Below are 115,343 nucleotides of genomic sequence, written 5' to 3' on the forward strand. Positions count from 1 at the left end.
TCGTCGAGCAGGAGAACGCGTTTTCCCGGTCTTGCCTCGCGCCCCATCACAGCCTCGGCCGAGAGAACCGGCCCTCCGCCTGGAATGTCGTCGAACTGTGGCAGTGCCCGCTGGAAGGCGCCGCTGGGCGGCAAGGACCCGGTCGCGACGATCACATGATCGGCGCCTTCGCGCTCGACATCTTCCGCTTCGACATACTGCCCGTAACGGACGTCCACCTGGAGTTGGCCGAGTTGCCGCTGGTACCAGTCGATGAGGTCGAGGATCTGTGCGCGGCGTGGCTGCAGGCCGGCCAGTCGGAATTGGCCGCCGAGGCGATCCGAGGCTTCGGCAAGCGTCACACGGTGCCCGCGTTCGGCTGCCACCCGTGCCGCCTCCAGCCCGGCCGGCCCGCCGCCGACGACGAACACCCGCTTTGGCCGGTCGGCCGGGGTGAAACGATCACCACCCCACTCCCACTCGCGCCCGGCGGAAGGATTGACGACGCAACTGATCCAGTAATCCCGCGAGCGGCGGCCCCAGCACATCTGGTTGCAGGACAGGCAGCCGCGGATGTCCTGCGTGCGTCCGGCGGCAGCCTTGGCGGCGAGATGCGGATCGGCGATCTGCCCGCGCACGATCGACACCAGATCGGCGCGGCCTTCGCTGAGCACGCTCTCGGCATTCGCCGGCGTGCGGATATGGCTTTCCGCCGTGACCAAGGCGTGGCGCACCGTGGACTTGAGCACCGCCGCGAGATCGGCGCCAAGCTTCTCCGGGTACACGAAGGTCGGCATGATCTTGTAGAAGTCGAAATAGCTGCCCGATCCGCAAGTCACGTAGTCCATCAGCGTATCGCGGTCGTGCAGGTCGACGATTTCGGCCAGCGCCTCGCGTTTCAGAGCCACCTCGACTTCCGGTTCGTCATTGACCGCGAGACCGATGATGAAGTCGTCGCCGCACTCTTTCCGGATGCGGGTCATGACCTCCCGGCTCATGCGGGTGCGGTTTTGCAGGCTGCCGCCCCAGCGATCGTCGCGCCGGTTCGACCAGGGCGTCCAGAACTGGTCCAGCATCGAATGATAGGCTGCCCAAACCTCGACCCCGTCGAAGCCAGCCTCCCGGCAGCGGCGCGCCGCTTGGACAAAACCGTCGATCGTCTCCTCGATCTCGGCCTCGGTCATGCGATGCGAGCCATCGGAATCGTGATAGCTCGGCAAGCCGGAGGGCGACCAGCCGGCATGGAAGGAGTTGTCCGCATCGGCGTGCTGCCCGACATGGTAGAGCTGCTGGATCGCGATCGCGCCGTTGTCGCGGATCGCCTCCGTCACCTTGCGGAAATGCGGAATGACGCCGTCATCGGAAGGACGGAAGTTACCGCGGGTGAGCACGGCGGCCCGGTGCACCGGCATCGGTTCCACCACGATCATCGCCGCGCCGCCGATCGCACGTTCGGCGTAGTAGCAGACATGCCGTTCGGTCGGCAGTCCTTCGACCGCCATGTTCACCGTGTGCGCGCCAAAGACGATCCTGTTGCGGAGCATCTTGCCACGCAGGGCGACCGGCGCGAACAATCGCTTGAAGACGTGCTCCGACATCGACCTTCCCTCCAAACAACCACGCCATCCGACGGCAGCGGTCGCTTCCTGGTACTTGCGTCCGAAATCGCCCACAGGCTCGCACAGCGAGCGCCAGAAGGCGAGTATTGCGCTGTAGTGAATATATCGGCCTAATGGCTGGGTCGGATGCCGCGGATTGTGAAGAGCAACTGGCCACTCACCGTGAGCGTCGGGAGCCCGACCGATAGATGATGGTTCGCCGGTATTACAGCCTCCCTTCGCTGAAAGCGCTCGCGGCATTCGAAGCATCGGCGCGCCATCTCAGTCTGACCAAGGCGGCCGAAGAGCTTAACGTCACGCCCGGCGCCATTTCCAAGCAGGTTCGCATGCTCGAGGACGAGCTCGGCAATCCGCTCTTCCTGCGCCGACACCGGGCGCTTGAGCTGACACGTGAAGGAGAGACGATGTCAGCGGCCCTACGCGAGGGGTTCGAGCGAATTTCGTCCACGTTCCGGCAATTGAAGACTTCCGGCGGCCAGTCGAGCGTTACCATTGGATGTACCATGGCGATGGCTCATCTCTGGCTGATGCCGCGCATGGGCGCCTTCTGGGCCAACCACCAGGACATCGTCGTCGACCATGTCATTTCGGATCATTCTCGCGGCCTTGATCGTCCCGACATCGATCTTCGGCTTCGCTACGGCAGCGGCGAATGGCCGGACGAACTGTCGGCGAAACTGTATGACGATCGCATCTTCCCGGTGGCCAGTCCGGATTTCGCCCGTGAACATTCCGTTGAGACGCTCGATGATTTGGCGCAGCTCCAACTGCTTTCCGTCGAAGGCATAGACTGGGACTGGACCACTTGGGCCGACTTCTTCCGCGAAGCCGGCTGTGCGGACCGACGGCTCAACGTGCGGCGCTTCAACAGCCACGTGATCGCCCTGCAGGCCGCGCGCACCGGGCAGGGAGTGGTGCTCGGCTGGGCGAGCCTCGTCACGCCGTTGATCGAAGCCGGCGATCTGGTGCAACTCAGCGACGCCGAAATCGCGGCCCCGCAATCCTACTTCGTGACATGGAGCGCGCGCCGCCCGCTAAGCCGCCCTGCGACCATCTTGCGGGACTGGCTGCTTTCGCTCGACGATTGAGCTGAACTCAAGCGACCATGGTTCCTTATTCGCTTGAACATCAGGGTTGCGAAGCGTTCTCTTTGCCGGAAGGGAGCGCCAGGCATGAGTATCGTGGACAAGATTCAGACGTTGGAACCCGCAACCCACCGCCGCGGCGGGGGGCGGATCGGGCGGAAGGCTCTGCGCAGCGCGGCGTTGCCCTCGCTGCCGACATTGGTTCGCAAGATCCCGGTCTATGAGATTGTCCCCGACGAAGCGGTGGAACTCATCCATCAGGCGTCCCTCGGTATCCTCGAAGAGGTGGGATGCGAATTCCGCGACGACGAGGCGATCGCCATGTGGAAGCAGGCCGGCGCGGACGTGTCCGGCACGCGTGTGCGGCTCGACCGCCACCTGCTCATGGAGCTGGTGTCGAAGGTGCCGTCCGAATTCACCCTCAACGCACGCAATCCGCAACGTTCGGTGAAAGTCGGTGGAAAGAACACGATCTTCGTGCCGATGTACGGCGCCCCCTATGTGCGCGACCTCGACAACGTCAGGCGTTACGGCACGCTCGAGGATCTTCAGAACTTCCATAAGCTCGCCTACATGGCACCGGCGCTCCACTCTTCGAGCTCGATCATCTGCGAGCCGATGGAGGTCCCCGTTCCCAAGCGCCATCTTCACATCATTCATTCGGCGCTGAAGCACTCCGACAAGCCTTTCATGGGGATCGTGACGTCCCGGGATCGCGCCGAGGACACCATGGCGATGGCCGGCATCGTCTTCGGCGAGGAATTCGTTCGCGACAATCCGGTGCTGGTGGCGATCACAAACTGCAATTCTCCGCTGGTCTGGGACGCGACCATGCTGGACGCCATGAAGGTCTATGCACGGCACAATCAGCCGCTGATCCTCGCGCCTTTCGCCCTGTGCGGGGCATCGACGTCAGCGTCCTCAGTGGGCGCGGTGGCGCAGGTCAATGCCGAGGCGCTTGCCGGCGTCGCCTTCACCCAGCTCCTGCGCCCGGGGTCGCCGCAGATCTATGGGCAGTTCATGGTCACTGTCGACATGAAGACCGGTGCCCCCATGGGTGGCACGCCGGAGGCAGCGCAGATGATGTATCTGATGGGCGCGCTCGCCAGGAAGTACCGGCTACCCTGGCGAACCTCGGGGTTTCACGTCGGATCCAAGCTCAACGACGCCCAGGCCGGTTATGAGGCGAACATGCTCATGCACGCCGCGATCCTGTCCGGGGCCAATTACATCTGGCATGCCGCAGGGTGGCTCGAAGCCGGGCTGACCTGCGGCTACTCGAAATTCGCCACCGACTGCGAACAACTCGTCGGCTGGCACAAATATGCGGGAGGCGTTCCGTTCGACGACTTCGAGGACGCGATGGCGGCGATCCGCGAGGTGGGTCCGGCCGGCCATTTCCTCGGCACGCAACATACGCTCGAGCACTTCGAGTCAGCCTTCTTCATGCCGACGCTGATGGACTTCAACTCCTTCGAGCAGTGGAGCTCGGAAAGGGCGAAGGATCATGACACGCGTGGACGGGAGAAAGCGCGCAACATGCTCAAGGACTACGAGGAGCCGAAGCTCGACGACGGCATCGCCGAGGCTCTGCGGGACTTTGTCGCCCGGCGCGAGAAGGCCCTGCCGGATACCGTGAACTGAGCCACCGTCGACCCAGTGATGATGATAATCGCACAAGGCAGAACGTCCATCAGGTTGCAGCCCCGGTTCCTGCCGATCCGAGGGAGACCATGAACGCGCCACTCACCAAGGACCCGCTTCTCCAGCCTTACCGGCTAAAGCACCTGACCCTGAAGAACCGGCTCATGTCGACAAGTCACGAGCCGGCCTATTCGGAGGATGGTCTGCCGAAGGAGCGTTATCGGCTCTACCACGCCGAGAAAGCCAAGGGCGGCATTGCGCTGACCATGACTGCCGGCTCGGCAATCGTTTCGCGTGACAGCCCGGCGGCCTTTGGCAATCTGCATGCATATCGCGATGACATTGTGCCATGGCTTCGAGACCTCGCCGACCAGTGCCACGAGTATGACTGCAAGGTGATGATCCAGATCACCCATCTCGGGCGTCGTACCGGCTGGAACAAGGCGGACTGGCTGCCGGTGCTCGCCCCTTCGCCGGTGCGTGAGCCGGCGCATCGCGCCTTTCCGAAGACGATGGAGGAATGGGACATCGACCGCATCGTCGCCGACTATGCGAGTGCGGCCCAACGCATGCAGGCAGCCGGTCTCGATGGCATAGAGTTCGAGTCCTACGGTCACCTGATGGATGGGTTCTGGTCGCCGCTGACCAACCAGCGTGACGACGAGTTCGGGGGCACGCTCGACAACCGGCTGCGCTTTACCTGGAGGGTCATCGACGCCGTGCGCGCGGCCGTGGGTGCGGATTTCATCGTCGGGATCCGCATGGTGGCCGACGAGGACATCGAAAACGGATTGACCAAGGCCGAAGGCATCGAGATCGCCCGGCGATTGGCTTCGTCGGGCAAGTTCGACTTCCTCAACATCATCCGCGGCACGATCGAAACAGACGCTTCGCTGACCAAGGTGATACCGATCACCGGCATGCGCTCGTCTCCTTCGCTCGACTTTGCCGGAGAAGTGCGGGAAGCAACCAGGTTCCCGGTGTTCCACGCCGCGCGTATCGCCGACGTTGCGACAGCGCGCCATGCGATCGCCACCGGCAAGCTTGACATGGTGGGGATGACGCGTCCGCACATCGCCGACCCTTACATCGCGCGGAAGGTGATGGCTGGCGACGAGCACCGCATCCGCCCCTGCGTCGGCGCCACCTACTGTCTTGATCGCATCTATGAAGGCGGAGAGGCACTCTGCATCCACAATGCCGCGACCGGCCGCGAGGCGACGATCCCGCACGTGATTGCGCGCTCTGACGGGGCGCTCAAGAAGGTGGTGATCGTCGGCGCCGGTCCGGCAGGCCTGGAAGCCGCCCGTGTGGCAGCCGAGCGCGGTCATTCCGTCACCGTACTCGAAGCCTCCGGCCAAGCGGGCGGCCAGATCAGGCTGGCCGTGCAGAACCCCCGCCGCAAGGAACTGATCGGCATCGTCGACTGGCGCCTGGCGGAACTGGAGCGTCTCGGCGTGGACATCCGCTACGACGTCTGGGCGGAAGCTGCCGACGTGAATGCGCTCGATCCCGATGTCGTGATCGTCGCGACGGGCGGGCTGCCGCAGAATCCGCCACTCGAACACGGTGACGACCTTGTCGTCTCCAGCTGGGACATCCTGTCCGGCAGTGTGAAGCCGGCCGAGAATGTGCTGCTCTACGACGACAATGGCGGTCATCCGGGGATGAGCGCAGCGGAGGTGATCGCCAACGCGGGATCGATCCTGGAACTTGTCTCGCCCGAGCGTTTCTTCGCTCCGGAAATGGGCGGCATGAACCATGTCCCCTACATGCAAGCCTTCCACGAGAAGGGTGTCCGGATCACGATCAATACGCGCGTCAGATCTATCCGCCGCGAGGGCAATAAGCTCGTCGCCACGCTGGGCTCCGATTTCGCCAAGGAATGGAGCGCGGAGCGACGCGTCGACCAGATCGTGATGGAGCACGGGACGATGCCGCTCGAAGACCTGTACTTCGCGCTGAAGCCGGCATCCAGGAACCTTGGCGCGGTCGATTACGACGCGCTCGTCAATGGCGGCGATGCTTTCCCCGCCCGCCAACCCGCCGCGGCCTATACGCTGTTCCGCATTGGCGATGCAGTTGCCTCCCGCAACATCCACGCCGCCATCTATGACGGCATTCGGTATGCTTTGAGGCTGTGAAGGGGGCAGGCTGAACCATGGGAATTCGGCAGGGATAACGCAAACAAGGAGGAGAGCATGCGTTTCTTCAGGAGCAATGGCGACTGCGTCCCTCAGGCAATCGAGAAACTGACTTCAGAAGCCCGAGGTGGCCGCATGGATAGACGCGAGTTTCTTGCGCTCGCGAGCGCGATGGGGGCGTCGACTGCATTGGCGTACAGCATGGCAGGTCTGGTCGCACCGTCTCGGGCTGTCGCGCAGGAAGGCACGAAGGGCGGAACGTTGCGCGTTGCAATGGTAGTCAAGGAACAGAAGGACCCCCGTACCTATGACTGGGTGGAGATGGCCAACATCTCCCGGACCTGGCTCGAACCTCTCGTTCGCTACACCCGAGAGTTCACCTTCGAGCCGGTGCTTCTGGACAGTTGGGAGGTCAATGACGATGCCACAGGGTACGTGCTTCACGTTCGCAAGGGCGTGACCTGGAACAATGGCGACGAGTTCAACGCCGACGATGTCATCTATAACTTCAATCGCTGGTGCGACAAGAGCGCCGCGGGCAACTCAATGGCGGCGCGGGTCAACACTCTGATCGATCCAGCCTCTGGCAAGGCGCGCGAGGGGGCGATCACCAAAGTCGACGATCATACGATCAGGCTTTCGCTCACGGCGTCCGACATTTCGATCATTCCTAACTTGACGGACTATCCCGCCTTGGTCGTGCACCGGAACTTCGATGCGGACGGCGCCAACCCCATAGTGAAACCGATCGGTACAGGGGCCTTCGAACTCGTATCCTACGACGTCGGTCAGAAGGCGATCGTAAAGCGCCGCGAGAACGGTAAATGGTGGGGTGGAGAAGCTCTGCTCGATGGGGTCGAGTTCATCGATTACGGTACCGACCCGAACACAATGGCGAACGCCTTCGAGTCCGGCGAGGTCGACCTGAACAACGAAACAGGCGCGGAGTACGTCGACATTCTGGACGGGCTCGGCCTCAAGAAGACGGAAATCCAGACCGCTACAACGCTGGTCGCACGCACCAACGTCACGCAGAAGCCTTACGATGACAAGCGCGTCCGCAATGCGTTGCAAATGGCAGTCGACAACAACGTCGTGCTTCAACTCGGCTATGCCGGGCGGGGCACGGTGGCCGAAAACCACCATGTCAGCCCGATCCATCCCGAATACGCCGAACTCCCCAAGAAGTCGCGCGATGCGGAAGGCGCCAGGAAGCTCCTGGCTGAGGCCGGACAGGCCGATTTCGAGCACGAATTGATCACCGTGGACGACGACTGGAACAAGAGCACCGGCGACGCTATCGCCGCCCAGCTGCGCGACGCCGGCATCAAGGTAAAGCGCACGGTTCTGCCCGGCTCGACCTTTTGGAACGACTGGACGAAATATCCGTACTCCTTGACCGTCTGGTATATGCGCCCGCTCGGGGTGCAGGTATTGGCGCTGGCCTATCGCTCGGGCGAGGCCTGGAACGAGACGGGCTACTCGAACCCGGACTTCGACAAGAAGCTGCAGGAAGCGCTGTCGATCAGCGATCCGGACAGGCGCCGCGAAGTGATGAAGGACGTCGAGACCATTATCCAGGACTCCGGCATTATCATCCAGCCGTATTGGCAGAAGCTATACAACCACATGAATGAGAAGGTGAAGAACTACTCGATCCATCCGACTTTCCAGATGGATCTTGAAAAGGTTTGGCTGGAACAGGCTTGATTTAGTCTTTGGGAGCTCGACCAGCGAGTCGGCGCCATCGCGGATTGTGCCGGCTCCTATTCGTTCGTCGACTGCAAGGAGGGAAGAAAATGTCCGACGAGATCATCCTGTCCGAGCTGTCCGACGACGAGCTCGTCCAGCAGATGCATGACGACCTCTATGACGGCCTGAAGGAAGAGATCGAGGAAGGCACGCAGATCCTGCTCGATCGCGGCTGGTTGCCCTACAAGGTGCTGACCGAGGCCCTGGTCGAAGGCATGCGCATCGTCGGCGAGGACTTTCGTGACGGCATCCTGTTCGTCCCCGAAGTGCTCCTGTCGGCCAACGCCATGAAGGCGGGCATGGCCATCCTGCGTCCGCTGCTTGCCGCCACCGGCGCACCCAAGCAGGGCAAGCTGGTGATCGGCACCGTGAAGGGCGACATCCACGACATCGGCAAGAACCTCGTCGGCATGATGATGGAAGGGGCCGGCTTCGACGTCATCGACCTCGGCATCAACAACCCGGTCGAGAACTACCTGAACGCCATCGAGGAGCACCAGCCCGACATCATCGGCATGTCGGCGCTGCTGACCACGACCATGCCATACATGAAGGTGGTGATCGACACGATGAAGGAAAAGGGCATTCGCGACGACTACATCGTGCTGGTGGGCGGCGCGCCGCTCAACGAGGAGTTCGGCAGGGCCGTCGGCGCCGACGCCTATTGCCGCGACGCCGCAGTTGCGGTGGAAACAGCCAAGGACTTCGTCAATCGCAAGCACAACTTGCGACAATAGCGGCTTCTTGGGTCGTCAGTTGCTCGACGTCTCAGACCACGCTTGCATCGCACAGGCATCGCGTTCCGCCGAGATGCCGCAGCGAGGCCCAAGACTGATATTCAGCTGATCAATGGCGATGACTGCACCAAGTGCAAAGTTCCACCTTATGAAGCCGTTGCAATCGTATCTGCTTCTGGTGTCGCGGAATCGGCGACCGTGTCGTGGAATGGGGTCGCTTTTCAAACCGCCTGCGGAGTTGATTCAACCCGCGATATCGATGATGCCGCAGTCGCCGGTCGTCGTGCCGAATACCAGGCGGCGGCCTTCGTCGTCCCACATCATCGAGGTGACGGCGCCCTTGCCCGGCCGGCGGAGCAGCACTTCCTTGGCGTCGGCGAAACGCGCTGCAAGCACCATGCCGTCCTCATAGCCGATCGCCACGATGTCCTCTGCGGGATGGCAGGCGACCGATGTGACCATGGTGTTGCCGCGGGTGCCGAGTTCGAGCGGCGCCTTGCCCATCGGGCCGTCCTTGCCCTGGAAGGGCCAGACGACTGCCGCCGGCGCGCCCGAACTCGCCAGCCATTTGCCCTTGGCGCTCCAGGAGAGGCTTTTGACCTTGGCCGGATAGCCGGACATGCGCATATGCTTGCCGTCGGCGAGCTTCCAGCCGTGGAGCGCGTTCTCCTGCATGGTGGTGACGACGAAACTGCCGTCGGGCGAGAAGGTGATGCCGGTGTGGGCGCCGGCCCATTCGAGCTCGGCCGGCTTGCCTTCGCTGGCCGGGAAATGCAGCGTGGCGCCATTGTAGCGGGCGACGCCGAAACGCATGCCTTTCGGCGAGAAAGCGAGGCCCTCGACCGAGCGCGGATGCGCGAACTCCCTGGTCTTGCCGTCGGCGAAACGCACGGTTGCATTGCGGCCGCTGGCGAAGGCGAGCGCGCCTTGCGGGCCGGCGGCGATGCTTGTCACCCATTTGCGGCCCAGTTCGGCGAGCACGGCCACGGAGCCGTCAAGCGAGAGTGCGCAGACCTTGCCGTCCTCGCCGCCGCTGACCAGGCGCTTGCCGGGGGCATCGGCGACGGCGCAGAGCAGGCCATCATGAATGGTGGCCGATTTGCTGCCGTGGTCGAGCCAATGGACCGTACCGTCGGCCATCGCGAAGAACGGCACGCCGCCGATGAAGGCAGCCGTGACGCAATGGCCATCGAGATCGAGCGGGGCAACGGTGGGCATCAGTGAGCGCAGTCCATTCCGATGAGCGAAGCTTGGTCGGACGGGGTCTGGACGAGCATGCGGCCTGATGTCAACCGAAAGCTCAAGCCTGGCAGGCTTCGAAGCTCTTCCGCAGCCTTTCCTCGTCCAGCTTGCGGCCGATGAAGACCAGCCGGCTCTCGTGCTTTTCGCCATCCTTCCAGGCGCGCTGATGGTCGCCCTCGACGATCATGTGAACGCCCTGGATCACGTAGCGATCCGGATCGTCCTTGATCGCGATGATACCTTTGAGGCGCAGGATGTTCGGGCCTTCGAGCTGCGTGACCTTCTCGATCCAGGGGAAGAACTTCTTGGGATCCATCTCGCCGCCGCGCAACGAGACCGACTGGACCGTCACGTCGTGGATAGGCGAAGCGTGATGGTGATGATGGTCGTGATCATGATGGTGGTGGTGATGGTCATGATCCTGGTGATCATGATCGTGGTCATGATCGTGGGCGTCGAGGAAATGCGGGTCGTTCTCAAGCGCACGGCTCAAGTCGAAGGCGCCGCGGTCGAGCACCTCTTCGAGCTTCACGCCGGCACGCTCCGTGCGATGGATCCTCGCGCCCGGATTGATGGCACGCACCGCCGCCTCGACATCGCCCAGTTCCTGCGGGGTGACGAGGTCGGTCTTGTTGAGCACGACGACATCGGCAAAGGCGATCTGGTCCTCGGCCTCGTGCGTGTCCTTTAGGCGCAGCGGCAGGTGCTTGGCGTCGACCAGCGCCACGACCGCGTCGAGCTTGGTCTTGGAGCGGACGTCGTCGTCCATGAAGAAGGTCTGGGCCACGGGAACGGGGTCGGCAAGGCCGGTGGTCTCCACCAGTATCGCATCGAAACGGCCGGGGCGGCGCATCAGCCCCTCGACGGTGCGGATCAGGTCGCCTCGCACCGTGCAGCATACGCAGCCATTGTTCATCTCGTAGATTTCCTCGTCGGATTCCACGATCAGGTCGTTGTCGATGCCGATCTCGCCGAACTCGTTGACGATGACGGCATAACGCTTGCCGTGGTTTTCGGAGAGGATGCGGTTGAGCAGGGTCGTCTTCCCCGCACCCAGATAGCCGGTCAGCACGGTTACGGGGATCTGCGTCTGAGCTTCGCTCATGGTTGCACTCTCGGATTGGATGGCGGTGTGGCCACCCATATAGGATGGGGCTGCCGGATTTGCACGTGGGAATCCCAAGGGGCTTGGGGCCAACTGACTCAGTCGTCTGCCCGGCGCGTTTGCGGCGTGATCGAAATTGGCGGCGCACATCGTCCGGGCGATCCGGCGCCGCGATAGGGTTCCGTCGGCGGTGGCCACGACGCTGCTACGCCGTGGCTGTCGCCGAGCGGGAGGCGGAACTGCTGCTGGCATGCGCCGCAGCGCCCGTCCGGTAGCCGACCATGCCGCCTGTTCCCGTTGCGGAAACATGACTTTCAGCCACAAGATTTTTTCTGGCCACAGTCCCAAACCGCGATCCCTGATCGTCACACTGGTGAGCGGACAGAAGAACCCCGCTCCGAGTGATCGACCGCGGCGCCTTGAACGCCGCCAGAACGGGGGCTGTAGTGGCTGGACCAGGACTGACGACGACAAACCCTGCGAGTGCGGCCGGCAGGCGGCGCCTGGCCCTCCTGGCCGGCACCATGCTGGCTTTCGGCTGGACGGTTCCGGCCGCCGCGCAAACCGCGGCCGCCGCGCAGACCGCGCAGCAATCGATTTCCGTTCCCGCGGGCTCGCTGACCCCCGCTCTCAATCGGCTCGCCGCGCAGTCGGGTCTGCAGATCCTGTTTGATGCGAACCTCGCTCGCGGCAAGACCACGCAAGGCGTCAGCGGCAATCTCACGCCTTCCCAGGCGCTTGAGGCTGTCCTGGCCGGCACGGGCTTGAGCGCGCGCTTCGCCGGCGGCAATCAGGTTGTGCTCAGCAACGATACCGCTTCCGCCAACGACGTCGGCTATGCCGCAGGCGAGCATGGGACGACGATCCTCGACCCTATCGTGATCTATGGCTCCAAGAACGCAACGACCCTCGACGCCACGACCGCGAGCGTTGGCATCGTCACAGCCAAAGACATCGAAGATGGCCAGATCAGGCACACGCAGGGTACCTTCCGGCGCCTTGCGAATGTGGAGGACAGCGCGACGGTGAATTCCGGCTTTGTCATCCGCGGCGTGAGTTCCGAAGGTTTCGTTCCATCCGGCGGGCCGGCCGGCTCCCTCTATTTCGATGGCATCCTCCAGACCCGCTACAATGCGCGTTTCGGTGCAAGGAACCTCTGGGATGCGCAACAGGTCGAGGTCTATCGCGGCCCGCAATCGACGCTATCCGGCCGCGCCGCCATGATCGGAGCGATCTACGTCAAATCGAAGGATCCCACCTTCGAGAGGGAAGTCGAACTGTCGGGCACTGTCGGCAGCAACGATCTGGTGGGCGCCGGGTTCGTCGTGAATACGCCGCTTGCGGAGGATCAGGTCGCGCTGCGCATAGCGGGCGCGTTCGAGCGTTCCCATACGGACGTGAGCTACTCGAATTTCAGCCACTACGCCGGCTATGACGATCTGACCACGGATATCAGCGGGACCATTCGCGCCAAGCTGCTCATTACGCCGTCGGAAATGCCGGATACCCGCGCCCTGCTGACCTATGCCTATTCAAAGGACCGGCCGAACGACCGGTTGGTCGGTCTCTACGACGGGCGCGGGGATTTCAACAACAATCCTGACACCTACACGGAATTCCGCGCCACGGAGGTCCACAACGCAGGCCTCGAGATTACCCACGATTTCTCCGAAGCGCTGCGGTTCACCTCGCTGACCGGCCTCTCCTACGGCATCAACACGCGCAGCTCCGTCGATGCGGACACGCCCGGTTATGTCACCGGGATCTGGGGTACGGACGACGATTCGATCTTCACCCAGGAGATGCGCCTGAACTACGAAGCCGACCGCTGGCGATGGGTAGCTGGCGTCTTCGGGAGCTATCAGGTCTTTGACGGCGCGTCGCGCTTCATAGCAGATGTGCCGTTCTACGGGCTAGTCCAACTGGACGACGATCAGAACCGCACAACGTCGAACCTGGCTGTGTTCGGCGAGGCGACCTTTGAATTCGCACCCACCTGGTTCGTCACCGTGGGGGGACGACTGGATTATCTCGAGGAGACGAACACCGAGCTGAACTCCCTCGTATTCTACGGGATGGATCCGGCCTTGACCGGGGACCCGGCATCCTTCGACGAGTTGAATTTTGTGCCGAAGATCGGCCTGTCAAAGGAATTCGGTGACTACCACACGGTTGGTCTAACATATACGCAGGGCTTCCGCTCGGGCGGTTCCTATGTCGACCGTCAGGATCCCGAGAACTTCCAACTTGTAACCTACGATCCGGAATACTCGCAAAGCTACGAGCTGTCCTATAAGGGACGCCTGCTGGACGACCGGCTTATCCTCAACGCCAATCTCTTCTACACGAAGTATGAGGACCAGCAGATCGAAATCCGCCCGTTCTCGACCATTCCCGGCTATCGCAGGACGGAGAATGCCGCGTCCTCGCGAGCATGGGGTTTCGAAATCGAGCCGACCTGGCAGGTCACCGATCAGTTCTCGGCATTCGCTTCGCTTGGATATGTGAACACAAAGTTCCTCGAATTCGATCACGCCAGCCTGGGCGATCAATCCGGTGAAGCCTTCCCGGAAGCGCCGGAATGGACGTTCGCCTTCGGTGGTCGATATGAATTCCAGAATGGGGCCTTTGTCGGCGGCGACGCCAAGTACACCGGCGACTACAATTCCCGCTTCGGCACGGGCGGCATGTACAGGATCGACTCGCGCTTCATCGTGAATGCACAAGCCGGCTTCAAGAAGAACAATTGGGAGATCACAGCCTTTGTGGACAATCTCACCGACGAGAAATACTTCACCATTGTCGATCCGGATGCGCCGCTTCCTTTCGCCCAGGCTGGACTGCGGCGATCGTTTGGGCTGAACGTTCGAACAAAATTCTGATGACGTCCGGCTGCGGGGCGAAAGCCCGCAACCGCTTCTACGGGTCAATTCGACATGGTATCCGTCCTGCGTCTGGGCCTTGCCCTTCTGCTCCTCCTGTGCCCCCTGAAAATTGCGCATGCAGCCTGCCAGGGGAAGGAAATATCGGAAGGCGTCTACAAGGCGCCCTTCTGCGTTCCGGCCGGAGCGAAGAAGATCGTCACGCTCGATCCGCTCCTGACGCTCGGCCTCTTGTTGGACCTCGAGGTTCCGGTCTTCGCCACGCCCTATATGGCGATCCAGGACGCCAAGGTGCTCGACTTCGTCAAACAGTCGAAGATGGTCGACCTCGGCAATCCCAAGGAGCCGAGCCTGGAGCGGATCGCGGCGCTGAAGCCCGATCTCATCATCGGCAGCACGGAGGCACATTCGCAGATCTACGAGAAGGCGTCGAAGATCGCGCCGACGGTCTTCTTCAGCCACATGGACTGGAAGAAATATCTCCGGCTCCTCTCCGAAATTACCGGCCGCGAGGCTCCGGCCGAGGAGGCGCTTGCCGCCTATGAGAAGCGCGCCGCTTCGATCCGCGCGCGAATGAAGGACGTGACGGTCTCGGCCGTCCGCTTCGCTCCGGGCAGGTTCGTCGTCTTCGTCGACGGTCCAGCCGCCTATGCGCCCTTTGCAGTGCTGCACGAGGCCGGCGTGAAGCGCACGGCCTACGAGACGGTGACCGACGACACGATCGTCAAGCGGCCGGACTGGGAGGAACTTGCCAATCTCGATGGCGACATTCTTCTCTACGTTTCGGCCAGCGGCTTCGAAAGCGCACCGGACGACGCGCTCGAGAAGGAGGTCACCAGTAACCCCCTCTGGCAGCTTCTGCCCGCCGTGCGGAACGGTCGCGCCTACCGCGTCGACCGGGCAACATGGCAAAGCTTCCATGGCATTGCCTCCGCGCATCGGATCCTCGACGACATCGAACTATACATCCTGGCAGAGCCGTGACCGCCGGCAACCTGACCGCAAGCGCCGATGCACGGCGGTTCTCGGCGTTCGCGGCGCTGGGCCTGCTCGTGGCAGTCGTGGCGGTCTGGTCGGTGACGCTCGGCGCGTCGCGCATCGCGATCTCCGACGTGCTGGCCGCGATCTTCTCATTCGACGGCTCGCGCGAGCATCTGGTGGTGAGGACCTTGCGCCTGCCGCGCGCGATGGCCGGTCTGCTGTCGGGCTCGGCGCTCGCCGTCGCCGGCGTGATCATGCAGGCCGTGACCAACAACCCGCTCGCTTCGCCCGGCCTGCTCGGCGTCAATGCGGGTGCGGCCTTCGCCGTCGTCATGGCCATATCTGTCATCGGGGTGGGATCGAGCAGCGCCCAGGTCTGGTTCGCATTTGGCGGGGCCGGGATCGCGGCGGTCGTCGTCTATGCGCTGGCCTCGGCCGGGTCCGTGGGCGCGACCCCGCTCAAGCTTGTGCTCGCCGGCGTGATCGTCACGACGTTCCTGTCCTCGCTGACCACCGCCATCCTGGTCTTCGACCAGACGACGCTCGACGCCGTACGGCTGTGGACCGCCGGCTCGCTCTCCGGCCGCAGCTTGGCGCAGGTCGCAGCCGTCGCGCCCTACATCCTCGCCGGGCTTGCGGCCGCCTTGATCTTGCGCAGGCACATCATGACCTTGAGCCTGGGCACCGAGGTCGCCGCGTCTGTCGGTCAGGACCCGGTTCTCTGGCGCAGCCTGGCCGTCGCCATCGTCATCCTGCTGGCCGGCGGGGCCGTCGCACTTGCCGGTCCCATCGCCTTCGTCGGCCTTGTCGTTCCGCACCTCGCGCGGATGACCGTCGGAGCTGACTACCGCTGGATAATCCCCTTCAGCGCGGCCGGCGGCGCGCTGCTGATCGTTCTGGCCGACATCATCGGCCGAACCATTTTCGCCAACCAGAGCTTCCCGGTGGGCGTGACGATGGCGCTGGTCGGCGCGCCCTTCTTCATCTGGCTGGCGCGCAGCCGCGCGGGCGACGCCCGATGATCCGCATCCTCGCCGCCCTGGCCCTTGTCGTGGCCGTCCTGCTTGTGGCCTCTGTCGCGTATGGCGACGTCGTGGTGCCGTTCGGCGAGCTGGTCTCGCTTCTCGCGCAACCGGCCGGCACGAATCCGCAGATCGAGACGATCGTCTTCGACCTGCGCATGCCGCGCGTGCTGCTCGCCATGCTCGTCGGTGCGGGACTTGCGGTTGCGGGAGCCATCGCGCAGGCTGTCATGCGAAACCCGCTCGCCGAACCCGGCATCCTTGGCATCAATGCGGGTGCGGCGCTGGCCGCGACGATCTTCATCGTCGCGCTCGACAACGCGCCTGTCCAGATACTGCCCTGGGCGGGCTTCGCCGGTGCATCGGTGATGGCGGCGGCGATCTATATACTTTCCTGGCGCAACGGCGGCACCTCTTCGCTGCGAATCATCCTGATTGGCATCGGCTTGAGCGCGCTCGCGGGCGCCGCCACCACCTTCCTCACCGCCTTCGGCGAGATCGGCGACGTACAGCGCGCCATGATCTGGCTGGCCGGCAGCGTCTATCACGCCGACTGGCCTGGCGTGCGGGCCCTGGCGCTCTGGCTCGCCGCGCCGCTGGCGTTCTCGATGATTTCCAGCCGCGAACTCGACCTTATCCGCTTCGGCGATCAAGCCGCGCAGAGCCTCGGCCAGCGCGTCAACGCTGTCCGCGCGCTGATGATCCTGCTCTGCACGCTTCTCTCCGGGGCGGCCGTCGCGGCCGCCGGGCTGATCGGCTTCGTCGGGCTGGTAGCACCGCACATCGCCCGCCGCCTGGTCGGCCCCGCGCATGCCAGGCTGATACCCATATCGGCCCTGACCGGTGCGGCCCTGGTCATGGCGGCCGATTTCGCCGGTCGCACGGTCATCGCCCCGGTGCAGCTTCCCGCGGGCATCGTCACGGCGCTGATCGGCGCGCCCTTCTTTGCATATCTTCTCCGGGACCGACAGAATGTCCGAGCCTGACGCAAACCGGGGTCTGGCCGCCAAGGGCGTCGCGATCGCCTACGGCCGCTCGATGGTCGTCGAAGGTCTCGACCTTGCCATAACTCCCGGTGCATTCACGGCGCTGATCGGGCCGAATGGCAGCGGCAAGTCCACCATCCTGCGCGCGCTCGCCGGCCTGCGCGCGCCGAACGCCGGCACGATCCTGCTCGACGGTCGCCCCCTGTCTGAATTCTCCACCAGGGAGATCGCGCGTCGCGTCGGCGTGCTGGCGCAGGGGCCGGTCGCGCCAGAGGGGTTGACCGTCCTCGATCTCGTGCGGCAGGGCCGCTACCCGCACCGCTCCCTGTTCGGCCGATGGTCCGAGCAGGACGACAATGCCTGTGCCGAGGCGCTCGCCCTGACCGGCATGGACGATCTGGCCGCCCGCCCGCTCGAAAGCCCGTCCGGCGGCCAGCGCCAGCGGGCGTGGATCGCCATGACGCTGGCGCAGGAAACCGGCATCCTGCTCCTCGACGAACCCACCACCTTCCTCGACCTCGCCCACCAGATCGAGATGATGCATCTCGTCGCCGAACTGGTCGCCACTCGCGGCAAGACGGTCGTGGCCGTGCTGCACGATCTCAACCAGGCCGCCCGCCATGCCGACCACATGGTCATGCTCAGGGCCGGCAAGATCGCGGCCGCCGGCCGTCCGGACGTGGTGATGACGGCAGAGATCGTGGAGCATGTCTTTGGCGTTGCTGCGACCATCATCACCGATCCCGTCGCCGGTACCCCCCTGTGCATCCCCGCCGCTCGCGCCTCGCCCGCGCGGTCCTCACTGTTGCAGATCGGCCACGGAGCGACAGATTCGGGCCGGCCTTGATGACGACCGCATGCGGGGACGCGGCAGGCCAATGTGCGGATTCGCCCAATGAAATCAGCAGAAAACATGACTCGAAAAGTCCTGTTTTCTGCGACATCGGAATCTGCCAGCCTGGAAGGCTTCCAAGCTGCTACTATTGCGGGATTTTTCTGCTTTCGATAAGCAAATCCAGTCGCCTGGGGTGGCGGCATTGTCAGCGGCAATCGCCGGCGGATCGGAAGCGAGAGGGAATGCAGGAAGACGGCGCAATGCCTCTTTCGTGTTCGGAGCCACTGGAAGCCTGGCGGTCTGCCGCGGATGTTCCAGGACGAAAGCATGACCATGCCGAATCTGTCTGGCACCGTTCCCAGCCTTGGCGACTTCGACGGCAACGAGCTGCTTAACCGAGCCATCGTGGCATATTACGACGACATCGCCGCTGCCGCCGGCCGCAGCGGCCATTCCCGCTCCGCGACGCTGGACATTGTTCACGACCTCTATCTGAAGCTTTCGGCCAGGCCCGAAATCCTGCGCGACAAGCGCTCGCTCAAATCCTATTTGTGTCAGGCGGCCGTCAATCTCGGCATCGACCGCTTCCGCAAGGAGAGTTTCGAGGCGCGCCTTTTCTCTGGCACCGAGGAGGAGGCGCAGGCGGTCCCGGCGGACAACGCCTCACCGGACCGTGCCCTCGAAATCGAGGCGCGCATCGTCGTCCTCCGCGACGCGATCGCCCAACTGCCGGCAAGGCGGCGCGCCGTCTTCATCCTTCACAGGCTGCACCAACTCTCCCAGGACGAGATCGCCATGAAGCTCAACATCTCGCGCAACATGGTCGATCGCCATCTTCGCCGCGCTTTCGCCCACTGCCTCGACCGGCTCATGGGAGCGGAGATGGAACTGTCCACCTGGTCGTGGTCGCGTTAGATTGCGCGCTCGTGGCGGCGCGAACGGCTCCGCCCCGAAACGTCACCGCTCGGCAAAAATAGCTCGGGGAGTCCCAAACCCGCCGGCTCATCCGTCAAATGAGTGAGAAGGGAGATTCGGGACCGTTCATGCTGCAGAGGCGACTGACGAGAGCGCAGAAAAGGCGCCATCTTGAAGCGGCGGACTGGATCTTGCGCAACCGGGAGGCTGGCCGGACCGCCGCCGACGAGGCAGCCTTTCGACAATGGCTCGACCGTGATCCCGAAAACGCCGATGCCTACGAGGCGGCCATGCGCCTGATGGGCGAGGCCCGCATGGCGATGGAATCCGATCCGGCGCTGCGCGATCTCCGGATCAAGCCCCGCAGCGTCGTAAAGCCGATCCTCGGTTCTCTTCTTGCACTCTTCGTCGCCGGCTCACTCTTCCTGCTGTTCGACGGACCGATGCGCCTTCAGGCCGATGTGATCGCCGGCACCGCCGAGATGCCGGTGGTCGCCCTGGAAGACGGCTCGACGGTGCAGCTCAACGCTTCCTCCGCCATCGCCCACGACTTTGATGCTACGCATAGAACCGTCCGGCTGTTGCGCGGCCAGGCATTCTTCGACGTTGCAGGCGACCCCGACCGTCCTTTCACAGTAGAGGCCGGAGACGTCCGTGTCACGGCGCTCGGTACGGCCTTCGACGTGCGCCTCGGTGGCACCGAGACCGACGTGACAGTCACGCATAACGCTGTGCTGGTCGAATTCGCGAGTAACGCGAATAATTCCCTGCGCTTGAAGGAAGGGGAGCAGGCTGGCTACGACCACGCCACTCACGCGCGCACGGCCGGTAGGGCGGACACTGAGCTTGCTCTTTCATGGCGCCGCGGACTGCTTGTCGTCGACAATGCTCCGCTCTCCTACGTCGTCGAGGAGATGAGCCGCCATTTCTCCGGGCGAATCGTGATCGCCGACAACCAACTGGCCCGGCGCCGGGTCAGCGGCACCATGACGGTCTCCGATACCGGCGCCGCGCTCGCCTTCCTCGAACGGGCGCTTGGCGTGCGCATAAACAGGATTGGACCGGTCATCGTCATCCGCAACTGACTGCGGCCGGTCGCGCGATAGGCGTCGTCGAAACCGGCCGCGTTGAAATCGCCCGGCGCCCTGACGATCGGTCCGACTTTCAGTTCGTTCAGCGACACGTCCAGGGAGGGGATGGCCGTCACAAGCATTCGGGCGATGAGTGCATCGGGGGCCATGTCGATGAGACAGCCCATCCCGACGGCTTCCCAGATCGTTTGTCATCTAATTGAAATACCGATCTGGCATTAGCTTGGCCGGCGCAGGCGGATTGCCGGCAAAGGATTGTCGCCGCGCCGGTTGTCAAAGAACGCGTCCCGGTTATCTTCGCGATGGGGCGGGGCTGCTTCAGGAGGGCTCATGGCCAAGCCAGACAAGAGCGCAACGATGACCCGCCTCCATTCGGCGGCACGCCTGGCACGCACCGCGCTCGCGGCGCGGCTGCTCGACCACGGTTTCTATGCGGGCCAGGATCAGATCATGCTGGCGCTCGACCATGCGGACGGCCAGACCCCCGGCCAGCTTGCCGCCCGGCTCGGCGTCCGGCCGCCGACCATCACCAAGACGATCAACCGCCTTCAGGTGCAGGGCTTCCTCGAGAAGCGAGCCTCGGAGGCGGACGCGCGGCAGGCGCATATCTTCCTCACCGAGGCTGGCCGCGACACGATCCGCGCCATCGAGAAATCGGTGCGCAAGACCGAAAAGCAGGCGCTGAAAGGGCTCGACAGGAAGGAGCAAAAGGCATTGTCCAAGCTGCTCGCCCGGATCGAGGCCAATCTGCTGGGCAACACGGTCGATCTGGTCGAGATCGAGGCCGACGAAGCCGAATAACGATATTCGCCGCGAACCGGCTTTTTCTCTTGCCGTCGAGGCCGTCCTGACCCACAAGCAATCCCTGTTTCTGTTCCTCCACGGCCCGGTCAATTGAACCCAACTCCAAAGTCGGCGGATGGTGCTGCGCCGGCATCCGCAATCCTGCTCGTTTTCGCCTCGGGCGTCCTGTTCGCCTGCCTGGATGCTTCGGCCAAATACCTCGTGGTCTCCGGATTCGATTCCGGCTTCGTGACCTGGGCACGCTTCGCGGTCCATGCCGTGCTCGTCGCCATACTGTTCAAGGCCTGGACCTTGCCGGCCAGGCTGAGGATGGAGAGCCCGTGGAGGCAGGCGGTCCGCGCCCTGTTCATGGTGGGCGCCACCATATTCAATTTCCTGGCGCTGCAGACGCTGCAACTCGCGGAAGCCGTGTCGATCCTGTTCTTCGGGCCCATGGTGATCACCGCGCTTGCCGGGCCCATCCTTGGCGAATGGGCCGGCTGGCGCCGCTGGCTCGCCGTGCTGGTAGGGTTCGTCGGCGTGCTCGTCATTACCCGGCCGGGTTTCGCCGCCTTCGACGCCGGCCATCTCTTCGCGATCTGCTCGATGCTGTCCGGCTCGCTCTATGCGCTGATGACGCGCGCGCTTTCGGCTACGGAAACTTCCGAGAGCCTCATCTTCTATCCCGCCATCCTGCCGGCTCTGCTCCTGTTCCCGGTCGTGCCTTTGCGCGGGGAGATCCCTGGCGAACCGATCATGTGGCTGCTGCTGGCCGCACTCGGGTTCTTCGGCGGACTCGGCCATTGGCTGCTCATCAAGGCGTACCGGCAGGCGACCGCCACGGCGCTGGCGCCTTATCCCTATCTGCAGATGGTATGGGCAACAACGGCCGGATATCTGGTGTTCGGCCAACTCCCGGACCGCTGGACGTTGATCGGCGCGGCCATCATCATAGCGAGCGGTCTCTACATCGTTTACCGCGAGCATGTGCTGCGGCTGAGGAGCAGTGCAGGGCCGAATTCGGAGGCCGAGGAACTGGCCAAAAAGCTTTGATTCTTCTCTGTCCAGTGGCATAAGCCGGTTTCAGGCAGGTTAGGCCGGGAGGGCGCGCTGGCTCAGAAGATCAAGCTTTCCACGATCGCGGATGCGCTCGGCGTTTCGACCGCGACCGTATCGCTGGCCCTGCGCGACAGCCCGCTCGTGGCCGATGCGACCAGGGACCGCATCAAGGAGCATGCCCGCGCCATAGGCTACATATACAATCGCCGCGCGGCGAGCCTCAGGACCTCGCGGTCCGGCATCGTCGGCGTCGTCGTCCACGACATCATGAATCCGTTCTTCGCCGAGATCCTGCGCTCGATCGAAAGCGAGCTCGACCGCAGCCGGCAGACCTTCATCCTGTCCAATCATTACGACCAGCTCGAGAAGCAGCGCACCTTCATCGACACGCTGCTGCAACTCGGCGCCGACGGCGTGATCATGTCTCCCGCGATCGGCACGCCGCCCGAGGATATCCGCATGGCCGAAGAGAACGGCCTGCCGGCTGTGCTGATCGCCAGAACGGTCGAGGGCGCCGGCGTCCCGGCCTTCCGCGGCGACGACGCCTATGGGACGGGCCTTGCCACCAACCACCTGATCTCCCTCGGCCACCGCCGCATCGCAATGGTCGGCGGCACGGACCAGACCTCCACGGGTCGGGACCGTTATCAGGGCTATCTCAACGCCATGGAGACCGCAGGGCTCGAAGTGAAGCCGCATTGGCGTCTCTCCGGCCCGCGCACCAAGCAGGCCGGCTTCGAAGCCGCCGGACAGTTCCTTGCCATGAAGGACAAGCCAACCGCGGCGGTATGCTGGAACGACCTCGTCGCGATCGGGCTGATGAACGGCATCTCGCGTGCCGGCCTCGTCCCCGGGGTCGACATTTCGGTCACCGGCTACGACGACCTGGAAGAGGCGGCGATCGCCACACCGGCCCTGACGACGGTGTGGAACGGCCAGCGCGAGGTCGGCCGCCGCGCCGCGCGCGTCCTGCTCGACCGTCTCAACGGCGCGGCGGTGCGCGCCTCGCAGGAACTCATCAAGCCGGAACTGCATGTGCGCCAGTCGACCGCCCGGCCCGTCGAACGATGAACAGGTCATGAGGAGCATGCCGTGGGTTCGCTGAAAGACGTCACCATCGTGATCCCCGCCAGGCTGCATGAGCATGCCGTCGGCCGAACCGAGGCCAGCTTCCGCGCCATTCGTATCGAAAGGGCCGATCCGGCGCTGGTGACGCCGGAGATGGCGCGCGACGTCAGGGGCATCGCGGCGATGACGCGGATCGACGCGGCCTTCATCGACGCGCTGCCCAATCTGGAGATCATCGGCAGTTTCGGCGTGGGCTATGACCAGGTCGACGCCGCCTATGCAGGCAAGAAGGGCGTGATGGTCACCAACACGCCCGATGTGCTGACCGAGGAAGTGGCCGACACCGCGCTCGGCCTTCTGATCAACACGCTCCGCGAACTGCCCAGGGCCGAGGCCTGGCTGCGCGAAGGGCGCTGGGTCAAGGAGGGTCCCTATCCGCTGACGCGCTCGACCTTGCGCGGCCGCCATGCGGGCATTTTCGGCCTGGGGCGGATCGGCCTTGCCATCGCGCGACGGCTCGAAGCGCTGGGGATGACCATCTCCTATCACAACCGCCGCGCGGTTCCTGATGTGACCTATGCCTACTACCCCACGCTGGTCGGCCTTGCCGAAGCCGTCGACACGCTGATCTCGGTGGCGCCGGGCGGCACGGCCACCGAAAAGGCAGTGAACGCGGAGATACTGAAGGCGCTGGGGCCCGATGGGGTCTTCGTCAATGTCGGGCGAGGCAGCACGGTCGACGAGCCGGCATTGATCAAGGCGCTCGCCGACGGGACGATCCGCGCCGCGGGCCTCGACGTGTTCGCCGACGAGCCGCGCGTGCCCCAGGCGCTGATCGACCTGCCCAATGCCTGCCTGCTGCCGCATGTCGGCTCGGCCTCGGTGCATACGCGGCAGGCGATGGCCGACCTGGTGGTCGACAATCTCGCCGCATGGTTCGGCGAGGGCAGGGCGCTGACGCCGGTCGTCGAGACCGCGCATGTGGGCAGGAGTTAGTCGCGCCACGGTTCGTCGGGGTTGTCGGCCGCCCAAGCCACAAAGCATATCTCCCGAAATTGCGCACCGGTTCCGGGACAAAGACATGCGTCAAACCAAAGACCTACAGCGTGTGGCGTTAATCCGTTTTCACCCAACACGCTGCAAGCTCGACCGACATACGATTCGCTGGGGCGGCTGTCGATGATTCCGGAATGGCGCTCGTTCCGGTGGATCGGCGTCGGGCCTATTCGGCCGCCGTGCGGGCCCCCAACCGCGCCGCGGCGTGAAGCCGGACAGCTTCGCCGAAGGCCTTGAAGATGCGCGCCGAAGCGTCGTCCGAATTGACCCAATATTCCGGGTGCCACTGGACACCGACGGCGAAGGCGCGGGCATCACGCACCGAAACCGCCTCGACCGTGCCGTCCCCGGCGACGGCTTCCACCTGCAGGCGACTACCGAGCCGACCGACCGCCTGACGGTGGACCGAATTCACGAGTATGTCGCCGGCGCCGAACACACCGGCCAGGCAACTGCCCGGCTTGATCGTGACGGCCTGGCGGATGGCGAAACGTTCATCCTGATCGTCGCTCACCGGGGCGCGGTGGTCGAGCATGCCCTCGCCGTCCTGGATCTCGGTGGCGAGCGTGCCGCCGAGCGCCACGTTGAGTTCCTGAATGCCGCGGCAGATGGCAAGCAGCGGCACGCCGTAGTCGATCGCCTTGCGGATCAGCGGCAGGGTCGTCGCGTCGCGCGCCGGATCATAGGGCCCGTTCGCCTCGCTGGCGTCGCCGCCATAGAGCGCGGGATGCACGTTGGAGCGGGAGCCGGTCACCATCACGCCGTCCACCGAAGCGACAAGCTGATCGAGATCGAGCCGGTCGCCGAAGGACGGCACGAGCACCGGCAACACGCCGGCGCCTGTGATCGCGGCCTCGAGATATTGCTGCGGCGCGGCGTGCCATGTGTAGTTCTCGAACTGCTTGACGTCTGTCGATACGGCCACAAGCGGCTGCAGCATGCTGTCTCTCGCGATGAAGGCCCGGCTTGCGGGCGGAAACGGACGATGACCCGAATCTAATGCGGATCCCGGACGTTTCCAACTCCCCGCTGGCGCCTTGCGCATCCCGGGCTCGAGAAACCTACAACTAAAGTCTCAGCGCGCGGAGCAGCCGGTAGGTATTTCTACGATATCGTGGGTCCGTTGAGGCGCCATGCTGGACACAATAAGCTTAATATGTATTGTGCCGCGACCGCGGAGGAACCGGGAAGGTCACCGGTCGCCGCACGGCTCAGGAACGAACGGAAAATTTTGGAGGAGAGTTCATGGATCGCCGCTCATTCATCAGGAAGACTGGCGCCGCAGGGGTGGGCGCGGCCGCTGCCGCCGCACTCGCGGCGCCGGCGATCGCGCAGTCCAGCCCGAAGGTCACCTGGCGCATGACGTCGTCATTCCCGAAGTCGCTGGACACGATCTACGGCGGCGCGGAAGTGCTCGCCAAGATGCTGTCCGAGGCGACCGACGGCAACTTCAACGTGCAGGTGTTCGCCGCCGGCGAGATCGTACCAGGTCTTCAGGCAGCCGACGCAACGACCGCGGGCACGGTGGAAGCCTGCCACACGGTCGCCTACTACTATTGGGGCAAGAACCCGACCTGGGCGCTCGGCGCCGCGGTGCCCTTCGCGCTCAACGCACGCGGGATGAACGCCTGGCACTATCATGGCGGCGGCATCGAGCTGTTCAACGAGTTCCTCGGCACTCAGGGGCTGGTCGGCTTCCCCGGCGGCAATACCGGGGTCCAGATGGGCGGCTGGTTCCGCAAGGAAATCAACACCGTCGCCGACATGCAGGGCCTCAAGATGCGCATCGGCGGTTTCGCCGGCAAGGTGGTCGAGAAGCTCGGCGTGGTGCCGCAGCAGATCGCCGGCGGCGACATCTATCCCGCCCTCGAAAAGGGCACCATCGACGCCGCCGAGTGGGTCGGCCCCTATGACGACGAAAAGCTGGGCTTCCAGAAGGTCGCGCCTTACTACTACTACCCCGGCTGGTGGGAAGGCGGCCCGACCGTCCATTTCATGTTCAACAAGGCGAAATACGAGGAACTGCCGGCTGCCTACAAGTCGCTGCTGCGCACCGCCGCCCAGGCGGCCGACGCCGACATGCTTCAGAAATACGACTACAAGAACCCCACCGCGATCAAGAGCCTCGTTGCAAACGGCGCGCAGCTTCGTCCGTTCAGCCAGGAGATCCTGCAGGCCTGCTTCGAGAAGTCCAACGAGGTCTATGCCGAGATGACGGCGAACAACCCGGAATTCAAGAAGATCTGGGACTCGATCACCGGCTTCCGCAAGGACTACTACCTGAACGCGCAGGTTGCCGAATACAATTACGATACGTTCATGATGATCCAGCAGCGCAACGGCAAGCTCTGACCACCGCCGCATCGACGCTCTAAGCCCCCGGGAACGGCGACGTCCCCGGGGGCTTTGTCTTTCGGGGGGGCGGCCCATATCCTCGAATGCGGCGCGTCCATTCGGGCGCGCTAAGGACGCCCCGACCACTTTGGATCCATGCTTCTTGCTCTCCGCGAACCGAGTACGCTTTTTCGGCCGATGCGGCAGGTGAAATGAGACAGGCCGCAAGTTGTCTATCACTATATTAATTAACTAATCTGAGAGGCTCTGGAGTTCGGATGGAAAGAGCGCTCCGCCGACATGGATCGTCCGCCGATGCTGGACAGTTGAACCTGTCCGTGTTTTGAATTCGTCCGGGGCCGGCTGCCGATACAAATGTCAACAGGGGACTAGCCGGCGCCATCAGATCCAGAAAATCAGGGAGGTTGTTGCATGGATCGTCGTTCCTTCATCCGAAAGGCCGGCCTTGCCGGCGCAGGCGCCGCCGCTTCGACTGCGCTCGCCGCGCCGGCAATCGCGCAGTCGATGCCGAAGATCTCGTGGCGTGTCGCCTCGTCGTTTCCGAAGGCGCTCGACACGATTTTCGGCGCCGCCGAGACAATGGCGACATATGTACGCGAATCGACGGACGGGAATTTCAACATCCAGGTCTTTGCCGCCGGCGAGATCGTCCCCGCCCTGCAGGCGGCCGATGCGGCCGCGGCGGGCACGGTCGAGGCCTGCCACACTGCATCATACTATTATTGGGGCAAGGACCCGACCTACGCCCTGGCGACGGCCGTGCCGTTCGGGATGAACGTCCGCCAGATGAATGCGTGGATGTATTATGGCGGCGGCAACGAGCTGCTGAACGAGTTCTACGCCACGCAGGGCCTCTACGGCCTCGCCTGCGGCAACACCGGCGCCCAAATGGGCGGCTGGTTCCGCAAGGAGATCAACACGGTCGCCGACCTTCAGGGGCTGAAGATGCGAATCGGCGGCATGGCCGGCAAGATGATGGCCACGCTTGGCGTCGTGCCGCAGCAGATCGCCGGCGGCGACATCTATCCGGCGCTCGAGAAAGGCACGATCGACGCGGCCGAGTGGGTCGGCCCCTATGACGACGAGAAGCTTGGCTTCTACAAGGTCGCGCCCTACTACTATTATCCCGGCTGGTGGGAAGGCGGGCCGGTGCTGCACACGCTCGTCAATCTCGCCAAGTGGAATGAACTGCCCAAGGCCTATCAGGCTGCTCTCGCTTGCGCCTGCGAGGCGGCCAACGGCAGTATGATGGCGAGCTACGACCAGAAGAACCCGGCCGCGCTGCGGCGGCTGGTCGCCGGCGGTGCTCAGCTTCGCCCCTACAGCCAGGAGATCCTGGCGGCATGTTTCGATGCGGCGAACAAGATTTATGATGAAATCAACGCGTCGAACGCGTCCTTCAAGAAAATCTACGATAGCCAGATGGCGTTCCGCAAGGACGCCTATCTGTGGGCGCAGATTTCGGAATATACGTTCGACACCTTCATGATGATCCAGCAGCGCAGCGGCAAGCTCTGAGCCTCACACCGTGAGAAGGACGCCCCGGAGCGGACAGACTCCGGGGCGTTTTCGTCAGCTGACATCGGCACTGACCTCGACGAGCAGGCCGCCGGGAGCGAGGCAATAGAAGACGGTTGTCGCGGCGCCGCCGCGCATCAGGTTCTGGATCTCGTCCGGCCGGAGACCTGCCTCCGTCATCTCGGCATGCTTGGCGCGCACTTCGTCGCCGTCGCCGACGAGAAAGCCGATGTGGAAGCCTTCGGGGTAGTCGGCTTTGCCGCCCTTGCCGGGGCGCATCAGGTTGAGCGCGAAGCCGTCGGTGCCCCGCAATATCGCGAAGGCGTCATTGCCGCGCATGGCGACGAGCTCGAAGCCGAAATGACGCGTGAAGAAGTCGGCGAGGCCGGCGACATCAGTGGTGCAGAGATTGGCGTGGTTGAGTTTCATGATCCATTCCTGTCTGGCGTTGGCGTTCGGACAGGAAGGCGGGGAACGGCAGTCGGCCGGATGGATTTCGAAGCCATGACCCGCCGGCTGCGCGGGCGGTAGCCTTCGCAGTCCGGCCGTGGGTCCTGCCGTCTCGAAAGGCGGCGGACAGGCTTCCCGGAAGTGTCATACGTCCATTTGGGCGCATGAACCGACGCATGGCGCTTCCGAACAATCGAAGCCGATCTTCGGGGCGTTGCGAAGGGAAGTGGCCGGACTCACCGAACCGGCCATGTCTTTTTCGGCAGGGATCGTGTAGCGCGGCAGCCGATGCGTTGCAACGGCCCTTTCGCGACTGCCTGGCGCTTGCGCTCTCCGCCGCCCTTCGCGGGCGGCGGAGAGCCGGAACAGCGGGCTCAGTTGAATTTCGGCGGCTGCGTAAGATCGTTCGCGGGCGGCGTGGCCGGTTCTGCCGGCGCTGCGGGGCCGCCGTCGGTCGGCGGTGCGCCGAACGGAGGCAGACCAAGTCCCGGCAGGCCCGGCTGATCGCCGCCGCCGAAGGGCGGTACGACGATCTCGACGTCGGCGGGGTTCACGGTCTCGCCCTTGTAGTGTGTCACCATCTGCGGGAAGGCGATTGTGAGGCCGACCATGACCACCTGGATGCAGACATAGGGTACCGCGCCCCAATAGATCTGCCCCGTCGTGACCGGGGCGATCTGCTTGCCGGTGACCTTGTCGAGATAAGGCACGCGCGCCGCGACCGAGCGCAGATAAAACAGCGCGAAGCCGAAGGGCGGATGCATGAAGCTGGTCTGCATGTTGATGCCGAGCAGCACCCCGAACCAGATCAGATCGATTCCGAGCTTGTCGGCAGCGGGCGCCAGCAGCGGCACGATGATGAAGGCCAGCTCGAAGAAATCCAGGAAGAAGGCGAGCAGAAAGACCAGGATGTTGACGGCAATCAGGAAGCCGGCCTCGCCGCCGGGCAGCGACACCAGCAGGTGCTCGACCCAGAGGTGCCCGTTGACGCCGTAGAAGGTGAGCGAGAACACGCGGGCGCCGATCAGGATGAACAGCACGAAGGAGGAAAGCCTGGTCGTCGAGGCCAGTGCCTGACGGACCACGTCGAGGTTCAGTCGTCCCTTGGCCGCCGCCATGATCAATGCGCCGACGGCGCCCATGGCGCCGCCCTCAGTCGGGGTGGCGATACCCAGGAAGATGGTGCCGAGAACGAGGAAGATCAGCGCCAGCGGCGGGATGAGCACAATGATGACCTGCTGCGCGAGGCGCGACATCATCTTGAGGCCGAGCGACTTGTCGAGGATCGCCGCGACGTAGATCGCGATGACGCCCACGGTCGCGCCGAGAATGTCGGCATTGGCGCCCTGCGTGGGCGACAGATAGATATGCGCGGCATAGGCGACGATCACGGCCGCGACCAGCGCGACCAGCAGCGAGGTGACGCCGGAGCCCAGCGTGCGCGCTTCGAGCGGCAGAGCCGGCATCGCCTTCGGCCGGATGATCGACATCACGAGCACATAGCTCATGTAGAGGCCGGTCAGGACGAGGCCGGGGATAAGGGCCCCCTTGTACATGTCGCCGACCGACCGGCCGAGCTGGTCGGCAAGAACGATGAGCACGAGCGAGGGCGGGATGATCTGGGCGAGCGTGCCGGAGGCCGCGATGACGCCCGAGGCGATGCGCCGGTCATAGCCGTAGCGCAACATGATCGGAAGCGAGATCAAGCCCATGGCAATGACCGAGGCGGCCACGACGCCGGTGGTCGCTGCGAGCAGCGCGCCGACGAAGATCACCGCATAGGCGAGACCGCCCCGAACCGGGCCGAAGAGCTGGCCGACCGTATCGAGCAGGTCCTCGGCCATGCCCGACCGCTCCAGCACGATCCCCATGAATGTGAAGAAGGGGATGGCCAGCAACGTCTCGTTGGACAATACGCCCCAGAAACGTTCCGGAAGGGCATAGAGAAGCGGCCAGGAGAGATTGATGGTGCCGCTCGAAAACGGCGCCAGCTCGACGCCGATGAAGAAGAACAGCAAGCCGTTGGCGGCCAGCGAGAAGGCGACGGGATAGCCGAGCAGGAGGAAGATGATGAGCGAAAAGAACATGATCGGCGCCATGTTCTGGGCGATGAACTCGATCACGAGCGCACCTCCCCGGCGATGGCCTGGCCCTCGAGCTCGGCCTGTTCATGGGTCGATATGAAGGGGTTGGGGTCCTCCATGTCGCCACGCATTATGGCGATCTTCTTGATGATCTCGGACACGCCCTGGAGGCCGAGCAGCGTGAAGCCGATGAGAAGCAGCGCCTTGGCCGGCCACAGAACCAGGCCACCGGCGCTCGACGACATTTCGCCCGACCGAACGGACAGGCTCACATAGGGCACGAAGTAATAGATCATCAGCAGGACGAAAGGCATCAGGAAGAAGACATGCCCGAAGAGGTCGATCCAATGCTGGATGCGCCTCGAGAACATCCCGTAGACGATGTCGATTCGGATATGCTCGTTCTGCTTCAGCGTATAGGCGGCGGCCAGAAGGAAGGCGGCACCGAACAGATACCATTGCAGCTCGAGCCAGGCGTTCGACGACATGTTGAACGCCTTGCGGATCACTGCATTGCCGGCGCTGATCAGGATGGACAGCAGGATCAGCCAGGCGATCCATTTGCCGATAGTTTCGTTCAAGCGATCGATGGCTCTGGAGAGAGCAAGAAGCCCAGCCATGCATTCCTCCCGGTTCTTTCTTTTCGCGTGCAGGCCAGGCGCCCCCTCTGGCTTGTCCCGGAACGCAGCGCTTGCCTAAGCCTATGCAGACGCTGCCCGGCCACGTCAACATGCGGGCGAGCGGCGCGCCGCTGGATAACAGCATCGCGGGGGCGCGAAAAGATCGTAGGAATACGACGATGGTTTAGGTGACGCGGCGTCAGGGCCTGGCGGCGTGCGACTGCCCGTCGCCCGGTCTGAGCACGAGCAGCACGATCAGGGCGGCGAAAACCGCCGCGTCGCGCCATTCGATCGGGAAGTAGCCGGACCATAGCGCCTCGGCCATGCCGAAGACGGCCGCGCCGAGGGCCGCGCGCGGCGGCGAATCGTAGCCGCCGACCGCGGCGACGAACAGGATCTTGAGGCCGAAGACCAGTCCTGTTCCGAAGCTGATATTGCCGAAATAGAGCGCGGCCAGGATGCCGGCCGTCGCCGCCGCGAGGCCGCCGGCGACGATCGCGCCGTTGAAGACGGCAGGCACGTCGACGCCGCACATGGCGGCCGCCCTGGGGTCGTCGCAAACCGCGCGCCACGATCGGCCGAAACCTGTGCGGGCGAGGGCCAGCGTCGCCAGGGCCAACGCCAGTACGATCAGGGCGCAGTTCATGAGCTGGATGACGGTAAGGGTGACGCGGAAACCGTCCGCCATGAGGAAGACCACTGGCTCGGCGAGCATGGGCGGCAGCCAGAAATCGCGCGTCTCCGCCGCGATGCGGCCGAGTTCCATCAGGACGATCGAGGCGCCGAGGGTGGCCGTCACCACCGCGTTGGGTGTGCGCCGGGCGAGCGGGGAGAACACGCTGCGCGCCAGGATCATGCCGATCAGGATCGCGTAGGCGAAGGCTGCGACGATGCCCAGGACGACGGTCGCCGGAAGGGTCAGCCACAGGACGTACCAGCCGAAGACCGCGACCAGGATCATGGTCTGCCCGCTGAAGGCGAAGACGGCGCCATAGGCGAGGTTGGTGCGCCGCACCACGCCGTTGGTGAGCGCATAGCCGAAGGCGAGCAACGCATAGAGAGCACCCATGTGGAGCCCGTTCAGAACCTGCTGGAGGAAGTACGGCATTGCTGGTCCGTCGGCCCGCCCCGCGTTCGTGGCAAGACGTTGCCTGTCACCTGCTAACTTGTCAAATCCATTTTACCAGTTAGATTGTGGGGATGGCGGTTTCATGGACAGCTCACAGGTTCGCTGGTGGCGTGCTGGCGCTCGACGCGGCCAACACGGTCGTGCTGCGCGGTGATCCGCGCGGCTTCGATCGTTTCGCCGAGCCGATCGAGATCGCACGTTTCGCCGAAGCCGCCGGCCGTTTCCGCCGCGAGGAGCTGGGCAACCGTCGCCTTTCGGTCGCGGACCCTGAGGCCGTGCGGCCGCTCGTCCTGGAGATTCGCGAGGCGACCGACAGCCTGTTCCGGGGCGCTGTCCAGAAGGGCCGCTACGGCGGAGGAGCCCTGCCGCGGCTGCTGCGCGCCTGTGCCGCCGGCCTCGAAGGCCATGACGACCTCGGTCTGGGCGAGCGCCCCTTCGGCGATCCTGCGACCCCGCTCGCCTTCGAGGCGGCCCTCGCAGTCTCGGCCTTGTCGCTGCTTTCGACCGGGACTACCGCAAGGCTGCGTATCTGTCCGAACTGCAACTGGCTCTTCCTCGACAGGAGCCGCAATTCCAGTCGGCTGTGGTGCGACATGGCCGTCTGCGGCAACCGGCAGAAGGCCAGACGCCACTATCGGCGGCGCCTTGCCGCGCAGGAGGGTCTTGCGGATGCGTAGCGTCTTCGGTCGCTGGCCGGCTGCCGTTTCCCTGCTCGCTCTCGCTGTCCTCGGCGCGTGCCGCGAGAGCGGCGGCGAGGGTGAGCATTACGAGATCTCGGGCAAGCTCTTCATTTTCAACTACCGTGTGGCGACGGCGACCTATCTCGTCACGCTGAAGCCCTTGCAGCCGCCGCGCGACGACGAGACGGCGGTGGCGACCTTTGAGGACCCCGCGGGCGGGGAGCCGATCGTGGTGCGCCAGAAGATCTGGCCGAAGCTCGACAAGACCACGATCGAGAGCCCGCCCTTGCGCTGCGTGGCCAAGGACAGACCCTATGCCGTGTCGATCGCCATCGAGGGGGCCGACGGCGCGACGCGCCAGACCATCAGGACGACCATGGTTTCGTCGGAGGACCAGGCCCTGCTGCCGGATGCGCCGCTCGTGGTCGGTCCCGCCTACACGCCCAATCCCGATCTCGCCGGCCATCCGGACGGCAAGCTGCGCGGCGCCACCCGGTCCTGTCCGCCGCGCTGACCTGTCGTTCAGGACCGATCTCGTATTGTCGCGCGTCCGGTGCGATTTCGTTTGACGTTGCAATGAGGGGCGGAAACACTAAACCATCGCTTGCCCGATGTCGGTCGACGCGGCGAATCGGTCATGGGCTGCGCAGAGGAGTTGGTGATGACGCTTCACGACGTCGCCCTGGACGACAAGTTCGATCTGTCCAAGGAACGCATCTTCCTCTCGGGCGCGCAGGCGGTCATCCGCATGCTATTGATGCAGCGCGAGCGCGACCGGCGGGCCGGCCTCGGCACGGCAGGCTTCGTTTCGGGATATCGCGGCTCGCCGCTCGGCGGCCTCGACCTCCAGCTCTGGAAGGCCAGGAAGCAGCTCGCCCAATCCAGCATCGTCTTCCAGCCCGGCCTCAATGAGGAGCTGGCCGCGACCGCCTGCTGGGGCACCCAGCAGACCGAACTGCTCGGCGAGGGCAAGCATGACGGGGTGTTTTCCGTCTGGTACGGCAAGGGGCCTGGCGTCGACCGTTCCGGCGATGTGTTCCGGCATGCCAATCTCGCCGGGTCCTCGAAGCATGGCGGGGTGCTCGCCCTGATGGGCGACGATCATACCGCCGAATCCTCGACCAACGCCCATGCGACGGAATTCCTGTTCGTCGACACCATGATCCCCATCCTCAATCCGGCCGGGGTCCAGGAACTCATCGACTACGGGCTCTACGGCTTCGCCATGTCGCGCTTCGCGGGTACCTGGGCGGCGATCAAATGCGTGAAGGACAACATCGAATCGACCGCTTCCGTCGATGTTTCGCTCGAGCGGCTCGGTATCGTCCTGCCCGAATTCGACATGCCGCCCGGCGGCCTCAACATCCGCCACGAACTCGATCAGCTCGGCCAGGAGGCCAGGCTGCACGAATACAAGCGGACCGCGGCGGCTGCCTTCATCCGCGCCAACAATCTCAACCGCATCATCTATTCCGGCGGCAGCCAGGCCAGGCTCGGCATCATCACCGTCGGCAAGAGCTATCTGGACGTCCGTCAGGCGCTCGACGACATCGGCATCGACGAGGCAGCCGCCAACCGGATGGGCGTGCGCCTGTTCAAGGTCGGCTGTCCCTGGCCGCTCGACATCGAGCACATCAGGGATTTCGCGCGCGGCCTCGAGACGATCGTGGTGGTCGAGGAGAAACGTTCGCTGATCGAGGTCCAGGTGCGCGAGGATCTCTACGGCACCTCGATGCAGCCTGTCGTCGTCGGCAAGAAGGACGAGCGCGGCGACTGGCTGTTCCCGGCCAAGGGCGCGCTCGACCCCAACGACATCGCCATCGCGCTCGGCGAGCGGGTCCTCAAGGTCATCGGCCCCTCGGAGGAGATTGCCGCCCGCGTCGCGCAGTTGCGGCAGTTCCAGGCCATGCTCGCCGACACGAAGGATGTCGCGGCCCGTACGCCCTATTTCTGTTCGGGCTGCCCGCACAACAGCTCGACCAAGGTGCCCGAAGGCTCCATCGCCGGTGGCGGCATAGGCTGCCATTTCATGGCTATCTGGATGGACCGCCAGACGATCGGCTTCACCGCCATGGGCGGGGAGGGTGCGCAATGGATCGGCCAGGCGCCGTTCTCCAGGCGCGAGCACATGTTCCAGAATCTCGGCGACGGCACCTACAACCATTCCGGGGTTCTGGCGCTTCGCTTCGCGCTCGCCTCCGAAGTCAACATCACCTACAAGATCCTCTACAATGACGCGGTCGCCATGACCGGCGGCCAGCCGCATGAAGGCAATCTCACCGTCGACATGATCGCCCGGCAGGTGCGGGCCGAAGGCGTGGAGCGCATCGCCGTCGTCACCGACGAGCCCGGCAAATATTCCGGGGTCGCGGCATTCCCTCCCGGCACGACGATCCATCATCGCGACGATCTCGACCTCGTGCAACGCGAACTGCGCGAGGTGAAGGGCGTCTCGGTGCTGCTCTACGACCAGACCTGCGCGGCCGAGAAGCGGCGCCGGCGCAAGCGCGGCACCTTTCCCGATCCCGACAGGCGCATCATCATCAACGAGCTGGTCTGTGAAGGCTGCGGTGATTGCGGGGTGAAGTCGAACTGCGTGTCGGTGCAGCCGGTGGAGACCGAATTCGGCCGCAAGCGGCGCATCGACCAGTCGAGCTGCAACAAGGATTTCTCCTGCGTCAACGGGTTCTGCCCGTCCTTCGTCACGGTGCACGGCGCCAAGATCCGCAAGGTCGAGGGCATCGCCGGCAAGGCCGACCCGCTCGACGGCGTGCCGGAGTCCCGGCCGTTCGAACTTGGCCGTGAAGGCTGGGCCTCGATCATCGACGGGGTCGGCGGCACCGGGGTCGTCACGGTGGGGGCGATCCTCGGCATGGCCGCGCATATCGAGGGCAAGGGCTGCGGCATGATCGACATGGCGGGCCTCGCGCAGAAGGGCGGCGCCGTGTTCAGCCATGTGCGCATCGCCAGGACCCCGGAGGAGATCCACGCCATCCGCGTCTCGGCCGGCAAGGCCGATCTGATCCTGGGCTGCGACCTGGTGGTATCGGGCGCCAAGAAGGTGCTCGCGGCGGTGCGCGAAGGCCATACGATCTTCGTGGCCAACACCGCCGAGGTGATGCCGGGCGACTTCGCGCGCTCGGCCGACTTCACGTTGCCCACGGAGCGGCTGAAGCGGGCGATCCGCGGGGCGGCGGGCGACAAGGCGCATTTCTTCGACGCGACGCGGACCGCGGCGGCCCTGTTCGGCAATTCTCTCGGCGCCAACATGTTCATGCTGGGCTTTGCCTGCCAGCATGGCGGGCTGCCCGTTTCGACAGAAGCGGTCGAGAAGGCGATCGCGCTCAACGGCGAGGCCGTCGCGATGAACATCGCCGCTTTCCGCTGGGGACGCCGCGCCGCGCACCAGCCGGAATTCGTGCGTGAGCTCGCTGCCACGCAGGATCGGACCGTCGCTCCGGCTCTGGCGCAGACGCTGGACGAGGTCATCGCGCGCCGCGCCGAGTTCCTCGCGGCCTACCAGAACGCGGCCTATGCCCGGCGTTACCGCGATCGCGTCGCCGCCGTCCGGGCTGCCGAGGCTAAGGCGGCCGACGGATCGACGGTCGTCACCGCGGCGGTGGCGCGCAATCTGTTCAAGCTGATGGCGATCAAGGACGAGTACGAGGTCGCGCGGCTCTACACGGACGGCTCCTTTGCCAGGCAGCTCGCCGGCCAGTTCCAGTCCTACGACAGGCTCGAATTCCATCTGGCGCCTCCAATCCTGGGTCGCCGCGGTGCCGACGGCGCTCCGCGCAAGTCGAGCTTCGGCCCATGGATGATGACCGGCTTCCGGCTGCTGGCTGGGCTGAGGGGACTGCGCGGCACCGCTTTCGACCTGTTCGGACGCACCGCCGAGCGGCGCACGGAAAGGCGCCTGCTGGCCGACTACGAGGGGGATCTGGACACGATCCTGCGCGTGATGTCGCCCGATCGGCTCGAGGCGGCCGCGGCGCTCGCTTCAGTGCCCGCCCTCATACGCGGCTATGGCCACGTCAAGGAAGCAAGCATTCGAAAGGCGGAAGGAGAAAGGTCGCGCCTGCGGGAAAGGCTTGCGGGAGCGCCGGAAAAAGAACTACTTCAGGCTGCAGAATAGTTAACATGATCTGTCTCTGCGCCGGATAAACCTTTATTAATGCGAATGTGGCACACGTTGGCCCGATCTTAGGCCGCTGGTGATGGGCAAAACAAGCGAGAACCACATCCCCGACGATGTGTATATCCAGTTCGTGCGCTCGTTGTTCAACAGCGCGCACACTGTTCTCGTCGGCGCGGCCATCCATGCCACGGCCGCCTTTCTGGTCTATTGGAACAACGGCCGTCCGATCTATGCCGTGCTCGGCGTGCTCTTGCTGGCAATCGGCGTGTGGCGCTATGCCGGCATGCGCAGGTTCAAGAAGTCGGGACAGATCGCCAGCCGCGATGAGGCATGGCACTGGGAACGCGAATATCTGATCAAGGGAAGTATCCAGGCCTTCACGCTGGGGTTCTTCTGCTTCGTCTCGCTCTACGTGGCGACCGACCCCTTTGCCCAGCTTGCGGGGTTCGGCGTGACGCTCGGCTCGATCGTTACCGTCGCCGGCCGCAATTACGGCTCGGCGCGCATGGTCACCATCTTCGCCGCGTGTTTCGTCGGCCCGATCGGCCTCGGCCTGATGCTTCGCGGCGATTTCGCGCATGTCATGCTCGGGCTGATCATCTTTCCGTTCTATCTCATCATCAAAGGCACCGCCGACCAGGTTCGCGAGGTGCTGTTCTCCGCGGTGATCGGCCACAAGCAGGCGAGGCAGATCGCCCATCGTTTCGACCGCGCCCTGAACACGATGCCGCATGGCCTGGTGATGCTCGACCCCAACGGTCGTGTCGTCGTGGCCAATGCGGAGGCTGCCCATCTGATGGCCATGTCCTCCCCCGAGGCGATCATGGGCCGCTCGCTGGAGGCGCTGTTCATGCGCGGCGTCGCTGCCGGCGTGCTCGACATGCATGAGTGCCGCTACGTGGTGGCGCAGCTCACGCGGTCCCTGCGCGACGGCCGGGACCGCAAGGTGCTGGTCAGCTTCGCCGACGGCCGGTACTTCGAGCTGTCGACCCGGGAAGGGCACGACGATCTCGGCGTCATCACTTTCGAGGATGTCACGCAGCGCGTGCGGTCGGAGGAGAAGATCCGCGTAATGGCCCGTTTCGACAGCCTGACGGGACTGCCGAACCGGGCCTATCTTCACGAGCTCGTCGTGGAGGCCATGGCCAGCGGCGATCGAGACCGATCCTGCGCCTTGGCGGTGCTCGATCTCGACGACTTCAAGAGCGTCAACGACACGCTCGGCCACCCCGTCGGCGACGGGCTGATCTATGCGGTTGCGGAGCGGCTCGGCACCTTCGCCTGTGAGGACCTCAAGATCGGCCGCTTCGGCGGCGACGAATTCATGATCTATTTCGACCGCATCGAGTCCGAGGACCATCTGGCCCAGCTTCTCGACCGGATCTTCGCCGGACTGCAGGGAGAGACGGATGTTGCGGGCCATGTCTTGCGCATCCAGGCCAGCGCCGGCGCTGTGTTGTCGCGGGCCGGCGACACCGATGTCGACGCCATGATCGTCAAGGCGGATCTTGCCCTCTACAAGGCCAAGGAGCTCGGCAAGAACAGCTGGCGGCTGTTCGAGGCGACGATGGACGAGGCCTTCCGCAACAAGCAGTTGCTGAAGGCCGACCTGAGGAACGCGGTGGAGTCCAGGGGACTGCGGGTGGTCTACCAGCCGATCGTCTCGATGACGACGATGAGCATCGCTTCCTGCGAGGCGCTGTGCCGCTGGGACCATCCGGAGCTCGGTCCCATATCGCCGGCGGTGTTCATCCCGCTGGCGGAGGAGATGGGCATCGTATCGGAGATCAGCAGCTTCATGCTCGCCGCCGCTACTCGGGAATGCGCCAAGTGGCCGGAACCGATCAATGTCTCGATCAATCTCTCGGCCAAGGATTTCGGCAACCGCGAAATCGTCGGCAAGGTTCGCGCCGCGCTGGACGAGGCCGGTCTCGCGCCGGGACGGCTGGAGATCGAGGTGACCGAGACGGCGTTGCTCGACGACAATTCGCTCACCCGCGAGCTGATCGAGGAGATGAAGGCGCTGGGCGTCCGCATCGCCCTCGACGATTTCGGAACCGGCTATTCGAGCCTCAGCTATCTGCACAAGCTGCCGCTCGACAAGGTCAAGATCGACCGCAGCTTCCTCATCGACGTGACGCAGAACGAGCGTTCGCTCGAGCTGCTCAAGGGAGTGGTCAACCTGTCGCGGCCGCTCGGCCTGCAGGTCACCGTCGAGGGCGTCGAGACCTTCGACCAGTTCAAGGTACTGGCGCTGTCGGTGAAGCCGGACCTCGTGCAGGGCTTCCTGTTCGGCGCGCCGCTTTCGGCCTCCGGCATCGAGACGATGTCGTCGACCGTCTGGCCCTTCGCCAAGGAAGTCAGGACGGCCAGGCGCAGCGCACGACGCTGAGTAAATTGAAATTCGTTAAAATCTTTGTCGAATTGTGATTGGTCGTTAACCCTTTTTCAAGGTTAATGCCCGGTAAAGTTGTCTGTACAAAGTTTCAACTTTCCACATCTGGTCGCGTCGGTTAACGTTTTCTAGCGGTACGATGCGGCAGAAGTCACGATGAAGGGCAACGGATTGAATTCGCCTCAGACCATCGATCGAACACAGGAACAAGGCGGCATGTCCGCCTTCAGCAGGACGGTGCTGTCGGTCATGGACCGGATCGAGTATCGCTTCTGCGACAGCGGCGAGGACCTCGAGGCGATCTATCGGCTGCGGTACAACTCCTACCTGATGGCCGGCATGGTGAAGCCGAACGCGTCCAGGATGGTCAAGGACCATTTCGACGACCTGCCGAACTCCTACCGGTTCGGCGTGTTCTTCGAGGGCCATCTCGTCAGCACCTTGCGCCTCCACTATGTCAGCGCGAAATATCCTCTTTCGCCGAGCACCGAGGTCTTCCACGACGTGCTGATGCCGCGCCTGGCCGCCGGCGAGACCTTCGTCGATCCGAGCCGCTTCGCGGCCGATCACGACTGGTCGGCGTCCCTGCGCGTTCTGCCTTACGTGACGCTGCGGCTGGCCATGGTCGCCTCGCGCTATTTCAAGCCCGATGCCTGCCTGACCGCCATCAAGGAAGAGCATGCCGCCTTCTACAAGCGCGTGTTCGAGGCCGAGTCCGTGGTCGAGGCGCGCACCTATCCGGGCCTGACCATCCCGGTCTATCTCTACCAGTCGCGGACCCCCGCGGCGGTCGATCAGGCCGAGCAGCGCTTTCCCTTCTTCAGGTCGACGCCGATGGAGCAGCGCATGCTCTTCCAGCGCCCGAAGCTGGGAGAGATCGGCCCGCTCACCATCCTGCCGACGGCCAGGTACTTTCTCGACGCCGCATGAAGTCCGTCGGCGGGCGGCATTTCGCGTGTCATGGAGTTTGAAGTTCCCGGATTCGGATGCCATTGATTCCGTCGAGAACGCTGGAGCGCCGCGCGTCCATTTCGGGCGCGCTCAGGGGCGCCCTGACATTTAGAATCCAGGCATCGCGCTTTCCGAGAATCGGGTACGATTCCGGGCCGATGCGGCAGGAACGTGGCGCCAGGACGCAATGGCTACGGCACATGACCTCGTGAGATCGGCCGTCTGGGCCGCGGAACTCGCCGAGGACGAGATCGAGCGGGCGCGCCGTGGTTTCACCGAGCGGTCCTTCTCGAAAGGCAGCTATGTCTGCCATCGTGGCGACAAGCTGGACTACTGGACCGGCGTGGTCACAGGCCTCGTCAAGATCAGCGCCATCTCGCGCAGCGGCAAGGCGATGACTTTTGCCGGCGCGGGACCCGGGGGCTGGTTCGGTGAAGGTTCGGTGCTGAAGGACGAACCGCGCAAATACGACCTCGTGGCCATCCGCGACACGCGCCTGGCGATGCTCAACAAGTCGACCTTCTTCTGGCTCTACGAGAATTCCACTGGGTTCAACCGCTTCCTCGTGCGGCAGCTCAACGAGCGCATGGGTCAGTTCATCGCGACCATCGAATACGACCGCATCCTCGATCCCAAGGCGCGCGTGGCGCGCAACCTGTCGTGGCTCTTCAATCCGGTGCTCTATCCCGGCGCGGGCGGCCATATCGAGATCACACAGGAGGAGCTCGGCCTTCTGGCCGGCGTTTCGCGGCAGGTCGCCAATCGCAGCCTGCAGGCGCTCGAGGAGGAAGGGCTGCTGAAGGTCGAGCACGAACGCATCACCGTTCTCGATCTCGACAGGCTCAGTAAATATGACGGGTAGGTAAAACGCTCTCGGCCAGGCTGGACACGGCGCAACAAGCGGCAGTTCATAAGACAATTCCGGGGGCTGTCTGTCAATGCCTCTGTTGTCGGCATGACTTATCGGCGCTAGTTTCCTGCGAAGAGATACGGAACCGCAGACACAACGACGGTTCCACCCGGCAAGATGAGGGTCTCGCCGGCGGATGGGAGGAAGCATATTGGCGCGAACGGTTGCGTCCGGCGAAGCATATTCCAGCGATGTGTCGCGGCCTGCGGGGAGCGCGGGCGCCGAGCTCGACACGTTCCCGAAATATCTGCTCTTCAATGCCGAGCACCACGCATCGCGGCCGGCGATGCGGCACAAGGACTACGGCATCTGGCAGAGCTGGAACTGGAGCGAGCAGGCGGACGAGATCCGGCGGCTCGCCCTCGGCCTGCAGGCGCTCGGCCTTTCCCGCGGCGAGCGCGTCGCCATTGTCGGGGCGAATCGTCCGCGGCTCTACTGGAGTTTCGCCGCCGCCCAGTCGCTCGGAGCCGTTCCCGTTCCGGTCTATGCAGACGCCGTCGCCGAAGAGATGGCCTATGTGCTCGATCATGCCGAGGTCCGATTCGCGATCGTCCAGGACCAGGAGCAGGTCGACAAGATACAGTCGTTCCAGGACAAGATCCCGGCGCTGAAGGAGATCGTCTATGACGAGCCGCGCGGCCTGCGCGACTACGACCCCAGGGGGCTCACAGCCTTCACGTCCGTGCAGGACAAGGGGGCGGCCGTGGAGAGGGCCGATCCCGAGGCGGCGGGCCGCTGGGCGGATGCAATCCGCGCGGCGAGCGGCGACGACATTTCCGTCATCCTCTATACGTCGGGTACGACCGGCCGCTCCAAGGGCGTAATGGTCAAGGCTTCGGCTGCGGTCAAGGCCGCCCGCGACACGGCGGCCTTCGACCGGCTGACCGAGAAGGACAGCGTGCTTGCCTATCTGCCGCTCGCCTGGGTCGGAGATCACTATCTCAATTACGCGCAGGGTTATGTGAGCGCCTTCTGCATGAATTGTCCCGAGAGCCCACAGACAGTTCCGCAGGACCTGCGCGAGATCGGGCCGACCTTCTATTTCGCGCCGCCGCGAATTTTCGAAGGGCTCCTTACCAGCGTCACCATACGCATGGAGGATGCCGGCCGGTTGAAACGCTGGCTCTTCGACCATTTCATCCAGGTGGCCCGCAAGCATGGCGAGGCGATCCTTGAAGGACGCCCGGTCCCGCTATTGGCGAGGCTGAACTATGCCCTCGGCAACCTCCTGGTCTACGGGCCGCTCAAGAATGTGCTGGGGATGTCGAAGATCCGGGTCGCCTATACCGCCGGGGAGGCGATCGGCGAGGATCTGTTCTCGTTCTTCCGCTCGCTCGGGATCAATCTCAAGCAGCTTTACGGCCAGACCGAGGCTTTCCTCTACGTGACCGTGCAGAAGGACGGTGCCGTGCGCTCCGACGCGGTCGGACCGGCCGCGCCCAATGTCGACATCCGCATTTCCGAGGCCGGCGAGGTGCAGTTCCGCTCGCCCGGAATGTTCTCCGGGTACTTCCGCCAGGAGGACAAGACCGCGGAAACGATGACGCCGGACGGCTATGTGAAGACCGGCGACGCCGGCTTCTTCGAGAAGGACGGCCAGCTCAGGATCATCGACCGCGCCAAGGACGTCGGCAGGCTGCGTTCGGGCGCGTTGTTCGCGCCGAAATACATCGAGAACGTCCTGAAGTTCTTCCCCAACATCAAGGAGGCCGTGGCCTTCGGCGACGGCCGCGATTTCTCCGCCGCCTTCATCAATATCGACCTGCAGGCGGTCGGCAACTGGGCCGAGCGCAACAACATCGCCTACGCCTCCTATCAGGAACTCGCCGGCCACCCCGAGGTCTACAGGATGATCGCCGGCCATGTCGACGAAACCAACCGGCGTCTCGCCAGGGAGCCGATGATGGCGGGCGGCCAGATCAGGCGCTTCCTGGTGCTGCACAAGGAATTGGACGCCGACGACGGCGAACTGACAAGGACGATGAAAGTGCGGCGTTCCTTCGTCGCCGAGCGCTATCACGAGCTGATCGAGGCGCTCTATGACGGTACGACGGAAAAGAATGTCGAGACCGAGGTGACCTTCGAGGATGGTCGCAAAGGGCATATCCGCGCCACCGTGCGGATCATGGACGCCAAGATCCACGGTGCGGCGGAGCCGATCAGGGAGGCCGCCGAATGAATGCCTTGCCCGATACGTTGCGCGTCGCCGCCCCGGACGACGGCATACCGCATGGCGAAACCCTGCTCGAGGTCAGGAACGTCTCGCTGTCCTTCGGCGGCGTGAAGGCCATCACCAATATCTCCTTCGACGTCAGAAAGGGCGAGATCCGGGCGATCATCGGGCCGAATGGCGCCGGCAAGACCTCGATGCTCAACGTCGTCAACGGCTTCTACACGCCGCAGCACGGCACGATCGTGTTCCGCGGCGTGGAGCGGCGCGGCATGAAGCCTCACCATGCCGTGCGACAGGGCATTGCCCGCACCTTCCAGAACGTTGCTTTGTTCAAGGGCATGTCGACGCTCGACAACATCATGGCCGGCCGCTCGGTGATGATGCGGCGCGGCCTGTTCTGGCAGATGCTCTGGCACGGGCCGGCGCTGCGCGAGGAGATAGAGCATCGCGAGAAGGTCGAGGAGATCATCGACTTTCTGGAGATCCAGCATATCCGCCGCACACCGGTCGGGAAGCTGCCCTACGGCCTGCAGAAGCGGGTGGAACTCGGCCGGGCGCTGGCCATGGAACCGTCCCTGCTGCTTCTCGACGAGCCCATGGCGGGAATGAATCTCGAGGAGAAGGAAGACATGAGCCGGTTCATCATCGACGTGAACCGGCAGCGCGGCACGACCATCGCCCTTATCGAGCACGATATGGGCGTGGTCATGGATCTTTCCGACCGTGTGGTCGTCCTGGACTACGGCAAGAAGATCGCCGACGGCACGCCCGACGCGGTCAAGGCCGACCAGCAGGTCATCGACGCCTATCTCGGCGTCGCCCATTGAAAGGAGCGGCGGATGACATTCACGGCAATCACCATCGGGCCGTTGATCGCATTGATTGCCGGCATACTCATCCTGGTGATGCCGCGGCTGCTCAACTACATCGTCGCGATCTACCTGATCCTCGTGGGGCTGCTCGGCCTCTTCCCGCAACTGGGCGGATGAACAGATCGAAGCCGGGAGTGGTGGCAATGAGAAAGAGGGGAAAGCCGTGGAACTGTTGAACGCCATCCTGGTGAAGCCTTTCGCCGACATGTTCGGCGCGCCTGATTTCCTCCTGCAGGTGCTTTGGGAAGGGCTGGTATCCGGCGTGCTCTATGCGCTGATCGCGCTCGGCTTCGTGCTGATCTACAAATCGTCCCGCATCTTCAATTTCGCGCAAGGCATCATGGTCGTCTTCGCGGCGCTCACCTTGGTGGGCCTGCACGAGAAAGGCGTGCCGGCGCTGCTCGCCGTGCCGCTGACCCTGCTGGTGATGTTCATCCTCGCGGTCTGCATCGAACGTGTGGTGCTGCGCCCGCTGGTCAACCAGCCCGACATCATCCTGTTCATGGCGACGATCGGCATCACGCTGTTCCTGGTCGGTTTCGGCGAGACGATCTTCGGCGGCGAGAACAAGGTGATGATCACCGAGCAGCTCTATATTCCGTCCGGCTCCTTCGACTTCGAGCCGTTCGGCGGTTTCGTCTCGATCGAGCAGAAGGACCTGACCGCGGTGATCGGCGCGGTTGCGCTGGTCGCGGGGCTGCTGATCTTCCTGAACAGGTCGAAGATGGGGCGGGCGATCCGGGCGCTTGGCGACGATCACCAGGCTGCTCTCTCGGTGGGCATCTCCCTGTCCGGCATCTGGGTTCTGGTCTGGTTCATTGCAGGCATCATCGCGCTCGTCACGGGCATCGTCTGGGGGGCGCGGGCCGGCGTGTCCTTCGCGCTGGAGGTGATCGCCTTCAAGGCATTGCCGGTGCTGATGCTCGGCGGCCTGGAATCGGTGCTTGGCGCGATCCTCGGCGGCCTGGCGATCGGCATATTGGAGAAGCTCTTCGAGATCTATTGGGGCCAGCCGCTGCTCGGCGGCAACACGGAGACCTGGTTCGCCTTCGTCTTCGCGCTGATCGTGCTCCTTTTCCGGCCGCAGGGCCTGTTCGGCGAAAAGATCATCGAGCGGGTGTGAGCGATGGCGAGTTTCCAGGCAAAGTTTCAAGACGCGGGCGTTTCCTTCCCCCTCGAGTTGCAGGGTGATGGCTTGCATCCGGTTTCATTCGGAGGCAACGGCTGATGCTCTACCGCACCGCAGGCCAGTTCAAGACCTCCTACCGCGCCGACCACGCGCTGTTCCCGCTGCGCCAGGACGCCTGGCTGCTGGCCTTCATCCTCATCGTCGCCTTCTTCGTCTTTCCTCTCACCGCCAGCGATTTCGCCTTCCGTGCGCTGCTCGTGCCGGTTCTGATCTATTCCCTGGCGGCGCTCGGCCTCAACATCCTGACCGGCTATGCCGGGCAGCTCTCGCTCGGTACCGGCGCCTTCATGGGTGTCGGCGCCTATGCCTGCTACAAGCTGATCACGCTGTTCCCCGAGCTCAATCTGGTCGTTGCGATCGCGTTGTCGGGCTTTTTCTCGGCCGCCGTCGGCGTGGCCTTCGGGCTGCCGTCGCTGCGCATAAAGGGCTTCTACCTGGCGATCGCCACGCTGGCGGCGCAGTTCTTCCTGGTCTGGCTCTTCGAGAAATGGGGCTGGCTCTACAACTACAACGCGTCGGGCGCGATCCAGGTGCCGAATATCGAGATGCTCGGCATCACCGTTGCCGGCCCGCAGGCCAAGGCGATCACGCAATATTATTTCGTGCTCTGCGTGGTGGCACTTGTCACCTGGCTGGCCATCAACATCACGCGCGGCCGCATCGGGCGGATATGGAAGTCGGTGCGCGACATGGATATCGCCGCCGAGCTCGTCGGGATCAATCTGATGAGGGCCAAGCTCTCCGCCTTCGCGGTGTCGTCCTACATCGTCGGCGTGTCCGGCGCGCTCTTCGTCTTCCTTTGGCGCGGCGCGGCGGAGCCGAACCTCTTCGACATTCCGCTGTCGTTCCGCGTCCTGTTCATCGCCATCATCGGCGGGCTGGGCTCGATCCTCGGCAATTATCTCGGCGCGATCCTGATCGTGGCGCTGCCGGTGGTGCTGAATTTCGTCCCCGGCGCGCTCGGCATTCCGATCAGTTCCTCAACGGGCGAGCACCTGAATACCATGGCCATCGGCGCGCTGATCATCTTCTTTCTCATTGTCGAGCCGCACGGCCTGGCACGGTTCTGGGCGATCATCAGGGAAAAGCTCATCATGTGGCCATTTCCGCATTGACGGAAAGACGAGGCGGCTGCCGGGGGCTGCCGCCGCAAACGGGGTCGGTTCGCCCGGCCCTTTCGGAGAAACGGACAACAGGAGGAGACGCAGATGAAGTTTTCAGCGAAGACAGCCCTATTGGCGGCGGCCCTTGCCGCGGGCACCGCGTTCGCGGTGCCCGCGATGGCCGAGGACATGGTGAACCTGCCGAACCTTTCCTACCGGACCGGGCCTTTCGCCGCGACCGGCATCCCGCTGATGAATGGCCAGCGCGACTATATGATGATGCTCAACGAGCGCGACGGCGGGGTGAACGGGGTCAAGCTCGGCTATGACGAGTGCGAAACCGGCTACAACACCGAGAAGGGTGTCGAGTGCTACGAGAAGACCAAAGCGGCCGGCGGCATCGTCACCCAGCCATGGTCTACCGGCATCACGCTCCAGGTCCTGCCCAAGTCGAATGTCGACAAGATACCGATTCTGGCGCCCGGCTACGGATTCTCCGCCATGCAGGACGGCAAGACCTTCCAGTGGGCCTTCAATCCGCCGTCCTCCTATTGGGATGGGGCCTCGATGATCCTGAAGAACATTTCGGGCGGCGATCTGGACAGCCTGAAGGGCAAGAAGATCGTGCTGCTCCATCTCGACCATCCCTATGGCAAGGAACCGATTCCGCTTCTGGAGTCGCTTGCCGCCAAGCATGGCTTCACCCTGTTGCCGATCCCTGTCGGCCTGAAGGAAATGCAGAACCAGTCGGCGCAGTGGCTGCAGATCCGCCGCGAGAAGCCCGATTTCGTGCTGATGTGGGGCTGGGGCGCGATGAATGCCGGTGCCATCACGGAGGCGGCCAAGACCAAATATCCGATGAACCAGTTTGTCGGCATCTGGTGGTCGGGCCATGACGGCGACCTGAAGCTGGTCGGCGACGCCGGCAAGGGCTACCGGTCGATTTCCTGGAGCCTGCCCAATTCCGAGGCGCCGGCGATGAAGGACATCAAGAAGTATGTGGTCGACGCCGGCAAGTCGATGGCCAACACGGCCGACGGCGAGTTCGATTCCGTGTTCTACCAGCGCGGCGTGCTGATCTCGATGATTCTGGCGGAAGGGGTGAAGGCCGCGCAGGCCCAATTCAACGCCAAGGTCATCAACGCCGAACAGCTTCGCTGGGGCCTCGAGAACCTCAAGCTCGATGAGGCCAAGCTGAAGGAACTCGGCCTGGAGGGCATGATCCCGCCTTTCTCGACCTCCTGCTCGGACCATACCGGCCATGCAGGCGCCTGGATGCTCGAATGGGACGGCACGAAGTTCGTCAAGGTTTCCGAACTGCTCGAGTCGGATCGCGCCGCGATCGATCCGATCGTTGCGGCCAAGGCCAAGGAATATGCCGACGCCAACCAGCCCTGGCCGGTCAACGAGGAATGCAAGATGTAGCCAGCGCCGCCGGCCTTCTTCCGTAACGGGGAGAGGGCCGGCCGGTCCGGTCGGTTTCTGCAAGGATACAGGATGAGCAACGCACACCAACCCGCCCCGGCACCAGCCACGCCGATCTTGTCGGTGAACAACATCGAGGTGATCTACGACCATGTCATCCTGGTGCTGAAGGGTGTTTCCCTTTCCGTGCCGAAGGGCGGGGTGACCGCGCTGCTCGGCGCCAACGGAGCAGGCAAGACGACGACGCTGAAGGCAATCTCCAACCTGCTCCAGGCAGAACGGGGCGAGGTGACCAAGGGCAATATCGTCTTCGAGGGGGAGGAGGTGCAGGCGCTTTCCCCCAATGAGCTGGTGCGGCGCGGCTGCATCCAGGTCATGGAAGGCCGCCACTGTTTCGGCCATCTGTCGGTCGAGGACAATCTGCTCACCGGCGCTTTCACGCGCCGCGACGGCAATGCCGCGATCCGCGACGACCTCGATCTGGTCTACCAGTATTTCCCGCGTCTCAAGGTGCGCAGGCAGAGCCAGGCCGGCTACACGTCGGGCGGCGAGCAGCAGATGACGGCGATCGGCCGGGCGCTGATGTCACGGCCCAAGATGATCCTGCTCGACGAGCCGTCCATGGGGCTGGCGCCGCAGCTCGTGGAGGAGATCTTCGAGATCGTGAAGAAGCTCAACGAGGAACAGGGCGTCTCCTTCCTGCTGGCCGAGCAGAATACCAATGTCGCGCTGCGCTACGCCAAATACGGCTACATATTGGAATCGGGGCGCATCGTGCTCGACGGCGAAGCGTCGTCGCTGCGCGAGAACGAGGACGTGAAGGAGTTCTATCTCGGTGTCGGCGGGGAAGGACGCAAGTCTTTCCGGGACGTCAAGCACTACAAGCGCCGCAAACGCTGGCTGGCGTGAGCAGTCACTCGCGCCCGACGTCGAACGCGATGTCGCGGTAGAGCTCAGCCAGCGCGAGCGACGTGCCGATCTCCGGCAACGCGATCGTCGCGTCGAGGCCGATGGCTTCCTCTGTCGCTCAGCCATTCGGGCCCCGGCGCCAGATGGTCACCTGCGGCGCCTCGCTGTCGACCTGGAGCACGACCTTCACCGCCGGATGCTGTTGGTATTCTGCCAGTTTCTGGAAGCGGTCATACCGAGTGGTCGAAGGCGACAGGATCTCGATCACGGCCCGGGGATCGTCCGCCGTCATGGAGCGTGGATCCGGTTTGTCGCATTCGATCAGCACGTCGGGGCGGCGCGTGCCGCGAGACGTAAGGATCGATGTGTCCGAAGTCTTGGGTCGGCAAAGCTTGCCGCGCAACTGGTTTCCGAAAGCGACGATGGTGTTGACCGCGATGCTGTCGTGCCGGTCGGTCGCCCCGGTCATGGCCTTCACGGTCATCACGGGCAGGCCGTCGACGAGTTCGTAGTTCCTGTCCTGGTGTTTCTGCCATTCGAAGAACTCGTCGATCGTCATCGGACGGCTGGCTTTCTCGGCCATCTTTCACTCCACCTGCGGGTCGACAATATCAAATCGCTGTTTCGACCAGAAGATGGGCCAGCGACGGCTTCGCCTCGGCCGGGTGGCCGCCGTCAACGGCGTGCGGCCACACATTATCGCGGAATTGCTTGACGCTCTTGTCGCAGACCAGCGGCCAATAGCGCCATTGCCCTTGGCCCTGCTTTTCGCTATGTGCCGGGCGACAGGCTTTGCGAGGGATACACAATGGCTGATCACACGCCGACCGGCCCCGTCGAGACGGGCGCCCCGATGGACTATCAGGAGCATGAGAAGACCTATCAGCTCTTCATCACCCTGACCAAATATGTGTCGTTGGTCTGCGTGGCCCTGTTGGTCGCCATGGCCTTCGGCTTCTTCGCTCCGGCCGGCTTCTTCGCTTCCCTTGTGCTGTTCCTGGTGATCTGCGCCGTGGGCGGTTATCTGCTCCGCGACATCCCGGGGCACATCAGCTGATATTTCCGCTTCGATAACGACCGGCGGAAGCCGGGCTGCGAAGGATATGGGTTCCAACCGGAGGGATAGAGGCGGTGGGACAGACAGTTTTCGTACCGGCTGAGATCGACGCGAACGAGCCCCGTGTCGGTGCATCGCCCGAGACGGTGAAGCGGCTTGTCGGGCTCGGCTTCGACGTGGTGGTGGAGGCCGGTGCGGGTTTGGGCTCGCGCATCGTCGATGCGGATTTCGCCGCAGCGGGCGCCGCGATCGGCAAGGCCTCCGATGCGGGCCGGGCCGATATGGTGCTGAAGGTGCGCCGGCCGAGCGAGGCGGAGCTCAAGGGCTACAAATCAGGTTCGTCCGTCATCGCCATCATGGACCCCTATGGCAACGACGCGGCGGTGGCGGCCCTGGCGCGGGCCGGGGTGACGGCGTTTGCCATGGAGTTCATGCCGCGCATCACCCGCGCCCAGGTGATGGACGTGCTGTCGAGCCAGGCCAACCTGGCCGGCTACCAGGCGGTGATCGACGCGGCGGCCGAATATGACCGGGCCCTGCCGATGATGATGACGGCGGCCGGCACGGTGCCGGCGGCGAAGGTCTTCGTCATGGGGGTGGGCGTGGCCGGCCTGCAGGCGATCGCCACCGCGCGCCGCCTCGGCGCGGTGGTGACGGCGACCGACGTGCGGCCCGCCGCCAAGGAGCAGGTGGCCTCGCTCGGCGCCAAGTTCATCGCGGTCGAGGACGAGGAGTTCAGGCAGGCCGAGACCGCCGGCGGCTATGCCAAGGAGATGTCGAAGGAATACCAGGCCAAGCAGGCCGCGCTGACGGCCGAGCACATCGCCAGGCAGGACATCGTCATCACCACGGCGCTGATCCCCGGGCGTCCGGCGCCGCGGCTGGTGTCGGCGGCGATGGTGGCCTCGATGAAGCCGGGCTCGGTGCTGGTCGACCTGGCGGTGGAGCGCGGCGGCAATGTCGAGGGTGCCGAGGCCGGCAGGATCGTGACCACGGCCAACGGGGTCAAGATCGTCGGCCATCTCAACGTGGCGGGCCGGGTGGCGGCGTCGGCGTCGCTGCTCTACGCCAAGAACCTCTACGCCTTCGTGGAGACGCTGGTCGACAAGGCGAACAAAAAGCTTGCGATCAACCGCGAGGATGAGCTGGTCAAGGCAACCATGCTGACCGACGGCGGCAAGGTGGTGCATGCGGCCTTCGCCGATGCGGCGGCCAGCGTGGCGGCTGTGCCGGTTGCCGCGGCGGACAAGCCGGCGATGCCGGTTGCCGCGGCCAAGCCGACCAAAGCGGCTGCCGCGAGGAAATCGGCGAAGAAGCCGACGGCGGCAGCGGACAAGCCGGCGAAGACGCCGGTTGCCGCGGCCAAGCCGGCGAAGGCAGCTGCCGCGGCGGACAAGCCGGCGAAGCCGCTTGCCGCGGCCAAATCGTCATCGAAACCAGCGGCGGCGCCCAAAACCGGGGGAGAGGCGTGATGGAACAGTTGGAAAAAGCCCTCGACCAGCTCGAGCAGTCGGTGGCGGCGGTCAGGATGGCGATCGCGGATCTGGCCCAGGCGCCGGCGGCCGGCGATGTGGCGCATGCGCTGTCGGGCGGCGCCATCGATCCCTTCGTGTTCCGCTTCGCCATCTTCGTGCTGGCGATCTTCGTGGGCTATTACGTGGTGTGGTCGGTGACGCCGGCCCTGCACACGCCGCTGATGTCGGTCACCAACGCGATCTCGTCGGTGATCGTGGTCGGCGCGCTGCTGGCGGTGGGCATCTCGGCCTCCGGCCTTGCCACCGGCTTCGGCTTCGTCGCGCTCATGCTCGCCGCCGTCAACATCTTCGGCGGCTTCCTGGTGACCCAGCGCATGCTGGCCATGTACAAGAAGAAAGAGAAGTAAGCGATGAACGCCAATCTCGCCTCTTTCCTCTATCTGGTCTCCGGCATCCTGTTCATCCTGGCGCTGCGCGGCCTGTCGCATCCGACGACCAGCCGGCAGGGCAATCTCTACGGCATGATCGGCATGGGGATCGCCATCCTGACCACGTTGGCGCTGGCCACGCCGAGCCTCGGCGGCCTGGCGCTGATCGTGGTCGGGCTGGCCATCGGCGGCGGTGTCGGCGCCTATGTGGCGCGCTCCATCCAGATGACCAAGATGCCGCAGCTGGTGGCGGCCTTCCACAGCCTGGTCGGCCTTGCCGCGGTGATGGTGGCGGCGGCCGCACTCTATGCGCCGGAAAGCTTCGGCATCGGTTCGCTCGGCGCCATCCACGGCCAGGCGCTGGTCGAGATGAGCCTCGGCGTGGCGATCGGCGCGGTCACCTTCACCGGCTCGGTCATCGCCTTCCTGAAGCTCGACGGGCGCATGTCGGGCAAGCCGATCATGCTGCCGGGCCGGCATGCCGTCAACGCCGCGCTCGGCATCGCGCTGGTGGTGCTGATCGTGCTCCTGGTGACCACGCAGAGCACGATCGCGTTCTGGCTGATCGTGGCGGCGTCGCTGGTGCTCGGCGTGCTGATCATCATCCCGATCGGCGGCGCCGACATGCCGGTGGTGGTGTCGATGCTGAACTCCTATTCGGGCTGGGCGGCGGCCGGCATCGGCTTCACGCTGGGCAACCTGGCGCTGATCATCACCGGGGCGCTGGTCGGCTCGTCGGGCGCGATCCTCAGCTACATCATGTGCAAGGGCATGAACCGCTCCTTCATCTCGGTGATCCTCGGCGGCTTCGGCGGCGAGGCGGCGGCGGTCGCCGACGACGGCATCGAGCGCACGGTGAAGCAGGGGTCGGCCGACGACGCGGCCTATCTGATGATGAACGCGCAGAAGGTGATCATCGTGCCGGGCTACGGCATGGCGGTGGCGCAGGCCCAGCACGCGCTGCGCGAGATGGCCGACAAGCTGAAGGCGGCCGGCGTCGAGGTCAAATACGCCATCCATCCGGTGGCCGGCCGCATGCCGGGCCACATGAACGTGCTTTTGGCCGAGGCCAATGTGCCCTACGACGAGGTGTTCGAGCTCGAAGACATCAATAGCGAGTTCGCGCAGGCCGACGTCGCCTATGTGATCGGCGCCAACGACGTGACCAACCCGGCGGCGCGCGACGACAAGGCGAGCCCGATCTACGGCATGCCGATCCTCGACGTCGACAAGGCGCGCATCTGCCTGTTCGTCAAGCGCTCGCTGGGCTCGGGCTATGCCGGCATCGACAACACGCTGTTCTACAAGGACGGCACCATGATGCTCTTGGGCGACGCCAAGAAGATGACCGAAGAGATCGTCAAGGCCTTCGACCACTGAGCCGAACGACCATCCCATCCACAGCCAGACGAAAAAGCCCGGCCGAAACGCCGGGCTTTTTCGTTAGCGTCCGCGACCGGACACCAAACCGGAATCAACCACCGTCGCCCGGCAGTTCGTCCGGAACGGAGAGGTGGCGCTCGAAACGTTCGAGCAGCGTGTGCATATCCTTGCGCGCCGCGGTGAATGCCTGGGATTGCGCCCTTGCGGCCATGTCGGCCTCGTAGGCTTCCAATGACGGGAAGCGGCATTCCCAGCGGATGTCGGGCCCAGCGCCCTCCAGCTTGACATAGATCCGCCCCGGCTCGAGCCCGAGTTCCCGGCGAATGGCGGATGCCTTGCGCCGCTGGGCGAGCACTGCCGCGGCCTGACCTTCCCTGGCGAAATAGTTGGTCGTCTCGACGATCATAACCTTCTCCTCCCGGTCCTCCGATGTCTCTGGCGCGAGCCGCGCACGATGCCGCTTTCAACCCTTGACGACCTCAGAATATGATCATAAACTGTGATCACAGTAGATGATCGCAGCTTAGCGCGTCACGCTGCAGGTCACAATCGCAAAGGTGTGCTCTTGCCTACGATCAAGTCCATCGAAACACTGATTGTCCAACTGCCCACCCGGCGCGAGCACAAATGGGCCGGCCTGACGGAAGTCATCGGCCGCTATGTGATGGTCCGGATGACGGACAGCGACGGTCGCGTCGGATGGGGTGAGGCGCCGGCGCTCAAGGACTGGGGCGGCGAGTTCGGACGTTATTTCGGCGAATCGGCGCTGATCAGCCGTTCCGTCATCGATACCTATCTGGCCCCGGCGGTGATCGGGCTGGATCTCGGCAACTTCGCCGAACTGCACGCCAGGATGGATGCGATCATCCGCGGCTATCCCTATTCGAAGGCCGCCGTCGAGTTCGCTGCCTATGATCTCACGGGCCGCTGGCTGAATGTGCCGGTCCACACGCTGCTCGGCGGCAAGGCGCGCGATCGTGTGCCGGTCACCCATTCGATCGGCCTGATCTCGATCGAGGAGGCGCGTGCCGAGGTGTCCAAGCTGGTCACGGAAGGCGTGAAGACGATCAAGGTCAAGATCGGCGTCGATCCCGATCGAGACGTCGCCATGGTCAACGCCGTCCGCGAGGTCGCGGGCGAGGCGGTCGAGATCTGCGTCGACGCCAACGAAGGCTACAAGACGCCGGGCGAGGCGGTCCAGACCGTGCGCAGGATGGAGAAGAACCGGCTCAAATATGTCGAGCAGCCGGTCATGGGCATCGAGCGCATCGCCGAGGTCGGGCGCCGGATCGACGCGCCCGTGATGGCGGACGAGTCGGCCTGGAATGCGCATGACGCCGTGCAGATCATCCAGTCGGGCGGGATCCAGATCGTCTCGATCTACACGACCAAGTCGGGTGGCCTCTACAAGGCCATGGAGGTCGGAGCCGTGTGCCGTGCCGCCGGCATCATCTGCAACGTCAACGGCTCCATCGAGACGGGTGTCGGCAATCTGGCCAATGTCCAACTCGCAGCCGCATCGCCCGCCGTCACGCTCTCCTGCGTCATTCCCGTCTCGACACCGGCCGAGGCGCAGCGCGGCCAGGTCGGCGGCATCTACTACAAGGACGACCTGCTGGCCGAGCCCATGCAGTTCGCCGACGGTGCCATCGTGGTCCCCTCCGGCCCCGGCATGGGCATCGAGGTGGATCCCGGCAAGATCGAAAAATACCGCGTGCGCGATTGAACACGGCACGGATATCAGGAGAGGAACAATCATGCGGGCAGAAATCGTCGCGAAACAGGTGAAGGCAATGGCGCAGCATGGGCTCGACGCCATGATCTGCTCGTCGCCGGAGAACTTCGCCTATACGACCGGCTTCGTCGTGCCGTCCCAGCCGCTCATCCGCCATCGCCATGCCATGACGATCGTCACCGCGGATGGCCGCGAAGCGCTCTTCGGCGTCGACATGGAGGCCTCTACCATCAAGCGGCGCCAGCCCGACGTGCCGACGCGCATCTGGGCGGAATTCTCCGACAATCCCATGCTGGTTCTAGCCGACCAGTTGGAGAGCCTCGGTCTCGCCAAGGCCCGCATCGGGCTCGAGATGGACTACCTGCCGGCGGGCGACTTCGCCCGGCTGGTCGCGGCGATGCCTGGAGCCAGGTTCGAGCATGCCGAGCCTCTCCTCGCCCGGCTGCGCCAGATCAAGACGGCCGAGGAGGTAGCACTTCTGCGCCGGCTGTCGCGGATCGCCGACCAGGCCATCACCGACACGCTCGCCGTCGTGGACGAGGGCGATTCCGAGATGGACATCGCCGGTCATCTGACGCGCAATGTCTATTCGCTGGGCGCTGACCACTTCAAGCTGCTCATCGTCGCCACGGGTGAACGCAGCGTGCTTCCCAATGTTGGTCCTTCGGAGCGTGTGCTGAAGCGCGGCGACGTCTGCCGCGTCGAGATATTCTCCGTCATCAACGGCTACCAGGCCGGGGTCTGCCGCACGGCGATCGTCGGCGAGGCGCCTCCCATGGCCGAGAAGATCTGGGCCCATCTCGTCGAATGCAAATACGAGATCATGGAGAAGGTGAAGCCGGGCGCGAGTTGCAGGGCAATCTACGATGCCTTCATCGCGAAGCTTGCCAAGCTGAGCCTGCCGCCGATCTCCTTTGTCGGGCACGGCATCGGCCTGCATCTGCACGAGGATCCGTATCTCGGACTGACCCCGGTCCTGGGCAAGCCCGGCGGCGACGCGCCGCTGGAGGAGAACATGGTGCTCGGCTTCGAGCCGCTCTGCTACGACACCGGCTACGGCTTCGGCATGCAGAACAAGGACATGCTGCTCGTCACGGCGACCGGATCGGAGCTGCTTTCCGACTATGCCGATACCGACCGGCTGATCCTGACGGGCACCGCCGGCAAAGCGGCGGCGCGCCAGGTGGCCTGAGCGGCGAGCCGCCGATCGAGTGGAGAATAGGCGGCAAGGGCCTTCAGCGGCCCCGTCGCCAGCGACGACCCACTGCCGGACCGGTGGGAAGCAGTCCGAATGACGGTCCGTGGACGGGTGGATGACTATGCGCACGCTGATCAAAGACTTGAACTTCGCCTTCACGGTCGACAAGAACGACACGGTCCTGCGCGGCGCCAGCGTGGTCGTCGAGAATGACCGCATCGCCGATATCGGGCCGGCGGCGGATGTCGCGGCGCGCCACAACGCGACGAGCTTCGACAAGGTGGTCGACGGCAGGATGCTCGGTATCTGCCCGGGTTTCGTGGACAGCCACGTCCATCTGTCCGAGACGCTGTCGCGGGCGGTCTTCCCCGACAACCTCAACACGCGCGCCTGGGTCTTCCATTGGGCCAAGCCCTTTTATGCCCATATCACGGAAGAGGACGAATATTGGGGCGCGCTGCTTGGGATCACCGAGATGCTGCGCTGCGGCACGACCTGCTTCCTGGATATGGGCTCCCAATACGATCCGGGGATCGTGATCCGCGCCATGGAGCAGACCGGCATCCGTGGGATCACTGGGCGTCATGCCGCCGACAATCCGCCGGCGGAACTGCCGCGCGGCTGGACCCGTGAAATGGCCGAGCACCACTTCTTCCCCGACGCGGAGACAGCGCTGAAGGTGCTGGAGGATTGCGTCACGCGCTACAATGGGGCGCTGGACGGCCGCGCCCGCTGCTGGGTCAATATCGAGGGCAAGGAACCCTGCACCCTCGAACTGCATGTCGGCGCGGTGAAGCTCGCCGAGAGGCTCGGTGTCGGCACCACCTATCACCTCGCGACATCGATCGAGGAAGCCAAGGTCTGCGAGAGCAAATATGGCTGCTGGCCTATCACCCGGATCGACCGGGCCGGCGGCATCGGGAAGAACCTGGTCATCGCCCATGGCGCGGCGGTGTCGGACGAAGAGGTCCGGCTGCTCGCCGAACGCGGCGCCAGCGTGGCCTTTTGCCCGTGCTCGTCCTTCAAGCTCGGCAAGGGCGCGACGGCGATCGGCAAATACCCTGAGATGGTCAAGGCCGGCGTCAAGGTCGGGCTCGGCACCGACGGCGTGTCGGCGGCAGGCAACATGAACCTCATGCGGCAGATGCTCGTCGTCGCAGGCATGTTCAAGGACGCCCGCATGCAGCCCGATATCTTTACCGCGAGGCAGGCGTTGCGGGCCGCGACGATCGAAGGCGCCCGGGCACTGATGTGGGACGACGAGATCGGTTCGCTCGAGATCGGCAAGAAGGCGGACTTCATCCTGTTCGATCTTGACCATGTCGAATGGACGCCTTTCTACGATCCGCTCCAGGCGCTGGTCTTCTCGGCTTCGACCGCATCGATCACGCAGACCTGGGTCGACGGCAAGGTGCTTTACGCCGACGGCAAGGTGCAGGGCATCGACGAGGCCCATATCCGCCGCAGGGCGCGTGAACTGGCGGCCGCAGCGGTCAGGCGCGCCGGCTTGCATGAAGAGGGCGTCGAGACCACCACGACGCTCTACGACGAAGGCAACTGACGTTGGCGCATTTGCGCTTTTCCCGAATCGCGCAAACGCTCCAACTCTTTGTTCTCACGCAATTCCGGACGCAAAACCGCTGCGCACTTTTGCTGGAATTGCTCTGGGTGCCTCCGCGGCAGAGGTTGCGGGGGCGCCGGTCGAACGGTAGAGACATATCGCGTTCAAGAGGCTGCATGGGAGAGATCGGCCGCGGATGGCCGGCGCCGACGGAGCAACCCCCCAGGAAACTCTCAGGCAAAGAGACCATGCAGTTGAACGATCTGGAGAGTGGCACCTTGAGTGCCCACCGAAGGGGAAAGCCGCGCAGGCGCGGTTAAGCTCTCAGGTACAGCGACAGATTGGGGATGAACCGCGGGTCTCGGCCCGCTCCCAACTTTGATCGCGGAGAATGAAATGCCCCATATCGCCGTCATCGGCGCCGGTATCACCGGCGTCACCACCGCCTATGCCCTCCTGGAACGCGGCTATGCCGTCACTGTCATCGACCGCCAGCGTTACGCGGGCATGGAAACCTCCTTCGCCAATGGCGGCCAGCTCTCGGCGAGCAATGCGGAGGTCTGGAACCACTGGTCGACGCTGCTCAAGGGCATCAAATGGATGATGCGGCGCGACGCGCCGCTGCTCATGAACCCGGCGCCTACCTGGCACAAATATGCCTGGCTTGCGGAATTCGTCTCCAACATCCTGAGCTACCGCTCCAACACGGTGGAGACCACGCGGCTGGCGATTGCCGCGCGCGAGCATCTGTTCGGCATCGCCGCGCGCGAGAACATCGACTTCGACCATGTCCGGCGCGGCATCCTCCACATCTACTGGGACAAGCCGAGTTTCCAGCACGCGCTGAAGGTCAACCAGATGCTGGTCGAAGGCGGACTCGACCGGCACCCCGTCTCCGCCGCCGAGGTCAAGTCGATCGAACCGGCGTTGCATGGCGATTTCTACGGCGGTTTCTATACCCCGTCGGATTCGACCGGCGACATGCACAAATTCACCTTCGGGCTCGCCAGGGCCTGCGAGCGGCGGGGCGCGCGCTTCATCTTCGACGCCGATGTCGAGCGCGTGGAGCGAAAGGGGCGCTTTCGCATCGACTATCGGAGCGGGACCCTGGGAGAGGGTGAGCCGCTTGCCGAGACGATCGGGACCGACGGCGTCGTGATCTGCGCGGGCTCCGCCAGCCGCCGCTTCGCGGCCATGCTCGGCGACCGCGTCAATGTCTATCCGGTCAAGGGCTATTCGATCACCGTCCATCTCGACGAGGAGCGCAGCCAGAATGCGGCCCCATGGGTCAGCCTGCTCGACGATCGCGCTAAGATCGTCACCAGCCGCCTCGGGACCGGGCGCTTCCGGGTCGCCGGCACCGCCGAGTTCAACGGCATGAACCGGGACATCCGGCACGACCGGGTCAAGCCGCTGGTCGACTGGACGCGGATGCTGTTCCCTGATGTCGACACCAATCGCGTGGTGCCCTGGGCCGGTCTGCGGCCGATGATGCCCAATATGATGCCGCGGGTCGGCAAAGGCTGGCAGCCGGGCGTCTTCTACAACACTGGTCACGGTCATCTCGGTTGGACGCTCTCGGCCGCGACCGCCCAGATGGTGGCCGAGTGCATCGCCGGCGAGTTCGGCGTCGACGCGGCCATCGCGGCCTGACGGGAGGAGGGCATGAACATGTTCACTCAAGCCTATGTCGAGACTGCCGGCCTGAAGGTCGCGCGCGAGCTGCGTGACTTCGTGGAGAGGGAGGCGCTGCCGGGGACGGGCGTCGAGGCGGCGGCGTTCTGGCAGGCGTTTGCGGCGATCGTGCACGATCTGGCGCCGAAGAACCGGGCGCTGCTGGCCAGGCGCGACGCGCTGCAGGAGAAGATCGACGGCTGGTACCGGGAGCATGGCGCCCCCGCCGACATGGACGCCTACAAGGCCTTCCTGTCCGGGATCGGCTATCTCGTGCCCGAAGGGCCGGCCTTCACCGTCACCACCCAGAATGTCGATCCCGAGATCGCTTCGGTCGCCGGGCCGCAGCTCGTCGTGCCGGTCATGAATGCGCGCTATGCGTTGAACGCCGCCAATGCCCGCTGGGGTTCGCTCTACGATGCGCTCTACGGCACCGATGCCATCCCCGAGACCGACGGGGCGGAGAAGGGCAAGGGCTACAATCCGGTGCGCGGCGCCAAGGTGATCCAATGGGCGCGCAACTTCCTGAACGAGGCCGTGCCGCTCGCCGGTGCACCCTGGCAGGAAGCCCGCGGCTTCGCGGTCAAGGGCGGCGCGCTTGTCGTGTCGCTCGACGGCGGCCGCACGACGGGGCTGAAGAAGCCCGAACAGTTCGCCGGCTATCTCGGCGAAGCGTCCGCCCCCGGCCAGATCCTGCTGCGCAACAACGGCATCCATGTCGAGGTGCTGATCGATGCCGGCTCCGCCATCGGCAGGGACGATCCGGCCCATATCGCCGATGTGTGGCTGGAATCGGCCATCACCACGATCATGGACTGCGAGGATTCGGTCGCCGCCGTCGATGCCGCCGACAAGGTGGTGGTTTACCGCAACTGGCTCGGCCTGATGAAGGGCGACCTTGCTGAAGAAGTGGCCAAGGCCGGCAAGACCTTCACCCGCACGCTCAATCCCGATCGCGACTACACCGGACCCGACGGCTCGCGCTTTACGCTGCGCTGCCGTTCGCTGATGCTGGTCAGGAATGTCGGCCACCTGATGGGCAATCCGGCCGTTCTCGACCGCGACGGCAACGAGGTGCCGGAAGGCATCATGGATGCCATGATCACCAGCCTGATCGCGCTGCACGACGTCGGCCCTGCCGGCCGCCGCAAGAACTCGCCGGCCGGCTCGGTCTACATCGTCAAGCCGAAGATGCACGGGCCCGACGAGGTGGCCTTCGCGGTGGAGATCTTCGGCCGGGTCGAGGCCGCGCTTGGGATGGCGCCCAACACGCTGAAGATGGGCATCATGGACGAGGAGCGGCGCACCACGGTCAACCTGAAGGAGTGCATCCGCGCGGCGAGCGAGCGGGTGGTGTTCATCAACACCGGCTTCCTCGACCGCACCGGCGACGAGATCCACACCTCGATGGAGGCCGGGCCGATGATCCGCAAGGGCGACATGAAGCAGGCGGCGTGGATTGCCGCCTATGAGGCGTGGAACGTCGACATCGGGCTGGACTGCGGGCTGTCGGGCCATGCCCAGATCGGCAAGGGCATGTGGGCGATGCCGGACCTGATGGCGGCGATGCTGGAGCAGAAGATCGCCCACCCCCGGGCCGGCGCCAACACCGCCTGGGTGCCGTCGCCGACGGCGGCGACGCTGCATGCCACGCATTACCACAAGGTCGACGTCAAGGCGGTGCAGGCGGGGCTGCGGAACAGGGCCCGGGCGAAACTCGACGACATCCTGTCGGTGCCGGTGGCGGCGCGGCCGAACTGGACGGCCGACGAGATCCAGCTCGAGCTCGACAACAACGCGCAGGGCATCCTGGGCTATGTGGTGCGCTGGATCGACCAGGGCGTGGGCTGCTCGAAGGTCCCCGACATCAACGATGTCGGGCTGATGGAGGACCGCGCGACGCTGCGCATCTCCTCCCAGCACATCGCCAACTGGCTGCATCACGGCGTGTGCGGCAAGGACCAGGTACTGGCGACGCTGAAGCGCATGGCGGCGGTCGTCGACCGGCAGAATGCCGGCGACCCGCTCTACCGGCCGATGGCGCCCGACTTCGACGCCTCGATCGCCTTCCAGGCCGCCTGCGACCTCGTCTTCGAGGGCCGCATCCAGCCCAGCGGATACACCGAGCCGGTGCTGCACAGAAGGCGGCTGGAGCTCAAGGCGAACTGACCTGAGGAAAGGAACCGACGTGACCAGTCTCACTCTCGCAAAGGCGAACGAGATCATCGAGCGGGCTTTCGCCAAGGCCAGGGAGGCCTCGTTGAAGCCGCTGTCCGTAGCAGTGCTGGATCCCGGCGGCCATCTCGTCGCCTTCCAGAAGCAGGATGGTTCTTCCATGCTGCGCTTCGAGATCGCCACGGGCAAGGCTTACGGCGCTCTTGCCGTCGGGGCGGGCTCCCGCTGGCTCAACAACGCCGCGATCGAGCGACCGCATTTCGTGCAGGCGCTCTCCGGCGTCTCCGGCGGCCGCATCGTGCCGGTGCCAGGTGGCGTTCTCATCCGGTCTACCGACGGTGTTCTGCTCGGCGCCGTCGGCATCACCGGGGACACATCCGACAATGACGAGATGTGCGCGGTGGCTGGAATCGAAACCGCAGGCTTCGTGGCCGTCGCTGGCTAGTCCAGAGGTGGATTCTTCAGCTTGACAATTCTATATGTGATCATAAAGTGTGATCAAATTTTACGGCAATGAGCGCGACGCAAGCCTGCGGAAGGGAGCCTCCCGGAACCTGCGTTTCAAGGCTCAGCCACGTTGCCGTGCTTCGGACCTCGGAGGAGAGAATGAAGGTTGCGATACTCGGGGCAGGGGCGGGCGGTGCCGCATCCGTCGCCGAACTGGTCCAGGCCGGCCACGATGTGCATTTCTGGGCGCGATCGGCCGAAACGCTTGAGCCCCATATCAAGCTGGGCGGCGTCGCCTTCGAGGGCAAGCTCGGGGAAGGCGTCGCAAAGCCGACGCTGATCACCACGGATCTGAAGGCCGCGATCGGGGGCGTCGATGTCGCCGTGGTGGTACTTCCGACCTTCTCGCATTCGGCGATCGCCGGTGCGCTTGCCGCAGCCGGCTGGCCGCCCGAAAGGCCCGTGGTGCTCAACCCTGGCCACACTGGCGGCGCCCTGGAGTTCGCCGAGACATTCTCGCGTTCCGGCAGGGCCGCGCCGCCGGTGGTCGAGTTCTCCACGCTGACCTATGTCGCTCGCAAGTATCGCCCCGACGCGGTTACCGTCAGCGGTCGCGCAAAGCAGTTGAAGGCGGCCACGCTCAAGGGCGGAGCCGGAGCGATCGAGATGGCTGCGAAACTCTATCCCGGCCTGACGCCCGTCGCCGACGTGATCGCCTCCGACCTCTCCAACGTCAATATGGTGCTGCATCCGCCGGGTGCGGTACTGGCCGCCGCCTGGGTGGAGGCGACCGGGGGCGACTTCACCTTCTATGTGGATGCCATGACGCCGGGCGTCGCTCGCGTCATGCGGCAACTGGACGACGAAAGGCTCGCCGTCGCCAAGGCTTTCGGCCACGATCTTCCGAACCTCGTCGAGGAGATGAAGCTGCTCGGCACCGTCGAGGCCGACGTCGTCGACACCGCGGATTTCCGTGCGGCGATTTCCGGTGGCGAAGCCAACAAGCGCATCAAGGGTCCGGATTCGCTCGAATACCGGTACTACAAGGAAGATTTCGGCCACGGGCTGCTGCCTTTCCTCGAATTCGCTCGAATAGCTGAGGTCGATACGCCCGTGGCGAAGTCCCTCTACAGGCTCGCCCAGATCGCCGTCGGTACCGACTATCGCAAGGGTGGGCGCACGGCGGAGGCGATGGGCATCGCCGGCCTGACGAAAGATCGGCTGATCGAGAAGGTGAGGGCGCAATGAGCTGGGAGGATCTTGTCATTGCCGTCGTCGCAGGTGATGCGCGCGAGCAGGAAATCGCTCGCTGCGCCGTCAAGGCCGGCGCCAAAGTGCGAGCCTACGGGTTTCCCTGGCCCGACCAGGGCATAGAGGGCGTCTACCACGCAAGCGATGCCGCCGATGCCCTTAAGGGGGCAGACGTCGCGTTGTTCCCGATCCCCGGTATCACGGCCGAAGGCGCCCTGTTCGCGCCCAAGGCGCCCCAGAAGATCATTCCATCCCACGAAATGCTGGCCGGCATGCGCAAGCCCGGCCACATTATCCTCGGCTGGGCGGATCCCAATCTGAAGGGTCACTGTGAGGCGCTCGGCATAACGCTGCACGAATATGAATGGGATGTGGACCTGATGCTGCTGCGCGGCCCGGCGATCGTCGAGGGCGTGCTGAAGGTCATCATCGAGAACACCGAGATCACCATCCACAAATCCAATGTCTGCCTCATCGGACAAGGTACCATCGGTTCGCTGCTCACCAATACGCTGGTCGGTCTCGGAGCTCATGTGCATGTGGCGGCCCGCAATTCCGTGCAGCGCGCAGCCGCCTATGCCGCCGGCGCGGAGACCCTTACGCTGGAGCAGCTACCCGACGTCCTGCCGCGCATGGACATCGTCATCGGCAGCGTGCCCAAGCGGCTTCTGGAACGCGACCAGCTCGCGCTCCTTCCCAGGCACGCGCTGCTGGTCGACGTCGCCGCCCCGCCTGGAACCATAGATCGGGATGCGGCGCTGGAACTCGGCCTCAAGGCGGTCTGGGCCCGCGGCATGGGCGCGCGCGCTCCGGTCACGGTGGGCCGCAGCCAATGGAGCGGCATCAGCCGCCGCATCGAAGGTATCATGGAGCAAAGGGCATGAAAGCGGATCTGGTCATCAAGAATGCGCGTGTGGTTCGCCACGACGGCGAGTTCCACGGCGGCGTGGCGGTGAAGGACGGCAAGATCGTTCTCACCGGTGCCAACGAGGTGCTGCCGGATGCCAGCCGCACCATCGATGCCGAGGGCCGGGTGTTGATGCCCGGCATCATCGACCCGCATTGCCATCTCGGCGTGAAGTTCCCCTTTGCGGAGGACATGCGCACGGAGACCGCGGCGGCCGCTTCCGGCGGCGTCACCACCGCCCTTCTCTACATCCGCAACCTCAAGGAGTCGTATCTGCCGTTCTATGAGGAGCGGAAGGCGATCGGCGAGGAGAACTCCATCATCGACTTCGGCTTTCATTTCGGCATTCAGCGCGAGGAGCATATCGCGGAGATACCGGAGATCATCGCCAAGACGGGCGTGAAGTCGTTCAAGTGCTATTTCGGCTACGAGCCCGACAATCCGATCGGCATCGTGCCTGCGACGGACGGCTGGGTCTACGCGGCCATGCGCATACTGTCCAAGGTGCCCGGCGGGGTCATCAACGTCCATTGCGAGAACACGCAAATCGCCTCCTGGATCAAGAAGGAGATCGCGGCGACGGGCCGCCAGGACCTCGGCGCCTATACGGAATCCCGGCCGGCCTTCTGCGAGGTCGAAACGATCCGCCGCATGATCTTCCTCGCCGAGAGGACCGGCTGCTCGCTGCATCTGGTCCACACCTCGGTCGGCATGGGGCCGGTGCTGGCAGCAGAAGCTCAGGCGCGCGGGGTCCATGTCACCGTCGAGACCTGTCCGCATTATCTGACCCGCACCTGCTACGACGAGGATCTCGACATGCGGGCAAAGATTTCCCCGCCGCTGCGCGACCGCAACGAACTCGAAGGCTTGTGGCAGGGCATGCTGAATGGCTCCGTCTACAGCCTGGGCACCGATCACGTGCCATTCCTGCCGAAGAAGCTCGAGGATCTTTGGACAGAGTTCCCCGGCGTCGTGAGCTTCCCTTGGGAACTGTCGCTGATGCTGCATTTCGGCGTTCATCAGCGCGGCCTGCCGCTCACCCGGCTGGTCGAGCTCAACTCCTTCAACCCGGCGCGTCGCTTCGGCCTGTGGCCGCGCAAGGGCCATATCGATGTCGGTTTCGACGCCGATCTCGTGATGGTCGATCTCGACGAGGAGCGCACCGTCAACCACACGGGCAAGGGCACCTGCATCTACGAAGGCTGGAAACTCAAGGGTTGGCCCGTAATGACGGTGGCGCGCGGTGAAGTCGTCTATGAGAACGGCGTCGTCGGCGAAGACCATTATGGCCGCGGGCGTTGCGTGACGCTCCCGTCATGAGCCCGCTCGGCACCGACGGACTGGACCTGGCAGGACGGGTTTCGCTGATGCCGGCGCGTCTGCCGGCGAGCGAGGCGGTCGCCAGGATCGTGGCCCGCAAGGCGACGATCCGCCAGGAGCGGCTGTCGGGGCTGCACAATCCGTGGGGCCATGCCGTCGGCCTGACGGACCCATGGGTCTTCCTGGAACTTTGCGAGAGCAGCAGAGTGATCGAAGCGGCCAAGGACTTGATCGGGCCTGATGTCATCCTCTGGGACAGCGAACTCTTCTCTGAGGCGCGCAGCTATGCACGATTCCTCTGCGAGGGTCGGGAAGGGCGCTACTGGCCGGCAACCCCGCTTGCCGGCGCGGTCGTCGTCCTGCCCGTCAGCCGCGCCGATCCGCCGGTGCTCGGGACGCGGCTCGGCGACGTCGGACCGGACCTGCTGGAAGGCATCGATCCGTTGGAGCCGCTCTATGTCGTCAGGCTGATGCCGGCGACCAGTCATTTCGATCGCGACCCGCAGCATCCCGCCAATCGCGCATGCATGGAGGAGCAGGTCCTGATCAATTACGCCAACCGTCCGTTGTGGCTGCTGAGCGGCACCGACCGGGCGAACAACGATCTGGTTACGGGCTTCGCGCCTGCCGTGCCCGTGTGGGCTTCCGGCGCGTTGCCCGCCGAAGAAAAGGAGAAGATGAATGCCGTTCGTCGTCGTTGAGATGTGGGAGGGGCGCACTGTCGAGCAGAAGCGCAATCTCGTCAAAGCCATAACGAAAGCCATGGTGGATGAGGCCGCCTGCAAGCCGGACCACCTGCATGTCGTGATCCACGAAACTCCGAAGGATAGCTGGGGCCGTGGCGGCGTGCTCGGGATCGACATGGAGGAGAACAAGAAATGAGCCTCGCTCCGCTCGACTACCGCAAGTCGGCCCTGCTGGTAATCGACCTGCAGAACGCCTTCATCCACGAGAAGGGCACGCTCGGTATTTCAGGCGTCGACACCAAGCGTCTCTCCTCGATCGTCTCGCCCCTGGCGAAGCTGATCAAGCGTTGCCAGGATGTCGGCATCCCCGTGATCTGGACGATGCAGGAGCATTTCGCGGCCGACCAGAACCGCGCCAGGAAGAAGCTCGCCGGGCACACGGCGCGGCGCAAGCAGGTATCGGCGCTGGCCGGAAGTTGGGACGAAGAGATCATCGACGAGCTGAAGCCGCTGGCGGCGTTCGATCCGTCCTTCGTCATCCGCAAGCATCGCTTCGGCGCCTTCTACGAGACCCGCCTCGAGATGATGCTGAAGATGCTGGGCACCCAGCATCTGTTCGTCACGGGCGCCACCACCAACGCTTGTGTCGAGACGAGCATCCGTGAAGCCTATCTGCGCGATCTCGACGTCATCGCCGTGGACGACTGCGTGTCCGGCGTCAATGCCGAGTGGGAGGCGACTGCCAAGCAGATCTGGAAGCAGTATTTCTGCGAGATCGCTCCGTCCTCCGACATTCTCGCCTGGATCGACGATCAGGTGAGACCGCGCGTCACGGGTTACGGCCACCAGCTGATCATGGTGAACGACATCGACAAGTCCGTCGATTTCTACACCAACCTGCTCGGCTTCACGATCAGGCCGGCCAAGCCGCTCGCCGACGGTCGCCCCTTCACCGCCTTCCACCAGGGCATCGCCCTGATCAACGGCAAGGTGCCCGAGCATCGCCAGCTCGACCATATCGCTTTCGAGGTGAACGATGTCCGCGCGCTCGACTCCAGGCTAAGGAGTGCCGGCGTGCGTTACTACAACGAGCTGCATGACGGGCCGTACGGGCTGACCATCTACATCGCCGATCCCGACGGGACAAAGGTCGAGCTCTATCAGGTCGGCGCGACCGCCTGAGCTTTGCAACTGCCGGCCGCTGGATGCGGCCGGCCCGCTTCGGATACGCCCCAGAGAACCGAAGATCCGCCAAATATTGTGCGGCGGGCGGATAGGTGGCAAGCGTATTGCAAGGGCCGAGTCTTCCGTGGTTCTCTACGCATGGTAGCAATGCAGCAAATGGTTGTTGGAGCGAAGGCGGGCATTGTCGAAGATAGTCCTTCGGCAGCGGGTTGGGGCCAGGCGGATTCCACGGCGTCGTTTGTCCGCCGGTATCCGTGTCGGACTTATCGGTTGCCGTGAACCGAAGGATCATCTATTGATCACAGTGTGAGATCACAGTCAGCGTCGCCAACACGTATCGTGATGGTGCCGGCGGGCAGGCGAGCGGATACCGGTACGTTCTGGAACCGGTGTCCTGAGACCAGGCGCGAAAGACGGAGATGCGAAATGCGCATCGAAAACACCGAAGTGACCAAGAACGAATCCCAGGAGACGACCAAGCGGGAGCGTGGTCACGTCCATGAACATGTACTGCGCTACATGCGCAGGGGGCTGATGGTCGGCGCGTTCCTGCCGGGGCAGGTGATGAGCCTGCGCAAGCTGGCGGCGGGGTTGGGCACCAGCCCGATGCCGGTTCGCGAGGTGCTGAGCCGCCTCGTCGCCGCCAACGCGCTTGAGGAAACCAAGGGCGGTTCCGTGCGAGTGCCCCGGCTAGGGCCCGAGAAGCTCAGCGACCTTTTCGCCGTGCGCGAACTGCTGGAGGGCATGGCGACCGAGCTTGCGGCCAAGAAGGCGGGCCCGGCCTTGATTGCAGAACTCACCGGAATAAACAGGCAACTGCTCCAGGCAATCGAGAAGCGCGACATACTGAACTGCCTGTCTTCCAATCAGAAATTCCATTTCACGCTTTACGAGGCCGCTGAGTCCGAAGTGCTGATGCCTCTGATCGAATCGCTTTGGCTGCAATTCGGGCCGACCATGTACATGTCGCTGCTGATCCCTTCGATGCCGTGGAATGCGTCCGACCACGAGGCGATCCTCGACGCCTTGAAGGAAGGCAATGCGACTGCCGCGAAGCGGGGCATCGTCCATGACATCAGGACCACCTGCCGCGCGCTTCTCAGCGTCGCGGGCTCGAAAGGCATCGAGCTTCCCTTCGCGCAGGGGCCGGAGCTGCTTTTCGATTATTGAGATTTCGGAATCGTCATTGAAAGGAACCGTGATGGCGGGGAAGTTCGAACAAAGACTCGCCGCGCTCGGCATCAATCTGCCGGACAGCGTGCCGCCCGCGGCCAACTACGTGCCCGCGCGCAGGATCGGCAACCAGGTCTACATTTCCGGACAGGTCCCCGCCGAAGGCGGCAAGGACAAATATACCGGCAAGCTCGGCTCCGACTTCTCGGTCGAGGAGGGTCAGGCCGCAGCGCGGCTCTGCGCGGTGAACATCCTGGCACAGCTCAAGCAGGCTCTCGGCGGCGACCTCGACCGCGTGGTCGGGGTGATCCGGCTCGGAGGCTTCGTCAATGCCGAACCTGACTTCGGGGATCACCCGAAAGTCATCAACGGCGCATCCGACCTGATGGTCGAGGTTTTCGGCGAGGCCGGGCGTCACGCCCGCGCCGCCGTCGGCTGCTATTCGTTGCCACGCAACGTCCCTGTAGAGGTCGATGCCATCTTCGAGGTGAACTGATCGTGCAGCCTGCCGCCGCCTCGGTTGACGCGAGGATACCGGTCCATGTGCTGACCGGTTTTCTCGGAAGCGGCAAGACGACACTCCTGAGGCATCTGCTCGGCACGCCGGAAATGGCCGACACGGTCGTCGTCATCAACGAATTCGGCGAGGTGGGGCTCGACCATCTTCTGGTGCGCGAAGTCTCCGAGGATGTCGTGCTGCTGTCGTCGGGCTGCCTGTGCTGTGCGGTGCGAGACGACCTCGTCTCCACATTGGCGGATCTTTCGGCCATGGCCGGTCGCGGCGAGGTCGCGCCCTTCCGGCGGATCGTCGTCGAAACCACGGGCCTCGCCGACCCGGCTCCCATAATGCACGCGGTGATGGGGGATTTGCAGCTGCGCCGTGCCTATCGCGCGGGCGGCATCGTCACCACCGTCGACGGTGTCAGCGGCACGCATAGCCTCGGCGGCTTCGCCGAGGCTGCTCAGCAGGTGGCGCTTGCCGACCATATCGTCATCACCAAGTCCGATCTCGTGGAACGCTGGCGGCTCGATGCGCTCGGTCTCGACCTTGCCAAGGTCAACCCGTCAGTGCAGCCGCTGACCTCGAGCCGCGGTGCAATGCCGGGTGCGGCCGAGATCTTCGCCAATGCAGCGAACCGCGCGCCGCGTTACATCAAGGCCGACGGCTTGCCGACGGCCGGCAAGCACAGCGACGGCATCGAGACTTTCACGGTCGAGGTGACGCAGGAGGTCGATTGGCCGGCCTTCGTCGAATGGCTGGAGTTGCTGCTTGCAAACCGTGGGCAATCGATCCTGCGGGTGAAAGGTCTGTTGCTCGTGCGCGGCGACCCGCGGCCGGTGGTGATCCACGGCGTGCAGCATGTCGTCTATCCGCCCGAATATCTGCCGCGCTGGCCCGATGGAGCGCCACGTGGATGGCTCGTCTTCATCGCGCGCAACCTGACCAGGACGGCGATCGAGAATGCTCTGCCGTCGACTTTCGCCTCGACCTGACGCAGACCGGCAACTCAAGTCGGAAACTGGCGCGCCATGGAGCCTGTTCACATCCCCGTCACACCATCGTTTCGCCTCGATGGCCGTCGCGCGCTGATCACTGGTGCCGGACGCGGCATCGGCCTCGCCGCCGCTGCCTGCCTTGCGCAGGCGGGTGCCCACGTCACGCTTCGGGCCCGGACCCGAGACGAGGTGCAGGCGGCCGCCGCTGCAATCCGGTCCGCGGGAGGCCAGGCCGATGCATTGGTGATCGACATCACCGATATCGCGAGGGTGGAACATGCGCTGGGCGATGCTGAGCCATACGATATCCTCGTCAGCAATGCCGGTACCAACCGGCCGGGTCCATTCGTCGATGTCGGCGCCGAAGACTTTGATGCGGTCTTTGCATTGAATGTCAGGGCCGCGTTCTTTCTCGCCCAGGCGGTGGCGCGGAAGATTCTGACCATGGGCCGCAAGGGGTCGATCATTCACGTCTCGTCGCAGCTCGGGCATGTCGGCGCGACGAACCGTTCGGTTTATGTCGCTTCCAAATTCGCGATCGAGGGCCTCACCAAGGCGCTTGCCGTTGAACTTGGCCCGAAGGGCATCCGTGTCAACACGGTCGCGCCGACCTTCACCGACACGCCGCTGACTCGTTCCTACGGCCTCGACGCCGACGGGCTGGCTGCCGTCGAGGCGAGAATCAAGCTCGGCCGGATCGGAAAAGTCGAAGACCTGATGGGAGCGATCCTGTTTCTGGCGTCCGACGCGTCTGCTCTCGTGACCGGCACGTCGCTGGTGGTCGACGGTGGTTGGACCGCCGACTGACGGTCACCAGAACCAGTCGCCGACAAATAGTCGGCGCCGTTTGGCAATGATCAGTTGCGCACCCGGCAGCCCTTTATCGCTTGGTTTGATCAATCGGCAGACGTGTATTGCGATGCCCCGATTCCCCGCTTGACAAACCAAAATTGTGATCACACTATGAGATCAAGAATGGGGATTGAGTGCTGAGGAGCACACCGCATTCGAGGGAGTTTGAACGCGGCTGCGTCGGTCGCGCGGCGCGTTTTTGCGCCTGCCAAGGGAGGAGAAGAATGTCTTACGCCACAAGTCTCGTTCGCAGCCTGACACTCGCCGCAACAGTGGCAGTCGGATCCATCTTGGCCAGCCAAAGCGCGATGGCCGAGGATTTGAATGTCCGTTTCAGCTGGAAGCTCAAAGGCGAGTACGGGTTCTTTTATCTGGGCGAAGAGAAGGGCGTCTACAGGGACGCCGGCGTTACGCCGAAGCTGGGCGAAGGGGCTGGTTCGCAGGCCGCGCTCGGGTCGCTCGTCCAGGCCCAGGAGGACGTGGTCGTCCTGCCCGGCATCTTTGCCATCTCGGCGATCCAGAAGGGCATGCCGGTCAAGATCATCGCGCTTTACCAGCCTGAGGCGCCGGTCGTGCTGATCTCGCATCCCGAAAAGCCGGTCACGTCGCCGAAGGATCTCGAGGGCAAGTCGATCGCCCACTCGGTGGGGGAGACCGGCACGTCCTATCTCGGTGTCTTCTGCGAGGCGAACAAGATCGACTGTGCGAAGGTCAACAAGGTCCAGATGGACTCCCAGTCCCGTGTCCCGCAGTTCCTGCAGAAGCAGGTCGACGTGGTCAGCGTCTATCTCACCAATGACCTGCCAGTGCTCGAAGACAAGACGGGCGTCAAATATCCCGTTCTCGACCTGACGGAATACGGGCTTGCCGTTCCCGGCATGGCGGTGGTAGCGAGCGACGACGGCATCGCCAAGAAGGGCGCTGCGCTTAAGAGCTTCCTTGCAGCCAACGCCAAGGCGATCGAGATGACCCGCGCCGATCCCGCCGCCGCCACGACCGCGCTGAAGGCGGTCTGGCAGGCCGGGCCATCGGACAAGGTGGTGCAGCAGCAGGTCGAGCAGACGTCGGCATCGATTCACTCCTCCGCGGGCACGCCGGTCGGCTGGATCGACGAGAAGGCGATTGCCGAGGCACTCAAGCTGATCGGCAGCGTCGAGGACATCGGCGAAGCCAAGCCGCTTTCGTCGTTCTATACCAATGACCTTTTGAAGCAGTGAGGCCTGAAGTGGCAAATGCTGACGTGTTGAGCGCCGGGCAGGCGCAGAAGAAGCAGGGCAGGAGCATGGCTGGCAAGAAAAAGGTGCGAGGAAGCTTCCTGGAGCGCTATTCGGCGCTCCTCCTCGCTGCGGCACTGATCGGCGCGTGGCAGATCCTGGTGCCTCTGGCCGGCCTGTCGGCCTTCGTCCTGCCGACGCCGCTCGCCATTGCGGAACGCATGGTCAGCGAATTCCCGCTGCTTCTGTCACATGCCTATGTCACGCTCTTCGAGGTGGTTTCGGGCTTCTTTCTCGGGATCGTGATCGGCATCCCGCTTGCGCTCGCCATCTTCTATTCGCGGGCGTTCGAACGGGCCATCTATCCCATCCTGGTCGCCTTGCAGACCGTGCCGAAGGTGGCGCTGGCTCCGTTGCTCGTGCTCTATCTGGGTTATGGCTGGGCGCCCAAGATCACGCTGGCCTTCCTCATTTCCTTCTTCCCGATCGTCATCTCGACCGTGGTCGGACTGCAGTCGCTGGACAAGAATCTCGTCAATCTCGTCCGCTCGATGGGAGCAAACGAATGGCAAACCTTCTTCAAGGTGCGCCTGCCGGCGGCGCTGCCCAACATCTTCGGCGGCTTCAAGGTGGCGGTCTCGCTGGCGGTGATCGGCGCGGTGATCGGCGAATATGTCGCCGCCGAGCGTGGCCTCGGCTATCTGCAACTCCAGGCCAATTCGCTGTTCGACACGACTCTGAATTTCGCGACCGTGGTGTCGATTTCGGGGCTCGGGGTGATCCTCTACTTCATCATCAACTCGATCGAGGCTCGCGTCACCTACAAGCGCGACGCCGCCAAGTGACCGGACGGCAGGCCGCAATGACGACAACGACAGTGAGGCAGTCCATGCAAGCCACCAGCCAAGCCGGCGCGGCGGTCGAGATCTCGCGGCTTTCCAAGATCTACAAGACCCGGGAAGACGACGATGTCCTGGCGCTCGACAAGATCGACCTCCAAATCGAGCCGGGCAGCTTCGTTGCCGTCGTGGGCCCGAGCGGATGCGGCAAGAGCACGCTGCTTTCGCTCCTGGCCGGCCTGACGTCGGCCTCGACCGGCAGGATCGCCATCGACGGAGAGGGCGTCAGCAAGCCGCATCCCAAGATCGGCGTCGTGTTCCAATCCGACCTGCTGCTCTACTGGCGCACGGTCCTCGACAACATCCTGCTGCCGATCGAGATCAAGAAAAAGGACCTGGCCAAATATCGCGTCAGGGCCGAGGAACTGCTTGCCCAGGTCGGCCTCGAAGGCTTCGGCAACAAATATCCGTCGGAGCTTTCGGGTGGCATGCGCCAGCGCGTCGCGATCTGCCGCGCGCTGATCCAGGAGCCGGGGCTGCTTCTGATGGACGAGCCGTTCGGCGCGCTCGATGCGCTGACCCGCGAACAGATGATCATGGATCTGCAGGCCATGTGGCTGAGGGTCCGCAACACCGTGCTGTTCATCACCCACGGCATCGACGAGGCCGTCTTCCTCGCCGACCGGGTTCTGGTCATGTCGCCGCGCCCGGGCCGCGTCGACCTGGACCTGAAGATCGACATGCCGCGTCCGCGCCAGTGGAGCAAGACGCATGAGGACAAGGCCTATCATGGCTATGTCCGGCAGATCCGCGAGATCTTCGAGGCCAAGGGCATCCTCGTAGCCCACTAGCTGTCAGACCCGACAGGACAGGCATGCGCGTCGCCGGGGACTATCCCCGGCGGGCGGACAGTTGCGCGGAGAGCGGGATGCCTCAGACTATCTTTGTCCCATTGGAGATCGACGCGAACGAGCCCCGCGTGGGCGCTTCGCCCGAGACGGTGAAGCGGCTTGTCGGGCTCGGCTTCGACGTGGTGGTGGAGGCCGGTGCGGGTTTGGGCTCGCGCATCGTCGATGCGGATTTCGCCGCAGCGGGCGCCGCGATCGGCAAGGCCTCCGATGCGGGCCGGGCCGATATGGTGTTGAAGGTGCGCCGGCCGAGCGAGGCGGAGCTGAAGGGCTACAAATCAGGTTCGGCCGTCATCGCCATCATGGACCCTTATGGCAACGACGCGGCGGTGGCGGCCCTGGCGCGCGCCGGGGTGACGGCGTTTGCCATGGAGTTCATGCCGCGCATCACCCGCGCCCAGGTGATGGACGTGCTGTCGAGCCAGGCCAACCTGGCCGGCTACCAGGCGGTGATCGACGCGGCGGCCGAATATGACCGGGCCCTGCCGATGATGATGACGGCGGCCGGCACGGTGCCGGCGGCGAAGGTCTTCGTCATGGGGGTGGGCGTGGCCGGCCTGCAGGCGATCGCCACCGCGCGCCGCCTCGGCGCGGTGGTGACGGCGACCGACGTGCGGCCCGCCGCCAAGGAGCAGGTCGCCTCGCTCGGCGCCAAGTTCATCGCGGTCGAGGACGAGGAGTTCAGGCAGGCCGAGACCGCCGGCGGCTACGCCAAGGAGATGTCGAAGGAATACCAGGCCAAGCAGGCCGCGCTGACGGCCGAGCACATCGCCAGGCAGGACATCGTCATCACCACGGCGCTGATCCCCGGGCGTCCGGCGCCGCGGCTGGTGTCGGCGGCGATGGTGGCCTCGATGAGGCCGGGATCGGTGCTGGTCGACCTGGCGGTGGAGCGTGGCGGCAATGTCGAGGGTGCCGAGGCCGGCAGGATCGTGACCACGGCCAACGGGGTCAAGATCGTCGGCCATCTCAATGTGGCGGGCCGGGTGGCGGCGTCGGCGTCGCTGCTTTACGCCAAGAACCTTTACGCCTTCCTGGAGACGCTGGTCGACAAGGCGGGCAAGCAGCTGTCGATCAACCGCGAGGATGAGCTGGTCAAGGCAACCATGCTGACCGACGGCGGCAAGGTGGTGCATGCGGCCTTCGCCGATACGGCGGCCAGCGTGACGGCCGCGCCGGTTGCCGCGGCGGACAAGCCGGCGATGCCGGTTGCCGCGGACAAGCTGGCCAAGGCTGCTGCCGCGGACAAGCCGACCAAAGCGGCTGCTGCGAGGAAACCCGCGAAGAAGCCGGTTGCCGCGGACAAGCCGGCGAAGGCAGCTGCCGCGGCGGACAAGCCGGCGAAGCCGCTTGCCGCGGCCAAATCGTCATCGAAACCAGCGGCGGCGCCCAAAACCGGGGGAGAGGCGTGATGGAACAGTTGGAAAAAGCCCTCGACCAGCTCGAGCAGTCGGTGGCGGCGGTCAGGATGGCGATCGCGGATCTGGCCCAGGCGCCGGCGACCGCCGATGCGGCCGGCGATGCGGCGCATGCGCTGTCGGGCGGCGCCATCGATCCCTTCGTGTTCCGCTTCGCCATCTTCGTGCTGGCGATCTTCGTGGGCTATTACGTGGTGTGGTCGGTGACGCCGGCCCTGCACACGCCGCTGATGTCGGTCACCAACGCGATCTCGTCGGTGATCGTGGTCGGCGCGCTTTTGGCGGTGGGCATCTCGGCCTCCGGCCTTGCCACCGGCTTCGGCTTCGTCGCGCTCATGCTCGCCGCCGTCAACATCTTCGGCGGCTTCCTGGTGACCCAGCGCATGCTGGCCATGTACAAGAAGAAAGAGAAGTAAGCGATGAACGCCAATCTCGCCTCTTTCCTCTATCTGGTCTCCGGCATCCTGTTCATCCTGGCGCTGCGCGGCCTGTCGCATCCGACGACCAGCCGGCAGGGCAATCTCTACGGCATGATCGGCATGGGGATCGCCATCCTGACCACGCTGGCGCTGGCCACGCCGAACCTCGGCGGGCTGGCGCTGATCGTGGTCGGGCTGGCCATCGGCGGCGGCGTCGGCGCCTATGTGGCGCGCTCCATCCAGATGACCAAGATGCCGCAGCTGGTGGCGGCCTTCCACAGCCTGGTCGGCCTTGCCGCGGTGATGGTGGCGGCGGCCGCGCTCTATGCGCCGGAAAGCTTCGGCATCGGTTCGCTCGGCGCCATCCACGGCCAGGCGCTGGTCGAGATGAGCCTCGGCGTGGCGATCGGCGCGGTCACCTTCACCGGCTCGGTCATCGCCTTCCTGAAGCTCGACGGGCGCATGTCGGGCAAGCCGATCATGCTGCCGGGCCGGCATGCCGTCAACGCCGCGCTCGGCATCGCGCTGGTGGTGCTGATCGTGCTCCTGGTGACCACGCAGAGCACGATCGCGTTCTGGCTGATCGTGGCGGCGTCGCTGGTGCTCGGCGTGCTGATCATCATCCCGATCGGCGGCGCCGACATGCCGGTGGTGGTGTCGATGCTGAACTCCTATTCGGGCTGGGCGGCGGCCGGCATCGGCTTCACGCTGGGCAACCTGGCGCTGATCATCACCGGGGCGCTGGTCGGCTCGTCGGGCGCGATCCTCAGCTACATCATGTGCAAGGGCATGAACCGCTCCTTCATCTCGGTGATCCTCGGCGGCTTCGGCGGCGAGGCGGCGGCGGTCGCCGACGACGGCATCGAGCGCACGGTGAAGCAGGGGTCGGCCGACGACGCGGCCTATCTGATGATGAACGCGCAGAAGGTGATCATCGTGCCGGGCTACGGCATGGCGGTGGCGCAGGCCCAGCACGCGCTGCGCGAGATGGCCGACAAGCTGAAGGCGGCCGGCGTCGAGGTCAAATACGCCATCCATCCGGTGGCCGGCCGCATGCCGGGCCACATGAACGTGCTTTTGGCCGAGGCCAATGTGCCCTACGACGAGGTGTTCGAGCTCGAAGACATCAATAGCGAGTTCGCGCAGGCCGACGTCGCCTATGTGATCGGCGCCAACGACGTGACCAACCCGGCGGCGCGCGACGACAAGGCGAGCCCGATCTACGGCATGCCGATCCTCGACGTCGACAAGGCGCGCATCTGCCTGTTCGTCAAGCGCTCGCTGGGCTCGGGCTATGCCGGCATCGACAACACGCTGTTCTACAAGGACGGCACCATGATGCTCTTGGGCGACGCCAAGAAGATGACCGAAGAGATCGTCAAGGCCTTCGACCACTGAGCCGAACGGCTATCCAGCACACGAGAGCCCGGCAGAGATGTCGGACGCTTCTGCCGGAATGTTCACGCCGTCTCGGGCTGCAGCCGGGAGGCCGCACCGGAGATCCTGACCGCCGCGACGCAGCCGAGCAAGGCGAGCGGCACGAAGGCGAGGAACAGCCATGATGCAACGCCGGCGGCCGTTGCGGCAGTGAGGCCCTGCGAGAAGCCTGCCGCATTGGCGATGATGCCGGTCGTGGCCGCCCCTACGGCGTAACCGATGCGTTGCATCGTCGGTACGGCGGAGGACGCGATGGTGCGTTCCTCCGCTGCCGCCGATGCGACGATCGTCCTGGTGACGAAGGGCCATGCGATTCCGAACCCGCCGCCTTGCAGCATGGCGCAGATCAGGATGAGCGGGATGGATCCCAACGGAACCGTCCAGGCGAAGCCGGCGATGCCCGCCGCTATCATGATCGCGCCGGTGACGATGATCGTCCGTTCGTGCCGTGGGCGGGCATTGGCCACCAGGATCGAAAGCACGGACCAGGAGATCGATTCCGCCGCGATGATGTAACCCGCTGTCAGCACGGAAATGCCGTGCAGGCTGGTGAGCAGCAGCGGACCGTAGAGCGGGAAGGAGCAGGTGGCGACGGAGAAGGCCGCGACCATGACCATGCCGTTGCCCACAGGAGTACGCCAGTCGAAGAGACGGCTCGGAAAGAGCCGCGAGCGAGGCTTGCGGGCGTCGAGCGCGAAGAACAAAGCGAGTCCGGCCAGGCCGAGTACGAGCAGCACACTCGACCGTACCGGCTCGATCCTGACCCCCGCCGTGGCGACCAGCAGCACGCCGACGGCGAGCACGAGGAGGGCCATGGCCGGAAAAGGGGCGGGTTCGCCGGTTCCGCTCGGGCGTGTTGCCTTCGGCCCGCGCAGCACGGCGTAGCTGGCCGCGGCCATGGCCAGGCCGCCCAGGGCCGACATGCCGAAGGCCCAGCGCCAGGACAGTGATTCGGCAAACAGCGCCCCGAGCAGAGGCCCGCTGAAGGCGGCGACGCCCCAGATCGCAGACATGATGGCGAAGAGCTGGGGCCAGATCGCGCGTGGAAAGAGCCGCTCGACCGAAACGAAGGCCAGTGCGACGAGTGCGCCTCCGCCAAAGCCTTCAAGCAGGCGACCCGCGAGGAACCAGATCATGGAGGGTGCGAGGGCGCAGACCAGGGCGCCGGCGCCGAACAACAGGGCGGCCACGACCACGTTCGTGCGCAACGCCACATAAGTGACGAGGCGCCCAGTCGCGGCGCCTGCGACGATCGAGCCGAGCTCGTATATGGCGAGCGACCAGCCGACCAGTTCGACCCCCGAGAGATCGCCGACCATCGCCGGCATCACGGTGGCGACCATGGTTTCGTTGGTGGCGTGAAGGAAGATGCCGAGGCTGACGAAGCAGAAGCGTGCGAGGTCGCCGCTCCGCCAGAGCCCCCACCAGTCGATACTGCGCGGCTGGTCGTGCTCGATCACCGGCGGTCTCCTCGATTCGGCGACGATGATGGTCCCGCCGGTCAGGAGGCGGAAAGTACCAGACCGGGTGGCCTACTCGGCCATGCTGCGCAGCTGGAACTGGCTGACCCCGATGGCGATGTTGATTCCGGTCTGCGCCTGGATGCTCAGAGGCTGCAGGATGAAACTTTGGCCGGAGCCACCAACCAGGAGATTGGCGCCGGCACCGATGGCGGCGGTCGCCTCCGCGCCGGCTCCGACATAATCGCCGGTCAGCATGCCAGGGGCATAGATGTTTTTCGTCGGCGCCAGCACCAGCCATTGCATGAAGGTCTGGCCGGTCACGCCGATATCGAGACCATATTTGGTGACGGCGCCGAAATAGGATTCGGGCTCGAAACCCTGATCCGCCGGCTTGAAGACGCAGCTCAGATTCTTGGTCGAGCCGGAGATGAAGCCGGTGCCGCCCTCGATCGCGCAGCCGAGAAGCCCGAGTTCCACGCCCTCCTGTGCGGCGTCCGCAACACCCCCCACCGCTGCAAGCAGCGTCGTCGCAAGCACCAGCTTCTTCATTTTTCTCCCCGGGAAGGCGTCGAGCCTTCGCGGGAAGATATCGAGGCAAGCCGGCGAGTGTAAGGCCTATGTGCCGGGCGGACCTTTCGGAAAGAGGCTGATCAGCCAGCCAGACGAAGCGTGAACTCGCTCACGCCGACCGCGACATTGAGGCCGGTCTGCGCCTGCACGCTCAGCGGTTGCAACGTCAGGGTCTTGTTCGATCCGCCGATAAGCACGTTGGCGCCTCCGCCGATCGCTGCACTCGCGTCGGCGCTCGCTCCGACATAGCTGCCGGCGAGAGCCCCGAAGGGTAGGGGATCGGAAGTGGGCGCGACGACCAGCCAGGTCATAACAGTCTTGCCGGTCACGCCGACATCGATCCCGAGTTTGGTCACGGTGCCAACATATTGTTCGGCCGGCTTGTTCGCGTCGGTCGGCTTGAACAGGCAGCTCACGTCCTTCCTGGAGCCGAGGATCAACCCTACGCCGCCTGCGATATTGCAGTCGAGCATGCCGACCTCGGTTCGGCCCTGTGCGAGCACGGGCGTTGCGAGAACCGCCGTTGCGGCGACGGTCGAAAGGATGAGTCTCTTCACCATGTGCAATCTCCATATCTACCTGTCGCCCACGGTAAACCGGCGAAGGCGTACGAAGTTCCGCCCGCTCACAACCCAGCCCGTGCTTTCCGGCAAGGCGACAGCAAACGCGCTGCAATGGCGACAACCAGCGCGGGACATCGAAAAACGCGATCAGATGGAGAGAGGACGCGCGGGCGCGCCCCAAGACGCTCAGCCGCCGCGGGTGCGCGCCAGACCTTCGCTCGCCGGCTTGTAGTTGGGATCGAGCTGGGCGGCCCGCGCATAGGACTTGGCGGCCTTCGCCTTGTCGCCGCGCCGTTCGTAGATCAGCGCCTGGTTGGCCCAGCTCTCGGCGATCCGGTCGTTCAGCTTGATCGCGGTGTTGAAGTCGGCGAAGGCGTTTTCCTCGTCGTTCTGGGCGAGGTATGACAGGCCGCGCCCGTTATAGGGCTCCGGCGCGTCGGGCGAGAGCGAGATGGCCGTCGAGAAATCCTCGATGGCGAAAGTGTGCTGGCCCTGGCTCTGATAGATCAGTCCGCGATTGTGATAGGCACGCGGATCGGTCGTGTCGAGCTGGATCGCCTTCTGGAAATCGTTGAAGGCGTCCTTGGTGCGCCCTGCCTTCCGGTAGAGATTGCCGCGGCCGATATAGGCCGAATCATAGCTCGAATTGATCTGGATGGAGCGATTGTAATCGGTGAGCGCCGCCTGCTGGTCGCCGAGGAAGCGCTGGATCAGAGCCCGGTTGGCGTAGGCCTGATAGTAGCTCGGATTGAGCTCGATGGCCTTGTCGAAATCGCGCAGGGCCTCATTGTAGCGCCCACCGCGCCCATAGGCCGAACCGCGCGTGTTGTAGGCTTCCGGGTCGCGCGGATTGCGCTCGATCACCGAGGTCAGCGAGGAGATGTTCTCGCTCGAACCCTGCGCCACATCGATGGTGGTCAGTTCTCCGGTCGGGCCGCTCTGGCACGCCGCCAACGGCAGCAGCGCGAGGAAGGCGAGCATCGGGGCATTGCCGCGCCATGAGGTTTTCCGGCCGCCGGTAATGCCGTTCATTCCGATCTTCCTCTCACCCGATCTTCCTCTCACCTGGGAGCGTCTGCCCTTCAATCCCCGGGGCCCGTATGATGCGGGCGAAACAAAAAGGTGGCGGCGATTGCGCATCGCGCCACCTTCGGCAGTATCGACGGAAAAGGACGAAAACTTGGCGGCGTCAGCGCGCCGGCCTTGCCGTCGCGGCAGCGGCGGGCCGGCCACCGGGAACCAGACCCTCGCGCTGGGCGCGCTTGCGGGCCAGCTTGCGGGCTCGGCGGACGGCTTCGGCCTTCTCGCGGGCGCGCTTCTCGGAGGGCTTCTCGTAGTGGCCGCGCATCTTCATTTCGCGGAAAATGCCTTCGCGCTGCATCTTCTTCTTCAGCGCGCGGAGTGCCTGGTCAACATTGTTGTCGCGGACGAGTACCTGCACGTTCGATCCTGTCTTTGCCGGTTAAATACATTGGGCCGTCAGCCCATAGCTGAAGCCTCCGCGGTGGCTCCCATCGCGAATTGCGGCGGCTGATAGCAGAATCGGCCGCGTTTGTCGAGAGGGCGATCGACGCTGCGTTACTCCGCGGCTTGCCGCTGCTCCATGGCATCGGGGCCATCGGGATCGCCGGGGGCGGTCTCGCAGCCGAGGTCCGGGAAGGCGGCGACCCGCTTCCCGTGGAAATCGACCCGCACGATCAGCAGGCCGCGTTCCTCGAAATAGGTGAGCAGACGCCGCGCCCGCCGGGCGGATTGCGTGCCGTAAGCGCGGGCGAGCGTGGCATCGGACGGGCAGGGTTCGCCGGCTACCGCCGCCTGCGCGACCATCAGGAACACGCCCTGCACGTCGTCGGGCAGGCTTTCCGAAAGGCTGAGCGCCTGCTGCCAGCTATCGCTCTGCGCCAACTCGCCGCCGATGCCGGCCCGCGCTACGGCATAACGCCGGCGGAAGGCCGACAGCGACAAGGGGCTGCCAGGCACGCGGCGGATGCGGCAGCGCACCAGGAAATCCTGATAGAGCACGGCATCGGAACGAAAAGATGCGTCGGGATCGTCTATGATCTCGCGCATCACCTGCTCGATGCCGGCCTCGCGCTCGGCTTCGTCGATCTCGGCCGTCGGCTCTGCCGCGGCTTCCACAGCCGGCCGCGAGCGTGCGAGCTGGGCGAGGATATCGACCGTCGGGGTGGGAGGCGGCGGAGGAGGCGTGCGGCGCACGATCGGCGTCGTCTCCTCGGGTCCCGGCGTGAAGATCAGGTCGCGCGCGTCGACCGGAGCTTCGGGCAGGGGCGTGAGTTTCGGACTGGTCGACCGGGCCGAGGTTTCGACCGGGCCGATCGTGACCGGCAATGGCCGCCGGGAGAGGGCGGGGCCAAGCGCCACGAAATGGCCGCGCGCCAGGTCGCGGAACATCTCCGCCTGGCGGCGGTCCATGCCGAGCAGATCCGCGGCGCGCGCCATGTCGATGTCGAGGAAGGTGCGGCCCATCAGGAAGTTGGAGGCCTCGGCCGCGACGTTCTTGGCGAGCTTGGCCAGGCGTTGAGTGGCGATAACCCCCGCGAGGCCGCGCTTGCGGCCGCGGCACATCAGATTGGTCATGGCGCCGAGCGAGAGCTTGCGGGCGTCGTCGGTAACGTCGCCCGCGGCGGCCGGCGCGAAGAGCTGCGCCTCGTCGACGACCACCAGCACCGGATACCAGTAGTCGCGGTCGGCGTCGAACATGCCGCCCAAGAAGGCCGCCGCCGCGCGCATCTGCTGCTCGACGTCGAGGCCTTCGAGATTGACCACCACGGAGACGCGGTGCTGGCGGATGCGGCCGGCGATTCGGGTAAGCTCCGATTCGGCGCGCGCGGCATCGACGACGACATGGCCGAACTTGTCCGCCAGCGTCACGAAGTCGCCTTCCGGATCGATCACGCATTGCTGCACCCAGGGAGCGCTCTGCTCCAGCAGGCGGCGCAGCAGATGCGACTTGCCCGAGCCGGAATTGCCCTGCACGAGCAAGCGGGTGGCAAGCAGTTCCTCAAGGTCGAGCCCGGCCGGCGTGCCGCCGGACGCGGTCCCCATGTCGATGTCAACCTTCATCGCGTCCCCAAAAACTCTCGTCCGCGGCCGACGCGTCCGCGATGCCTGTGCATAGCATCGCCCGGCGGCCCGAGGCAGCAGTCGCGAAGGTGATACTCACAAATGCCGACAAAGGCGACCCGCTATCGCCTGGCCTACTGACGCAACAGCCAGGCGATGCGGTCGGCCGACAGCCCGTAGTGCACCGCCACCAGCACCGCGAGCACCAGGGCCGCCATGCGATGGCCCGCGATCCAGTAGCCCGCCGCGCCGCCGCAGAGGACAAGCAGTTCAAGTAGAAGCCGGACGCCGCCGGAAGTCGGAACGGGTGCAGCGCCGGATCGGCTCGGATCGCCGGGGACGGTGAAGATGCCCCATAGGGCCGCTGCCACGACAGGAAGGAGCAGCGCCAGCGGCCATCGCCAGGGCGACGAATCGCCGAGGCGCCAGCCCGCGAGGCCGAAGCCGGCGAGGGCCGCCAGCTCAAGCAGGAAACGAAGCGTCAGATTCCACCAGGCATAGGCCAAGAAAATCTCCGGCACAGGCGAGAGCCACTGCCGGCAGTGTTGGCCGGAACGAGGTTCGGCGCAACGCTCCGCCTCAGGTCCGGTTGATCGACACGCCGCCGTCGGCGAGGAGGGCCGCCCCGGTGGTGAAGCTCGATGCGTCCGAGGCGAGATAGAGCGCCGATCGCGCGATCTCCTCCGGCCGGGCGATGCGCTTCAGCGCATGCAGCCCTTCCACGAAGGCGCGCTCTTCCGACGTCGTGGCGGTCAGCGCCGGCGTGTCGGCGCCGCCGGGCAGCAGGGCATTCACGCGTACGCCCTTCGGACCGTATTCGGCGGCGAGCACCTGGGTGAGGCCGATCAGTCCGGCCTTGCTGGCGGCATAGGCGGTCATCCCGGGCATTCCCACCGTATGGCCGACGAAGGTGCAGGTGAAGACGACCGAACCGCCGCCGCGTTCGATCATCGCCGGGATCTGGTATTTCGCGCCGAGGAATGCCCCTGTGAGGTTGGTGTCGATCGCATCGCGCCAGCCCTGCAGCGTGAGCTCGGACACGGCAGCCATCTCGCCAACCGAGCCGGCATTGTTGAAGGCGACGTCGAGGCCGCCGAACCTTTCGGTCGCGAGATCGACCAGCGCCTCGGCATAGGCTTCGTCCCGCACGTCGCCGGCGAGTGCCGCGGCCGTGCCGCCCGCATCCTCGATCTCAGCGACCAGCGTTTCGAGCTCGGCCCGGCGGCGCGCCGCGACGACGACCCTGGCGCCCTGGTCGGCGAACAGCAGCGCCGTGGCGCGGCCGATGCCGGAGCTCGCTCCGGTTACGATGGCAATCTTGTTTGTGAGTGCGAACATCTTCTCTGCTCCCTGGCTACTGATGAGCCGTGGTCGCAGATGGGAGGCGGGGTTGCCACCCGAAACAGGCGACTGGCGTGCGGCGCAAAACGGCAATTGCCGTCGCAAACAGCGCAAGGCTGGCACCGCCTTTTCGCTAGTGATACACGTCGCTTCCAGGCAACTTCCGGCAATACTTCGAGGCCAGGCCCAATGCGGAAATATTCGGTGTTCGCCATCGCGCGCGAGGCCATGCGCGGTCACAAGGGCTGGGAGGAGCAGTGGTCCTCGCCGGAGCCGCGCAAGGAATATGATGTCGTCATCGTCGGCGCCGGCGGTCACGGGCTCGCCACCGCCTACTATCTCGCCAGCGAGCACGGAATCACCAATGTCGCGGTGCTGGAGAAAGGCTGGCTCGGCGGCGGCAATACCGGGCGCAACACGACCATCATCCGGTCGAACTATCTCTACGATGAATCGGCGGGCATCTACGACCATGCGGTCAAGCTCTGGGACGGCCTGTCCCAGGAGCTCAACTACAACGTCATGTATTCGGCGCGCGGCGTCATGATGCTGGCGCACAACGTCCACGACACCCAGGTGCTGAAGCGCCACATCCATGCCAACCGGCTGAACGGCATCGACAATGAATGGCTGACGCCCGAGCAGGCCAAGCAATTCTGCCCGCCGCTCAACATCTCCAAGGAGGCGCGCTATCCCGTGGTGGGGGCGGCACTCCAGCGGCGCGGCGGCACCGCCCGCCATGACGCCGTCGCCTGGGGCTATGCGCGCGCTGCCTCGGCACGGGGCGTCCACATCATCCAGAATTGCGAGGTGACCGGCATCAAGCGGTCGCCCAACGGCCATGTCACCGGCGTGGAGACCACGCGCGGCTTCATCGGCGCCCGCAAGGTGGGCGTGGTCGCTGCCGGTCATTCATCGGTCATCATGCAAATGGCCGGCGTGCGCATGCCGCTGGAGAGCTATCCGCTGCAGGCGCTGGTTTCCGAGCCGGTCAAGCCTGTCTTCCCCTGCGTGGTCATGTCCAACACGGTGCATGCCTATATCTCGCAGTCGGACAAGGGCGAACTGGTGATCGGCGCCGGCACCGATCAATACATCTCCTATTCGCAGACCGGCGGGCTGCACATCATCAACCATACGCTCGACGCGATCTGCGAAATGTTCCCGATGTTCACGCGCATGAAGATGCTGCGCTCCTGGGGCGGCATCGTGGACGTCACGCCCGACCGCTCGCCCATCCTGGCCAAGACGCCGGTGCCCGGCCTCTATGTGAACTGCGGCTGGGGAACAGGCGGCTTCAAGGCAACGCCGGGTTCCGGCCATGTCTTCGCCCACACCATCGCCAACGACAATCCGCACCCGATCAACGCGCCATTCACGATCGAGCGTTTCCGCACCGGGCGGCTGATCGACGAGGCGGCGGCTGCCGCAGTCGCGCATTGACGATGGCCGTGCCGATGGCCGCCATGGCGCTACCCATCATGCTCGCCGCGGAGCAGGATCTGTTCCATATGCCCTCGGCGGAAGACGTGCGCATCCAGCCGATCGCCAGGACGGACAACGAGACCGGCTGGCCGTTCTCGGTCGACAGCGGCAATCTCACCTGCGTGTGGAGTGGCGGACAGAAGGTCGTCTTCTTCTTCGAGCCGCGGCCCGAGGATCTGGACGAGGACGAGGAGTTCGACCCGCGCGGCGTGCTGCTCTCGGTCAATCCGCTCGAACTCACCATCGGCAACATTGCCACCCGCGGTCTCTTCGCACCCGCCGGCAGCGTCGAGGAGCGGATCAGGCTCGTCGCACCCTTCGCGGCGATGGGCGGCAAGCTATGCGATCAGCCGGCCGGCTCCCGCGTCGGCTACGGCGAACTCTAGGACATTCGAGAACAGGCAGGACAAGAATGCTTCTCATCCGCTGCCCCTATTGCGAGGAAGAACGTCCCGAGCTCGAGTTCCGCAACGCCGGCGAGGCCCATATCGCACGTTCGGCCGACATCGCGTCCATCTCGGACGAGGACTTCGAGAAGTTCTTCTTCATCCGGTCGAACACCAAGGGCATCATCTATGAGCGGTGGCGCCACGTGCATGGCTGCGCACGCTTCTTCAACGCCGTGCGCGACACCGTCACCGACAAGTTCGTGATGACCTACAAGGCCGGTGAGCCGAAACCCGAGATCGAACGTGCCGCGAACAATGCCGGACCGGCCGCCTGGGCCAACCGCCCGCCGGACCAGCTCAATGTGAAGAAGCCGACACGTAAGCGAACGAACGGCAAGGGAGCGTCGACGAAATGACCATCGCGCTGCTTCACCCCCCTCTGGCCTGCCGGCCATCTCCCCCTCAAGGGAGGAGATTGGCAGCGGCGCCACCTCGTTTCGACGTCCACGGCCGGCGAAAGCGTCACGGCCGTCCGATCTCCTCCCTTGAGGGGGAGATGGCCGGCAGGCCAGAGGGGGGTGACACGTGTCGCCTGGAGATGAATCTCGAGGGCACAGCCTGATGACCACAGCTTCCTACCGCATTTCCGGCGCGGGGCGGCTGACGCCGGCCAGGACGGCGCGTTTCACCTTCGACGGCCAGGCCATGAGCGGCATCGAGGGCGACACGCTTGCCTCGGCGCTGCTCGCAAACGGCATCCATCTCGTCGGCCGCTCCTTCAAGTATCACCGCCCGCGCGGCATCCTCTCGGCCGGAGCGGAAGAGCCCAATGCGCTGGTGTCGATCGAGCGCGATGCGGCGCGCAAGACGCCGAATGTGCGCGCCACGGTGCAGGAGCTCTATGACGGGCTGACGGCGGTCTCGCAAAACCGCTGGCCGTCGCTCTCCTTCGATGTCGGCGCGGTCGGCGATCTCGCCTCGCCGATGTTCTCGGCCGGCTTCTACTACAAGACCTTCATGTGGCCCAAGGCTGCATGGAAGGGGCTCTACGAGCCGAAAATCCGCGCCGCGGCCGGCCTCGGCGTGGCGCCCGACCAGCCCGATCCCGATCACTATTCTTCGCGCTTCGCGCATTGCGAGGTGCTGGTGATCGGCGGCGGTGCGGCCGGCATCGCCGCCGCACTCGCGGCAGCCGAGACCGGGGTGCGCGTCATCCTCTGCGACGAGCAGGCCGAACTCGGCGGCGCGCTGCGCTTCGAGGCTGGAGCCGCGATCGAAGGCGAGGACGGCTGGAGCTGGGCGCAGAAGACGGTGGCCAGGCTTGCCGGCATGGGCAATGTCCGCGTGCTCCCGCGCACGACGGCCTTCGGCTTCTATGCGCAGAACTTCGTCGGTCTCGTCGAACGCGTCACCGACCATCTGGCCGGTCCCGACCGGTCGCTGCCGCGCGAGCGCCTTTGGCAGGTGCGCGCCAGGCGCGTGGTGATCGCCACCGGTGCGATCGAACGGCACATGGTCTTCGCGGACAACGACCGGCCGGGCATCATGCTGGCGTCGGCCGCCCGGACCTATCTCAATCATTACGGCGTCGCGGTCGGCAGGAATGTCGGTATCTACACGGCCAATGATTCCGCCTATGCGGCGGCGATCGACCTGAAGAAGGCGGGTGTCTCGGTCGCCGCCATCGTCGACCTGCGCGACAACCCGACCGGGCCGGCGGTCGACGAGGCGCGCGCGCTCGGCATCGAGGTCAATCATGGCCGCGCGGTGGTCCGCGCCGGCGGCAGGCTGCGCGTCTCCTCCATGACGATCCAGCCCAAGAATGGCGGCGGCGAGCGGACGATATCGGTCGATGCGATCCTGATGTCGGCCGGCTGGACGCCTTCCGTCCACCTCTTCTCCCAGTCGCGCGGCAAGGTCGCCTTCGATGACGCCACCAAGCGTTTCCTGCCCGGCGCCTATGCACAGGACTGCGTGTCGGTCGGCGCCTGCAACGGCACCGACAGCCTCGATGCAACCCTCGCGGAGGCCCTTAAGGCGGGCGCGGAGGCAGCGAGCGCGGCCGGCGCCAAGGGCAATGGCACAAAGCTGAAGGTCGACGCTTCGGAAGGCTGGTCGGGCGGCATGCTGGGCGTTGGCCCGGGCGCCGGAGCCGACACCACGGTGAAAGCCTTTGTCGACTTCCAGAACGATGTGACCGCCAAGGACATAAGGCTCGCCGTGCGCGAGGGCATGCGCTCGATCGAGCACGTCAAGCGCTTCACCACCAACGGCATGGCGACCGATCAGGGCAAGACCTCGAACATGCACGGGCTGGCGATCGCCGCCGAGACGCTCGGCAAGGAGATCCCCGAGGTCGGCCTGACCACTTTCCGCGCGCCCTATACGCCGGTGACATTCGGAGCGATCGTCAACCATGCGCGGGGTCCGTTGTTCGACCCGACCCGCCGAACCGCCATGCATGGCTGGGCGGAAGCGCATGGCGCGGTGTTCGAGGACGTCGGCCAGTGGAAACGCGCCTGGTACTTCCCGCGCCCCGGCGAGGACATGCATGACGCCGTCAACCGCGAATGCGTGACGGTGCGCAAGGCGGCGGGCCTTTTCGACGCCTCCACCCTGGGCAAGATCGAGGTGGTCGGGCCCGATGCGGCGAAGTTCATGGAGTTGCTCTACACCAACCCGTGGGAAAAGCTGGAGCCGGGGCGCTGCCGCTACGGCATCATGCTGCGCGAGGACGGTTTCATCTATGACGACGGCGTGGTCGGCCGCCTGGCACCGGACCGCTTTCACGTGACGACCACGACGGGCGGCGCCGCCCGGGTGATGAACCACATGGAGGATTATCTCCAGACCGAGTTCCCGCATCTCAATGTCTGGCTGACCTCGACCTCGGAGCAATGGGCCGTCGTCGCCGTGCAGGGACCGAAGTCGCGCGACATCATCGCGCCGCTGGTCGAGGGCATCGACCTGTCGGACGCGGCGATGCCGCATATGTCCGTTCGCGAAGGCAGGATATGCGGCGTGCCGACCCGGCTCTTCCGCATGTCCTTCACCGGCGACCGCGGCTTCGAGGTCAATGTCCCGGCCGATTACGGCCAGGCCGTCTGGGAGGCCCTGTGGGCCGAGGGCCAGAAGCACGGCGCCTGCGCCTACGGAACGGAGGCCATGCATGTGCTGCGTGCCGAGAAGGGCTACATCATCGTAGGTCAGGATACCGACGGCACGGTGACGCCCAATGACGCGGGCCTCGACTGGGCGGTCGGCAAGAAGAAGGCCGACTTCGTCGGCATTCGTGGCCTGACGCGGCCGGACCTGGTCGCAAAGGGCCGCAGGCAACTCGTCGGCCTCAAGACCAGGGACCCGAGGACGGTGCTCGAGGAAGGCGCCCAGATCGTCGGCAATCCGAGCCAACCCATCCCGATGACGATGATCGGCCATGTCACGTCCAGCTACTGGTCCGAGAATTGCGGCCGGTCGATCGCGCTTGCGCTGGTGGAGGGCGGCCGCGACCGCATGGGCCAGACCCTTTATGTGCCGATGCCGACGGGGCTGATCGAAGTGGAAGTCGCCGGCATGGTGTTCTTCGACGAGAAGGGGGAGCGCCTCCATGGCTAAGAAGTCAGCATCCGTTGTCGCGGCCCCGTCCGCGGAGCGTCGCGCCGCGCTCGCCGGCGTCGATCTGTCGGCGAAGGGCGTGCGTCTCGCAGTTCTGCCGCCGGCCGAACGCGTGTCGCTGCGCGCACCGGCAGCGTCCATGGCAGCGCTTTCCAAGGCATTGGGCGTGACGTTGCCGAAAGCGCCGAAGACCTCCGCCGCGAAGGACGGCCGGACAGCCCTTTGGCTCGGCCCGGACGAATGGCTCGTCATCGACGAGGCCGGCGGCGACCCGCTCGCAGATCGCGCAACCGTGAAGGCGCTGCATTCGGCGGTGGGAATCTCGCATCGCAATGTCGGGATCGCCGTCACCGGGCCGGCGGCTGCCGCGACCGTCAATGCGGGATGCCCGCAGGACCTGTCGCTCGCGGCCTTTCCGGTCGGCGCAGCGTCGCGGACGATCCTCGGCAAGGTCGAGATCGTGCTTTTGCGCACAGCCGAGGACACGTTCCGGGTCGAGTGCTGGCGCTCCTTTTCCGACTATGTCTTCACCTTCCTGTCGGAGGCCGCGCGCGACGCCGCGGCGTAACGGCAGCGCCTTCGCTCGAATTTGGTCATCCGGCAGGAATGCCATTCGGAACCCCGCCGCCTGTCTGACGTTACGATGATCTTGTCCCGGGACGTTGCGGATCCGACGGGTCCGCGGAAAATGCCCCTAGGGCATGAAGCGTGTAGCGTCGTGGACGATACGCGATTTCGGATCGATCCGGTGGAGAGGACCTCGCGATGACCAATGTCGGCAGAAACCACCCCGTGAGCAGGACTGCGCGTGAAATGCCGAGGCCGGCCAGGAAACGGTCTCGCAAGCATGTCGTCGACCGGCCGACGGATGAGACGGAATTGCAGACCGAACTGGACGAGGGACTGGAAGACACCTTCCCGGCGAGCGATCCGGTCTCGGTGACATCCACGGCCATACCGGGGTCGCCCCTGCGATCCCCGGGGTCGCCCCTGCGATCCCCGGGGTTGCCGGTGAAGAAGAAGTAGGATTCGGGACACTTGCTGAGTCCAACGCCTCCGTCGGCACCGGGCTGTGTGTCTCATCTTGCGAGGTTTGCGCCGCCCCTCATCCGCCTGCCCGTCCTCCGCAGCAGCTGCGGAGGACGGGCAGGCGGATGAGGGGCGGCGCAATGGTCGAGTGAGAGAGCGCGGTCCTGTAAAATACTGGGCAAAAACAGGACGGGCCTGTTATTCGACTTCACGCCTTCCGGGATGGCGACAGGGTCGTTCAGGCATAAGAGGATCGGGCGCGCCGCAACAGGTCCGTCCGGCGGGAGTCGCAAAACCTCGACAGTGAAAGGATGCGTCGGAAAATCGTCGATGCCGGCACCGCCGTCAACCCAAGATGCGGGGGGTCATCAAGAATTGATCGGCCGGCGGCAAACGGTCGAACTCGACCCTTTGATGTTAGAACCAGAACGACTGCTGCGCCCGATCCGGCGATCCGACATGCACGCCCTCGAGTTCCAGCATCCTCGCCTTGGCGGTCGAGCCGCCGGGCGCCGAAAAGCCGCCGATCTTGCCGCCGGCCGCCAGCACCCGGTGACACGGGATGATCAGCGCCACAGGGTTCCTGGCCATGGCCTGACCGACGTCGCGTGCCGCCTCCGGCCCGGCTCCAAGTTCCTTGGCCAGCGCGCCATAGGTGGTCGTGTGGCCCCAGCCGACGCGTCGCGCCGCATCGTAGATGCGCAGGAAGAATTCGTCCTGGTCGCCGAGATCGAGCGTGAAGCGTGAGAAGTCGATCGCCTCGCCGTCGAAATAGCGCCTGGTTTCGGCGATCGCCTCGGCTACGTCAGGCGTCGGCGTGCCCGGCCGCGCCTCCGGCATGCGGCGAAGAAGATTTCTCTCGGTTGCCGCGGCATCCCTGGTCGGTAGCTGGAAGCGCGTGATGCCGACATCGTTCCAGGCGATTCCGCAGAAGCCGGCCGATGTCTCGAAGATGGCGTAAGACTGCATTTTCTGGCCCATTGCATGGCCCTCGCGTTTCTCTGCCCTCAAGATCGTGCTTCGCGAGGCCTAACTCAACCCGATTCCTGCGCCATGCTGACAGCGAGCGACACCTTGCTGCGCTCCATCACCACCATCGTGCGGAAGCGCTTCACATTGCCCTCGGCGAAGAAGAGCTCACGCGTGAGCCGTTCATACTCGGCCATGTCGGCGACGTTGACGATCAGCACGAAATCGGCGTCGCCCGTCACGTAGTAGAGCTGCTGCACCTGAGGGCAGGCGGCGAGCCGGCGCTTCACCGCGTCGAGCAGGTCGAAGCGTTCGCTCTCCACCGTGACCTCGACGATGATGGTGATCGGCCGCCCGGCCTTGGCCGGGTCGACGACTGCGACATTGCCCGTGATCACGCCGGCAGATTCCAGAGCAGCGATGCGCCGGTTGACGGCGGACGGAGAAAGATGGACCGCTTCGCTGATGTCGCGCTGCGGCATTCGGTTGTCTTCCTGCAGCAGCGCCAGGATCTTGCGGTCGAACGCGTCGAGCATCGTTTTCTCCGATCGTGGGCGGATATTCCGGATATCCGAATCCTCGCGCAACACTGTCCCGAAATAATGGGCAAAACCCGGCACAATTCCCGCATTGCTTCGACTAATGTTGCGCCATTGGTTCAGCAAGGAGATTTTCGAGTGTTCCACGCAGTGACGGACAAAGGCCCGGCGCCGCGCCCCCAACTGGCTGCCGCGCTGGGCGACGAGGGGCGCGCGAAGGCGCAGGCTTTCCTCGAGGCGCTGCCAGGCTACCAGCCGACCCCGCTCGTCGCCCTGCCGGCGCTTGCCAGGGCGTCGGGGATCGGCGCGCTGCATGTCAAGGACGAAGGGAAGCGGTTGGGGCTGAAGAGCTTCAAGGCGCTCGGCGGCGCTTATGCGGTAATCTCGCTGGTGCTGGACGAGGCGAGCCGGCGTCTCGGCCGGCCCCTGACCCCGGCCGACATCACATCAAAGGAAGTCCGCGCGCTCGCGGCGAGCATGACAGTCGCCTGTGCCACCGACGGCAATCACGGCCGCTCCGTGGCCTGGGGCGCCGAGCTTGCCGGCACCGCCTGTGAAATCTTCATCCATGCCGGCGTTTCCGAAGGCCGGGCGGCTGCGATGGCGACCTTCGGCGCGCATATCAACCGAGTGCAGGGCTCCTATGACGATTCCGTCGCGCTCGCCGCCGAGATGGCCAGGGAACATGGCTGGACTGTCGTTTCGGACACGTCGTGGGAAGGCTATGAGACGATCCCATTGACCGTCATGCAGGGCTATACCGCGATGATCGGCGAGGCGCTCGACGCATTGGCCGAGCCGCCCACCCATTTGTTCCTGCAGGCCGGCGTCGGCGGCATGGCCGCAGCCGTCGCATCCTACGCGACGCAGCGCCTGGGCGCCGCAGCGCCGAAAGTGACCGTCGTTGAGCCCGCGCGCGCCGCTTGCCTCCATGCGACCGCCAAGGCTGGAAAGCTCGTGACGATCCCTCACGGCGAGCCGACCGTCATGGCGATGCTCGAATGCGCCACCCCGTCGCCGATCGGCTGGGAGGTGCTTCGCCACCTGGTCGATGGCTATGTGACGCTCGAAGAGGATGAGGCTGTGGCCGCGATGAGGCGGCTGGCGCAGCCGCATGGACACGACCGGGCGATCGTTGCCGGCGAAAGCGGCGCGACCGGGCTTGCCGGCATGTTCGCCTGTCTCACCGATCCATCGGCGCGTGACCATCTCGGGCTCGGCGCTCATTCACGCATTCTCGTCTTCAACAGCGAAGGCGCGACCGATCCAACCATCTATGCCGATATCGTCGGCCGCAGCCCGGAAGAGGTGGCTTCATGAACAACGACCCCATCGAACTCCTGAAAGATCTCGTCGCGATCAATTCGGTCAATCCCGATCTCGTGCCCGGTGGCGCCGGGGAGGGCAAGATCGCCGATTTCTGCGCGGCGTGGCTGCGGGAACGCGGGTTCGAGGTGCATCGCATCGAAGAGCATGCGGGTCGTCCGTCGATCGTGGGCATTGCACGCGGAAGCGGGGGCGGCCGTTCCCTGATGTTCAACGGGCACTACGACACCGTCTCGATCGCCAGCTACGACGGCGACGCCCTCGATCCCGTCATCCGCGACGGCAAGCTTTTCGGCCGAGGTTCCTTCGACATGAAGGGCGGCGTGGCGGCCATGATGGTCGCAGCGGCACGGGCCAGGGAGAACAGGCTGCGCGGCGACATTCTCGTCGCCTGCGTCGCCGACGAGGAGTATGCCTCCTTCGGCAGCGAGGAGGTCGCCGCGCGGTTCAAGGCCGACGCCGCGATCGTAACGGAGCCCAGCCATCACGAACTGACGACAGCCCATCGCGGTTTCGTCTGGTTCGACGTCATCGTGCAGGGCCGCGCCGCGCATGGGTCGCGCCCAGAACTCGGCATCGATGCGATCGTCAAGGCCGGCAAGTTCCTCGTCGCGCTCGAAGAGCTCGACAAGCGCCTGCGCGCGAATCCGACGCATCCGCTGCTCGGATCGGGCTCCGTCCATGCCTCGCTGATCAAGGGCGGGGAGGAGCTTTCGAGCTATCCGGCCGAATGCCGCATTTCGCTGGAACGGCGCACCATTCCCGGCGAGAACGCGGCCACCGTGGCGGCCGAACTGCAGGCCATCATCGCCGCCATCGCCGCCGCCGATCCCGATTTCAAGGCGACGCTCGCCGTCGGTCTCGAGCGTCCGCCCTTCGAGGTTGCGGAAAGCGAGCCCATCGTCGCCACGCTCGACCGCATCGCGACGGAGCGGCTCGGGAAACGCCCGGCGCGCCGCGGCGAGCCGTTCTGGACCGACTGCGCCATACTGCAGGGGGCAGGCATTCCCTGCGTCATGTTCGGAGCCGACGGCGGCGGAGCCCATGCGGCCTCGGAATGGGCCGAGGTGAGATCCGTCGAGACGCTTGCCGATATCCTGACCGACACAGCGGTTTCGTTCTGCGGATAATGTCGCCCCTTGTTGGCGTTGCCTGAACCGTGTCAGCGCGGTTCAGGCCGGATCTGCGGCGTGACAGCAAACGTCTCCACCGTGCTGCCGCGGATAGCGGTCACAGCGAGCGATTGGCCGATCCTGTCACCTGTGAGCATGCGGATCAGGTCGTCGACGCCGGTGACGGCGCGTCCGTCGATCGCGGCGATGACGTCGCCCTCCCGCAACCCGGCTCGTGCCGCCGGACCGGCCAGTTCGACCTTCCGGAGCCTGACCGCAGTGTCGCTGAGGACGCGGGTCGCCAGCGCCGCCCGCCGCGGCAGAACGACCGTATCGGCCGAAATGCCGATGAAGGCGCGCCGCACGCGGCCGTGACGGATGATCTCCGAGACGACATGGCTGGCGGTGTTCGACGCGACCGCGAAGGCGATGCCCTGCGCGCCGAGGATGATCGCGGTGTTGACGCCGATCACCTCGCCGGTCGAGGCGACCAGCGGTCCGCCGGAATTGCCGGGATTGAGCGCGGCGTCGGTCTGCACCACGTCGTCGATCAGCCGCCCGGTCGAGGAACGCATCGAGCGGCCGAGCGCCGAGACCACGCCAGCCGTCACCGTCCATTCGAAGCCGAGCGGATTGCCGATGGCGATCGCGATCTGTCCGCGCCGCAGCGTCTTGGAATCGCCAAGCCGCGCTACGACCGGGAAGCGCCCGTCGGCGCGGATGAGAGCGATGTCGGTATCGAGGTCGCTGCCGAGCACCCGGCCCTCGGCCGAACCGCCGCCGGGGGTGATCACCCGCACCCTTCCGGCGTCCGCCACGACATGGCTGTTGGTGACGATCAGTCCGTCGGGCGAGATGACGAAGCCCGAACCGTGGCCGGCCCTGCCGCCGATCTGCTCGATGCGCGCCACCGCCGGCCCGACCCGGTCCACCGCGTCCGCGACCGAACGGGAATAGGCGTCGAGCAGTGTTGCGTCGTCGTCGAGATGGAGTGCTGCCTCGCCCATGGTGACCCTCCGTCCCCGGCCTGTCGCGCGGCGACAGGCTGCAGGTTCTTGTTTCGCGCATGTCCTTTTCCCGAAAACGCTGCACATTTTCGGGAGACATGCCCGGAGTTCATTCGCTTCCTATATGTGCGGAGCGCGGCAGGCCCGTGCGACCTGCCCGAATGGCCAGTCTAGCCGTCTGGCGAGTAGGAAAGGGCGCGTACCTGGGCGATATCTGGGACCATCGAGCCCAGGAGGCGAATATGAGCAAATTCAATCTTCCGGACTTCTCCCGCGCGGTGACCGATCTCGCGCAATCGGCCGCTCCGGCGCTGGCAAGCCTCGACGTCCATCCGCGCCATAGCGTCAGCGCCTTCCATTGGCGCGACGGCCTCTATATCACTGCGGAAGAAGTCGTCGATTCCGGGGACGATCTGCAGATCGTGCTGCATGAGGGCGTGACGGCAAAGGCCGAGCTTGTTGGCCGCGACCCGTCGACCGGCATCGCGCTCGTCAGGCCGGAGGGCGTGAAGGCACCCGATGTGTTCACTCCGGCCAAGGATGTCAGGGCCGGCAGTCTCGCCGTGATCGTGGGCCAGGGCGGCACGTCGCCGCTCGTCGCCTTCGGCACGGTCAACGAGGCGGGCCCGTCGTGGCGCAGCATGCGCGGTGGCCTCATCGACCGCCGTATCGGCCTTGCCGCTCCGCTCGACGGGCGTTTCGAAGGTGCGGCGGCGCTCGACGGTGCCGGCGCCCTGATCGGCCTCGTCCTCTTCGGTCCACGCAGGAGGCCTTTGGTGATCCCTGCCGGGACGATCGAGCGGACCGCGACCGCCCTGAAGGACAAAGGCCATGTCGCGCGCGGCTACCTTGGCGCCGGCCTGCATCCCGTCCGCCACGCCTCGGTTCGGGGTGCGATGGTGATGAGCCTCGACGATGATGGTCCGGCCCGGGCAGCGGGCCTGCATCTGGGCGACATCATCACCGCATGGGACGGCGAGGCAATCGACGGTCCGCGCGACCTCTTGCGTCAACTCGGGCCCGACAGCGTCGGCTCGACGGTACCACTCGCCATCCTGCGGGGCGGCGAGAAGCGGGAGATCTCCGTCACGGTCGGCTCCCGGCCCATGAACTGAGGAGACGATGGCCGGTATCCTGACCATCCAGCTCGCGCTCGCCGATCACGGCCGGGAAGAGGAACTGGCCGTCGCGCTCTCGGAGGAGCGCGGCATCACCGTCGTGCATGAGGGCGACCTCGAGTCGTCGGCTCATGCCGATGTCGTGGTGACCGACAGCGCTCCACAGGACGGCGGAACGCCGCATGTGCTGTGGGGCGGCAAGGCCGGAGACGGCACCGACGTCCATGCGAGCCTTCCGGCCAGGACCCCTGTCGAAGTCGTGATCGCCGCGGCGCGGCTCGCCGCTGCAGGCTATCGGCTGGTCGGGGGCAAAAGCCGCAGGGTGGAGACGGGCGACGATCTCGCGGACATGCCGTTGCCGGCCAGGCTTCATCTCAGCGCGCGCGAGCGCGAGGTGTTGGCGCTGCTGGCCGAAGGCGCGCCGAACAAGGTGATCGCCCGCCGCCTCGGCATCTCCGTCCACACCGCGAAGTTCCATGTCGCGGCCGTCGTCGCCAAGCTCGGCGCGGCGAACCGTACCGAGGCGATCGGCATCGCCATGCGTGAAGGACTGGTGCTTATCTGAGCGCGATGAGTGATGCCAAGGGTCGGTCCTATGACCGTCGGAGGCGCGAAAGCCGAGCGGCCTGTTGAGACTTGCTGTGAACTCGACGTCAGATCGCCATGATGCCGCCGTCGACCGACAGCGTATGGCCGGTCATGAAGGAATTCTTCGGGTCGGCGGCGAACAGGATGACCTCGACCACCTCGTCGACCTCGGCGACACGCTTCATCGGCACGCCGCGCGTCAGCTCCGTATGGGCATCCTTCTCGTTGCCGCCCGCGAGCCTGACGAAATCGCCGACCATCTGGGTGCGGGCGAAAGACGGGCACACCGCGTTGACGCGAATGCCGCGGGTTGCATATTCCGACGCGGCCGAGCGCGTCAGGCCCACGACGCCGTGCTTGGCCGCGGCATAGACCGAGAGCCGCGCTGCGCCCGCCAGACCCGCGACCGAGGCGATGTTGACGATGGTGCCGCCTGCGCCCGTCGTGCGGAACTGCTTCTCCATGACCGGGATCTGATGCTTCATGGCGTAGAAGACGCCGAGCAGGTCGATCTCGATGATGCGCCTTGCCTCGTCGGACGGTACCTGCGGCAGCTTGACGAAGCTCTGGGCTATGCCGGCATTGTTGATCGCGATGTCGAGCTGGCCGAAGCGCTTGACGGCGAGTTCGACCAGGGCCTCGGAGAGGTCTTCCCGGGCGACATCGCCGGCGAGCGTGGCCGCCCCTCCCGGCAATCGCTCGGCCAGATCGTCGAGGGCCTTCGGATCAATGTCCGAAAGCACCAGCCTGGCGCCGTCGGCGGCAAGCCTTTCCGCCAGCCGACGGCCGAACCCGCCCGTCGCTCCGGTCACCAGAACGCTACGCCCCTCGAAACGACTCATGCCTGCTTGTCCCCGTCGATAGACTGCACGGCGAGCGCGGAGAGAAGTCTCACCGCTTCGCCATATGTCCGAGCCTTTTCGGGGTTCGAGGCATTCCCGTCAAGCGCCCGTTTGTAGACACCCTGGCAGATCGCTGCGAGACGAAAGAAAGAAAAGCACAAATAGAACGTCCAGTTCCTGATGCCGTCGATCTTGCGGCGTTCGCAATATCGCCCGACATAGGCCTCTTCGTCGGGTATGCCCAAGCTTGCCCGGTCGATGCCGGCAAGGCCACGGAAGCCGGACGAATGCGGCAGGCGCCATTGCATGCATTGATAGGCGATATCCGCATAGGGGTGGCCGAGCGTCGACAACTCCCAGTCGAGCACCGCGATTACCTGCGGCCGGTCGGGTGCGAAGATCATGTTGTCGAGCCGATAGTCGCCGTGGACGAGCGACACCAGGCCGTCATCTTCGGGCAGATGTTCTTCCAGCCAGGCGATCAGTCGATCCATGTCGGCGATCGCGTCCGTCTCGGAGGCGCGGTACTGACTGGTCCAGCGGCCGAGCTGGCGTTCGAAATAGCTGCCCGGCTTGCCGAAATCGGCGAGGCCGGCGGCCTCGATATCGACATCGTGCAGCGCCGCCAGGGTGCCGTTCATCGCGTCGTAGATCGCGGCGCGCCCGGTATTGTCGGCCGCTTCGGGCAGGGCGGGATCCCAGAGGATGCGGCCTTCGACGAAGGCCATGACGTAGAACATGCGGCCGATCGGCGAGTCTTCCCCGGAAAGATGCAGCACAGGCGGCACCGGCACGGCTGTCGCCGCCAGGGTCTTCATGACCCGGAACTCCCGGTCGACCTGGTGGGCGGATTTGAGCAGCGCGCCCGGCGGCTTGGCCCGCAGCACATAGCGTCCGCTGCGGGCGGTCAGGAGATAGGTCGGGTTGGACTGGCCCGAACTGAACTTCTCGATGTTCTGCAGTCCCGAAAAGCCCGGTATGTGGGCTTCGAGATAGGGGGCCAAGGCCGCCTGGTCGAGCGCGTTCGGATCACTCATGTTTCCTCGGGCTCCAGCTTGGTCAGCGTCAGCCAGCGCGCGGTGAGCGCCGGCTTCGGCGAATTCTCGATCTCGATGGTCACGTCGTAGTCGATATGCACCCATCCCGAGGGGCGCGCATTCACATTGGCCAGCACGAAGCGGGTCCTGATCCGGGCGCCCGACTTCACCGGGGTGATGAAGCGGATCTTGTCGAAGCCGTGATTGATGCCCACGCCCGCCCCTTCGAGCGGCGGCAAGGTCTCGAAGGTCATGGCGGAGAGCAGCGACAACGACAGGAAGCCGTGGGCGATGGTACCACCGAACGGCGTTTCCCGGGCGGCGCGCTCGGGGTCGACATGGATGAACTGGTGATCGTCGGTCGCATCGGCGAACTGGTCGATCATCTGCTGGCTGACGACACGCCAGGGCGAGAGGCCGATCTCCTTGCCCTGGTTGGCCACGAGTTCGTCGAAACTAACGGTCTTCAAGCTTTTCTCTTCCCGCCATAACGCCGGCGCGGGCCTCAGGAATCCGCTCGGATGCGTGGCGGCATGGCGGAAGCTTGAAGTCCATCACCGGTCATTCCTTGAACAGCGTCATTCCATGCTGGACGGACTGGCCGCCGTCGATCGGAACAATCGCGCCGGTCACGTAGCTGCCGGCGCGGCTGCACAGATACAGCGTCGCGCCGGCAATGTCATCCGGCGCGCCGATCCTGCCGATCGGGACATGCCCGCCGACCCTTGCCGCCTGATCGTCCGTAGCCGTGGCGAAGGCCGTCATGCGGCTCTGGAAAGGACCGGGAGCGAAGGCGTTGACCGTGATGCGCCGCGCCGCGAGCTCATTGGCCAGGGTGCGCGTGAGATGATGCACCGCAGCCTTCGAGGCGGTGTAGGAGTAGGCGTCGTCGGCGAGCGGCTGCGTGCCCATGACCGAGCCGAGATTGATCACCCGCGCGGGGTCGCGGTCGCTCGCCGCCTTGTCGAGCAGCGGCAGCAGTTCCCGCGTCAGGTGGAACAGGCCCGTGACATTGACGTTCAGCACCTTGGCCCAGGCGTGGTAGGGGAAGGTTGCTAGCGGCTCGCCCCAGGACACGCCGGCATTGTTGATGAGGATGTTCAGCCGGTCCGTCCTGCGCTTCACCTCCTCGACCAGCGCCGCGATGCCCGCTTCCGTGCCGACGTCTCCGGCAAATCCCATGGCCTTGCCCGCTGCGCCCAGCGCGTTGAGCTCGTCGGCGACGCGTTCGCAGTCGCCGCCCTTGCGCGATGCGATCATCACATCGGCGCCCGCCTTGACCAGGGCCGTCGCCGCCATGCGACCGATGCCGGTTGCAGCGCCCGTCACCAGCGCGGTCTTGCCCGAGACCGAAAAGAGTTCGTCCAGATATGACATCGATCCTCCTCGCCTGCTGTTTTTTCCGGACGCCCGTTGCGGCCGCGTTGACAACATACCGGGTAGTATGTTCATCATTTGATTGTCCGTAAAGACCCCCGGAGGCCGCGAGGCGGCGATATGGGGGCGGGCGGTGAACGGCGAGGGAGGATTCGAGCCGCATGACGCTCAGCGTCAGGGAGCATATCCAGGACAGCGCACGCGCCGACATCCTTTGGGCGGCGGCGAACTGCTTCATGGAGCACGGCTACAACGCCACTTCCATCGATGACGTCGCGCGCAGCCTCGGTGCCACCAAAGGCCGGATCTATCACTATTATCCATCGAAGGCCGACCTGTTCGCCGATGTCTACCGCACCGGCATGGACATGAACTACGCTGCCGTCGAACCCTACAGGAACCTTCCCCTCGGCCCGCTCGAGAAGTGGACCAAGATGGCGAATGCCCATGTCAACCAGATGGTCGCGACCCGGCAGTTCCAGCGGGCGGTCTGGGAAGGGGTGGAACTGCATCTGCGCGGCGCCACCACGCCGCATCAGCGCGAGGTCCTGGGCGCGCTACTGCAATACCGGACCGACTACGGCCGCATCTTCCGGGAGATTCTTGCCGAAGGACGCGAGGCCGGGGTCTTTCGTTTCGAGAACATCAGCATTGCCAACCAGATCATGTTCATAACCCTGAACTCGCCGATCTTCTGGTACACGCCGCGTCCCGGCGAGACCGAGGGGGATGTTGCGGCGATCGTTCGGCAAATCGTGACTTTCGCGCTGCGCGGCCTCGGCGCCAAGGAGGACTGAACGATGTCGGAGATGAATCTCGGCATGACGGAACGGCTGAAGCCGATCCATGAACGAGTGAGTCGCATGGTCCGAGAGGAGATCATGCCGCTCGACGAGGAATTCCTGGCCGAAGTCGGCAAGGGCGGAGACCGCTGGGCCTTCACGCCGCGCCAGACGGAGATCCTCGAAGGGCTGAAGGCGAAAGCCCGCGAGCGCGGCCTGTGGAATTTCTGGCTGACCGATTCGGAACGGGGATACGGGCTCACCACCGTCGAATATGCCTATCTCGCCGAGGAGATGGGCAAGGCCCATCTCGGCGCGGAAGTGTTCAACTGCTCCGCACCCGACACCGGCAACATGGAAGTCTTCGAGCGCTACGGCAGCGCCGAGCACAAGGAGAAGTGGCTGAAGCCGCTGCTCGAGGGCAAGATCCGCTCGGCCTTCCTGATGACCGAGCCCGACGTCGCCTCCTCCGACGCAACCAACATCTCGATGCGTTGCGAACGCGACGGCGACGACTATGTGCTTGATGGCGAGAAATGGTGGTCATCGGGCGCAGGCGATCCGCGCTGCGCCATCTACATCGTCATGGTGCGCACCGCGCATGACGGGCCGAAGCACAGGCAGCATTCGATGATCCTGGTGCCGTCGGACACGAAAGGCATCACCAGGCTGCGCGCCATGAAGGTCTATGGCGACGACGATGCGCCGCATGGTCATCTGCATTTGCGCTTCGAGAATGTGCGCGTCCCGGCCGGGAACCTGCTGGTCGGCGAGGGAAGGGGCTTCGAGATTTCGCAGGGCCGGCTCGGGCCCGGCCGCATCCATCACTGCATGCGCGCCATCGGCCAGGCCGAAATGGCGCTGGAGCAGATGTGCCGCCGCTCCATGCGGCGCGAGGCTTTCGGCAAGCCGCTGGCGCAACTCGGCGCCAACTACGACATCATCGCCGAATGCCGCATGGAGATCGAAATGGCCCGGCTGCTCTGCCTGAAGGCGGCCTGGATGATGGACCAGGGCGACAGGGCGGCGGCCGCGCCGTGGATCAGCCAGATCAAGGTCGTGGCGCCACGCATGGCTCTGAAGGTCACCGACGAGGCGGTCCAGATGTTCGGCGCGCAGGGCATCAGCCAGGATACGCCGCTGGCGCGGTCGTGGACGCATCTTCGCACGCTGCGCCTGGCCGACGGGCCGGATGCGGTGCACCGCCGCCAGGTGGCGCGCGAGGAGTTGCGCAAATACACGCAGGAAAAGGTTTGAGGCTGAGATGAAGGCGATCGTCGCCCGCGAATATGGACCGGTCGAGAAGCTCGACTATGCCGACTGGCCGGAGCCCGAAGCCAAGGGCTCGACAGTGGTGATCGCCGCCGATGCGATCGGGGTCAACTTTCCCGACGGCCTGCTGGTCCAGGGTCTCTACCAGATGAAGCCGGCGCTGCCCTTCGTGCCCGGCATGGAAGTTGCTGGGACCGTCAGTGCAATCGGCCCCGACGTCCGGTCGGTGAAGCCGGGAGACCGCGTTGCGGCGCTTTCCTCCATCGGCGCCTATGCCGAGAAGGTGGGTGCGCCCGAGGCCACGGTAATGAAGCTGCCGGCGCAGCTTTCCAGCGAGGACGCCTGCGCGTTGATGTGCGGGTACGGAACGTCGCACCATGCGTTGAAGCAGCGCGCCAGGCTTCGGCCCGGCGAGACCCTTTGCGTGCTTGGCGCGTCTGGCGTCACCGGCATCGCCGCCGTGCAGATCGGCAAGATCATGGGCGCGACGGTCATCGGCGTCGCCTCTTCGGAAGAAAAGCGCGCGACGGCGCAGCAGGCCGGCGCCGACATCGTCATCGGCTATGAGAACCTGAAGGAGCGGCTCAAGGAAGTGACCGGGGGCAAGGGCGTCGATGTTGCCTTCGATCCGGTCGGCGGAGCCGCCTTCGACGGGCTTTCGCGCTCCATGGCCTGGGACGGCAGGCTGCTCGTTATCGGTTTCGCCTCCGGTACGATCCCTCAATTCCCTGTCAACCTGGCCCTGGTCAAGGGCTTCAGCATCGTCGGCGTGTTCTGGGGCGCCTTCACCCAGAAGGAGCCGAAGACCTATACGGAAAACATGCAGGAACTGATCGGCTGGTATCTCGCCGGCAAGGTCAAGCCGGTGATCGAGGGGACCTATCCGCTGTCCGGCGCGTCCGATGTCCTGAAGCGCGTGCTCGGCCGCGGGGCGGTCGGCAAGCTGATCCTCAAGCCTTGAACTCTGTCCAGCGGGGTCCGATGATGGCCATTCCCTCGGAAATGAAAGCGCTCCTCCTGAAGGGCGACGGCTACGCGGCGGTTCCCTCCGGCACCGTCCTGGAGGCCATGGAGCCTTATGTCGATTATGGCACGATCGCCGTTCCGTCGCCCGGGCCGAAGCAGCTTCTGATCAAGGTGAGCCTCGCCTCGATCAATCCCTCCGACGTCATGTTCTTAAAGGGCATGTACGGCCAGCCGCGCCTCAAGGGCCAGCCGGCCGGTTTCGAGGGCGTCGGCACGGTCGTGGCGGCGGGAGCCGATCCCCTGGCGCAGAGCCTTGCGGGCAAGCGGGTCGCCTTTGCGACGGGGCTCAGCAACTGGGGGAGTTGGGCCGACTATGCGGTCGCAGACGCCGCCGCCTGCATCCCGCTGATCGATACGGTGCGCGACGCCGACGGCGCGGCGATGATCGTCAATCCGCTCACCGCGATCGCCATGTTCGGCATCGTGCGCGAGGAGGGCGAGAAGGCCTTCGTCCTGACCGCCGGGGCAAGCCAGCTCTCCAAGCTCATCATGGGCGTGGCCAGGGATGAAGGCTTCCGTCCGATCGCGATCGTGCGGCGCGACGACCAGATCCCGCTTCTGAAGGACGCCGGCGCCACCCATGTGCTCAATGCCGAAGCGGCCGACTTCCAGACGGCGCTGCGCGAGGTGATGAAAGCCGAGCAGCCCCGCGTTTTCCTCGACGCCGTGACCGGGCCGCTCGCCTCGGCAATCTTCGACGCCATGCCCAAGCGCTCGCGCTGGATCATCTACGGACGGCTCGATCCCGACGCCACCGTCATCCGCGAGCCCGGCCATCTCATCTTCCAGCACAAGCGGATCGAAGGCTTCTGGCTCACCGAATGGATGCGCGGCTCGGCCGAGCGCCGTGTGGCTGCCGTGGTGGAGGCCCAGAAGCGGTTCTCCGACGGCCGCTGGAAGACGGCCGTGACGGCCGTCGTGCCGCTGGCCGAAGCCGTGGCACGGGTTCCGGGCGAACTCGCCAAGCCGAACGGAAAGGTGTTCATCGCGCCGTGACCGGCGCATCGAGGATAGAGACTTTCGTCACAGCAGGGAACGTCGCCACAGCACCATAAGTCGTATGAAATCGTCGGTTGCCCGCGGGAACGGGTAGCCTATAGTCGGGACGAAGCGCGGCGCAAAAGATCGCGCAAGTACCGGGACGCAAATATCGGGAGGAGAACGTCTTGGACGTATTGCAGCTCATCGTCAGCGGCTTGGCCAATGGTTGTGTCTATGGTCTAATCGCGCTCGGCTTCGTGCTGATCTACAAGGCAACCGAAGCGGTGAACTTCGCCCAGGGCGATTTCATGATGCTCGGCGCCTTCATCACGCTGGGTCTCACCAATTCCGAATTCATGGGCCTGCCCTTCTGGCTGTCGGTTCCGATCGCGATTCTCATCATGGGCATGTTCGGCTACCTGCTCGACATGCTGGTGCTGAGGCGCATGTTCGGCCAGTCGCAGATCGCCGTGATCATGCTGACCATCGCACTCGGCTTCGTGCTGCGGTTCGCCGCGGGCCTGATCTGGGGCCATGAACCGAAATCGCTGGAATCGCCGATCGCCGGCGTCGACGTCCGCCTCGGCGGGCTGGTGCTCGGGCTGGACGAGGTGGCGGTCATCCTCGTCACTGTGCTCCTGACGATCGTGCTCTATTTCTACTTCAACGCCACCAAGCTCGGCATCGCCATGCAGGCGGCATCGCAGAACCAACTCGCGGCCTATTACATGGGCATCCCTGTCAAGCGCGTGCATTCGCTGATATGGGCGCTGGCCGGAGCCGTGGCGGCGGTCGCCGGCGTGCTGTTCGCCTCCAAGGGCTCGATCGACCCGTCTACCGGCCTGCTCGGCATCAAGGCTTTCGCGGCGGCCGTGATCGGCGGTTTCGGCAGCCTGCCGGGGGCGCTGCTCGGCGGCATCATCGTGGGGCTCATCGAACCCTTCGCCTCCTATTATATCGCCGCAGGCTACTCGCAGATCATGCCCTATCTGCTGCTCTTCCTGATCCTCGTCTTCCGCCCGCACGGAATCCTCGCCCAGGTCCACAGGAAGAAGGTCTGAGGCCATGCGGACAGTCTTCAAGACCTCCTACGACGCCGACATCAACCTCTTCAGGCACGGACAGCAGGCGGCCTGGTATCTGGGCCTGCTGGTTCTTTCGATCGTGCTGCCGTTCCTGCTCGGCACCTTCTGGCTGGGCGAGATCACCAACGTGCTGATCTGGGCGATCGCCGGCATGGGACTGATGATCCTGGTCGGCCATACGGGACAGGCGAGCCTCGGCCATTCGGCCTTCCTGGCGGTGGGCTGCTACGCAAATGTCCTGCTGCAGGATCCCGTCGGTCTTCCCTTCATCCTATCCTTCCCGCTGGCAGGGCTGATCGCCGGCGTGGCCGGCGCGCTGATCGCGATGCCGATGAGCCGGCTGCACGGCATTTATCTCGGCATCGGCACGCTGGCGCTTGCCATCCTCACCGACGACCTGATCGTGATAGCGGAGCCGCTGACCAACGGGGTCGTCGGCCTCATTCCGCCCACCATCTCGATCTTCGGCGTGGAGATCGACCGCTACGCGACGCCCGACCGTTTCTACTGGCTGGTGCTGGTGGTGACCGTGCTCGTCGTGCTGGTCTATCGCAACCTGCTGCGAACGCCGCTCGGCCGCTCGTTCTCGGCGGTGCGCGATTCGGAGGTCTCCGCCGGCGCCATGGGCGTCAACGTTGCCCGGACCAAGGCGGTCTCCTTCGGCATCTCCACGGCGATCACGGGTCTCGCCGGCGCGCTGATGGGCCATTTCGCGGGCATCTTCAACAACGAGACCTTCAATCTCATCATCTCGATCCAGCTCCTCCTGATGATCGTCATCGGCGGGCTCGGCTCCATACACGGCGCCTTCTTCGGCGCTGTCGTGGTCGCGCTCCTGCCGCAGGCGATCGCGATTTCGCGCGACATGGTCGGCAATCTCTTCGGGGGCGGCACCGTCGCCATACCGGGCCTGGAATCGGCCATCTTCGGCGCCCTGCTCATCCTGTTCATCCTGTTCGAGCCGATGGGCATCTATGGCCGGTGGGTCAAGATCCGGACCTATTTCGAACTCTTCCCCTTCTATCGCCGCGACATGTTCCGTCGCCAGAAGAGCTATCTGAAAACGGAGCGTATGCGATGAGCCTGCTCGAAATCGACAACGTCACGCTGCGCTTCGGCGGGGTCACCGCCGTCAACAAAGTGTCCTTCTCGGTCGAGGAGGGCGAGGTCTTCGCGCTGGTCGGGCCGAACGGCGCCGGCAAGTCGACCTTGTTCAACCTGATCTCGCGCTTCTACGATCCGGTCGAGGGCGACATACGATTTGCCGGCGAGAGCATCCTGGAGCGCGCGCCGCACGAAATGGCTGGCCTCGGCATCGCCCGCACCTTCCAGAATATCGAGCTGTTCGAGCAGGCGACGGTGCTTCAGAACCTTCTGGTCGGCCGGCACCGGCATCGCAAGGGCAATCTCGTCAGCGAACTGGCGTTCACGCCCTTCGTGCGCCAGGAAGAGCGCAGGCATCGCGAGGCCGTCGAGAAGGTCATCGATTTCCTCGATCTGCAGGCCTATCGCGAGAAGCATATCGCCGGCCTTCCCTATGGCGTGCGCAAGGTGGTCGAGATGGGCAGGGCGCTCGCCATCGAGCCGCGGCTGCTGTTGCTGGACGAGCCGGCCTCGGGCCTCTCGGTCGAGGAGACGCTCGACGTCGCCTTCTGGATCGAAGACATCAAGCGGGAGATGGGCATCACCGTCCTGATGGTCGAGCACGACATGCATCTCGTTTCCTCCGTCTCCGACCGCGTGCTGGCGCTCGCCGACGGCAAGGCGCTGGCGCTCGGTTCGGCCTTCGAGGTGCAGAACGACCCCAAGGTGATCGAGGCCTATATCGGCGTTTCCGATCAGGAGAAGAGGGCTGTGGCATGACGGCGGCGCTGCAGATGGTCCATTCCACGCCATCCGAGAAGGCGGTCGTGCTGTCGGTCAAGAACCTCGAGAGCTTCTACGGGCCGATCATGGCGATCCGCGGCGTCAGCCTCGACATCCGCGCCGGCCAGATCGTCACCGTGCTGGGCGCCAACGGGGCCGGCAAGACGACCCTGCTGAAGACGATCTCCGGCGTGATGAACCCGCAAAAGGGCCAGATCCTCTATGGCGGCGGCGACATCGCCGGCCAGGAGCCGGACCGGGTCGTGCGGGCCGGCATCGTCCATGTGCCTGAAGGCCGCGAGGTCTTTCCCCTGCTCACCGTGGAGGAAAACCTCAGGATGGGCGCCTTCACGCGCTCCGACGCGGAAGGCGTGCGGCGCGACGAGGAGATGGTCTATTCCTATTTCCCGATCCTCGCGGAGCGGCGGCGCCAGGCGGCGGGCACGCTGTCCGGCGGCCAGCAGCAGATGCTGGCCATCGGCCGCGGGCTCATGGGCGATCCCAGGGTGATGCTGCTCGACGAGCCGAGCCTCGGATTGTCGCCGCTGCTTGTGAAGGAGATATTCTCCATCGTGCGCCGGCTCAATCGGGAGCAAGGCGTCACCATGATGCTGGTCGAGCAGAATGCGCGCGTGGCGCTGGAGGTGGCCGACTACGGCTACGTCATGGAACTCGGCCGCATCGTCATGGCCGACACCGCGCCGCGCCTGCTGGAATCGAAGGACATCCAGGAATTCTACCTGGGCGTCCAGGAAGAGACGCAGCGCGGCCAGAAGCGCTGGAAGCAGAGGAAGACCTGGCGATGACCCCCCGCGGAGGCCGGGCGAAGGGGCATCTCAAGGCCGATGACACATACGGGAGGACATGCGCATGACCATTGCCGCCAACATGCCGCCCCAGACGGTCGTGGATGGGCACAGCATCAATGCCGACCTCACCAAAGGTCCCTATTTCTTCGACGGCGCGGACACGCTGGTGAAACTCTTCCGGGCGCGCTGCCAGGAACTCGGCGCCAAGGTCGCGCATCGCGAGAAGGATTACGGGATCTGGCTCTCCTACAGCTGGACCGATTTCTACGAGCATGCGCGGCTGATCGGGCTTGGCCTCGTCGCGCTCGGGCTGAAGCGCGGCGAAGTCGTGTCGATCCTGTCGGAGGACAACAGGGAATGGGTCTATGCCGATCTCGGAACCCAGTCCGTGGGCGGCATCGTTTCCGGTGTCTACACCACCGACTCCGCCACCCAGCTCAAATATCTGATCAACGATTCCGACAGCCGCTTCCTGCTGGTCGAGAATGACGAGCAGCTCGACAAATATCTCTCCATCAAGAACGAGGTGCCGGGGCTCGCCCGTGTCATCGTCTTCGACCGGGAGGGGCTGCACGGCTTCTCCGACGAGAAGGTGATCTTCCTGGACGACCTCTACCGGATCGGACGCGACTTCCTGAAGGAGAACCCGCAGCGCTTCGAGGAGGAGATCGCGCGGTCGCAGCCCAAGGAAACGGCAATTCTCGTCTATACTTCGGGCACCACCGGGCCGCCCAAGGGCGCCATGATCTCCCACGGCAACATCATGTGCTCGATCGCCGGCTCGCTGCTGACGCTGCCGGTGAAGGATACCGAGGAGCAGGTCTGTTTCCTGCCGCTCTGCCATATTCTCGAAAGGCTGATCACCGTCTTCATCCCGATAGGATTGAAGTCGACGGTCAATTTCGCCGAGAGCCCGGAGACGGTGTTCGACAATCTGCGCGAGGTGAGCCCGCATGTCTTCACCGCCGTGCCGCGCGTCTGGGAGAAAGTCTATTCGCGCGTCGCCATCATGGCCGGGGAAGCGACGCCGCTCGGCCGTTGGGCCTATCGCCAGGCCATCGCCGCCGGCATGAAGCGAGGCGAATATCTGGAGGAGAAGAAGGCGGTGCCGCTCGGCGTCGCCGCCTCCTATGCGTTCTGGGACTTCGTGGTGTTGAACAACATGCGGCGCATGCTCGGCCTCGACCGGTTGCGGCGCGGAACCACAGGGGCAGCCCCGATTTCGCCCGACCTGCTCAGATGGTACCGGGCGATCGGCGTGACGCTGCTCGAGGGATACGGCATGACCGAGAGTTCCGGCGTCATCTCGCTCAACCTGATCGAGGACGCCAAGACCGGAACGGTGGGCAAGGTGGTGCCGGGCGGCGAGATGAGGATCGCACCCGACGGCGAGATCCTTTACCGGGGCGGCAATGTCTTCCAGGGCTACTGGAACAAGCCCGACAAGACCGCCGAGACGATTGCCGAGGGCGGCTGGCTGCGCACCGGCGATCTCGGTCGGATCGACAACCAGGGCTTCCTCACCATCACCGGCCGCGCCAAGGACATTATCATCACCGCCGGCGGCAAGAACATCACGCCGGCAGAGATCGAGAACCGGCTGAAATTCTCGCCCTACATTTCCGATGCGGTGGTCATCGGCGACAAGCGCAAATTCCTGAGCGCCCTGGTGATGATCGACCAGGAGAACGTCGAGAAATTCGCGCAGGACAGGCGGGTGCCGTTCAGCGATTTCAGGTCGCTCTGCGCGGCGAGCGAGGTGCGCGACCTGATCGCAGGCGTCGTCGCCGAGACCAATCGGGATTTCGCGCGGGTCGAGCAGATCAAGGATTTTCGGCTGATCGACGTGCTGCTCACCGCCGAGGACGAGGAACTGACCGCGACGATGAAGCTGAAGCGCAGCTTCGTCGAGAAGAAGCACAAGAAGCTTATCGACGAGATGTACGGCTAGGCACGACCCTGCCGTCATGCTGGGAACTGAAACACCACGGAGGAGACTTGCAATGAAATCGGCATTCAAGAAATCGATCCTGGCGCTGGGCCTCGCCGCCGGAATGGCGTCGGCTGCCTATGCGCAGCAGGGGGTCAGCGACACCGAAGTCGTCATCGGCTCGAACGGCGATCTCTCGGGCGTCTTCGCGCCGTTCAACGTCCAGGCGATCAAGGCCGCGCAGCAGTATTTCGACGAGGTCAACGCGGCGGGCGGCGTCCACGGACGCAAGATCAAGTTCATCGTCGAGGATCACGGCTACCAGGTGCCCAAGGCGGTCCAGAACTTCAACAAGCTGGTGAACTCCGACAAGGTGTTCGCGATGATCCTCAATCTCGGTACGCCGCACAACATAGCCGGCTTCAAGATGATGGAGCCGGCCAAGGTCGCCAACATCTCGCCGCTCACCGCCGCGCGCCAGATGGTCGAAGGCGACATCACCTACAAATATACCGGGCTTTCCTCCTACTACGATCAGCTCAAAGCCGGCATCGAGTTCCTGGCGAAGGAAACCGGCGCCAAGGAGGTCTGCGCCATGTATTTCCCGTCCGACTTCGGGCTCGAAGTCTATGAAGGAACCAAGGAAAAAGCCGAAGAGCTCGGGCTGAAATTCGCCGCCGAGACGACCCATAAGCCGGACGATCAGGATTTCGTGGGTTCGCTCACCAAGCTGCGCGAAGCCGGCTGCGATATCGTCGCGACTGCCGTCGGCGTGCGCCAGACGATCGTCATCCTGGGCACCGCCAAGAAGCTTGGCTGGAACGATGTGGCCTTCATCGGCTCGTCGGCCGGCTTCAATACGGCCGTCGCCAAGGTGCCGGGCGGCGTGACGGAGGGCTACTACGCCGCCGCCGGATGGTCGGACCTGGAGAACCGGCTGGACAGCAACGAGGAGCTCAAGAAATGGGCCGAAGGCTACAAGGCCGCCTTCAACGAGGACCCGGGCACGGCGGCCCAGCTCGGCCGCGCGGCAGCGGTCACTTTGGTCAACGGGCTCGAGGCGGCCGGCAAGGACCTGACGCCGGAGAGCTTCCAGAAGGGTATGGAAACGCTGGAATATGACGACCCGATCCTGAACGCCCATATCAAATACGGGCCGGACGACCATCAGGGCGGTGACGCCATCTTCATCTCGAAGATCGAGGGCGGCGTATGGAAGGAAGTCGGCCAGGAATAGTTTTCGGCGAGACGACGTGGGCGCCGCTCCGACCTGGTCGGGGCGGCGTCCGACCCCATAAGGCCAGCGAACCGTCGGCTCCGTTCCGCTATTCCGCCGGCTCGATATTGGTGTAGGCCGCTTCCTCGAGCTCGCGCTTCAGCCGGGCCTCTTCTTCCACCTTCGGCGTGACGAAGCGGCCGAGCAGCAGATAGGCGACCGGGGTCAGGAACAGGGTGGACGCTGCAGCAAGGCCCAGCCCGCCGACGATGACCCAGCCGAGTGCGATGCGGGCTTCGGCACCGGCGCCGCTCGCCAGCACCAGCGGCAGCCCGCCAAGGATGGTGCAGATCATGGTCATCATGACCGGGCGCAGCCGGATGTTCGACGCCTCCTCGATTGCCTGCCGCACACCGAGGCCGCGGTCGCGCAACTGGTTGGCGAATTCGACGATCAGGATGCCGTTCTTGGCCATGACCCCGACCAGGAGGACGAGGCCGATCTGGCTGTAGGCGTTGAGGCTGGTGCCGGTGAGAAGCAGCGCGAAGACCGCGCAAGCGAGCCCGAGCGGCACGGTCGCCATGATGATGATGGCGCTGACGAAGCTCTCGAACTGCGCGGCCAGCACGAGGAGGATGATCACCAGCGCGAAGCCGAAGACGGCCACCATGCTGCCCGTGGTCTCGCCGAGCGTCGCGGCCTCGGCCAGCGGGATGATGCGGCTGCCCGGCGGCAGCAGCGGGGCGGCGATCTCTTCCGCCCTCGCCAGGGCGCTGCCCAGCGCGAAATCGTCGCGCAGGCCCGACGTGATGCCGACGGCGCGCAGCTGCTGCTCGCGCGACAAGGACGGCGGCACGGCGCGTTCGGTCAGCGTGGCGATCGTCGACATCGGCACGAAGCGTCCGTCGCCGGTCTTGAGGAAGATGTTCTCGAGGTCGGTCGGATCGTTGACCGGATTGGTGGTCGATACCAGCTTCACCGGGTAGCTGCGGTCGTTGATGAAGACGTCGACGATCTCGCGGCCGTCGAGCATCGACTGGACCGCCTGGGCTAGACCGGTGATGTTGATGCCGAGATCGGAGGCCCGTTCCCGGTCGACCTCGACGGCGAGCTGCGGCTGGGTGGCGTCGGTGGTGAGGCGCGGCTGCTGGAAGCGCGGATCCTTCTCCATCTCGGCGATGATCCTGGCCGCGGTCTCGCCAAGCTCCGCATAGTTGTTGCCGACGACGGCGAATTGCAGGCCGCTGCCGGCGCCGCGAATGCCGAGGCTGTTGGGTCGCAGCGCAAAAACCCGGATGCCGGGGATCTGCTGCGTCAGCTGATTGACCTCGGCCACGATCTCCTGCTGGGTCCGGTGACGCTGTTCCCAGGGCGTGAGCGCCATCACCATGAAGCCGCTGCTGGCCGAGCCGCCGGAGCCGGCAAAGGCTAAGGTGGCCTGGATCTCTCCGGCCTCGCGCATCGGCCGGATCAGGCTCTCGATCTGCTGTATCTGCTGCGTGGTGTAGTCGAGGCTGACGCCTTGGGGCGCCGAGATGCGCATGAGCACCAGGGAGCGGTCCTCGCTCGGCGTCAGTTCCTGGCGAATACTGCCGAACAAGGCGAATGCCGTGACGGCGAAGAGCACCGAAGCCACGATGACGATCATGGGCGCGTCGAGGCAGGCATGCAGCGCGTGGCGGTAGAGTTTGGCGAGCGCGCTGCCGACGCGCATGCCGAAGCCCCGACGAGGCGTCCCTCCATCTGCGGCGGCCGCGACCAGCATGCGCGAAGCGAGCATCGGGCAGAGCGACAGGGCCACGACGGAGGAAAGCAGCACCGAGATCGCCAGCACGAAGCCGAACTCGCGGAACAGCCCGCCGGTCTGGCCGGGCAGGAAGGAGAGCGGCACGAAGACGGCAGCAAGCGTCGCGGTGGTGGCGACCACGGCGAAGAAGACCTCTTGCGTGCCGAGCACCGCTGCCGCGCGCGGGCCCATGCCTTCGTTGCGCCGCCGAACGATGTTCTCCAGCACCACGATTGCGTCGTCGACCACGAGGCCAGTCGCCAGCACCAGCGCCAGCAGGGTCAGGATGTTGATCGAGAAGCCGGCGACCCAGATCGCCGCGATCGTGCCGATCAAGGCCACCGGCATGGCGAGGCCCGGAATCAGCGTCGCCCGCCAGTCGAGCAGGAAGATGTAGATGACCAGAAGCACGATGGTGACCGACAGGCCGAGCGCGATCTCGACCTCGTGGATCGCGCCCTCGACGAAGACGGCATCGTCGCTGGTCACCTTCAGCGTCATCCCGTCGGGCAGCGTCTTCTGGATGTTGTCCACGGCGGCGCGCACGCCCGCGGAGATATCGAGCGTGTTCGACTGTGCCTGGCGGATGATGCTGAGGCCGATGCCCGGCTTGGTATCGGATCGCAGCGAGGTCAGGTAGATGTCGCCGCCCAACGTCACGGTCGCGACGTCGCCGATCCTGGTCCGGTCGTTGACGAAGATGTTCTCGAATTCCTCGGGGGTCGTCACGTCGGCGGTCGCCCGCACGATGATGTCCTGGTCCGACGTGGTGATCGAGCCGGCCGGCGTGTCGAAGGCGAGAGAGGCGAGCGCGCTGCTCAGATCCGCGATCGTCAGGCCGAGGCTCGCCATCTTCTTCTGATCGATGTCGACGCGGAATATCTTCTCGCGATCGCCGAAGACCTGTACGTCGGCGACGCCGGTCACAGCGGCGAGCGTATCGGCGATCTGGTCCTCGACCAGGACCGTCATGTCCTCCAGCGGCATGGTGTCGGAGGTGAGCGCCAGGCGCATCACCGGTTCGGCGTTGGCGTCGGCCTTGACGATGCGCGGCGGATCGATGTTGTCGGGCAACTGGTTCAGCAGGCGCGACACGGCATCGCGCGCATCCGAAGCGGCCACGTCGAGATCGACCTCGTCGCCGAACTCCACCGTCACCCGGCTGCGCCCGAAGGAAGAGCTCGACGAGATCGATTTCACGCCGGTAATGCGGGCCACCGCGCCCTCGATGACGTCGGTCACCTCGCGGTCCATCGTCTCTGCGGCCGCACCGGTGAAATCGGTCGAGATCGTGATGACGGGCCTGTCGACGTCAGGCAGTTCGCGGATCTCGACCCCATAGAAAGCCGCCAGCCCGGCCACGGCGATAAGTGCGTTGATGACGAAGGCCAGGACCGGCCGACGTACGAAAAGCGCTGTGAGGCCGGTTTCGCCGCCGTCGTTGTGGGATTTCGTCATTCGTCGCCCCCGGGTCAACCGCCGGTCGGAGTGGGGGCCGATTCGGCTTGCGCGCCGGGCGCGCGGCGGTCCGCCACCATCACCTCGCTGCCCTCCCGTACATTCTGCACGCCTTCGGTGACGATGATGTCGCCGGCACGGATCGGGGCCTCGACGAGGACGCTTTCCGAGTTGCGCTGCACGATGCGGACTGGCACGCGCCTGGCCCTGCCGTCCTCGATCGTCCAGATGAAGGCGCCGTCGCTGCCCCACTGGATGGAAAGCGGGCTGACGGAGGGGTATTCGTCACCAGGAAAACGCATCGCCACCTGGAAAGACATGCCGGCTCTCAGCGTATCGTCGGGGTTGGGCAGGTCGGCACGCACGAGAAGCGTGCGGCTCGCCTCGTCGAGGCGGCTATCGACGGCCGCGACCGTGCCTTCGATGACCACGCTCGGGCGCGCAATCGGCGAGGCAGTCACCGGCGCGCCGACCTTGATCGCGGTCACGTATCGCTCGGGCACCCAGAAATCCACCTGAATGGTCGAGCGGTCGTCGATGGTCGCTATCGGCG

General features: G+C 64.9%; 103 protein-coding genes and 1 riboswitch (2 of these 104 running past the window's edge). Of the genes, 76 read left to right on the plus strand and 27 right to left on the minus strand.

Going from position 1 to position 115,343, the window contains the following annotated elements; all coding sequences use genetic code 11:
• Nucleotides 1-1,577, minus strand: partial view of an oxidoreductase gene (locus JN302_RS13360; protein WP_202333202.1) — the 5' portion only. Its footprint begins 406 nt before the window's first position; the window shows 1,577 of its 1,983 coding nt (coding positions 1-1,577); it begins with the start codon at nt 1,575-1,577; the stop codon falls past the left edge of the window.
• Between the two features lie 209 nt (nt 1,578-1,786).
• Between JN302_RS13360 and JN302_RS13365 the strand changes: the two genes are divergently transcribed.
• The 5 genes from JN302_RS13365 to JN302_RS13385 all read left to right on the plus strand — a co-directional run bounded on the left by JN302_RS13365 (nt 1,787) and on the right by JN302_RS13385 (nt 8,960).
• Nucleotides 1,787-2,686 carry a LysR substrate-binding domain-containing protein gene (locus tag JN302_RS13365; RefSeq protein ID WP_202333203.1) on the plus strand — a complete coding sequence of 300 codons (900 nt, stop codon included), beginning with the start codon at nt 1,787-1,789 and terminating at the stop codon, nt 2,684-2,686.
• An 84-nt stretch (nt 2,687-2,770) separates the two neighbouring features.
• Nucleotides 2,771-4,327 carry a trimethylamine methyltransferase family protein gene (locus tag JN302_RS13370; RefSeq protein ID WP_202333204.1) on the plus strand — a complete coding sequence of 519 codons (1,557 nt, stop codon included), beginning with the start codon at nt 2,771-2,773 and terminating at the stop codon, nt 4,325-4,327.
• Between the two features lie 89 nt (nt 4,328-4,416).
• Nucleotides 4,417-6,471: an NADH:flavin oxidoreductase gene (locus JN302_RS13375; protein ID WP_202333205.1), complete on the plus strand. Its 2,055-nt coding sequence runs from the start codon at nt 4,417-4,419 to the stop codon at nt 6,469-6,471.
• A gap of 57 nt (nt 6,472-6,528) precedes the next feature.
• Nucleotides 6,529-8,181: an ABC transporter substrate-binding protein gene (locus tag JN302_RS13380; protein WP_202333206.1), complete on the plus strand. Its 1,653-nt coding sequence runs from the start codon at nt 6,529-6,531 to the stop codon at nt 8,179-8,181.
• Nucleotides 8,182-8,270: 89 nt separating this feature from the next.
• Entirely contained in the window at nt 8,271-8,960 is a 690-nt protein-coding gene (locus tag JN302_RS13385; protein WP_202333207.1) for a corrinoid protein, read from the plus strand.
• A gap of 243 nt (nt 8,961-9,203) precedes the next feature.
• Here the strand turns inward: JN302_RS13385 and JN302_RS13390 are convergent, their stop codons facing one another.
• Nucleotides 9,204-10,178, minus strand: a complete 975-nt coding sequence (locus tag JN302_RS13390) for a WD40 repeat domain-containing protein (protein WP_202333208.1) — start codon at nt 10,176-10,178, stop codon at nt 9,204-9,206.
• 82 nt (nt 10,179-10,260) lie between these two features.
• The gene (locus JN302_RS13395; protein ID WP_202333209.1) at nt 10,261-11,307 is read right to left on the minus strand and encodes a CobW family GTP-binding protein; all 1,047 of its coding nucleotides are present in this window, start codon (nt 11,305-11,307) and stop codon (nt 10,261-10,263) included.
• A gap of 446 nt (nt 11,308-11,753) precedes the next feature.
• Here JN302_RS13395 and JN302_RS13400 point away from each other — a divergent pair, with 446 nt between their 5' ends.
• The 11 genes from JN302_RS13400 to JN302_RS13450 all read left to right on the plus strand — a co-directional run bounded on the left by JN302_RS13400 (nt 11,754) and on the right by JN302_RS13450 (nt 23,925).
• Complete coding sequence (locus JN302_RS13400) at nt 11,754-14,189, plus strand: TonB-dependent receptor domain-containing protein (RefSeq protein ID WP_244846312.1); 2,436 nt, start codon at nt 11,754-11,756, stop codon at nt 14,187-14,189.
• A 54-nt stretch (nt 14,190-14,243) separates the two neighbouring features.
• Complete coding sequence (locus JN302_RS13405; protein WP_202333210.1) at nt 14,244-15,173, plus strand: iron-siderophore ABC transporter substrate-binding protein; 930 nt, start codon at nt 14,244-14,246, stop codon at nt 15,171-15,173.
• Nucleotides 15,170-16,192, plus strand: coding sequence for a FecCD family ABC transporter permease (locus tag JN302_RS13410; protein WP_244846313.1), 1,023 nt, complete (start codon nt 15,170-15,172; stop codon nt 16,190-16,192). The genes JN302_RS13405 and JN302_RS13410 overlap by 4 nt, the downstream gene beginning before the upstream one ends.
• On the plus strand, nt 16,189-17,178 hold the full coding sequence (locus JN302_RS13415; protein ID WP_202333212.1) for a FecCD family ABC transporter permease: 990 nt from the start codon (nt 16,189-16,191) through the stop codon (nt 17,176-17,178). Before JN302_RS13410 ends, JN302_RS13415 begins: the two co-directional genes overlap by 4 nt.
• Nucleotides 17,165-18,025: an ABC transporter ATP-binding protein gene (locus JN302_RS13420; protein WP_202333213.1), complete on the plus strand. Its 861-nt coding sequence runs from the start codon at nt 17,165-17,167 to the stop codon at nt 18,023-18,025. Before JN302_RS13415 ends, JN302_RS13420 begins: the two co-directional genes overlap by 14 nt.
• Before the next feature lie 321 nt (nt 18,026-18,346).
• Nucleotides 18,347-18,928 (plus strand): RNA polymerase sigma factor, encoded by a 582-nt coding sequence (locus JN302_RS13425; protein WP_202314738.1) that lies wholly within the window; start codon nt 18,347-18,349, stop codon nt 18,926-18,928.
• Between the two features lie 128 nt (nt 18,929-19,056).
• On the plus strand, nt 19,057-20,013 hold the full coding sequence (locus tag JN302_RS13430) for a FecR family protein (RefSeq protein WP_202333214.1): 957 nt from the start codon (nt 19,057-19,059) through the stop codon (nt 20,011-20,013).
• A gap of 336 nt (nt 20,014-20,349) precedes the next feature.
• A complete protein-coding gene (locus tag JN302_RS13435; RefSeq protein WP_202312776.1) occupies nt 20,350-20,820 on the plus strand; it encodes a MarR family winged helix-turn-helix transcriptional regulator in 471 nt (156 codons plus the stop codon).
• A 93-nt stretch (nt 20,821-20,913) separates the two neighbouring features.
• Nucleotides 20,914-21,855: a DMT family transporter gene (locus tag JN302_RS13440; RefSeq protein WP_202333215.1), complete on the plus strand. Its 942-nt coding sequence runs from the start codon at nt 20,914-20,916 to the stop codon at nt 21,853-21,855.
• Between the two features lie 57 nt (nt 21,856-21,912).
• On the plus strand, nt 21,913-22,932 hold the full coding sequence (locus JN302_RS13445; protein ID WP_202314740.1) for a LacI family DNA-binding transcriptional regulator: 1,020 nt from the start codon (nt 21,913-21,915) through the stop codon (nt 22,930-22,932).
• A gap of 21 nt (nt 22,933-22,953) precedes the next feature.
• Nucleotides 22,954-23,925 (plus strand): 2-hydroxyacid dehydrogenase, encoded by a 972-nt coding sequence (locus tag JN302_RS13450; RefSeq protein ID WP_202333216.1) that lies wholly within the window; start codon nt 22,954-22,956, stop codon nt 23,923-23,925.
• A 226-nt stretch (nt 23,926-24,151) separates the two neighbouring features.
• Here the strand turns inward: JN302_RS13450 and JN302_RS13455 are convergent, their stop codons facing one another.
• Nucleotides 24,152-24,925: a gamma-glutamyl-gamma-aminobutyrate hydrolase family protein gene (locus tag JN302_RS13455; RefSeq protein WP_202333217.1), complete on the minus strand. Its 774-nt coding sequence runs from the start codon at nt 24,923-24,925 to the stop codon at nt 24,152-24,154.
• Nucleotides 24,926-25,230: 305 nt separating this feature from the next.
• Between JN302_RS13455 and JN302_RS13460 the strand changes: the two genes are divergently transcribed.
• On the plus strand, nt 25,231-26,337 hold the full coding sequence (locus tag JN302_RS13460) for a TRAP transporter substrate-binding protein (protein WP_202312784.1): 1,107 nt from the start codon (nt 25,231-25,233) through the stop codon (nt 26,335-26,337).
• A 414-nt stretch (nt 26,338-26,751) separates the two neighbouring features.
• The gene (locus tag JN302_RS13465; protein ID WP_202312786.1) at nt 26,752-27,858 is read left to right on the plus strand and encodes a TRAP transporter substrate-binding protein; all 1,107 of its coding nucleotides are present in this window, start codon (nt 26,752-26,754) and stop codon (nt 27,856-27,858) included.
• Between the two features lie 54 nt (nt 27,859-27,912).
• Here JN302_RS13465 and JN302_RS13470 read toward each other — a convergent pair whose 3' ends face one another.
• From JN302_RS13470 to JN302_RS13485, 4 genes are all read right to left on the minus strand, one after another.
• A complete protein-coding gene (locus JN302_RS13470) occupies nt 27,913-28,287 on the minus strand; it encodes a VOC family protein (protein WP_202333218.1) in 375 nt (124 codons plus the stop codon).
• A 395-nt stretch (nt 28,288-28,682) separates the two neighbouring features.
• Nucleotides 28,683-30,431, minus strand: coding sequence for a TRAP transporter large permease (locus JN302_RS13475; protein ID WP_202312789.1), 1,749 nt, complete (start codon nt 30,429-30,431; stop codon nt 28,683-28,685).
• Nucleotides 30,428-31,012 carry a TRAP transporter small permease subunit gene (locus tag JN302_RS13480; protein WP_202312792.1) on the minus strand — a complete coding sequence of 195 codons (585 nt, stop codon included), beginning with the start codon at nt 31,010-31,012 and terminating at the stop codon, nt 30,428-30,430. The genes JN302_RS13475 and JN302_RS13480 overlap by 4 nt, the downstream gene beginning before the upstream one ends.
• 199 nt (nt 31,013-31,211) lie before the next feature.
• On the minus strand, nt 31,212-32,120 hold the full coding sequence (locus JN302_RS13485) for a branched-chain amino acid ABC transporter permease (RefSeq protein ID WP_202333219.1): 909 nt from the start codon (nt 32,118-32,120) through the stop codon (nt 31,212-31,214).
• A gap of 92 nt (nt 32,121-32,212) precedes the next feature.
• On the opposite strand from JN302_RS13485, the gene JN302_RS13490 reads away from it, so the two are divergent.
• From JN302_RS13490 to JN302_RS13550, 13 genes are all read left to right on the plus strand, one after another.
• The gene (locus JN302_RS13490) at nt 32,213-32,818 is read left to right on the plus strand and encodes a CGNR zinc finger domain-containing protein (RefSeq protein ID WP_202333220.1); all 606 of its coding nucleotides are present in this window, start codon (nt 32,213-32,215) and stop codon (nt 32,816-32,818) included.
• Nucleotides 32,811-33,335 (plus strand): hypothetical protein, encoded by a 525-nt coding sequence (locus JN302_RS13495; protein WP_202333221.1) that lies wholly within the window; start codon nt 32,811-32,813, stop codon nt 33,333-33,335. Before JN302_RS13490 ends, JN302_RS13495 begins: the two co-directional genes overlap by 8 nt.
• Nucleotides 33,336-33,482: 147 nt before the next feature.
• Nucleotides 33,483-36,956 carry an indolepyruvate ferredoxin oxidoreductase family protein gene (locus JN302_RS13500; RefSeq protein WP_202333222.1) on the plus strand — a complete coding sequence of 1,158 codons (3,474 nt, stop codon included), beginning with the start codon at nt 33,483-33,485 and terminating at the stop codon, nt 36,954-36,956.
• Nucleotides 36,957-37,038: 82 nt separating this feature from the next.
• Complete coding sequence (locus JN302_RS13505; protein ID WP_202333223.1) at nt 37,039-39,351, plus strand: putative bifunctional diguanylate cyclase/phosphodiesterase; 2,313 nt, start codon at nt 37,039-37,041, stop codon at nt 39,349-39,351.
• A 219-nt stretch (nt 39,352-39,570) separates the two neighbouring features.
• Nucleotides 39,571-40,284: an N-acyl amino acid synthase FeeM domain-containing protein gene (locus tag JN302_RS13510; protein WP_244743285.1), complete on the plus strand. Its 714-nt coding sequence runs from the start codon at nt 39,571-39,573 to the stop codon at nt 40,282-40,284.
• A gap of 208 nt (nt 40,285-40,492) precedes the next feature.
• Entirely contained in the window at nt 40,493-41,167 is a 675-nt protein-coding gene (locus JN302_RS13515; protein ID WP_202312798.1) for a Crp/Fnr family transcriptional regulator, read from the plus strand.
• A gap of 241 nt (nt 41,168-41,408) precedes the next feature.
• Nucleotides 41,409-43,394 (plus strand): AMP-binding protein, encoded by a 1,986-nt coding sequence (locus JN302_RS13520; RefSeq protein WP_274609282.1) that lies wholly within the window; start codon nt 41,409-41,411, stop codon nt 43,392-43,394.
• Nucleotides 43,391-44,215, plus strand: a complete 825-nt coding sequence (locus JN302_RS13525; protein WP_202312801.1) for an ABC transporter ATP-binding protein — start codon at nt 43,391-43,393, stop codon at nt 44,213-44,215. Before JN302_RS13520 ends, JN302_RS13525 begins: the two co-directional genes overlap by 4 nt.
• 12 nt (nt 44,216-44,227) lie before the next feature.
• Nucleotides 44,228-44,377 (plus strand): DUF3096 domain-containing protein, encoded by a 150-nt coding sequence (locus JN302_RS13530; protein ID WP_202333225.1) that lies wholly within the window; start codon nt 44,228-44,230, stop codon nt 44,375-44,377.
• 46 nt (nt 44,378-44,423) lie between these two features.
• Entirely contained in the window at nt 44,424-45,383 is a 960-nt protein-coding gene (locus JN302_RS13535) for a branched-chain amino acid ABC transporter permease (protein WP_202333226.1), read from the plus strand.
• Between the two features lie 104 nt (nt 45,384-45,487).
• Entirely contained in the window at nt 45,488-46,564 is a 1,077-nt protein-coding gene (locus tag JN302_RS13540; RefSeq protein WP_202333227.1) for a branched-chain amino acid ABC transporter permease, read from the plus strand.
• Nucleotides 46,565-46,657: 93 nt separating this feature from the next.
• Entirely contained in the window at nt 46,658-47,977 is a 1,320-nt protein-coding gene (locus JN302_RS13545; RefSeq protein WP_202333228.1) for an ABC transporter substrate-binding protein, read from the plus strand.
• 72 nt (nt 47,978-48,049) lie between these two features.
• Nucleotides 48,050-48,886: an ABC transporter ATP-binding protein gene (locus JN302_RS13550; protein ID WP_202333229.1), complete on the plus strand. Its 837-nt coding sequence runs from the start codon at nt 48,050-48,052 to the stop codon at nt 48,884-48,886.
• A 118-nt stretch (nt 48,887-49,004) separates the two neighbouring features.
• On the opposite strand, the gene JN302_RS13555 is transcribed toward JN302_RS13550, so the two are convergent.
• Entirely contained in the window at nt 49,005-49,469 is a 465-nt protein-coding gene (locus tag JN302_RS13555; protein WP_202333230.1) for a Uma2 family endonuclease, read from the minus strand.
• Nucleotides 49,470-49,694: 225 nt separating this feature from the next.
• Here JN302_RS13555 and JN302_RS13560 point away from each other — a divergent pair, with 225 nt between their 5' ends.
• The 4 genes from JN302_RS13560 (at nt 49,695) to JN302_RS13575 (ending at nt 53,226) form a co-directional block, all read left to right on the plus strand.
• The gene (locus JN302_RS13560; RefSeq protein WP_202312813.1) at nt 49,695-49,943 is read left to right on the plus strand and encodes an aa3-type cytochrome c oxidase subunit IV; all 249 of its coding nucleotides are present in this window, start codon (nt 49,695-49,697) and stop codon (nt 49,941-49,943) included.
• A gap of 74 nt (nt 49,944-50,017) precedes the next feature.
• Nucleotides 50,018-51,415 (plus strand): Re/Si-specific NAD(P)(+) transhydrogenase subunit alpha, encoded by a 1,398-nt coding sequence (locus JN302_RS13565; RefSeq protein ID WP_202333231.1) that lies wholly within the window; start codon nt 50,018-50,020, stop codon nt 51,413-51,415.
• Entirely contained in the window at nt 51,415-51,825 is a 411-nt protein-coding gene (locus JN302_RS13570; RefSeq protein ID WP_202333232.1) for an NAD(P) transhydrogenase subunit alpha, read from the plus strand. Before JN302_RS13565 ends, JN302_RS13570 begins: the two co-directional genes overlap by 1 nt.
• A gap of 3 nt (nt 51,826-51,828) precedes the next feature.
• Nucleotides 51,829-53,226, plus strand: a complete 1,398-nt coding sequence (locus tag JN302_RS13575) for an NAD(P)(+) transhydrogenase (Re/Si-specific) subunit beta (protein ID WP_202333233.1) — start codon at nt 51,829-51,831, stop codon at nt 53,224-53,226.
• 94 nt (nt 53,227-53,320) lie between these two features.
• Here the strand turns inward: JN302_RS13575 and JN302_RS13580 are convergent, their stop codons facing one another.
• Nucleotides 53,321-53,635: a hypothetical protein gene (locus JN302_RS13580; protein WP_202333234.1), complete on the minus strand. Its 315-nt coding sequence runs from the start codon at nt 53,633-53,635 to the stop codon at nt 53,321-53,323.
• 153 nt (nt 53,636-53,788) lie between these two features.
• Here JN302_RS13580 and JN302_RS13585 point away from each other — a divergent pair, with 153 nt between their 5' ends.
• The 22 genes from JN302_RS13585 to JN302_RS13690 all read left to right on the plus strand — a co-directional run bounded on the left by JN302_RS13585 (nt 53,789) and on the right by JN302_RS13690 (nt 77,086).
• Nucleotides 53,789-54,955, plus strand: coding sequence for a mandelate racemase/muconate lactonizing enzyme family protein (locus JN302_RS13585; RefSeq protein ID WP_244846314.1), 1,167 nt, complete (start codon nt 53,789-53,791; stop codon nt 54,953-54,955).
• 31 nt (nt 54,956-54,986) lie between these two features.
• A complete protein-coding gene (locus JN302_RS13590) occupies nt 54,987-56,156 on the plus strand; it encodes a M24 family metallopeptidase (protein ID WP_202333236.1) in 1,170 nt (389 codons plus the stop codon).
• A 121-nt stretch (nt 56,157-56,277) separates the two neighbouring features.
• On the plus strand, nt 56,278-57,723 hold the full coding sequence (locus tag JN302_RS13595) for an amidohydrolase family protein (RefSeq protein WP_244846315.1): 1,446 nt from the start codon (nt 56,278-56,280) through the stop codon (nt 57,721-57,723).
• 167 nt (nt 57,724-57,890) lie between these two features.
• Nucleotides 57,891-57,982, plus strand: a riboswitch (glycine riboswitch).
• Between the two features lie 137 nt (nt 57,983-58,119).
• Nucleotides 58,120-59,376, plus strand: a complete 1,257-nt coding sequence (locus JN302_RS13600; protein ID WP_202333237.1) for a D-amino acid dehydrogenase — start codon at nt 58,120-58,122, stop codon at nt 59,374-59,376.
• 12 nt (nt 59,377-59,388) lie between these two features.
• The gene (locus JN302_RS13605; protein WP_244846316.1) at nt 59,389-61,566 is read left to right on the plus strand and encodes a malate synthase G; all 2,178 of its coding nucleotides are present in this window, start codon (nt 59,389-59,391) and stop codon (nt 61,564-61,566) included.
• Nucleotides 61,567-61,585: 19 nt separating this feature from the next.
• A complete protein-coding gene (locus JN302_RS13610) occupies nt 61,586-62,017 on the plus strand; it encodes a GlcG/HbpS family heme-binding protein (protein ID WP_202333238.1) in 432 nt (143 codons plus the stop codon).
• A 161-nt stretch (nt 62,018-62,178) separates the two neighbouring features.
• Entirely contained in the window at nt 62,179-63,267 is a 1,089-nt protein-coding gene (locus JN302_RS13615; protein ID WP_202333239.1) for an NAD/NADP octopine/nopaline dehydrogenase family protein, read from the plus strand.
• Nucleotides 63,264-64,154, plus strand: a complete 891-nt coding sequence (locus JN302_RS13620) for a dipicolinate synthase subunit DpsA (protein ID WP_202333240.1) — start codon at nt 63,264-63,266, stop codon at nt 64,152-64,154. Before JN302_RS13615 ends, JN302_RS13620 begins: the two co-directional genes overlap by 4 nt.
• Nucleotides 64,151-65,497 carry a dihydroorotase gene (locus JN302_RS13625; protein WP_202333241.1) on the plus strand — a complete coding sequence of 449 codons (1,347 nt, stop codon included), beginning with the start codon at nt 64,151-64,153 and terminating at the stop codon, nt 65,495-65,497. The genes JN302_RS13620 and JN302_RS13625 overlap by 4 nt, the downstream gene beginning before the upstream one ends.
• Nucleotides 65,494-66,198, plus strand: coding sequence for a resolvase (locus JN302_RS13630; protein ID WP_202333242.1), 705 nt, complete (start codon nt 65,494-65,496; stop codon nt 66,196-66,198). The genes JN302_RS13625 and JN302_RS13630 overlap by 4 nt, the downstream gene beginning before the upstream one ends.
• Nucleotides 66,179-66,379 (plus strand): 2-hydroxymuconate tautomerase, encoded by a 201-nt coding sequence (locus tag JN302_RS13635; RefSeq protein ID WP_202333243.1) that lies wholly within the window; start codon nt 66,179-66,181, stop codon nt 66,377-66,379. The genes JN302_RS13630 and JN302_RS13635 overlap by 20 nt, the downstream gene beginning before the upstream one ends.
• Nucleotides 66,376-67,365: an isochorismatase family protein gene (locus JN302_RS13640; RefSeq protein ID WP_202333244.1), complete on the plus strand. Its 990-nt coding sequence runs from the start codon at nt 66,376-66,378 to the stop codon at nt 67,363-67,365. Before JN302_RS13635 ends, JN302_RS13640 begins: the two co-directional genes overlap by 4 nt.
• A gap of 429 nt (nt 67,366-67,794) precedes the next feature.
• Nucleotides 67,795-68,538: a GntR family transcriptional regulator gene (locus JN302_RS13645; RefSeq protein ID WP_202312833.1), complete on the plus strand. Its 744-nt coding sequence runs from the start codon at nt 67,795-67,797 to the stop codon at nt 68,536-68,538.
• Nucleotides 68,539-68,569: 31 nt separating this feature from the next.
• Nucleotides 68,570-69,037: a RidA family protein gene (locus JN302_RS13650; protein ID WP_202333245.1), complete on the plus strand. Its 468-nt coding sequence runs from the start codon at nt 68,570-68,572 to the stop codon at nt 69,035-69,037.
• A 2-nt stretch (nt 69,038-69,039) separates the two neighbouring features.
• Nucleotides 69,040-70,035, plus strand: a complete 996-nt coding sequence (locus tag JN302_RS13655; RefSeq protein WP_244846317.1) for a CobW family GTP-binding protein — start codon at nt 69,040-69,042, stop codon at nt 70,033-70,035.
• A 36-nt stretch (nt 70,036-70,071) separates the two neighbouring features.
• On the plus strand, nt 70,072-70,845 hold the full coding sequence (locus JN302_RS13660; RefSeq protein WP_202333246.1) for an SDR family NAD(P)-dependent oxidoreductase: 774 nt from the start codon (nt 70,072-70,074) through the stop codon (nt 70,843-70,845).
• 269 nt (nt 70,846-71,114) lie between these two features.
• A complete protein-coding gene (locus JN302_RS13665) occupies nt 71,115-72,107 on the plus strand; it encodes an ABC transporter substrate-binding protein (protein ID WP_202333247.1) in 993 nt (330 codons plus the stop codon).
• A 65-nt stretch (nt 72,108-72,172) separates the two neighbouring features.
• Nucleotides 72,173-72,949, plus strand: a complete 777-nt coding sequence (locus tag JN302_RS13670; protein WP_202314746.1) for an ABC transporter permease — start codon at nt 72,173-72,175, stop codon at nt 72,947-72,949.
• 44 nt (nt 72,950-72,993) lie between these two features.
• Nucleotides 72,994-73,794 (plus strand): ABC transporter ATP-binding protein, encoded by an 801-nt coding sequence (locus JN302_RS13675; RefSeq protein WP_202334279.1) that lies wholly within the window; start codon nt 72,994-72,996, stop codon nt 73,792-73,794.
• Nucleotides 73,795-73,871: 77 nt separating this feature from the next.
• Nucleotides 73,872-75,263 carry a Re/Si-specific NAD(P)(+) transhydrogenase subunit alpha gene (locus JN302_RS13680; protein ID WP_202333248.1) on the plus strand — a complete coding sequence of 464 codons (1,392 nt, stop codon included), beginning with the start codon at nt 73,872-73,874 and terminating at the stop codon, nt 75,261-75,263.
• Nucleotides 75,263-75,685 (plus strand): proton-translocating transhydrogenase family protein, encoded by a 423-nt coding sequence (locus JN302_RS13685; RefSeq protein ID WP_202333249.1) that lies wholly within the window; start codon nt 75,263-75,265, stop codon nt 75,683-75,685. Before JN302_RS13680 ends, JN302_RS13685 begins: the two co-directional genes overlap by 1 nt.
• 3 nt (nt 75,686-75,688) lie before the next feature.
• Entirely contained in the window at nt 75,689-77,086 is a 1,398-nt protein-coding gene (locus JN302_RS13690; RefSeq protein ID WP_202333250.1) for an NAD(P)(+) transhydrogenase (Re/Si-specific) subunit beta, read from the plus strand.
• A gap of 62 nt (nt 77,087-77,148) precedes the next feature.
• Here the strand turns inward: JN302_RS13690 and JN302_RS13695 are convergent, their stop codons facing one another.
• The 8 genes from JN302_RS13695 to JN302_RS13730 all read right to left on the minus strand — a co-directional run bounded on the left by JN302_RS13695 (nt 77,149) and on the right by JN302_RS13730 (nt 84,143).
• Nucleotides 77,149-78,585 (minus strand): MFS transporter, encoded by a 1,437-nt coding sequence (locus tag JN302_RS13695; protein WP_244846318.1) that lies wholly within the window; start codon nt 78,583-78,585, stop codon nt 77,149-77,151.
• Between the two features lie 72 nt (nt 78,586-78,657).
• Nucleotides 78,658-79,137, minus strand: a complete 480-nt coding sequence (locus JN302_RS13700) for a DUF992 domain-containing protein (protein ID WP_202333251.1) — start codon at nt 79,135-79,137, stop codon at nt 78,658-78,660.
• A 101-nt stretch (nt 79,138-79,238) separates the two neighbouring features.
• Nucleotides 79,239-79,718 carry a DUF992 domain-containing protein gene (locus JN302_RS13705; RefSeq protein ID WP_202312842.1) on the minus strand — a complete coding sequence of 160 codons (480 nt, stop codon included), beginning with the start codon at nt 79,716-79,718 and terminating at the stop codon, nt 79,239-79,241.
• Between the two features lie 189 nt (nt 79,719-79,907).
• Complete coding sequence (locus JN302_RS13710) at nt 79,908-80,753, minus strand: tetratricopeptide repeat protein (protein ID WP_202312844.1); 846 nt, start codon at nt 80,751-80,753, stop codon at nt 79,908-79,910.
• A gap of 157 nt (nt 80,754-80,910) precedes the next feature.
• Entirely contained in the window at nt 80,911-81,162 is a 252-nt protein-coding gene (gene rpsU, locus JN302_RS13715) for a 30S ribosomal protein S21 (RefSeq protein WP_202312847.1), read from the minus strand.
• A gap of 137 nt (nt 81,163-81,299) precedes the next feature.
• A complete protein-coding gene (locus JN302_RS13720; protein WP_202333252.1) occupies nt 81,300-82,805 on the minus strand; it encodes an ATP-binding protein in 1,506 nt (501 codons plus the stop codon).
• 134 nt (nt 82,806-82,939) lie between these two features.
• Nucleotides 82,940-83,311, minus strand: coding sequence for a YrdB family protein (locus tag JN302_RS13725; RefSeq protein ID WP_202333253.1), 372 nt, complete (start codon nt 83,309-83,311; stop codon nt 82,940-82,942).
• 73 nt (nt 83,312-83,384) lie between these two features.
• A complete protein-coding gene (locus JN302_RS13730; RefSeq protein WP_202333254.1) occupies nt 83,385-84,143 on the minus strand; it encodes an SDR family oxidoreductase in 759 nt (252 codons plus the stop codon).
• Nucleotides 84,144-84,335: 192 nt separating this feature from the next.
• Here JN302_RS13730 and JN302_RS13735 point away from each other — a divergent pair, with 192 nt between their 5' ends.
• The 5 genes from JN302_RS13735 (at nt 84,336) to JN302_RS13755 (ending at nt 90,203) form a co-directional block, all read left to right on the plus strand.
• Complete coding sequence (locus JN302_RS13735) at nt 84,336-85,589, plus strand: sarcosine oxidase subunit beta (RefSeq protein ID WP_202312850.1); 1,254 nt, start codon at nt 84,336-84,338, stop codon at nt 85,587-85,589.
• 14 nt (nt 85,590-85,603) lie between these two features.
• Complete coding sequence (locus tag JN302_RS13740; RefSeq protein WP_244846651.1) at nt 85,604-86,017, plus strand: hypothetical protein; 414 nt, start codon at nt 85,604-85,606, stop codon at nt 86,015-86,017.
• A 26-nt stretch (nt 86,018-86,043) separates the two neighbouring features.
• Nucleotides 86,044-86,436, plus strand: a complete 393-nt coding sequence (locus tag JN302_RS13745; protein ID WP_202333256.1) for a sarcosine oxidase subunit delta — start codon at nt 86,044-86,046, stop codon at nt 86,434-86,436.
• A 205-nt stretch (nt 86,437-86,641) separates the two neighbouring features.
• Nucleotides 86,642-89,635, plus strand: coding sequence for a sarcosine oxidase subunit alpha (locus JN302_RS13750; RefSeq protein ID WP_202333257.1), 2,994 nt, complete (start codon nt 86,642-86,644; stop codon nt 89,633-89,635).
• Nucleotides 89,628-90,203, plus strand: coding sequence for a sarcosine oxidase subunit gamma (locus tag JN302_RS13755; protein ID WP_202333258.1), 576 nt, complete (start codon nt 89,628-89,630; stop codon nt 90,201-90,203). The genes JN302_RS13750 and JN302_RS13755 overlap by 8 nt, the downstream gene beginning before the upstream one ends.
• An 878-nt stretch (nt 90,204-91,081) precedes the next feature.
• Here the strand turns inward: JN302_RS13755 and JN302_RS13765 are convergent.
• Both JN302_RS13765 and JN302_RS13770 read right to left on the minus strand, forming a co-directional pair.
• Nucleotides 91,082-91,645 carry a methylated-DNA--[protein]-cysteine S-methyltransferase gene (locus JN302_RS13765; protein WP_202333260.1) on the minus strand — a complete coding sequence of 188 codons (564 nt, stop codon included), beginning with the start codon at nt 91,643-91,645 and terminating at the stop codon, nt 91,082-91,084.
• A 53-nt stretch (nt 91,646-91,698) separates the two neighbouring features.
• Nucleotides 91,699-92,169 carry an Lrp/AsnC family transcriptional regulator gene (locus tag JN302_RS13770; RefSeq protein ID WP_202312858.1) on the minus strand — a complete coding sequence of 157 codons (471 nt, stop codon included), beginning with the start codon at nt 92,167-92,169 and terminating at the stop codon, nt 91,699-91,701.
• A gap of 141 nt (nt 92,170-92,310) precedes the next feature.
• Here JN302_RS13770 and JN302_RS13775 point away from each other — a divergent pair, with 141 nt between their 5' ends.
• Nucleotides 92,311-93,492, plus strand: a complete 1,182-nt coding sequence (locus JN302_RS13775; RefSeq protein WP_244846320.1) for a diaminopropionate ammonia-lyase — start codon at nt 92,311-92,313, stop codon at nt 93,490-93,492.
• Complete coding sequence (locus JN302_RS13780; protein WP_202333262.1) at nt 93,489-94,628, plus strand: ArgE/DapE family deacylase; 1,140 nt, start codon at nt 93,489-93,491, stop codon at nt 94,626-94,628. Before JN302_RS13775 ends, JN302_RS13780 begins: the two co-directional genes overlap by 4 nt.
• A 32-nt stretch (nt 94,629-94,660) precedes the next feature.
• On the opposite strand, the gene JN302_RS13785 is transcribed toward JN302_RS13780, so the two are convergent.
• Nucleotides 94,661-95,617: a S1C family serine protease gene (locus JN302_RS13785; protein ID WP_202333263.1), complete on the minus strand. Its 957-nt coding sequence runs from the start codon at nt 95,615-95,617 to the stop codon at nt 94,661-94,663.
• Nucleotides 95,618-95,859: 242 nt separating this feature from the next.
• Between JN302_RS13785 and JN302_RS13790 the strand changes: the two genes are divergently transcribed.
• Together JN302_RS13790 and JN302_RS13795 are read left to right on the plus strand one after the other, a co-directional pair.
• The gene (locus tag JN302_RS13790; protein ID WP_202333264.1) at nt 95,860-96,732 is read left to right on the plus strand and encodes a S1C family serine protease; all 873 of its coding nucleotides are present in this window, start codon (nt 95,860-95,862) and stop codon (nt 96,730-96,732) included.
• Between the two features lie 7 nt (nt 96,733-96,739).
• Nucleotides 96,740-97,300: a helix-turn-helix transcriptional regulator gene (locus JN302_RS13795; RefSeq protein WP_202333265.1), complete on the plus strand. Its 561-nt coding sequence runs from the start codon at nt 96,740-96,742 to the stop codon at nt 97,298-97,300.
• An 88-nt stretch (nt 97,301-97,388) separates the two neighbouring features.
• Here JN302_RS13795 and JN302_RS13800 read toward each other — a convergent pair whose 3' ends face one another.
• From JN302_RS13800 to JN302_RS13815, 4 genes are all read right to left on the minus strand, one after another.
• On the minus strand, nt 97,389-98,165 hold the full coding sequence (locus JN302_RS13800) for an SDR family NAD(P)-dependent oxidoreductase (RefSeq protein ID WP_202312867.1): 777 nt from the start codon (nt 98,163-98,165) through the stop codon (nt 97,389-97,391).
• The gene (locus JN302_RS13805; RefSeq protein WP_202333266.1) at nt 98,162-99,202 is read right to left on the minus strand and encodes a phosphotransferase family protein; all 1,041 of its coding nucleotides are present in this window, start codon (nt 99,200-99,202) and stop codon (nt 98,162-98,164) included. The genes JN302_RS13800 and JN302_RS13805 overlap by 4 nt, the downstream gene beginning before the upstream one ends.
• The gene (locus JN302_RS13810; protein ID WP_202333267.1) at nt 99,199-99,672 is read right to left on the minus strand and encodes a MaoC family dehydratase; all 474 of its coding nucleotides are present in this window, start codon (nt 99,670-99,672) and stop codon (nt 99,199-99,201) included. Before JN302_RS13810 ends, JN302_RS13805 begins: the two co-directional genes overlap by 4 nt.
• A 91-nt stretch (nt 99,673-99,763) precedes the next feature.
• Nucleotides 99,764-100,579, minus strand: coding sequence for an SDR family oxidoreductase (locus tag JN302_RS13815; RefSeq protein WP_202333268.1), 816 nt, complete (start codon nt 100,577-100,579; stop codon nt 99,764-99,766).
• A 161-nt stretch (nt 100,580-100,740) separates the two neighbouring features.
• Between JN302_RS13815 and JN302_RS13820 the strand changes: the two genes are divergently transcribed.
• The 10 genes from JN302_RS13820 to JN302_RS13865 all read left to right on the plus strand — a co-directional run bounded on the left by JN302_RS13820 (nt 100,741) and on the right by JN302_RS13865 (nt 111,567).
• Nucleotides 100,741-101,376: a TetR/AcrR family transcriptional regulator gene (locus JN302_RS13820; protein WP_202333269.1), complete on the plus strand. Its 636-nt coding sequence runs from the start codon at nt 100,741-100,743 to the stop codon at nt 101,374-101,376.
• 3 nt (nt 101,377-101,379) lie between these two features.
• Nucleotides 101,380-102,618 (plus strand): acyl-CoA dehydrogenase family protein, encoded by a 1,239-nt coding sequence (locus JN302_RS13825; protein WP_202333270.1) that lies wholly within the window; start codon nt 101,380-101,382, stop codon nt 102,616-102,618.
• Nucleotides 102,619-102,625: 7 nt separating this feature from the next.
• On the plus strand, nt 102,626-103,594 hold the full coding sequence (locus JN302_RS13830; protein WP_202333271.1) for an NADPH:quinone oxidoreductase family protein: 969 nt from the start codon (nt 102,626-102,628) through the stop codon (nt 103,592-103,594).
• A 23-nt stretch (nt 103,595-103,617) separates the two neighbouring features.
• Nucleotides 103,618-104,655 (plus strand): zinc-binding dehydrogenase, encoded by a 1,038-nt coding sequence (locus JN302_RS13835; RefSeq protein ID WP_202334281.1) that lies wholly within the window; start codon nt 103,618-103,620, stop codon nt 104,653-104,655.
• A 170-nt stretch (nt 104,656-104,825) separates the two neighbouring features.
• Nucleotides 104,826-105,701 carry a branched-chain amino acid ABC transporter permease gene (locus tag JN302_RS13840; protein ID WP_244846323.1) on the plus strand — a complete coding sequence of 292 codons (876 nt, stop codon included), beginning with the start codon at nt 104,826-104,828 and terminating at the stop codon, nt 105,699-105,701.
• Between the two features lie 4 nt (nt 105,702-105,705).
• Entirely contained in the window at nt 105,706-106,806 is a 1,101-nt protein-coding gene (locus JN302_RS13845) for a branched-chain amino acid ABC transporter permease (RefSeq protein ID WP_202333272.1), read from the plus strand.
• Nucleotides 106,803-107,588 (plus strand): ABC transporter ATP-binding protein, encoded by a 786-nt coding sequence (locus JN302_RS13850; protein WP_202333273.1) that lies wholly within the window; start codon nt 106,803-106,805, stop codon nt 107,586-107,588. Before JN302_RS13845 ends, JN302_RS13850 begins: the two co-directional genes overlap by 4 nt.
• Nucleotides 107,585-108,397 (plus strand): ABC transporter ATP-binding protein, encoded by an 813-nt coding sequence (locus JN302_RS13855; RefSeq protein ID WP_202333274.1) that lies wholly within the window; start codon nt 107,585-107,587, stop codon nt 108,395-108,397. Before JN302_RS13850 ends, JN302_RS13855 begins: the two co-directional genes overlap by 4 nt.
• 64 nt (nt 108,398-108,461) lie before the next feature.
• Entirely contained in the window at nt 108,462-110,351 is a 1,890-nt protein-coding gene (locus JN302_RS13860) for an AMP-dependent synthetase/ligase (RefSeq protein WP_244846324.1), read from the plus strand.
• Nucleotides 110,352-110,403: 52 nt separating this feature from the next.
• Nucleotides 110,404-111,567 (plus strand): ABC transporter substrate-binding protein, encoded by a 1,164-nt coding sequence (locus JN302_RS13865; RefSeq protein ID WP_202333275.1) that lies wholly within the window; start codon nt 110,404-110,406, stop codon nt 111,565-111,567.
• A gap of 88 nt (nt 111,568-111,655) precedes the next feature.
• Here JN302_RS13865 and JN302_RS13870 read toward each other — a convergent pair whose 3' ends face one another.
• Both JN302_RS13870 and JN302_RS13875 read right to left on the minus strand, forming a co-directional pair.
• Complete coding sequence (locus tag JN302_RS13870) at nt 111,656-114,790, minus strand: efflux RND transporter permease subunit (RefSeq protein WP_202333276.1); 3,135 nt, start codon at nt 114,788-114,790, stop codon at nt 111,656-111,658.
• A gap of 14 nt (nt 114,791-114,804) precedes the next feature.
• A protein-coding gene (locus JN302_RS13875; RefSeq protein ID WP_202333277.1) for an efflux RND transporter periplasmic adaptor subunit crosses the window boundary here: on the minus strand, nt 114,805-115,343 show its end. The gene runs 631 nt beyond the window's last position; only the last 539 of its 1,170 coding nucleotides appear in the window; its start codon lies beyond the right edge, outside the window; the stop codon is at nt 114,805-114,807.

The organism is Mesorhizobium sp. L-8-3, from assembly GCF_016756615.1.
GTDB lineage: Bacteria > Pseudomonadota > Alphaproteobacteria > Rhizobiales > Rhizobiaceae.

What these genes read in the sequence shown, in the direction of transcription:
- JN302_RS13365 (WP_202333203.1), top strand. Translation starts at nt 1,787, where the DNA reads ATGATGGTTCGCCGGTATTACAGCCTCCCTTCGCTGAAAGCGCTCGCG.
- JN302_RS13370 (WP_202333204.1), top strand. Translation starts at nt 2,771, where the DNA reads ATGAGTATCGTGGACAAGATTCAGACGTTGGAACCCGCAACCCACCGC.
- JN302_RS13375 (WP_202333205.1), top strand. Translation starts at nt 4,417, where the DNA reads ATGAACGCGCCACTCACCAAGGACCCGCTTCTCCAGCCTTACCGGCTA.
- JN302_RS13380 (WP_202333206.1), top strand. Translation starts at nt 6,529, where the DNA reads ATGCGTTTCTTCAGGAGCAATGGCGACTGCGTCCCTCAGGCAATCGAG.
- JN302_RS13385 (WP_202333207.1), top strand. Translation starts at nt 8,271, where the DNA reads ATGTCCGACGAGATCATCCTGTCCGAGCTGTCCGACGACGAGCTCGTC.
- JN302_RS13390 (WP_202333208.1), bottom strand. Translation starts at nt 10,178, where the DNA reads ATGCCCACCGTTGCCCCGCTCGATCTCGATGGCCATTGCGTCACGGCT.
- JN302_RS13395 (WP_202333209.1), bottom strand. Translation starts at nt 11,307, where the DNA reads ATGAGCGAAGCTCAGACGCAGATCCCCGTAACCGTGCTGACCGGCTAT.
- JN302_RS13405 (WP_202333210.1), top strand. Translation starts at nt 14,244, where the DNA reads ATGGTATCCGTCCTGCGTCTGGGCCTTGCCCTTCTGCTCCTCCTGTGC.
- JN302_RS13415 (WP_202333212.1), top strand. Translation starts at nt 16,189, where the DNA reads ATGATCCGCATCCTCGCCGCCCTGGCCCTTGTCGTGGCCGTCCTGCTT.
- JN302_RS13420 (WP_202333213.1), top strand. Translation starts at nt 17,165, where the DNA reads ATGTCCGAGCCTGACGCAAACCGGGGTCTGGCCGCCAAGGGCGTCGCG.
- JN302_RS13425 (WP_202314738.1), top strand. Translation starts at nt 18,347, where the DNA reads ATGCCGAATCTGTCTGGCACCGTTCCCAGCCTTGGCGACTTCGACGGC.
- JN302_RS13430 (WP_202333214.1), top strand. Translation starts at nt 19,057, where the DNA reads ATGCTGCAGAGGCGACTGACGAGAGCGCAGAAAAGGCGCCATCTTGAA.
- JN302_RS13435 (WP_202312776.1), top strand. Translation starts at nt 20,350, where the DNA reads ATGGCCAAGCCAGACAAGAGCGCAACGATGACCCGCCTCCATTCGGCG.
- JN302_RS13455 (WP_202333217.1), bottom strand. Translation starts at nt 24,925, where the DNA reads ATGCTGCAGCCGCTTGTGGCCGTATCGACAGACGTCAAGCAGTTCGAG.
- JN302_RS13460 (WP_202312784.1), top strand. Translation starts at nt 25,231, where the DNA reads ATGGATCGCCGCTCATTCATCAGGAAGACTGGCGCCGCAGGGGTGGGC.
- JN302_RS13465 (WP_202312786.1), top strand. Translation starts at nt 26,752, where the DNA reads ATGGATCGTCGTTCCTTCATCCGAAAGGCCGGCCTTGCCGGCGCAGGC.
- JN302_RS13470 (WP_202333218.1), bottom strand. Translation starts at nt 28,287, where the DNA reads ATGAAACTCAACCACGCCAATCTCTGCACCACTGATGTCGCCGGCCTC.
- JN302_RS13480 (WP_202312792.1), bottom strand. Translation starts at nt 31,012, where the DNA reads ATGGCTGGGCTTCTTGCTCTCTCCAGAGCCATCGATCGCTTGAACGAA.
- JN302_RS13485 (WP_202333219.1), bottom strand. Translation starts at nt 32,120, where the DNA reads ATGCCGTACTTCCTCCAGCAGGTTCTGAACGGGCTCCACATGGGTGCT.
- JN302_RS13490 (WP_202333220.1), top strand. Translation starts at nt 32,213, where the DNA reads ATGGCGGTTTCATGGACAGCTCACAGGTTCGCTGGTGGCGTGCTGGCG.
- JN302_RS13495 (WP_202333221.1), top strand. Translation starts at nt 32,811, where the DNA reads ATGCGTAGCGTCTTCGGTCGCTGGCCGGCTGCCGTTTCCCTGCTCGCT.
- JN302_RS13500 (WP_202333222.1), top strand. Translation starts at nt 33,483, where the DNA reads ATGACGCTTCACGACGTCGCCCTGGACGACAAGTTCGATCTGTCCAAG.
- JN302_RS13505 (WP_202333223.1), top strand. Translation starts at nt 37,039, where the DNA reads ATGGGCAAAACAAGCGAGAACCACATCCCCGACGATGTGTATATCCAG.
- JN302_RS13510 (WP_244743285.1), top strand. Translation starts at nt 39,571, where the DNA reads ATGTCCGCCTTCAGCAGGACGGTGCTGTCGGTCATGGACCGGATCGAG.
- JN302_RS13515 (WP_202312798.1), top strand. Translation starts at nt 40,493, where the DNA reads ATGGCTACGGCACATGACCTCGTGAGATCGGCCGTCTGGGCCGCGGAA.
- JN302_RS13525 (WP_202312801.1), top strand. Translation starts at nt 43,391, where the DNA reads ATGAATGCCTTGCCCGATACGTTGCGCGTCGCCGCCCCGGACGACGGC.
- JN302_RS13530 (WP_202333225.1), top strand. Translation starts at nt 44,228, where the DNA reads ATGACATTCACGGCAATCACCATCGGGCCGTTGATCGCATTGATTGCC.
- JN302_RS13540 (WP_202333227.1), top strand. Translation starts at nt 45,488, where the DNA reads ATGCTCTACCGCACCGCAGGCCAGTTCAAGACCTCCTACCGCGCCGAC.
- JN302_RS13545 (WP_202333228.1), top strand. Translation starts at nt 46,658, where the DNA reads ATGAAGTTTTCAGCGAAGACAGCCCTATTGGCGGCGGCCCTTGCCGCG.
- JN302_RS13550 (WP_202333229.1), top strand. Translation starts at nt 48,050, where the DNA reads ATGAGCAACGCACACCAACCCGCCCCGGCACCAGCCACGCCGATCTTG.
- JN302_RS13555 (WP_202333230.1), bottom strand. Translation starts at nt 49,469, where the DNA reads ATGGCCGAGAAAGCCAGCCGTCCGATGACGATCGACGAGTTCTTCGAA.
- JN302_RS13560 (WP_202312813.1), top strand. Translation starts at nt 49,695, where the DNA reads ATGGCTGATCACACGCCGACCGGCCCCGTCGAGACGGGCGCCCCGATG.
- JN302_RS13570 (WP_202333232.1), top strand. Translation starts at nt 51,415, where the DNA reads ATGGAACAGTTGGAAAAAGCCCTCGACCAGCTCGAGCAGTCGGTGGCG.
- JN302_RS13575 (WP_202333233.1), top strand. Translation starts at nt 51,829, where the DNA reads ATGAACGCCAATCTCGCCTCTTTCCTCTATCTGGTCTCCGGCATCCTG.
- JN302_RS13580 (WP_202333234.1), bottom strand. Translation starts at nt 53,635, where the DNA reads ATGATCGTCGAGACGACCAACTATTTCGCCAGGGAAGGTCAGGCCGCG.
- JN302_RS13590 (WP_202333236.1), top strand. Translation starts at nt 54,987, where the DNA reads ATGCGGGCAGAAATCGTCGCGAAACAGGTGAAGGCAATGGCGCAGCAT.
- JN302_RS13595 (WP_244846315.1), top strand. Translation starts at nt 56,278, where the DNA reads ATGACTATGCGCACGCTGATCAAAGACTTGAACTTCGCCTTCACGGTC.
- JN302_RS13600 (WP_202333237.1), top strand. Translation starts at nt 58,120, where the DNA reads ATGCCCCATATCGCCGTCATCGGCGCCGGTATCACCGGCGTCACCACC.
- JN302_RS13605 (WP_244846316.1), top strand. Translation starts at nt 59,389, where the DNA reads ATGAACATGTTCACTCAAGCCTATGTCGAGACTGCCGGCCTGAAGGTC.
- JN302_RS13615 (WP_202333239.1), top strand. Translation starts at nt 62,179, where the DNA reads ATGAAGGTTGCGATACTCGGGGCAGGGGCGGGCGGTGCCGCATCCGTC.
- JN302_RS13620 (WP_202333240.1), top strand. Translation starts at nt 63,264, where the DNA reads ATGAGCTGGGAGGATCTTGTCATTGCCGTCGTCGCAGGTGATGCGCGC.
- JN302_RS13625 (WP_202333241.1), top strand. Translation starts at nt 64,151, where the DNA reads ATGAAAGCGGATCTGGTCATCAAGAATGCGCGTGTGGTTCGCCACGAC.
- JN302_RS13630 (WP_202333242.1), top strand. Translation starts at nt 65,494, where the DNA reads ATGAGCCCGCTCGGCACCGACGGACTGGACCTGGCAGGACGGGTTTCG.
- JN302_RS13635 (WP_202333243.1), top strand. Translation starts at nt 66,179, where the DNA reads ATGCCGTTCGTCGTCGTTGAGATGTGGGAGGGGCGCACTGTCGAGCAG.
- JN302_RS13640 (WP_202333244.1), top strand. Translation starts at nt 66,376, where the DNA reads ATGAGCCTCGCTCCGCTCGACTACCGCAAGTCGGCCCTGCTGGTAATC.
- JN302_RS13645 (WP_202312833.1), top strand. Translation starts at nt 67,795, where the DNA reads ATGCGCATCGAAAACACCGAAGTGACCAAGAACGAATCCCAGGAGACG.
- JN302_RS13650 (WP_202333245.1), top strand. Translation starts at nt 68,570, where the DNA reads ATGGCGGGGAAGTTCGAACAAAGACTCGCCGCGCTCGGCATCAATCTG.
- JN302_RS13660 (WP_202333246.1), top strand. Translation starts at nt 70,072, where the DNA reads ATGGAGCCTGTTCACATCCCCGTCACACCATCGTTTCGCCTCGATGGC.
- JN302_RS13665 (WP_202333247.1), top strand. Translation starts at nt 71,115, where the DNA reads ATGTCTTACGCCACAAGTCTCGTTCGCAGCCTGACACTCGCCGCAACA.
- JN302_RS13670 (WP_202314746.1), top strand. Translation starts at nt 72,173, where the DNA reads ATGGCTGGCAAGAAAAAGGTGCGAGGAAGCTTCCTGGAGCGCTATTCG.
- JN302_RS13675 (WP_202334279.1), top strand. Translation starts at nt 72,994, where the DNA reads ATGCAAGCCACCAGCCAAGCCGGCGCGGCGGTCGAGATCTCGCGGCTT.
- JN302_RS13680 (WP_202333248.1), top strand. Translation starts at nt 73,872, where the DNA reads ATGCCTCAGACTATCTTTGTCCCATTGGAGATCGACGCGAACGAGCCC.
- JN302_RS13685 (WP_202333249.1), top strand. Translation starts at nt 75,263, where the DNA reads ATGGAACAGTTGGAAAAAGCCCTCGACCAGCTCGAGCAGTCGGTGGCG.
- JN302_RS13690 (WP_202333250.1), top strand. Translation starts at nt 75,689, where the DNA reads ATGAACGCCAATCTCGCCTCTTTCCTCTATCTGGTCTCCGGCATCCTG.
- JN302_RS13700 (WP_202333251.1), bottom strand. Translation starts at nt 79,137, where the DNA reads ATGAAGAAGCTGGTGCTTGCGACGACGCTGCTTGCAGCGGTGGGGGGT.
- JN302_RS13705 (WP_202312842.1), bottom strand. Translation starts at nt 79,718, where the DNA reads ATGGTGAAGAGACTCATCCTTTCGACCGTCGCCGCAACGGCGGTTCTC.
- JN302_RS13710 (WP_202312844.1), bottom strand. Translation starts at nt 80,753, where the DNA reads ATGAACGGCATTACCGGCGGCCGGAAAACCTCATGGCGCGGCAATGCC.
- JN302_RS13720 (WP_202333252.1), bottom strand. Translation starts at nt 82,805, where the DNA reads ATGAAGGTTGACATCGACATGGGGACCGCGTCCGGCGGCACGCCGGCC.
- JN302_RS13730 (WP_202333254.1), bottom strand. Translation starts at nt 84,143, where the DNA reads ATGTTCGCACTCACAAACAAGATTGCCATCGTAACCGGAGCGAGCTCC.
- JN302_RS13735 (WP_202312850.1), top strand. Translation starts at nt 84,336, where the DNA reads ATGCGGAAATATTCGGTGTTCGCCATCGCGCGCGAGGCCATGCGCGGT.
- JN302_RS13740 (WP_244846651.1), top strand. Translation starts at nt 85,604, where the DNA reads ATGGCCGCCATGGCGCTACCCATCATGCTCGCCGCGGAGCAGGATCTG.
- JN302_RS13745 (WP_202333256.1), top strand. Translation starts at nt 86,044, where the DNA reads ATGCTTCTCATCCGCTGCCCCTATTGCGAGGAAGAACGTCCCGAGCTC.
- JN302_RS13750 (WP_202333257.1), top strand. Translation starts at nt 86,642, where the DNA reads ATGACCACAGCTTCCTACCGCATTTCCGGCGCGGGGCGGCTGACGCCG.
- JN302_RS13755 (WP_202333258.1), top strand. Translation starts at nt 89,628, where the DNA reads ATGGCTAAGAAGTCAGCATCCGTTGTCGCGGCCCCGTCCGCGGAGCGT.
- JN302_RS13765 (WP_202333260.1), bottom strand. Translation starts at nt 91,645, where the DNA reads ATGGGCCAGAAAATGCAGTCTTACGCCATCTTCGAGACATCGGCCGGC.
- JN302_RS13770 (WP_202312858.1), bottom strand. Translation starts at nt 92,169, where the DNA reads ATGCTCGACGCGTTCGACCGCAAGATCCTGGCGCTGCTGCAGGAAGAC.
- JN302_RS13780 (WP_202333262.1), top strand. Translation starts at nt 93,489, where the DNA reads ATGAACAACGACCCCATCGAACTCCTGAAAGATCTCGTCGCGATCAAT.
- JN302_RS13785 (WP_202333263.1), bottom strand. Translation starts at nt 95,617, where the DNA reads ATGGGCGAGGCAGCACTCCATCTCGACGACGACGCAACACTGCTCGAC.
- JN302_RS13790 (WP_202333264.1), top strand. Translation starts at nt 95,860, where the DNA reads ATGAGCAAATTCAATCTTCCGGACTTCTCCCGCGCGGTGACCGATCTC.
- JN302_RS13795 (WP_202333265.1), top strand. Translation starts at nt 96,740, where the DNA reads ATGGCCGGTATCCTGACCATCCAGCTCGCGCTCGCCGATCACGGCCGG.
- JN302_RS13800 (WP_202312867.1), bottom strand. Translation starts at nt 98,165, where the DNA reads ATGAGTCGTTTCGAGGGGCGTAGCGTTCTGGTGACCGGAGCGACGGGC.
- JN302_RS13805 (WP_202333266.1), bottom strand. Translation starts at nt 99,202, where the DNA reads ATGAGTGATCCGAACGCGCTCGACCAGGCGGCCTTGGCCCCCTATCTC.
- JN302_RS13815 (WP_202333268.1), bottom strand. Translation starts at nt 100,579, where the DNA reads ATGTCATATCTGGACGAACTCTTTTCGGTCTCGGGCAAGACCGCGCTG.
- JN302_RS13820 (WP_202333269.1), top strand. Translation starts at nt 100,741, where the DNA reads ATGACGCTCAGCGTCAGGGAGCATATCCAGGACAGCGCACGCGCCGAC.
- JN302_RS13825 (WP_202333270.1), top strand. Translation starts at nt 101,380, where the DNA reads ATGTCGGAGATGAATCTCGGCATGACGGAACGGCTGAAGCCGATCCAT.
- JN302_RS13830 (WP_202333271.1), top strand. Translation starts at nt 102,626, where the DNA reads ATGAAGGCGATCGTCGCCCGCGAATATGGACCGGTCGAGAAGCTCGAC.
- JN302_RS13835 (WP_202334281.1), top strand. Translation starts at nt 103,618, where the DNA reads ATGGCCATTCCCTCGGAAATGAAAGCGCTCCTCCTGAAGGGCGACGGC.
- JN302_RS13845 (WP_202333272.1), top strand. Translation starts at nt 105,706, where the DNA reads ATGCGGACAGTCTTCAAGACCTCCTACGACGCCGACATCAACCTCTTC.
- JN302_RS13850 (WP_202333273.1), top strand. Translation starts at nt 106,803, where the DNA reads ATGAGCCTGCTCGAAATCGACAACGTCACGCTGCGCTTCGGCGGGGTC.
- JN302_RS13855 (WP_202333274.1), top strand. Translation starts at nt 107,585, where the DNA reads ATGACGGCGGCGCTGCAGATGGTCCATTCCACGCCATCCGAGAAGGCG.
- JN302_RS13860 (WP_244846324.1), top strand. Translation starts at nt 108,462, where the DNA reads ATGACCATTGCCGCCAACATGCCGCCCCAGACGGTCGTGGATGGGCAC.
- JN302_RS13865 (WP_202333275.1), top strand. Translation starts at nt 110,404, where the DNA reads ATGAAATCGGCATTCAAGAAATCGATCCTGGCGCTGGGCCTCGCCGCC.
- JN302_RS13870 (WP_202333276.1), bottom strand. Translation starts at nt 114,790, where the DNA reads ATGACGAAATCCCACAACGACGGCGGCGAAACCGGCCTCACAGCGCTT.